The organism is Paenibacillus sp. NPDC058071, from assembly GCF_042885235.1.
Lineage (GTDB): Bacteria > Bacillota > Bacilli > Paenibacillales > Paenibacillaceae > Pristimantibacillus.
Genome location: NZ_JBHVSK010000001.1, coordinates 287332 through 402674, shown reverse-complemented (window position 1 = coordinate 402674; position 115343 = coordinate 287332). Strand labels below are relative to the sequence as shown.

The 115343-nt window shown below is 44.3% G+C and carries 120 protein-coding genes and 1 pseudogene (2 of these 121 only partly in view); 89 read left to right on the top strand and 32 right to left on the bottom strand.

Features of this window, described 5'->3' with window-relative positions; all coding sequences use genetic code 11:
- Positions 1–321: the 3' portion of an alpha/beta hydrolase gene (locus ACFVTB_RS01855; RefSeq protein ID WP_387744272.1), read on the top strand. Its footprint begins 576 nt before the window's first position; 321 of the gene's 897 nt are visible here — the last part of the coding sequence; its start codon lies beyond the left edge, outside the window; its stop codon occupies positions 319–321.
- 155 nt (positions 322–476) lie between these two features.
- Here the strand turns inward: ACFVTB_RS01855 and ACFVTB_RS01850 are convergent, their stop codons facing one another.
- The 3 genes from ACFVTB_RS01850 to ACFVTB_RS01840 form a co-directional block, all read right to left on the bottom strand.
- A complete protein-coding gene (locus ACFVTB_RS01850; protein ID WP_387744269.1) occupies positions 477–1133 on the bottom strand; it encodes an MBL fold metallo-hydrolase in 657 nt (218 codons plus the stop codon).
- A 56-nt stretch (positions 1134–1189) separates the two neighbouring features.
- Positions 1190–1618: a MerR family transcriptional regulator gene (locus tag ACFVTB_RS01845; RefSeq protein WP_387744266.1), complete on the bottom strand. Its 429-nt coding sequence runs from the start codon at positions 1616–1618 to the stop codon at positions 1190–1192.
- Between the two features lie 213 nt (positions 1619–1831).
- On the bottom strand, positions 1832–2314 hold the full coding sequence (locus tag ACFVTB_RS01840; protein WP_387744263.1) for a GNAT family N-acetyltransferase: 483 nt from the start codon (positions 2312–2314) through the stop codon (positions 1832–1834).
- 155 nt (positions 2315–2469) lie between these two features.
- Here ACFVTB_RS01840 and ACFVTB_RS01835 point away from each other — a divergent pair, with 155 nt between their 5' ends.
- The 7 genes from ACFVTB_RS01835 (at position 2470) to ACFVTB_RS01805 (ending at position 7239) form a co-directional block, all read left to right on the top strand.
- Positions 2470–2688 (top strand): hypothetical protein, encoded by a 219-nt coding sequence (locus ACFVTB_RS01835; RefSeq protein WP_387744260.1) that lies wholly within the window; start codon positions 2470–2472, stop codon positions 2686–2688.
- A gap of 310 nt (positions 2689–2998) precedes the next feature.
- Positions 2999–3424: a GNAT family N-acetyltransferase gene (locus ACFVTB_RS01830; protein WP_387744258.1), complete on the top strand. Its 426-nt coding sequence runs from the start codon at positions 2999–3001 to the stop codon at positions 3422–3424.
- A 245-nt stretch (positions 3425–3669) separates the two neighbouring features.
- Positions 3670–4413: an ATP-grasp domain-containing protein gene (locus ACFVTB_RS01825; RefSeq protein ID WP_387744255.1), complete on the top strand. Its 744-nt coding sequence runs from the start codon at positions 3670–3672 to the stop codon at positions 4411–4413.
- 216 nt (positions 4414–4629) lie between these two features.
- On the top strand, positions 4630–5073 hold the full coding sequence (locus tag ACFVTB_RS01820; RefSeq protein ID WP_387744253.1) for a cell wall hydrolase: 444 nt from the start codon (positions 4630–4632) through the stop codon (positions 5071–5073).
- 203 nt (positions 5074–5276) lie between these two features.
- Positions 5277–5879: a TetR/AcrR family transcriptional regulator gene (locus ACFVTB_RS01815; RefSeq protein WP_387744250.1), complete on the top strand. Its 603-nt coding sequence runs from the start codon at positions 5277–5279 to the stop codon at positions 5877–5879.
- 5 nt (positions 5880–5884) lie between these two features.
- Positions 5885–6631, top strand: coding sequence for a type I methionyl aminopeptidase (map, locus tag ACFVTB_RS01810; protein ID WP_387744248.1), 747 nt, complete (start codon positions 5885–5887; stop codon positions 6629–6631).
- Positions 6632–6837: 206 nt separating this feature from the next.
- Complete coding sequence (locus ACFVTB_RS01805) at positions 6838–7239, top strand: hypothetical protein (protein WP_387744245.1); 402 nt, start codon at positions 6838–6840, stop codon at positions 7237–7239.
- 98 nt (positions 7240–7337) lie between these two features.
- On the opposite strand, the gene ACFVTB_RS01800 is transcribed toward ACFVTB_RS01805, so the two are convergent.
- The 3 genes from ACFVTB_RS01800 to pdxR form a co-directional block, all read right to left on the bottom strand.
- Entirely contained in the window at positions 7338–8345 is a 1008-nt protein-coding gene (locus ACFVTB_RS01800; RefSeq protein WP_387744242.1) for an acrylyl-CoA reductase family protein, read from the bottom strand.
- 188 nt (positions 8346–8533) lie between these two features.
- Positions 8534–8899, bottom strand: coding sequence for a YmaF family protein (locus ACFVTB_RS01795; protein ID WP_387744240.1), 366 nt, complete (start codon positions 8897–8899; stop codon positions 8534–8536).
- 313 nt (positions 8900–9212) lie between these two features.
- The gene (gene pdxR / locus ACFVTB_RS01790; protein WP_387744237.1) at positions 9213–10709 is read right to left on the bottom strand and encodes a MocR-like pyridoxine biosynthesis transcription factor PdxR; all 1497 of its coding nucleotides are present in this window, start codon (positions 10707–10709) and stop codon (positions 9213–9215) included.
- 78 nt (positions 10710–10787) lie between these two features.
- On the opposite strand from pdxR, the gene ACFVTB_RS01785 reads away from it, so the two are divergent.
- Complete coding sequence (locus tag ACFVTB_RS01785) at positions 10788–11369, top strand: NAD(P)H-dependent oxidoreductase (RefSeq protein ID WP_387744234.1); 582 nt, start codon at positions 10788–10790, stop codon at positions 11367–11369.
- A gap of 142 nt (positions 11370–11511) precedes the next feature.
- Here ACFVTB_RS01785 and ACFVTB_RS01780 read toward each other — a convergent pair whose 3' ends face one another.
- Entirely contained in the window at positions 11512–12357 is an 846-nt protein-coding gene (locus tag ACFVTB_RS01780; protein WP_387744231.1) for an SDR family NAD(P)-dependent oxidoreductase, read from the bottom strand.
- 118 nt (positions 12358–12475) lie between these two features.
- On the opposite strand from ACFVTB_RS01780, the gene ACFVTB_RS01775 reads away from it, so the two are divergent.
- The 11 genes from ACFVTB_RS01775 (at position 12476) to ACFVTB_RS01725 (ending at position 22524) form a co-directional block, all read left to right on the top strand.
- A complete protein-coding gene (locus ACFVTB_RS01775; RefSeq protein WP_387744228.1) occupies positions 12476–12763 on the top strand; it encodes a TetR/AcrR family transcriptional regulator in 288 nt (95 codons plus the stop codon).
- Positions 12764–12807: 44 nt separating this feature from the next.
- Complete coding sequence (locus tag ACFVTB_RS01770; RefSeq protein ID WP_387744226.1) at positions 12808–13143, top strand: hypothetical protein; 336 nt, start codon at positions 12808–12810, stop codon at positions 13141–13143.
- 15 nt (positions 13144–13158) lie between these two features.
- Positions 13159–13584, top strand: a complete 426-nt coding sequence (locus tag ACFVTB_RS01765; protein WP_387744223.1) for a hypothetical protein — start codon at positions 13159–13161, stop codon at positions 13582–13584.
- A gap of 570 nt (positions 13585–14154) precedes the next feature.
- Positions 14155–15144, top strand: coding sequence for an aminoglycoside phosphotransferase family protein (locus ACFVTB_RS01760; protein ID WP_387744909.1), 990 nt, complete (start codon positions 14155–14157; stop codon positions 15142–15144).
- A gap of 332 nt (positions 15145–15476) precedes the next feature.
- Positions 15477–16091: a cysteine hydrolase family protein gene (locus tag ACFVTB_RS01755; RefSeq protein ID WP_387744220.1), complete on the top strand. Its 615-nt coding sequence runs from the start codon at positions 15477–15479 to the stop codon at positions 16089–16091.
- Between the two features lie 44 nt (positions 16092–16135).
- Positions 16136–16684: a hypothetical protein gene (locus ACFVTB_RS01750; protein WP_387744217.1), complete on the top strand. Its 549-nt coding sequence runs from the start codon at positions 16136–16138 to the stop codon at positions 16682–16684.
- 183 nt (positions 16685–16867) lie between these two features.
- Positions 16868–18109 (top strand): histidine kinase, encoded by a 1242-nt coding sequence (locus ACFVTB_RS01745; RefSeq protein WP_387744215.1) that lies wholly within the window; start codon positions 16868–16870, stop codon positions 18107–18109.
- Positions 18090–18752, top strand: coding sequence for a response regulator (locus tag ACFVTB_RS01740; RefSeq protein WP_387744212.1), 663 nt, complete (start codon positions 18090–18092; stop codon positions 18750–18752). The genes ACFVTB_RS01745 and ACFVTB_RS01740 overlap by 20 nt, the downstream gene beginning before the upstream one ends.
- 356 nt (positions 18753–19108) lie before the next feature.
- Positions 19109–20128, top strand: coding sequence for a peptide-methionine (S)-S-oxide reductase MsrA (gene msrA, locus ACFVTB_RS01735; protein ID WP_387744906.1), 1020 nt, complete (start codon positions 19109–19111; stop codon positions 20126–20128).
- A gap of 57 nt (positions 20129–20185) precedes the next feature.
- Entirely contained in the window at positions 20186–20647 is a 462-nt protein-coding gene (locus ACFVTB_RS01730; protein WP_387744209.1) for a DinB family protein, read from the top strand.
- Between the two features lie 107 nt (positions 20648–20754).
- Complete coding sequence (locus tag ACFVTB_RS01725) at positions 20755–22524, top strand: methyl-accepting chemotaxis protein (protein ID WP_387744206.1); 1770 nt, start codon at positions 20755–20757, stop codon at positions 22522–22524.
- A gap of 139 nt (positions 22525–22663) precedes the next feature.
- On the opposite strand, the gene ACFVTB_RS01720 is transcribed toward ACFVTB_RS01725, so the two are convergent.
- The gene (locus ACFVTB_RS01720; RefSeq protein WP_387744203.1) at positions 22664–23527 is read right to left on the bottom strand and encodes an alpha/beta fold hydrolase; all 864 of its coding nucleotides are present in this window, start codon (positions 23525–23527) and stop codon (positions 22664–22666) included.
- A gap of 222 nt (positions 23528–23749) precedes the next feature.
- Here ACFVTB_RS01720 and ACFVTB_RS01715 point away from each other — a divergent pair, with 222 nt between their 5' ends.
- The 3 genes from ACFVTB_RS01715 to ACFVTB_RS01705 are packed head-to-tail and all read left to right on the top strand — an operon-like array spanning position 23750 to position 26667.
- Positions 23750–25252 (top strand): spore germination protein, encoded by a 1503-nt coding sequence (locus tag ACFVTB_RS01715; protein WP_387744200.1) that lies wholly within the window; start codon positions 23750–23752, stop codon positions 25250–25252.
- A gap of 18 nt (positions 25253–25270) precedes the next feature.
- Positions 25271–26431 (top strand): Ger(x)C family spore germination protein, encoded by a 1161-nt coding sequence (locus tag ACFVTB_RS01710; RefSeq protein ID WP_387744197.1) that lies wholly within the window; start codon positions 25271–25273, stop codon positions 26429–26431.
- Positions 26428–26667, top strand: a complete 240-nt coding sequence (locus tag ACFVTB_RS01705) for a hypothetical protein (RefSeq protein ID WP_387744194.1) — start codon at positions 26428–26430, stop codon at positions 26665–26667. Before ACFVTB_RS01710 ends, ACFVTB_RS01705 begins: the two co-directional genes overlap by 4 nt.
- Here ACFVTB_RS01705 and ACFVTB_RS01700 read toward each other — a convergent pair.
- Positions 26664–27764, bottom strand: a complete 1101-nt coding sequence (locus ACFVTB_RS01700) for a GerAB/ArcD/ProY family transporter (protein WP_387744191.1) — start codon at positions 27762–27764, stop codon at positions 26664–26666. The genes ACFVTB_RS01705 and ACFVTB_RS01700 overlap by 4 nt on opposite strands.
- A 118-nt stretch (positions 27765–27882) precedes the next feature.
- Between ACFVTB_RS01700 and ACFVTB_RS01695 the strand changes: the two genes are divergently transcribed.
- From ACFVTB_RS01695 to ACFVTB_RS01605, 19 genes and pseudogenes are all read left to right on the top strand, one after another.
- A complete protein-coding gene (locus tag ACFVTB_RS01695) occupies positions 27883–28452 on the top strand; it encodes a TetR/AcrR family transcriptional regulator (RefSeq protein ID WP_387744188.1) in 570 nt (189 codons plus the stop codon).
- Between the two features lie 254 nt (positions 28453–28706).
- On the top strand, positions 28707–29030 hold the full coding sequence (locus tag ACFVTB_RS01690; protein ID WP_387744185.1) for an NIPSNAP family protein: 324 nt from the start codon (positions 28707–28709) through the stop codon (positions 29028–29030).
- Between the two features lie 32 nt (positions 29031–29062).
- A complete protein-coding gene (locus ACFVTB_RS01685; protein WP_387744182.1) occupies positions 29063–29602 on the top strand; it encodes an NAD(P)H-dependent oxidoreductase in 540 nt (179 codons plus the stop codon).
- Positions 29602–30234, top strand: coding sequence for a DsbA family oxidoreductase (locus ACFVTB_RS01680; RefSeq protein WP_387744179.1), 633 nt, complete (start codon positions 29602–29604; stop codon positions 30232–30234). Before ACFVTB_RS01685 ends, ACFVTB_RS01680 begins: the two co-directional genes overlap by 1 nt.
- Positions 30235–30259: 25 nt before the next feature.
- Positions 30260–30919, top strand: coding sequence for an NAD(P)H:quinone oxidoreductase (gene wrbA / locus ACFVTB_RS01675; protein ID WP_387744176.1), 660 nt, complete (start codon positions 30260–30262; stop codon positions 30917–30919).
- A 32-nt stretch (positions 30920–30951) separates the two neighbouring features.
- Positions 30952–31689 (top strand): SDR family NAD(P)-dependent oxidoreductase, encoded by a 738-nt coding sequence (locus ACFVTB_RS01670; RefSeq protein WP_387744173.1) that lies wholly within the window; start codon positions 30952–30954, stop codon positions 31687–31689.
- A 33-nt stretch (positions 31690–31722) separates the two neighbouring features.
- The gene (locus ACFVTB_RS01665) at positions 31723–31974 is read left to right on the top strand and encodes a tautomerase family protein (protein ID WP_387744171.1); all 252 of its coding nucleotides are present in this window, start codon (positions 31723–31725) and stop codon (positions 31972–31974) included.
- A gap of 52 nt (positions 31975–32026) precedes the next feature.
- Entirely contained in the window at positions 32027–32449 is a 423-nt protein-coding gene (locus tag ACFVTB_RS01660) for an organic hydroperoxide resistance protein (RefSeq protein WP_387744168.1), read from the top strand.
- A gap of 247 nt (positions 32450–32696) precedes the next feature.
- Positions 32697–33161: a MarR family winged helix-turn-helix transcriptional regulator gene (locus tag ACFVTB_RS01655; RefSeq protein WP_387744165.1), complete on the top strand. Its 465-nt coding sequence runs from the start codon at positions 32697–32699 to the stop codon at positions 33159–33161.
- A 12-nt stretch (positions 33162–33173) separates the two neighbouring features.
- The gene (locus tag ACFVTB_RS01650; protein WP_387744163.1) at positions 33174–34229 is read left to right on the top strand and encodes an LLM class flavin-dependent oxidoreductase; all 1056 of its coding nucleotides are present in this window, start codon (positions 33174–33176) and stop codon (positions 34227–34229) included.
- 200 nt (positions 34230–34429) lie between these two features.
- Complete coding sequence (locus tag ACFVTB_RS01645) at positions 34430–35002, top strand: TetR/AcrR family transcriptional regulator (RefSeq protein WP_387744160.1); 573 nt, start codon at positions 34430–34432, stop codon at positions 35000–35002.
- A gap of 44 nt (positions 35003–35046) precedes the next feature.
- Positions 35047–35661, top strand: a complete 615-nt coding sequence (locus tag ACFVTB_RS01640; protein ID WP_387744157.1) for a cysteine hydrolase family protein — start codon at positions 35047–35049, stop codon at positions 35659–35661.
- Positions 35662–35704: 43 nt separating this feature from the next.
- A complete protein-coding gene (locus tag ACFVTB_RS01635; protein WP_387744155.1) occupies positions 35705–36664 on the top strand; it encodes an aldo/keto reductase in 960 nt (319 codons plus the stop codon).
- Between the two features lie 150 nt (positions 36665–36814).
- The gene (locus ACFVTB_RS01630) at positions 36815–37429 is read left to right on the top strand and encodes a cysteine hydrolase family protein (RefSeq protein ID WP_387744152.1); all 615 of its coding nucleotides are present in this window, start codon (positions 36815–36817) and stop codon (positions 37427–37429) included.
- 59 nt (positions 37430–37488) lie between these two features.
- Positions 37489–38835, top strand: a complete 1347-nt coding sequence (locus ACFVTB_RS01625) for an MFS transporter (protein ID WP_387744149.1) — start codon at positions 37489–37491, stop codon at positions 38833–38835.
- A 52-nt stretch (positions 38836–38887) separates the two neighbouring features.
- Positions 38888–39709, top strand: coding sequence for an enoyl-CoA hydratase/isomerase family protein (locus ACFVTB_RS01620; protein ID WP_387744146.1), 822 nt, complete (start codon positions 38888–38890; stop codon positions 39707–39709).
- Between the two features lie 139 nt (positions 39710–39848).
- A complete protein-coding gene (locus ACFVTB_RS01615; protein WP_387744143.1) occupies positions 39849–40385 on the top strand; it encodes a hypothetical protein in 537 nt (178 codons plus the stop codon).
- 332 nt (positions 40386–40717) lie between these two features.
- A pseudogene (locus ACFVTB_RS01610) lies at positions 40718–41141 on the top strand (organic hydroperoxide resistance protein).
- 109 nt (positions 41142–41250) lie between these two features.
- Positions 41251–41826, top strand: a complete 576-nt coding sequence (locus ACFVTB_RS01605) for a TetR/AcrR family transcriptional regulator (protein ID WP_387744140.1) — start codon at positions 41251–41253, stop codon at positions 41824–41826.
- A 296-nt stretch (positions 41827–42122) separates the two neighbouring features.
- Here the strand turns inward: ACFVTB_RS01605 and ACFVTB_RS01600 are convergent, their stop codons facing one another.
- Complete coding sequence (locus ACFVTB_RS01600; RefSeq protein ID WP_387744137.1) at positions 42123–42833, bottom strand: class I SAM-dependent methyltransferase; 711 nt, start codon at positions 42831–42833, stop codon at positions 42123–42125.
- A gap of 227 nt (positions 42834–43060) precedes the next feature.
- Between ACFVTB_RS01600 and ACFVTB_RS01595 the strand changes: the two genes are divergently transcribed.
- The 6 genes from ACFVTB_RS01595 (at position 43061) to ACFVTB_RS01570 (ending at position 47042) form a co-directional block, all read left to right on the top strand.
- Complete coding sequence (locus ACFVTB_RS01595; protein WP_387744134.1) at positions 43061–43417, top strand: LSm family protein; 357 nt, start codon at positions 43061–43063, stop codon at positions 43415–43417.
- A gap of 39 nt (positions 43418–43456) precedes the next feature.
- Positions 43457–43960, top strand: a complete 504-nt coding sequence (locus ACFVTB_RS01590; protein ID WP_387744132.1) for a hypothetical protein — start codon at positions 43457–43459, stop codon at positions 43958–43960.
- 247 nt (positions 43961–44207) lie between these two features.
- Positions 44208–44690, top strand: coding sequence for a DUF2975 domain-containing protein (locus tag ACFVTB_RS01585; protein ID WP_387744129.1), 483 nt, complete (start codon positions 44208–44210; stop codon positions 44688–44690).
- Positions 44691–44700: 10 nt separating this feature from the next.
- Entirely contained in the window at positions 44701–44919 is a 219-nt protein-coding gene (locus ACFVTB_RS01580) for a helix-turn-helix domain-containing protein (protein WP_387744126.1), read from the top strand.
- 486 nt (positions 44920–45405) lie between these two features.
- On the top strand, positions 45406–45867 hold the full coding sequence (locus ACFVTB_RS01575; protein ID WP_387744123.1) for a hypothetical protein: 462 nt from the start codon (positions 45406–45408) through the stop codon (positions 45865–45867).
- 191 nt (positions 45868–46058) lie between these two features.
- Positions 46059–47042 (top strand): CgeB family protein, encoded by a 984-nt coding sequence (locus tag ACFVTB_RS01570; protein WP_387744120.1) that lies wholly within the window; start codon positions 46059–46061, stop codon positions 47040–47042.
- Here the strand turns inward: ACFVTB_RS01570 and ACFVTB_RS01565 are convergent.
- Entirely contained in the window at positions 47035–47652 is a 618-nt protein-coding gene (locus ACFVTB_RS01565) for a polysaccharide deacetylase family protein (RefSeq protein ID WP_387744117.1), read from the bottom strand. The genes ACFVTB_RS01570 and ACFVTB_RS01565 overlap by 8 nt on opposite strands.
- An 86-nt stretch (positions 47653–47738) precedes the next feature.
- Here ACFVTB_RS01565 and ACFVTB_RS01560 point away from each other — a divergent pair, with 86 nt between their 5' ends.
- The 3 genes from ACFVTB_RS01560 (at position 47739) to ACFVTB_RS01550 (ending at position 50624) form a co-directional block, all read left to right on the top strand.
- A complete protein-coding gene (locus ACFVTB_RS01560; protein WP_387744114.1) occupies positions 47739–48719 on the top strand; it encodes a CgeB family protein in 981 nt (326 codons plus the stop codon).
- Between the two features lie 81 nt (positions 48720–48800).
- Entirely contained in the window at positions 48801–49781 is a 981-nt protein-coding gene (locus ACFVTB_RS01555; RefSeq protein ID WP_387744112.1) for a CgeB family protein, read from the top strand.
- Between the two features lie 108 nt (positions 49782–49889).
- On the top strand, positions 49890–50624 hold the full coding sequence (locus ACFVTB_RS01550; RefSeq protein WP_387744109.1) for a glycosyltransferase: 735 nt from the start codon (positions 49890–49892) through the stop codon (positions 50622–50624).
- Here the strand turns inward: ACFVTB_RS01550 and ACFVTB_RS01545 are convergent.
- Positions 50621–51103 carry a cell wall hydrolase gene (locus tag ACFVTB_RS01545; RefSeq protein ID WP_387744106.1) on the bottom strand — a complete coding sequence of 161 codons (483 nt, stop codon included), beginning with the start codon at positions 51101–51103 and terminating at the stop codon, positions 50621–50623. The two genes, ACFVTB_RS01550 and ACFVTB_RS01545, sit on opposite strands and share 4 nt — an antisense overlap.
- 85 nt (positions 51104–51188) lie before the next feature.
- Between ACFVTB_RS01545 and ACFVTB_RS01540 the strand changes: the two genes are divergently transcribed.
- Positions 51189–52307: a UDP-N-acetylmuramoyl-tripeptide--D-alanyl-D-alanine ligase gene (locus tag ACFVTB_RS01540; RefSeq protein ID WP_387744103.1), complete on the top strand. Its 1119-nt coding sequence runs from the start codon at positions 51189–51191 to the stop codon at positions 52305–52307.
- Here ACFVTB_RS01540 and ACFVTB_RS01535 read toward each other — a convergent pair.
- A complete protein-coding gene (locus ACFVTB_RS01535) occupies positions 52304–52549 on the bottom strand; it encodes a spore coat protein GerQ (protein ID WP_387744100.1) in 246 nt (81 codons plus the stop codon). The genes ACFVTB_RS01540 and ACFVTB_RS01535 overlap by 4 nt on opposite strands.
- A gap of 119 nt (positions 52550–52668) precedes the next feature.
- Between ACFVTB_RS01535 and ACFVTB_RS01530 the strand changes: the two genes are divergently transcribed.
- The 17 genes from ACFVTB_RS01530 (at position 52669) to ACFVTB_RS01450 (ending at position 77140) form a co-directional block, all read left to right on the top strand.
- Entirely contained in the window at positions 52669–53322 is a 654-nt protein-coding gene (locus tag ACFVTB_RS01530; protein ID WP_387744097.1) for a polysaccharide deacetylase family protein, read from the top strand.
- Positions 53323–53334: 12 nt separating this feature from the next.
- Entirely contained in the window at positions 53335–54291 is a 957-nt protein-coding gene (locus ACFVTB_RS01525; protein WP_387744095.1) for a putative glycoside hydrolase, read from the top strand.
- Positions 54292–54320: 29 nt separating this feature from the next.
- Positions 54321–54950 carry a polysaccharide deacetylase family protein gene (locus tag ACFVTB_RS01520; RefSeq protein ID WP_387744092.1) on the top strand — a complete coding sequence of 210 codons (630 nt, stop codon included), beginning with the start codon at positions 54321–54323 and terminating at the stop codon, positions 54948–54950.
- Between the two features lie 149 nt (positions 54951–55099).
- Positions 55100–55378: an ArsR/SmtB family transcription factor gene (locus ACFVTB_RS01515; protein WP_387744089.1), complete on the top strand. Its 279-nt coding sequence runs from the start codon at positions 55100–55102 to the stop codon at positions 55376–55378.
- 48 nt (positions 55379–55426) lie between these two features.
- A complete protein-coding gene (locus ACFVTB_RS01510; RefSeq protein ID WP_387744086.1) occupies positions 55427–55810 on the top strand; it encodes a VOC family protein in 384 nt (127 codons plus the stop codon).
- Between the two features lie 228 nt (positions 55811–56038).
- Entirely contained in the window at positions 56039–57649 is a 1611-nt protein-coding gene (locus ACFVTB_RS01505; RefSeq protein WP_387744084.1) for a xylulokinase, read from the top strand.
- 152 nt (positions 57650–57801) lie between these two features.
- Positions 57802–59532: a hypothetical protein gene (locus tag ACFVTB_RS01500; protein ID WP_387744081.1), complete on the top strand. Its 1731-nt coding sequence runs from the start codon at positions 57802–57804 to the stop codon at positions 59530–59532.
- Positions 59529–62585 carry a DEAD/DEAH box helicase gene (locus ACFVTB_RS01495; protein WP_387744078.1) on the top strand — a complete coding sequence of 1019 codons (3057 nt, stop codon included), beginning with the start codon at positions 59529–59531 and terminating at the stop codon, positions 62583–62585. The genes ACFVTB_RS01500 and ACFVTB_RS01495 overlap by 4 nt, the downstream gene beginning before the upstream one ends.
- A 373-nt stretch (positions 62586–62958) precedes the next feature.
- Positions 62959–63297 carry a BlaI/MecI/CopY family transcriptional regulator gene (locus ACFVTB_RS01490; protein ID WP_387744903.1) on the top strand — a complete coding sequence of 113 codons (339 nt, stop codon included), beginning with the start codon at positions 62959–62961 and terminating at the stop codon, positions 63295–63297.
- Between the two features lie 48 nt (positions 63298–63345).
- Positions 63346–65583 carry a M56 family metallopeptidase gene (locus ACFVTB_RS01485; RefSeq protein ID WP_387744075.1) on the top strand — a complete coding sequence of 746 codons (2238 nt, stop codon included), beginning with the start codon at positions 63346–63348 and terminating at the stop codon, positions 65581–65583.
- 289 nt (positions 65584–65872) lie between these two features.
- A complete protein-coding gene (locus ACFVTB_RS01480) occupies positions 65873–67393 on the top strand; it encodes an alpha/beta hydrolase family protein (RefSeq protein WP_387744072.1) in 1521 nt (506 codons plus the stop codon).
- Positions 67394–67862: 469 nt separating this feature from the next.
- On the top strand, positions 67863–69230 hold the full coding sequence (locus ACFVTB_RS01475) for a cytochrome ubiquinol oxidase subunit I (RefSeq protein ID WP_387744069.1): 1368 nt from the start codon (positions 67863–67865) through the stop codon (positions 69228–69230).
- A complete protein-coding gene (locus ACFVTB_RS01470) occupies positions 69227–70240 on the top strand; it encodes a cytochrome d ubiquinol oxidase subunit II (protein ID WP_387744066.1) in 1014 nt (337 codons plus the stop codon). The genes ACFVTB_RS01475 and ACFVTB_RS01470 overlap by 4 nt, the downstream gene beginning before the upstream one ends.
- Before the next feature lie 48 nt (positions 70241–70288).
- Complete coding sequence (gene cydD, locus ACFVTB_RS01465) at positions 70289–72097, top strand: thiol reductant ABC exporter subunit CydD (RefSeq protein WP_387744900.1); 1809 nt, start codon at positions 70289–70291, stop codon at positions 72095–72097.
- Positions 72094–73818, top strand: a complete 1725-nt coding sequence (gene cydC, locus ACFVTB_RS01460; protein ID WP_387744063.1) for a thiol reductant ABC exporter subunit CydC — start codon at positions 72094–72096, stop codon at positions 73816–73818. The genes cydD and cydC overlap by 4 nt, the downstream gene beginning before the upstream one ends.
- A 312-nt stretch (positions 73819–74130) precedes the next feature.
- A complete protein-coding gene (locus ACFVTB_RS01455; RefSeq protein ID WP_387744060.1) occupies positions 74131–75558 on the top strand; it encodes a serine hydrolase domain-containing protein in 1428 nt (475 codons plus the stop codon).
- Positions 75559–75745: 187 nt separating this feature from the next.
- Complete coding sequence (locus ACFVTB_RS01450; RefSeq protein WP_387744057.1) at positions 75746–77140, top strand: serine hydrolase domain-containing protein; 1395 nt, start codon at positions 75746–75748, stop codon at positions 77138–77140.
- A 164-nt stretch (positions 77141–77304) separates the two neighbouring features.
- Here ACFVTB_RS01450 and ahlS read toward each other — a convergent pair whose 3' ends face one another.
- Positions 77305–78153, bottom strand: coding sequence for an AhlS family quorum-quenching N-acyl homoserine lactonase (gene ahlS / locus ACFVTB_RS01445; RefSeq protein ID WP_387744054.1), 849 nt, complete (start codon positions 78151–78153; stop codon positions 77305–77307).
- A 158-nt stretch (positions 78154–78311) separates the two neighbouring features.
- Here ahlS and ACFVTB_RS01440 point away from each other — a divergent pair, with 158 nt between their 5' ends.
- Entirely contained in the window at positions 78312–78725 is a 414-nt protein-coding gene (locus tag ACFVTB_RS01440; protein WP_387744051.1) for a winged helix-turn-helix transcriptional regulator, read from the top strand.
- 139 nt (positions 78726–78864) lie between these two features.
- Here ACFVTB_RS01440 and ACFVTB_RS01435 read toward each other — a convergent pair whose 3' ends face one another.
- The gene (locus ACFVTB_RS01435) at positions 78865–79017 is read right to left on the bottom strand and encodes a hypothetical protein (protein ID WP_387744048.1); all 153 of its coding nucleotides are present in this window, start codon (positions 79015–79017) and stop codon (positions 78865–78867) included.
- 326 nt (positions 79018–79343) lie between these two features.
- Between ACFVTB_RS01435 and ACFVTB_RS01430 the strand changes: the two genes are divergently transcribed.
- The 8 genes from ACFVTB_RS01430 to ACFVTB_RS01395 all read left to right on the top strand — a co-directional run bounded on the left by ACFVTB_RS01430 (position 79344) and on the right by ACFVTB_RS01395 (position 85288).
- Positions 79344–79718 carry a hypothetical protein gene (locus ACFVTB_RS01430; RefSeq protein WP_387744045.1) on the top strand — a complete coding sequence of 125 codons (375 nt, stop codon included), beginning with the start codon at positions 79344–79346 and terminating at the stop codon, positions 79716–79718.
- Positions 79715–81046 (top strand): right-handed parallel beta-helix repeat-containing protein, encoded by a 1332-nt coding sequence (locus ACFVTB_RS01425; RefSeq protein WP_387744042.1) that lies wholly within the window; start codon positions 79715–79717, stop codon positions 81044–81046. The genes ACFVTB_RS01430 and ACFVTB_RS01425 overlap by 4 nt, the downstream gene beginning before the upstream one ends.
- Entirely contained in the window at positions 81043–81636 is a 594-nt protein-coding gene (locus ACFVTB_RS01420; RefSeq protein ID WP_387744039.1) for a nitrous oxide reductase accessory protein NosL, read from the top strand. The genes ACFVTB_RS01425 and ACFVTB_RS01420 overlap by 4 nt, the downstream gene beginning before the upstream one ends.
- Positions 81633–82454, top strand: a complete 822-nt coding sequence (locus tag ACFVTB_RS01415) for an ABC transporter permease (RefSeq protein WP_387744036.1) — start codon at positions 81633–81635, stop codon at positions 82452–82454. The genes ACFVTB_RS01420 and ACFVTB_RS01415 overlap by 4 nt, the downstream gene beginning before the upstream one ends.
- Complete coding sequence (locus tag ACFVTB_RS01410; RefSeq protein ID WP_387744033.1) at positions 82447–83187, top strand: ABC transporter ATP-binding protein; 741 nt, start codon at positions 82447–82449, stop codon at positions 83185–83187. The genes ACFVTB_RS01415 and ACFVTB_RS01410 overlap by 8 nt, the downstream gene beginning before the upstream one ends.
- A gap of 84 nt (positions 83188–83271) precedes the next feature.
- Positions 83272–83781, top strand: a complete 510-nt coding sequence (locus ACFVTB_RS01405) for a redoxin domain-containing protein (protein ID WP_387744030.1) — start codon at positions 83272–83274, stop codon at positions 83779–83781.
- A 78-nt stretch (positions 83782–83859) separates the two neighbouring features.
- Positions 83860–84639 (top strand): sensor histidine kinase, encoded by a 780-nt coding sequence (locus tag ACFVTB_RS01400; RefSeq protein WP_387744027.1) that lies wholly within the window; start codon positions 83860–83862, stop codon positions 84637–84639.
- A gap of 1 nt (position 84640) precedes the next feature.
- A complete protein-coding gene (locus tag ACFVTB_RS01395; protein ID WP_387744025.1) occupies positions 84641–85288 on the top strand; it encodes a response regulator in 648 nt (215 codons plus the stop codon).
- Between the two features lie 265 nt (positions 85289–85553).
- Here ACFVTB_RS01395 and ACFVTB_RS01390 read toward each other — a convergent pair whose 3' ends face one another.
- Together ACFVTB_RS01390 and ACFVTB_RS01385 are read right to left on the bottom strand one after the other, a co-directional pair.
- Positions 85554–86162, bottom strand: coding sequence for an FMN-dependent NADH-azoreductase (locus tag ACFVTB_RS01390; protein ID WP_387744022.1), 609 nt, complete (start codon positions 86160–86162; stop codon positions 85554–85556).
- A gap of 38 nt (positions 86163–86200) precedes the next feature.
- The gene (locus tag ACFVTB_RS01385; protein WP_387744019.1) at positions 86201–86635 is read right to left on the bottom strand and encodes a nuclear transport factor 2 family protein; all 435 of its coding nucleotides are present in this window, start codon (positions 86633–86635) and stop codon (positions 86201–86203) included.
- Between the two features lie 113 nt (positions 86636–86748).
- Here ACFVTB_RS01385 and ACFVTB_RS01380 point away from each other — a divergent pair, with 113 nt between their 5' ends.
- Entirely contained in the window at positions 86749–87147 is a 399-nt protein-coding gene (locus ACFVTB_RS01380; protein ID WP_387744017.1) for a winged helix-turn-helix transcriptional regulator, read from the top strand.
- Positions 87148–87443: 296 nt separating this feature from the next.
- On the opposite strand, the gene ACFVTB_RS01375 is transcribed toward ACFVTB_RS01380, so the two are convergent.
- Both ACFVTB_RS01375 and ACFVTB_RS01370 read right to left on the bottom strand, forming a co-directional pair.
- Positions 87444–89564, bottom strand: a complete 2121-nt coding sequence (locus ACFVTB_RS01375; RefSeq protein ID WP_387744015.1) for a heavy metal translocating P-type ATPase — start codon at positions 89562–89564, stop codon at positions 87444–87446.
- A 119-nt stretch (positions 89565–89683) separates the two neighbouring features.
- Entirely contained in the window at positions 89684–90763 is a 1080-nt protein-coding gene (locus ACFVTB_RS01370) for a copper resistance D family protein (protein WP_387744012.1), read from the bottom strand.
- Between the two features lie 213 nt (positions 90764–90976).
- Here ACFVTB_RS01370 and ACFVTB_RS01365 point away from each other — a divergent pair, with 213 nt between their 5' ends.
- Positions 90977–91345 carry an ArsR/SmtB family transcription factor gene (locus tag ACFVTB_RS01365; RefSeq protein ID WP_387744010.1) on the top strand — a complete coding sequence of 123 codons (369 nt, stop codon included), beginning with the start codon at positions 90977–90979 and terminating at the stop codon, positions 91343–91345.
- A gap of 230 nt (positions 91346–91575) precedes the next feature.
- On the top strand, positions 91576–92634 hold the full coding sequence (locus tag ACFVTB_RS01360) for a flavin-containing monooxygenase (protein ID WP_387744007.1): 1059 nt from the start codon (positions 91576–91578) through the stop codon (positions 92632–92634).
- A 231-nt stretch (positions 92635–92865) separates the two neighbouring features.
- Here the strand turns inward: ACFVTB_RS01360 and ACFVTB_RS01355 are convergent, their stop codons facing one another.
- The 3 genes from ACFVTB_RS01355 to ACFVTB_RS01345 form a co-directional block, all read right to left on the bottom strand.
- A complete protein-coding gene (locus ACFVTB_RS01355) occupies positions 92866–93309 on the bottom strand; it encodes a GNAT family N-acetyltransferase (RefSeq protein ID WP_387744005.1) in 444 nt (147 codons plus the stop codon).
- 531 nt (positions 93310–93840) lie between these two features.
- Positions 93841–94359 carry a DUF3231 family protein gene (locus ACFVTB_RS01350; protein ID WP_387744002.1) on the bottom strand — a complete coding sequence of 173 codons (519 nt, stop codon included), beginning with the start codon at positions 94357–94359 and terminating at the stop codon, positions 93841–93843.
- A gap of 46 nt (positions 94360–94405) precedes the next feature.
- Entirely contained in the window at positions 94406–94678 is a 273-nt protein-coding gene (locus ACFVTB_RS01345) for a WGxxGxxG family protein (RefSeq protein WP_387744000.1), read from the bottom strand.
- 351 nt (positions 94679–95029) lie between these two features.
- Between ACFVTB_RS01345 and ACFVTB_RS01340 the strand changes: the two genes are divergently transcribed.
- Positions 95030–95884, top strand: coding sequence for a manganese catalase family protein (locus ACFVTB_RS01340; protein WP_387743997.1), 855 nt, complete (start codon positions 95030–95032; stop codon positions 95882–95884).
- Between the two features lie 198 nt (positions 95885–96082).
- On the opposite strand, the gene ACFVTB_RS01335 is transcribed toward ACFVTB_RS01340, so the two are convergent.
- A complete protein-coding gene (locus tag ACFVTB_RS01335) occupies positions 96083–96415 on the bottom strand; it encodes a hypothetical protein (protein ID WP_387743995.1) in 333 nt (110 codons plus the stop codon).
- Positions 96416–96673: 258 nt separating this feature from the next.
- On the opposite strand from ACFVTB_RS01335, the gene ACFVTB_RS01330 reads away from it, so the two are divergent.
- Together ACFVTB_RS01330 and ACFVTB_RS01325 are read left to right on the top strand one after the other, a co-directional pair.
- Positions 96674–96970, top strand: coding sequence for a metal-sulfur cluster assembly factor (locus ACFVTB_RS01330; RefSeq protein WP_387744897.1), 297 nt, complete (start codon positions 96674–96676; stop codon positions 96968–96970).
- Positions 96971–97021: 51 nt separating this feature from the next.
- Positions 97022–97168 carry a hypothetical protein gene (locus tag ACFVTB_RS01325; protein ID WP_387743992.1) on the top strand — a complete coding sequence of 49 codons (147 nt, stop codon included), beginning with the start codon at positions 97022–97024 and terminating at the stop codon, positions 97166–97168.
- A 319-nt stretch (positions 97169–97487) separates the two neighbouring features.
- Here ACFVTB_RS01325 and ACFVTB_RS01320 read toward each other — a convergent pair whose 3' ends face one another.
- The 3 genes from ACFVTB_RS01320 to ACFVTB_RS01310 all read right to left on the bottom strand — a co-directional run bounded on the left by ACFVTB_RS01320 (position 97488) and on the right by ACFVTB_RS01310 (position 100170).
- Positions 97488–98231: a glycosyltransferase family 2 protein gene (locus ACFVTB_RS01320; protein ID WP_387743990.1), complete on the bottom strand. Its 744-nt coding sequence runs from the start codon at positions 98229–98231 to the stop codon at positions 97488–97490.
- 222 nt (positions 98232–98453) lie between these two features.
- The gene (locus ACFVTB_RS01315) at positions 98454–99143 is read right to left on the bottom strand and encodes a glycosyltransferase family 2 protein (protein WP_387743988.1); all 690 of its coding nucleotides are present in this window, start codon (positions 99141–99143) and stop codon (positions 98454–98456) included.
- Position 99144: 1 nt separating this feature from the next.
- On the bottom strand, positions 99145–100170 hold the full coding sequence (locus ACFVTB_RS01310) for a glycosyltransferase family 4 protein (protein ID WP_387743985.1): 1026 nt from the start codon (positions 100168–100170) through the stop codon (positions 99145–99147).
- A gap of 192 nt (positions 100171–100362) precedes the next feature.
- On the opposite strand from ACFVTB_RS01310, the gene ACFVTB_RS01305 reads away from it, so the two are divergent.
- The 5 genes from ACFVTB_RS01305 to ACFVTB_RS01285 all read left to right on the top strand — a co-directional run bounded on the left by ACFVTB_RS01305 (position 100363) and on the right by ACFVTB_RS01285 (position 105931).
- The gene (locus ACFVTB_RS01305; RefSeq protein WP_387743982.1) at positions 100363–101355 is read left to right on the top strand and encodes a sugar phosphate nucleotidyltransferase; all 993 of its coding nucleotides are present in this window, start codon (positions 100363–100365) and stop codon (positions 101353–101355) included.
- Complete coding sequence (locus tag ACFVTB_RS01300; protein WP_387743981.1) at positions 101352–102647, top strand: UDP-glucose dehydrogenase family protein; 1296 nt, start codon at positions 101352–101354, stop codon at positions 102645–102647. Before ACFVTB_RS01305 ends, ACFVTB_RS01300 begins: the two co-directional genes overlap by 4 nt.
- A gap of 720 nt (positions 102648–103367) precedes the next feature.
- The gene (locus ACFVTB_RS01295; RefSeq protein ID WP_387743978.1) at positions 103368–103787 is read left to right on the top strand and encodes a VOC family protein; all 420 of its coding nucleotides are present in this window, start codon (positions 103368–103370) and stop codon (positions 103785–103787) included.
- A 188-nt stretch (positions 103788–103975) separates the two neighbouring features.
- Entirely contained in the window at positions 103976–104782 is an 807-nt protein-coding gene (locus ACFVTB_RS01290) for a Nif3-like dinuclear metal center hexameric protein (RefSeq protein WP_387743975.1), read from the top strand.
- 204 nt (positions 104783–104986) lie between these two features.
- Positions 104987–105931 carry a helix-turn-helix transcriptional regulator gene (locus ACFVTB_RS01285; protein WP_387743973.1) on the top strand — a complete coding sequence of 315 codons (945 nt, stop codon included), beginning with the start codon at positions 104987–104989 and terminating at the stop codon, positions 105929–105931.
- A gap of 687 nt (positions 105932–106618) precedes the next feature.
- On the opposite strand, the gene ACFVTB_RS01280 is transcribed toward ACFVTB_RS01285, so the two are convergent.
- The 6 genes from ACFVTB_RS01280 to ACFVTB_RS01255 all read right to left on the bottom strand — a co-directional run.
- On the bottom strand, positions 106619–108649 hold the full coding sequence (locus ACFVTB_RS01280; protein WP_387743970.1) for an endo-alpha-N-acetylgalactosaminidase family protein: 2031 nt from the start codon (positions 108647–108649) through the stop codon (positions 106619–106621).
- 76 nt (positions 108650–108725) lie between these two features.
- Positions 108726–110378, bottom strand: coding sequence for an extracellular solute-binding protein (locus ACFVTB_RS01275; protein ID WP_387743967.1), 1653 nt, complete (start codon positions 110376–110378; stop codon positions 108726–108728).
- Positions 110379–110446: 68 nt separating this feature from the next.
- A complete protein-coding gene (locus tag ACFVTB_RS01270; protein ID WP_387743965.1) occupies positions 110447–111340 on the bottom strand; it encodes a carbohydrate ABC transporter permease in 894 nt (297 codons plus the stop codon).
- 23 nt (positions 111341–111363) lie between these two features.
- Positions 111364–112305: an ABC transporter permease gene (locus ACFVTB_RS01265; RefSeq protein ID WP_387743962.1), complete on the bottom strand. Its 942-nt coding sequence runs from the start codon at positions 112303–112305 to the stop codon at positions 111364–111366.
- Positions 112306–112546: 241 nt separating this feature from the next.
- Entirely contained in the window at positions 112547–114328 is a 1782-nt protein-coding gene (locus tag ACFVTB_RS01260) for a sensor histidine kinase (RefSeq protein WP_387743959.1), read from the bottom strand.
- Positions 114321–115343 carry the 3' portion of a helix-turn-helix domain-containing protein gene (locus ACFVTB_RS01255; protein ID WP_387743956.1) on the bottom strand. It continues 630 nt past the right edge of the window, so only the last 1023 of its 1653 coding nucleotides appear in the window; its start codon lies off the right edge, out of view; the stop codon is at positions 114321–114323. Before ACFVTB_RS01255 ends, ACFVTB_RS01260 begins: the two co-directional genes overlap by 8 nt.

Below are 115343 nucleotides of genomic sequence, written 5' to 3'. Positions count from 1 at the left end.
ATTACTAAAGAAGCTCTCGTACAGTTGGCTGACAATTATTTAAACGGAGTTTCACCAAATGTTCCATATGCGTCACCAATTTATGGCGATTTAAGAGGTCTGCCGCCTATTTACGTAATGGTTGGTGAATCAGAACTCATGCTGAAGGAATCTCTGACATTTGTGACTCAGGCCGCGCTTGCAGGAGTTGATATCCGGTTTGGATCTTGGCCTTCCATGTTTCACGACTGGCTAAGTTTTCATTCCACCTTGGAGGAAGCAAAAGAAGGGGTAATCAGTACAGGAAACTTCATGAATGAATTGTATGAGAAAAGCCGTTAATAGATAGGGATTAAGAGTGAAGAAGAGAACTTTTTCTTACTAATAATGTGAAAAATCAAAACACCTTCAAGTGAACGGCCCCATTTCATAAGACATGGAGGACGACTTGTAGGTGCTTTTGTGTTGCAACAAGTGTATGTTAATGAAGCTGTATACTAGCTCTGCTGTAAATACTGATCAATATGGTCGTAGGCATGGTGAACGTCCTTGCTGTGTGTAATAGTGACAAGACTTGGCTTGAGATCTCTAACAATTGCGCCGCTAGCGATCGCTTCACTCATATTCGGTGTAAACATCTTTGCTGGCTTTTGCAGCTTGCCTCGCTTGGAGGTGAACAAATCCCCGCCAATTAACACGGAATCTTCGGGGTGATAATAGACCACATGTCCAGGAGAATGTCCTGGTGTATGATACGGAATAAGTCCCAGTATCGGCAGCAACCGCTGGTTCTCATCTGTTGGAAGCGGCTGTACGAGACCAACCTCTACCAGTTTCTCGGCTTTTTTCCTCCCCGGAAATGGTTCCTCCCCGTTAATATATTTAAGCTCCAGCTTGTGTGCATAAACAGGAATGCGTGCTTCCTTAGCAACATGTGATAATCCTCCAACATGATCGCCATGTCCATGTGTCAGTAAGACAGCCTTGATCTTTCCAAGCTTCTTCGCTTCTCGCAGAATGGCCTTTCCCATAAACGGCAGGCCTGTATCAATAATCGTCACACCGTCTTCATCTTGTACTAGCCAAGCGCTAAATAAAATGCCTATTCGTACCTCGAGCTTCGTAATATGATTGGAAATTTTCCTCACCTTCATAACTTGCTACCTCCTCAAAATGTAGGATTTGAATAAATAAGGTGAAAAGATCCATGCTAAGAATTAGCTGGGCTATTCATATTGCTGTACATTTCATTGAATAACTGATTGAGCATTTGCTGATTTTTCTTAAATTGGCCTTTCTCCATTAAATCTGTAACCAGCTCTAACGCCTTAAGCGCTGACTGATAAAATAAAACCTGCTGTCTAATGTAATCCATTTTCACGGTGAACATGGACTGTGAGCCTGAGCCACACTCTGTGGAGACTGAGCTTTGCTGCAGCTGCAGCATCGATTTTATTTCTTGCAAGGAAAACCCTAATTTCTTAAGCACGATAATGAACCTCATCGATTGCTCGCAGCCCTCGTCATAATCACGATATCCATTCTCCAAGCGAAGCGGCTGAAGTAAACCTTCGTCCTCATAATATCTAGCTGTATCTCCAGAAATCCCATACTTCTCAGTAAATTGCTTGATTCGCATCTATGATTCCTCCAGGTAAAATACAGTATAAGCATTCGCTGTTTATTGTTAACTATTCATGACCTTATGCAACTAGCGTATCATTGGAGTTTACTCCAAGGTCAAGCATTAAAATACGTTATTACAGAGTGGAGGATACCATGTACAGTGGAAAAGAGGAATAAAAAATGGACATCCGTTTTATGAAAACGAGATGTCCGTTTTTTATGTCCATTACTCCTGATTCAAAGCTTTTATATACCACGCATTCATCGCAGAATGCTCTGAACCTGGCAATGGTTCTTGTAAAAGGGTAAAGCCATATTTTTCATATAATTTGCATGCAGCTGTTAATTCATGCTGTGTTTCTAAATAGCATTTTGTATAGTGTTCCGAGGCAAACGACAACGCTGTTTCCATGAGCTTTCTTGAAAGTCCTAAACCTTGTGCTTCTGGGGTTAAGTAAAGCTTCTGCAGTTCACAAACTTGTTCGTGTTCGTTAAACGGTGCAATACCGATACCGCCAACCACTTCATTTTCCATTTCCACTACCCAGTACTTTGCATGGTTTAAGTTATTATAATAGTGATGAAGGTCGTTCAGTTGAGGGTCGAAGTAAGCTGTTCCAGGGATCGCTAAGCCAAGCGATTCTAAAGAATCTTGTATAACTTTTTTGATCTTTGCATTGTCTTCGTTTTTAATTTCTCGGATGTACATATATTTGTCTCCTACATTTAAATGTTAATACCAATTGCTTTTAAATATTGACTTATTCTACATTCAAAAGATACAGTCATGTTAATGCTAAATGTGGACTGAGTCAACTTAAGTAATCGATGGCAGCTGTTGCTCCTCATCTCATTCCTGGATGGATGTCACCATTAAAAGGAAGGGACTCGATTGAAGCGGATCGTAAGCGAGTGCTCGGCATCCCTAACGGCATCTACATGAAGCTGATGATTGACGAGGTCCGATCGGCATTCGAGAACCAGCTTGCAACGCTTATCGGTTTAGTGAGCATAGAGAACGGTATGGCGAAGCGGTCCGACAAGCTATCCGACAGGGAGGGACTGTCGACGACGAAGAGCTAGAGCGCTATCGCAAAGGCCAGTTACGCTTGAGGCTTAAACTAGCGGTAGTCCGACAAGCACAAGGGATTGACCTCTGAATCTCACCAGCTCAAGGGGATATAGCTCCGCTTCATGGTGGTCGTTCAGGCTTTTCGGGCATGACAGCGATCTGGACTTACGCAGGATTTCCGACGATTAGTCTCCCCGGAGGTCAAGCGAAAGGGCTACCTTTTGGATTCCAATGCATTGCCGATTTCGGACAGGACGAAATCTTGTTGCACTATGCTGAGCGAATAGCGGGATTGTTAAACTAACCTGGAGGGGAATTAAATTGGAATTAACATACAAGGAATATTTAATAAGCGATGATAAATCAAAAGTTAATGTCCAGACGGTTATAGATTTTTTGTCTACTAGCTACTGGGCTAGTCGAAGACCGATCGAGAAAATCAAAAAATCTATTCAAAACTCAATTTGTTATGGTGTATATCATGATGACCAAATGATTGGTTTTGCAAGAATAATTACCGATGGAGCTACCATGTATTATTTGTGCGACGTATTTGTATTGGAAAAGTATCGTGGGCAAGGTATTTCAAAAAAACTGGTCGAGGTTATAACCAACGCTCCAGAATTTGAATGGATGACTGGTATTTTGGGGACGCAAGACGCACATGGATTGTACGAACAATTTGGGTTTGGTAAGGAATCAGAGCGTTTTATGAAAAGATTGCCACAGCCACGAACGAAGTTCTAACTTTGGATTGAGCTATAGGGTAGACTCGTACTACTCGTTGGAAAGAAATGTTTCACTACACAAGAACATACATTCGCTATCCTTAAAATAGGTACATGATAGTAGCAAGCTAGTTGTATATCGCCAGCTAATACGAGAACCGGATCCTTGTGAGGGTCCGGCTTTTTCATATGAAAACAGGCGCTAAATAAGCATCATATACAAGAGCCAGTCATCAAGGTAAAATATCCCTAAATGGGGGGTTAATGATGAAAGCTTATATACAGGCAAACAAAAGTGGCGAGTTCTACAATGTAAATGCATTTATTGCTTATGAAGGTTTCAATTCGTTAGGATGGGAGATCGTTAAGTTCTATGATTCAAATGAAATTAATGAAAATAATCCAGAAGATATCGTGGTTGGCGGAATCGGTAATGTGAGAAAACGTCTCGAATTGTTAGGTATAGAAAGAAGTCAAGGAGAGATCGATTATCCGAATTCCTTATCTAATTATTTTGGTAGAAAAATATGGACGACAACTATTCAACAACTTTTCGAGAATAAACAAGATTGGAATGTATTTGTGAAACCGAAAGATATAACGAAAAAGTTCGCTGGAAAGGTTGTTAAAGAATACAAAGATTTCATAGGTTTGATTGAACAAAATGAAGATACGAATATTTGGTGTTCAGAGATTGTTGATTTTGTAACGGAATGGCGTTGTTTTATACGGTATGGTGAAATACTTGATATCAGACATTATAAAGGTGCATGGGATTCAAAATTAGATTTAAGTGTTATAGAAAATGCTGTTAAGGATTTTATTGATGCGCCAGTTGCATATGGTTTGGATTTTGGAATTGATCGAGAAGGTAATATGAAGTTGGTGGAGATTAATGACGGTCATTCACTAGGGAGCTATGGAATCAACTCAGTAAACTATGCGAAATTTCTTTCAGCTAGATGGTCAGAATTAACTGGGACTACAGACTACTTAAGAACTTTATAGAATAAAGGTGAATGTCTGACTGCCTACCGCATCCGGTGACACGTGACATTATGGACCACGAAGCATAAAGGCCGCCGATTTATCCGTTAGCAGGAAACCAACCTAAGGACGAAGAGTGTAGGGGAACGGTGAATTAATATCGATCTCTTTTGGCCAGAGTAACACATCCGCTTCACCTACAATATGATGAGTCTAGAAATCTAAAGAGGTGAGCCAATGGCAGTCGTAAAAGCCAGGAAACAGGACATTGATATGTTGGCAAGGTTGCTACGAGCTGAAGCTGAGACCGAAGGCGAAATGGGCATGCTCCTTGTTGGAAATGTTGGCATTAACCGAATAAGAGGGAATTGCTCCGACTTTAAAGAACTTCGGACAATTCCCCAAATGATCAATCAGCCGCATGCGTTCGAAGCGTTGCAGCATAGCTTGTACTATCAAAACGCAAGAGAGAGGGAACGCCGTCTGGCGCAACGGTCTGTGAATGGCGAACGGAATTGGCCAGCCAAATTCTCCTTATGGTATTTCCGTCCAGGGTCGTTCGAAAATCCGGGACCATGCCCGCCAACTTGGTATAATCAGCCGCTCGCTGGACGATGGAAGAAGCACTGTTTTTATGAACCGACCGCGAAAGAATGTGAAAATATTTATAATACGTTATAATTTTATAAACGAAAAGAGCTCTTTAGAATTTTACCTGATGAGAAACGTGAGACAACTAGTCTCGCGTTTTTTGCTGTTCTTTTTCCTTTGCTAATCAAGCTTTACCCGAAAAAACTGGGAATCGGAGTACTTGATCCTTACTTTCAAATGATGTATATTGTTTTTAAATTGACATTACAGTAGGTCTAAAAAAAGGAGGAGCCATGTCACCACGTACCAAAGAACAGAATGAAGCGATTCGGGAAATGCGGATGAACCAAATTATGCAAGCGGCTGCGGAAGTATATTTGGAGAAGGGCATTCAATTGGAAATACGCGATGTTGCGGTCAAGGCAGAGCTCGGCTATGGAACCGTATATCATTACTACAAAAATAAGCTCATGCTTTTGGAAGATTTACTGTGGGATGCCCTGAATCGAACGGAGGCGGCGTTGCTGCCTGCTTTTACGGGGGACGGTGGCAATTTGCTTAAGGCGGAGTCGTTCTCCAAGCTGCTCCTGCAGAAATGCATCCAGGATCCTTCCGTATTTATTTTACTTAAAACGGTTGCGGATAATTTTCATCAGTTCCCAGGGAATCGCTTCACCAAGCTGTTTGGGGAATTTCAGGAACGGATCTATTTGCCGTTTGTGGGAATGATTCGAGAAGGGAGCGGCTCCAAATCACCGGAGAAAACAGCTAATTTAATATTTGGCTCGCTTGTTGGCTGCGCAGCATTGAACATCCACCACGATATGCGAAACGAGCTGGATGCCACAGGAATCGTCGATATGATTTTTTCAGGCATAAAGTCAGAGGAGAATTGAATGAAATGGTCATCCTGAAATCGAGAGCAGAAATTGAAGAAATGAGAAAAGCCGGCCGAATTGTCGCGGCTTTTCATCAAGCAATAGCAGGTATGATCCAGCCGGGCGTCACGACGCTCGATATCGAGTCGTTCGCGTTGCGGTTCCTGAAGGAGAATGGTGCCAAGGCGTATACAATAGGATACAACGGTTATCCGTTTGCAACATGTGCGTCTGTCAACGATGTCATTGCGCATGGTTTTCCGAACGGGAAGCCGCTCAAGGAAGGCGACATCGTCACAATCGACATCGTAGCGGAAGCAGATGGCTGGATCGGCGATTCGGCTTGGTGTTATGAAGTAGGCGTGGTCTCGGAAGAAGCCCGTCATTTGATGCGGGTAACGAAGGAATGTTTATATCTTGGCATCGAAAGAGCTGTTGTCGGAAACCGGATCGGCGATGTGATGCACGCGGTTCAAACACATGCCGAGCAAAACGGATTCTCGGTGGTGCGCGATCTGCTCGGTCATGGCGTAGGAAGGGAGATGCACGAGGAACCTAATTATCCCCACATCGGGAAACCGGGCAAAGGTTTCCGCTTGAAGGAAGGGATGGTTCTTACGATCGAACCGATGATAAATGCCGGAAAAGCATTAATGACGGTTGATGCCGACGGATGGACCGCTAGAACCGCTGACGGCTCGCTTTCCGCGCAGTACGAACATACGATCGCCATTACTGCGGATGGTCCGGTTATATTGACCGCGCAATAGAATTGTTTAAAGGGACGTTAAAATGTTCCGAAAAGCCACCAATGGCGATGTGTTGAAGGTATCAGAAAAGAACGCCTAATGAATTTCGTAAGAATAAAATAGAGCAGACAAAATGATCAGCTGCAATTTATAAAACGATCGGGCAGGATTGTTACAAAATGTCTTACTATCACGTCTTATCTTATAAAACGCCATGGGGGACGTTGATGGTAAAGACAAATAAGAAAATAATGATTATCCTATTTTCTACAGTACTGTGTATAGGTCTTCTGTTCGTTAGACAACTCAGTTTTCCAATAGAACATGAAGAGATAGATAAGGATGAATTAATTAATCATGTTTATATGAGTTTGCAGAACAACTTTTTAAATGAAAACTTCAGTATCTACAGTGATGAGCAATACACGTACGTTCTCTACAGATCCGATTTGAAGCATGGCGATTATATAACGACTTCATTAGATGTTCGTAAAAAGTGGGGGAAATACATCGTAGTGGGTCAGACTTCTTATGCGGCTAATGATAATCTCATTTCATTAGAAAGTATGGTTCGTTTCAACAAGATTTCAAAGGATAAGATCATTACGAAGGAAAAGCAATTTAATTAAAAAGAACAGCTTGCAATTATGGTCTCGATTAATAAATCAGTACCATCATGCAAGCTGTATTTTTTATTATAATAGGTCGCAGAGACGTATAATTAGTATTAATTCAAAGCAACTAGAATCCGACCGAGGGTTCGTGACTGCAAGATATCTTTCAAAGCATCAGGAAGTTCTTGCAGAGTTACTTCTCGGTCCATTAGAGTCTCCAGATGATTAGGTTTCAGATCAGCAGCCATTCGATTCCATGTTTTGGCGCGAGTATCACTGTCGCAGAACACGGAGTCAATACCCAAGAGACTAACTCCACGCAGAATGAAGGGCAATACCGTAGTAGGGAGGGATGCTCCTCCCGTCAAACCGCTTGCAGCTACAGCACCTCGGTAAGCAACCTGACTCAGAATTGCGGCAAGCGTAGCTCCTCCAACCGAATCGACAGCAGCTTGCCATAATTGTTTGTTTAATGGCTTATCAGACTGCCCTAATACATCTTCGCGGGAGAGGATTTCCTCGGCACCTAGCTCTTTGAGGTAATCTGCAGCCTTAGCATTTCCAGTACTAGCATTAACAGAATAACCACGTTTGGCTAGCATTGCTATTGCAGCTCCGCCTACTCCGCCAGTAGCTCCCGTCACAAGCACTTTACCTTGCTCAGGAGAAATACCGTTCGCTTCGAGACTTTGAATAGATAAAGCGGCTGTAAATCCAGCAGTTCCCAAAATCATCGCTTCCTTTAAAGTAAGTCCTTCGGGAAGCGGGACAATCCAATTAGCAGGAATACGCGCAAACTGACTGAAGCCCCCAAAATGAGAAACACCAATCTGATAACCGGTAGCGATAACAGGCTGCCCTTTAGTGAAGCGGTCATCGTTAGAGGAGACTACATAACCCGCAAGATCCACTCCTGGAACTAAAGGATAGGATTTGACGATTTTACCATCTGGAATACTGGCTAACCCATCCTTATAGTTGACACTCGAGTATGCTACTTGGATAACGACTTCTCCGGGCGGGAGGTCGTCTAATGTCAAAGGCTGAATATTAACTGAAAAAGAGGTATCCGTCTTATTGACTATGAGTGCCTGAAAAGTGTCTGGGATGTATTGATTCATTTGAGCGGCCTCCAATGCATAAAGATATCAATGTTATACAATATTTATTCTAACTAAACAACTTCCTATCTGTTGAGAGCTTTGTATGTAGTTGTGTAGCATTGTGTCAAGAATTAAGAGAGCAGTTTGCCAGAATGGCAAAATTGCTCTCTTTGCTTTTTAAATGTTGTTGTAAACCAGATAAAATCTTACTTGATTAGAGGCGCCTGAATTAAGGTCGAGAATTTAAATTGATGAACATGACCATCGTTAAAGGTCGTCTGGCCTTTTACAAAATGAACATGCTTTCCTCTTCCGACTCGGATAGCAGGACCTGTCGTTATTTTTTTCAATTTGTGAAAATGATTAAAGAAATCTGTATTGGTCAAGTCAATTTCATGGACATGGCTGTTTCCCTTCGGTATCGCCTGACCAGTAACGCCTGCGAATCGGTGATTATGACGATCATTTCCTTCTTCAGCAAGCTGAGTGCTACCCTGAAACTCATGAACATGTCGCTGTACCTTACACCAAGGCGTTGCTTTTTTGTTAATTATCGCTCTTTTTCTAACCATAATTGGCAAACCTCCTAATGATAGAACTATCATCATGGTATTAAGGAAAGGATCGAACCGTTCTAGGCTACCTCATTGATTTATTCAAGGGGTTAGATAATAGTAGGCAACCGCTGTCAGGAAAAAAAACGCAGCCTGCAAAGTATGGTGATTTAACCATTCTTGCGGCTGCGTTTTTCTATATTCCTGCTGATTGCAGGAGACGATATGACTTAGGTTTACTCTTCATGAGTAGAAAGAATTGGTATTCAAAATGAATGCCGAATTGGTTATTAACCGAAGTTGCCAACTACGCTAAAATTCAAGACAAGGATCAGCGGGAAGGAGAGAGATTAACTGCTTGTGACAAAATGTCAATGCCCTGTCTAATCTGATCTTCAGTAAGGTTAGCATAGCCGAGGATGATTGTAGGACGAGCCGGCTTATGTAGAGCAAAGTAATCCGTGGCCGGATAGATTTGTATACCTCCTGCCAGGCTTGCACGCTGAATGTGTTGAACGTCCAGTTCCGATTCCAATTCAATCATAAGATGAAGACCAGCTTCAGCTCCATGGACTGTCACCCGCTTTCCGAAAGCTTGTTTCAAGACATGTACCAAACATGATCGCCGCGCAGCATAGATCCTGCTCATTTTGTGAATATGTCTAGCATATTTGCCTGTTGTAATGAATTTTGCCAGCGCTTCCTGCTCAAGAACAGGACTTAACCGATCCGTAATCCATTTTACAGCCATAAATGCCGGCTTCAAATAAGGGGGAAGAACGACATAGCCGAGCCGCAATGATGGAAACAGAGATTTGCTGAAGCTGCCGATATGAATGACGTTACCGGCAGGGAGCAGCCCGGCGAGAGAAGATTGTTTATTGCCCTCATAACGAAACTCACTATCGTAATCATCCTCAATGATTAGTGCATGATGGGTGTTTGCCCATTCCAGCAATTGCAGGCGGCGTGCAAGCGACATGGTGACACCAACCGGAAACTGGTGAGATGGGGTAACATAGACCAGCTTGGGCGGCTTTGCTTTCCTCGTCGTGCGTTCATTGATTTGCTCCACACATAGTCCATCGCGATCTACAGGAACGGGAATAACTTCTGCACCGGAATAGGCAAAAAGATCACGCAGCACGATATGCGCCGGATCCTCAATAACGACCTGATCTCCTTCTTGCAGCAGCACCCGGGTTAAAATATCTAGAGCTTGTGTGGCCCCAGTTGTAATTATTATATGGTCCGGGTCGGCATGTAGGGAGCGTGTGTGGCGCAATAAAGCTGCAATTGCTGTTCTCAGTGCAAATGACCCTTCAGCGGCTGCATAGGTCAAGTGTTCGGGGGTGGACTGCCGACAAGCCTCCGTGAGGCATTTCGCCCATTGCCCCATAGGAAATTGATCCCAAGCGGGTATTCCGTGCTTGAAATCAATGATTGGCCGGGGTTGCACACTGGCAGTCGAAGCCCATAAGGGCAGATCAGCTCGCTGCATCAATCCGTGAACCTTGTCGTTAAACTCGCCGTTATAAGTCTCGCAAGCTTTATTGGATGGTGTTGTAATTGGCTTGGGTGGTGCGTTCACGCAAGTTTTGGCACCTTGCTGCGATAGGATAAAACCTTCACTTTGCAACTGGCTGTATGCTTCCAAGACAACGGTTCTGGAAACACCAAGCTGTTCGGCAAGCACTCGCGAAGGGGGGAGCGCAGTCCTGTGCGGAAGCAGGCCTGTAATAATCGCATGCCGCAACTGCTCGTAGATCTGTCTATATAAAGGAACTGAAGCATCGTTATCTATGCGAATCAGAATTTCTGAGATCAAGCGAGTTCACTCCAAACAGCAAAGTTTAGCTACATTTTAGAAATTATATCACAGCTTGTGGAAGAAGGAGGAAATTAGATGCAAATCATGCTAATACTAGCTCATCCCAAGAAGGGGAGCTTTAACCACGCCATCGCAGAGCGAATTCATGATGGTTTGCAGAGGTTGGGGCATTCAGTATGGTACCATGATCTTTATGAAGAAGCGTTTGATGCTGTATACAGGTTCGAGAAGGCAGATCAAGAGGATGTTCTGGTGCAGATGCATCGTGACCAGCTTATAAGCTGTGACGGGCTTATCATTGTGCATCCCAATTGGTGGGGGCAGCCTCCCGCTATATTGAAGGGATGGATCGACAAAGTGCTCGTAGAGGATGTGGCTTACGGCTTCGATCCAGACGATAACGGCAGCGGCGTTCCTGTTGGCCTGCTTCGCGCAAAGCAAGCGCTTATTATTAATACCTCCAACACACCGCTTGAACGCGAACAGACCGTATTTCAAGACCCGCTTGAGATGATATGGAAAAATTGCGTGCTGCATTACTGCGGCATTGAAAATGTGGAGCGGAAAGTATTCCGTGTTATTGCGGACAGCACGTATGAGGATAGAAGGGCATGGTTAGAAGAGGCAGAAAGTATGGTACGGCAGTATTTCGTATAGCAGTGGTACATGCTTGTATATTGTCTCAGGCTCAGAGAAACAATGAAAAAGCCCTTCGTCTAAAAAAGACGAGGGGCTTTTAAAACCCCATGATTCATCTTAGCGTTAATTTGACATTATATTTGGATCCATTTTTATATCATTAGTTCATCTTTCCTTCCAGTAATTTAATCGTATTCCCATAAAGCTGTAGAGCATTTTCTCTGTCGAATGTTTTCTTCGTTAGACTGACTTCTTTTCGCTGAATATAAGCCGTCAAATGATTCTTTGGAGGATTGTCCATCAATTCTATAATCGGAAGGACGGCTTTATCGACCGGTTTACCGACGATTTTGACAAGTTGCTTCGCGAAAAACCTAGCGACTGGATTTTTAATGGCATTCATCATACCATCAGTCGCTACAGCCCAAGGATTGAAGAGAACGTACTTGATCTTTTTAACCGTATCTTTGTTCGTAAAAGCAACACCAAGCAAATCATTTAACCGGCTGCCATGAAATCCGGCTTTAGAGCCGTTATAATTATTTTTGTTTTGGATATCATTTAGATCAACTGAACCCTTCATGCCTGGTGCACAAACGTTAACAATAACGGGCGATTCAGCTTTTTCTAATACTTCTTTCAGTCCGAAACTAAGAATAAATCTGCTTAAATAGGCCAACGCGAAGTTAAATTCAAATCCTTCTTGCGTTTGCGTATATTCTTTTTTAATCGTGTGACTGGTTGCAGAGAACACGACCATATCGAGGGATTCAACCTTGTTCTTTATTTCCTCAATCATACGCAGGTTCTCTTTAACTAAACTCAAATTCGCTTGAAGAAATATCGTTCGATCTTCTGCTCCTAATTGTTTCGCTTCGTTTAAGAATAGCTTGCCTTTAGCTATTGAACTGCCTACAACCATTACTCGATAGCCCTTTTTTAAATAATGAGAAGCTACCCCTTTCCCGATTCCATCTGTTCCGCCTGTAACCAGTATTGTTTTCATTATCTTTACCTCCCAGTCTATTTTGTTGTAGGCCGATCTATAATCCTTCATGAACTCCTTAAATGTGATATATTAAATAAACGTGTGTTGCTTTAACGAATATACAACCAATAGGTGAGTGGAACAACCAACAATAAGACGGGGATGTCGCTATAGCAACATTAATGAAAAATTGTCGAGCTGGGCTGAACAGGCGAATGAAGAGGTGAATGAAGTGGGGACAAAAGTCAGAAATCTAAGGATGACTCGAACAAAGCAGTCTTTGATTGATGCTTTTATTAAACTAATAAATGAAAAGGACTTTGATAAAATAACAATTGCGGATCTAACAGAAGGGGCTCAAGTGAATCGAGCTACTTTCTATGCGCACTTTAATGATAAATATGATTATTGGACTATCTCGTAGGAGATACGGTCTCGACTGCTATCTTAAATCGAACGAAAGGCAAAGTGGCATTCAATCAAGAGAGCCTTATTCAACTTGTCTTGGCAATATGCGATTTCTATCAACAGCCAAATGTCGATTGCCGCATAAGCTATATAACCTTGGTTGTGCCGCAATTGCAAGACAGAGCTATCTCGGAATTAAAAGCTTATTTGTTGAAAGCCTTACACTCTCATTGTTCTGAAGATGAAGTAGTTCTTTACTCAGCTATCATTGCTCAGATGATTCATGAAGGTGCATCTCAATGGGCTTCTGGGAATACAGCTTTAGACAAAGAGGGTATTGCCAAGAAGGTTGCCTTATTCGTTCTTAATGGTTTTCATTATTTGATTTTGGAGTAAGAGGTGATCGTTTATATGGGTAACACGATTTGGTTATCTGACAATTACGATGAAAACATTGTTGAGTCACTCTCTATGTCCAATACAGCCACTAGTGTTCTTTTAGAAGTACTGGCACTAAGTGGTTCTGACTTAGCGGTAACAGAAAGAGAGAAAGAATTTATTGTTTGGTTGAATCAACGGGATCAATCCGTTGTAGGTATTGGGACTGTAGGATTTAGCATTAGTGAGATGCCTTGGATGAAAAGAGATTTTAACGAATTAAAAAGATTTTTGTTGTCTGTGATTGATGGTGCAATAAACAAACACAGATGGGAACAATTAAATTACATCCCAAATGAGGACATAGTAGTAAGGAATTTAAATCATATGCGTTTATTAATAAACAATTTTAAAGAAGAATTTGTAGATGAAAGCCATTATATTTATTGGTCGACATAGACGAGTTAGATGAGGAACCTACAATTCCGTATGGTTTCCCTCAATGTTCTAAGCATAAAGTTATTCTATCTTGCCATGGTTGCTTATTTTGTAATAACGATAGGTAGCGGTCCGATAAATTTTTCTTATTTTGGAATCTTCTATTGATTTATTACAAAGGGTTATGCTTAACTGGAAGAGTGAATTGTATTTTTGCTTTTCTGCGATGGGAGAGGTTTTAAATGACTGCTTATATGGTATTGGTGGTTTTAACTTAACCGAATATCGGGCATAGTAATTTCCAATCTGTGATTATAGCTTGGAATGAGAGAAAACGGGAATATCACCCGTATATTTCGCTGTGCCGTAAACAGTAACCTTTCGTGAATACTGCTGTTAGCGGGATACGATGAAGTTCGTATCCCTTTTTGATTATAAGCCAACTTTTTGGCTTTTCGCCGCGAAACAGCAGCTTCTTAGGAGGCTGCTTGTTCGCGGTATTTTTATGTCTAAACGATGTTAAAAAAACGATTGGGGGACTTCATATTGAGAGAAATAAAAGCAGAAACTCTGATACAGGTTTTAAGTAAAATGGTGGGTACAACAATAATCTTCGTCGATTCTCAAACCGAACAATTACATGGCGGTACAGTGGGTGATGTGCAGCTTGTAACGGGCACTGCCCAAACCACTGACGGCGGGAAATTACCCTTTAAAATCGTTTCTAAAGTGCAGAAGAAATTCGAACGCTACGGCGATCCCGATTCATGGCGTAGGGAATATGATCTTTATAAGTCCAATTTCGGCGCTCTGTTCTCCGAATCATTCCGTTGGCCTGAATGTTATCACGTCGAGATGAATGAAGAAGAAAACGAAATACAGATTTGGATGGAATACATGGACGGGGGCATATCGGGTTTAGACTTGACTGGTGATATGTATGAACGCGCAGCCGAGGAATTAGGAAGGTTCCAAGGCAAGTTGTATGCCGAGCAGCCGGCTTTTTTACAAAACCTGACCAACCTGAGCAAAGTGGAGTATATGAAGAATTTCTATCTTCATTATCGGTCATGGAACAGAGTATACGATTACATTCGCTCCGATGATTGCGAAATTCCGAAACACATATGTAAAATGCTTATCGACATTGATGAAAGTGCAGACGAAATATTCAACCGTGTTGAAAAGCTGCCCATCGTGCTGTGCCACAGGGATTTTTGGGTGGCAAACCTATTCTATTCAGATGGTAAAATCATTGCCATCGATTGGGATACCGCGGGGTGGGGCTATTTAGGTGAAGATTTGGCAAGTCTTATCGCGGACGAAGCCGATATTGAACACATGGTAGAATACTACCGTAGATGTATCCCGGCGTATCACAAGGGCTTTTCGGAATATGCTGATATTTCACACATAACGGATAACTGCGTTTATGAGATGATTCTTCTAATGTTCGGATACAGGCTTGTAGAGTGGTATATGGACGGAGGATCGGGTAACAAACTCCAAGAAACGGATGATGAAAGAACGTTGCACATTCAAACCTTGCAAAAAATCTATGAGTTGAGGAATGAACAATGATTCCTCTGACAAAAATGTCGAGGGACAAGAACATACAATGTTTAAAGTCGCATAGTTGCGGCTTTTTTTTGTTTTAACGATATATTTTCTCGAATCAAACATGAAAACCTAGCAGAAAACCCTCTTTATTACTTGGCATAAAAACACTGTATTCGGCATTCCACTATTGCTATGGATGATCGGGAGCACTCGAAAGCGGTGGAAAAAATCCGACGAGCTGTAATTTCGCGAGAAAAATCACTCTCCAATTCGATATTTTGCATAAAGGATGGTCAATTGTCCAAACCTATAACGAAATTAACTTCCAACAGGAAAATGAGGAATGTTACTTAATGACAAACAACTACGATAAAGGAATTACGGGCTTATTATTGGTTGACCCCTATAATGATTTCTTATCTCCGGAAGGTAAAGCTTATCCTCGTCACAAAGAAATATCGGAATCCGTAAACCTGCTCGAACATCTAAAAACGATTGTTGATAGGATTCGAACAGTCGGTATCCGTGTTTTTTATGTTCCCCATCACCGATCTGAACCGGATGATTTCGATACTTGGTTGTATCCAAATCCTAATCAAGTCAGAGCCAAAAAATCACAAATATTTGCAAAAGGTACTTGGGGCGGGGAATTCCATCCCGATTTTCAACCTCAAAAGGGCGACGTGATTATCAAAGAGCATTGGTCTAGCAGCGGATTTGCGAACACGGACTTGGATCATCAACTGAAAATGCATGGCTTACAAAAGATAATTGTTATTGGTTTGTTAGCCAATACTTGCATCGAAGCGACCGCACGCTTCGGCTCGGAGCTGGGTTACCATGTTACTCTGGTTAAAGATGCCACAGCCGCTTATAGTAAAGAGGCTATGCACTCGGCGCATGACGTTAATGGGCCTACGTTTGCTCACGCTATATTAACAACGGAAGAACTTCTCGCTCAACTGTAAACGAGTTAACGGTGAAAACATCACTATAAAGTGGAGGCTTATTTATGTCCAAGATGCGCGAAGACCTAACTCTCGCAAAATCGAGCTTTAGTCACATCATCGATGTTCCGGTGGAAAAAGTCGATATCGGACAATGGATGTTTTCGCTTTCCGAGGCCGAATATCAACGTTGCTGTCCCCCGGACCATATTGCCGTAGGAACAACCACGACGGAAGACGGACGACCAATGTCGATAAACGTGGAAAAAATCGGCACCAGTCTCTCAATCCAGCATTATGTCGGAGAGATCGTCGAAAAGCATAAATGCCGGATGGTCTCTACAACTGATATCTTTATTACGAACGAACAGCGAACTCAAATGAAAGTGATTTGGGAGCTAAGCGTAAAACCCGTAAACGCCGATCAAACCGAATTTACGAATTTCGTGGTGACCCACCCATCGGAACATTTATTGAGTATTTTTGAGAATCAGGGACTTACCTTTGAGCAGGCGTCCGCGTCCCGACAAAAAATATCGGAAGATCATAACAGACGAGAGGCGCCACTTTTCGCAGAAAGCATTGCACGCGCTGCACGTGGGGGCAGTGCATAAGATATTAGGAGTTTAGAATCATAAGAGGATCGTAAAAAGACTGTCATCTAACTCTGATCAGGGGTAATGAGAACAGTCTTTTTGCACGTTCACATACCTTCACTCATCATCAAGTGAGGAAAATTTATGTTATAATCGTCATGATAATGAAATTATGCCTTGATGAAGGGAAGGAAAACCTCAATGCAACAAGATGAGAAATTCATAAAAGGAGGCCCTCTTTCCTGGAAGCTCTTTTTCGGGCTCAAGCTCATATTGGGCTTGCTCGTCTCCAGTGTTTTTTATTTCGAGACGTCAATTGAGGCCTTTTGGCGATTTAGCTTTCTCGTATTTTCGGTTGCAGTATTCCTACTCGTTAATCTGTTCTATTCCAGAGCAGAGAAGCGAAAAAAATGGCTGTTTCACCTGCTAATCCTGGATTTTCTGGTATCCGCAGCTTATGGTTACATTTTTATCGGCGGACATTTCCCGAATCAACTGTTTGTCGGGATCACGGCATTGGCAATTCTCATGTTTTTTAATAATTTCCGCATGCTTATTATCACTTGTATTTTTTTGCTGATCCTCTACCTGGTAACGATGGGCAGTGTAGATTGGTATTTGTATAAGCAGTTTGACAGCATGAGCTACTTCATTACCTGCTCATTCATTATATTCGCGGGCATTGTCAGCACGCTGATCCATTTCTATCAGAAGGCGCGCAAGGATACACTCAATTTATACGAACAGTTGATGGAGTCTCATGAGCGCCTTCAGGAGTATGCAATCAAAGCAGAAGAATGGGCAGCCTCTAGGGAGCGTGTACGGATTTCCCGCGATATTCATGATACGGTCGGCCATACGTTGACGAGCCTAATTGTGCAAATGCAGGCTGCGCGCAAGCTGAGCCATATAGATGCCGAGCGAAGCGAGAGTGTTTATCTGGAATGCGAGGATTTGGTACGCTCTGCTCTTCAAGAGGTCCGTCTTGCAGTACGGACGATTAGGGATGAACCCGTCCAATCGATGTTTTTGCATGAAAGTTTGGATAAGCTATCGGCGGAATTCACGAAATTTGCGCAGGTTGCGACCCGTTTTGAGGTCGAAGGCAGCGCTGTGCCGCTGCCGGGCGAGCTTCAGCTTGCTGCATACCGCATCGTACAGGAATCGCTCACGAATGCCAAGAAGCACGCCGATGCAGAACATGCACGCATTCAGATTGTTTATTCGGAAGGCGGTTTCTCGCTGTGCGTCAGTAACGATGGTGACGTGCCAGATGCAATTAAGCCGGGCTTCGGATTATTGAATCTGCAAGAGAGGGTAAAGGAATGGAATGGCCGAGTATCCTTCGGGAAGGATGACCTTATGCGGTTTGCGGTACAGGCGAACATTCCTTATCCAAATACAGAAACGGGGGTAGCGCTCTATGAGAGTCCTGGTAGTTGACGATCAGCGGCTCATGCGGGAGGGTCTGGCGACCATCCTCAATTTAGAGCCTGGTATGGAAGTGGTTGGAACGGCCGTCGACGGACGAGATGCGTATGCTAAAGTAACAGAACTGCGGCCGGATGTTGTTTTAATGGATATTCGTATGCCAGGCATGGACGGAGTGGAAGGCGCTGAACTGATTCTCAGACATTTCCCCGAGACGAAAGTATTGATTTTAACCACATTCGATGACGCCGAGCTTATTCTACAAGTATTGGAGAAGGGTGTACACGGCTACTTACTGAAGGATATGCCTTCCGAGGCTATCGTCAGCGCCATTCAGACAGTATACAATGGAGGGTCAGTACTTCAGCCTGATATTACGGCCATGCTACTGAAGGAATTGAAGAAGATGCCGGCAGCCCCGTCCATGCAGACCCCACTGCAGAATGCGAATGACGATAAAACGCTTGGAAGTCTGACAGATCGGGAAAAGGAGATTCTGGCTTTATTGGGACATGGCCTGAATAATAAGGAAATTGCCGACCAGCTGTTTATTTCAGAAGGGACGGTCAAAAACCATGTATCCAGTCTGATGGCAAAGCTCGGGCTACGCGACCGAACGCAGGCGGCGGTATTCTCGGTCCGTCACTTTAAGTAACCGGATAGCATGACTTTTGGCAGGGGGATGAAAATTCTCCTGTCAGATCGTTAAAAAAACAGGTAAGATTGCATGAAATTCATGACAACCCGCACATTTGTTGCGGGTTTTTTCTTGTTAAAATTCAGAATAAGAAATGTGAGGGAAGATATCCCTGATCCCAAACCGATCTAATCCTTTCTAGAAAAGACTAAAGTAGTATTTGTTTCAAATCGCCCAATTATAAGGAGGTAGCTGAATTGAAATTCAAAAATCCTCGATATTTCTTATTACCTGTTGCTCTTGCTGTTGTCATGGTCTATTACTTCTTCAATGCACCTATAAAACCCACAATGATGATGGAGGGACATAAATCTATGAATATCGCTCATGCGGGTTCCGCAGCAACATATGAAACCGCAGTTTTTGCAGGAGGCTGTTTCTGGCAGTTCCAGCCTTACTTTGAGGACCTTAATGGCGTCCTGAACGTGTCGACTGGTTATACCGGTGGGCATACCCTGAATCCGACCTATAATGAAGTGTCCTCAGGAGATACCGGACATCTCGAATCTATAGAAATCCGATATGATCCGAGCCAGATCTCGTATGACAAGCTGCTCCAGGTGTTCTGGCGCAGCATTGACCCTACAAATGCAAACGGCCAGTTTGACAACATCGGCCCCCAGTATCACACAGCTGTGTTCTACAAAAGCAAGGAGCAAAAAGCCGTCGCTGAAGCTTCTAGATATGCACTTGCTGCCTCCGGAAAATTCGACAAGTCGATTGTAACCGAGGTTGTCGCTGCAACAAAATTCTACCTGGCGGAAGACGAGCATCAGGACTACTATAAGAAAAAACCATTCCTTTTCAAGCTTGCCCAGATCGTTTCGGGGAGGGATGCCTTTTTGAAGCGTACCTGGGGAACTGACCAGGCAATAACTGTAGCAAATCCAGTGGACAACGAAAAGGTCTTCAACAAAGCGGAGAGGCTGAAATCATTGACTCCTCTTCAATACGATGTGACTCAGAAAAACGCAGATGAGCCTCCGTTCAAGAATGAATATTGGGCTAATGAGCAAGAAGGTATATACGTGGACATTGTTTCCGGTGAGCCGCTGTTCAGCTCCAAAGACAAATTCGATGCCGGAACAGGTTGGCCTAGCTTCACACAGCCGTTAGACAAGGAGCACGTTGTGCTTAAAGAAAAAGGCAGCTTGTTCTGGACGATAACTCAGGTCAGAAGTCGAGATGCCAATTCCTTCTTAGGTGATTTGTTTGAGGATGGTCCTGGGCCTACAGGGCTTAGATATTGCATCAACTCGGCAGCTTTAAAGTTCATTCCGAAAGATGAACTTGAAGCCAATGGCTACGGCGTGTATACCGTACAATTTGACTAACAGAGACAAATGAGGGTGACCACAACACAGGTTAACTATTATGAGGAGGCATAAAACATGAGAACAGATTTTATTTTCGATATTTTAAAGAATCGTCACAATCAATTCGTAGAGTTGGTTGCTCAATGTCCGGAGGACAAGCGTAATCTTGTACCGAAAGGCTTCAAGAACAGCATTCATTGGCATGTTGGTCATGTGCTTACTGTGACAGAATTCCATGTATTCGGCCTTTCGGAATTCGCACTGAATAAGACGCTTCCTGCAATTTACCAGTATTTTTTCGCTTATGGAACGAAGCCTGCCGACTGGGAAGGCGAACCGCCTGCATGGGAAATACTGATTGACCAATTAAGGAAGCAGCCAGATGAAATTCGAATACTGCTGGAGAACAAGTTGGACGCACGGGTAAAGGATAACTTTTTGAAAGCCGAGACGTTTGGCGAACTGATTCTATCCACGGTATTGCATGCGACCGATCACATTGGTTTTGTTACTGCCATGCTGAAGACATTGAAATAAACTTCTTATTATAATCCATGCCAGCAGTTCAAAGGGGACTTTGGACTGCTGTTTTTGATCATCCATATGAGGCAAGGTCTATAAGGGACTTTACGGGGGATAACTACATGAAAATACTAACAAAACCAAAGACAAGACAATGGCGATTCACTATCCGGAATAAATTGCTTGTCATCTCATTCGCAATCCTGATCATTCCGGCATTGCTTGTAGGAAGCATAAGCATCTGGGTTTCAGCACGTGAAAGTGACGTGCAGACAGAGACTAATCTTCGAAACACGGTTCATATGGCTGCGGAACTTATCGTTTCGCTCGATTATGCTGTAAAAAAAGGAACATTACGCCAGGAAGAGGCACAGGAGAAGATGAAGCAATTGCTTCTTGGACCCATACAGCCGGACGGTACACGTACAATCAACACAAGTATAGATATTGGCAAGCACGGGTATTTTTTTATTTTAAACGACCAGGGTGATTTGATTGCCCATCCGACACAGGAAGGGGAGAGTTTCTGGGACAAGCAGACAATTGACGGGTTTTATCATATCCGGGATATGCTACAGAAGGCGCAGAAGCCGGGTGGTGGAGTTACCGTATACAGGTGGCCGCTGCCAGACTCGAAGGCAAACGCGATGAAAATAGCCTATTCGCTGAGGGAACCAAACTGGGGATGGACAATTGTAGCTGGTTCATATATCAAGGATTATAACGCAGGGCAGCAGCATATTGTACAAGGTACTGTATATACGCTGCTCAGCTCTATTGCAGTCGGCGGTATTATCGTTATCCTGTTTGCGATGCGGCTTACTAGACCGATTATCCAGTTGACACAGCAAGCCAAACAGGTTGCCTCGGGCGACTTGTCACAGAAAGTGAATGCCATACATAGCCGGGATGAAATTGGTGACCTGTATGCCTCCTTCCAGATCATGCACAGCCGATTAAGAGAGCTCACGCAGGGGCTGCTGTCCCATGCTGATGCCCTGTCATCCGCCTCTAGTGATTTGTCCGCAACCTTCGGGGAGACGACAGCGGCCACAGACCGAATTTCCGCATCCGCACAAGAAGTGGCCTTCAGTAATGAAACGCAAAAAAGTAGTCTGCAAGAAAGCACCTATGCTATGGAGGAACTGTCAGCCAGCGCACATCGCATCGCATCCACCTCATCGACAGCCTTTGAGGCTTCACAGGCTACCTTAAGCCATGCCGAGAACGGAAACAGGATGATCGCACAGTCAGCAGAGCAAATGCTTGCCGTATCTACAACGGTGGGAGACCTCTCACTGATCGTCAATCAGTTGAACGAGCGGTCGCATCAGATTGGCGAGATCATTGAGGCGATGACGACCATTTCGTCGCAAACCAATCTGCTGGCGTTGAATGCAGCGATCGAGGCTGCACGGGCTGGTGAGGAGGGAAAAGGTTTTGCAGTTGTTGCGGATGAGATCAGGAAGCTGGCGGAGCGCTCTAGGAAATCTGCAATGGAGGTTACTGAGATGATTCAGACAATTCTCGCCGATATTAATAAAGCTGCCACTGCTATGGAGCAAGGCGAGCGAGAGGTTCAGGCTGGCGTTGATTCCATCCAGCGCTCCGGAGAGGCATTTCAAAGAATTCTGCTCGCAACACGCAGTGCTGCGTATCACGTACAGGAGACCTCTGCTGCGGCTGAACAAATTTCCGCAAGCTCCCAAGAGTTCAATGCTTCCCTGCAGGAGATCGACCACATGGCTATTCGTTCCAACGATCTGGCACAAGCGATATCCAGCGCCACAGCTGGCCAGCTCGCAGCTATGGAAGAAATCTCCGCATCAGCGGACTCGATGAGTCGGATATCCGATGAAATGCTTCTGCTCGTGAAGCGGTTCAAGCTGTAGGGTAGCAACTGAGAGGAACTTGATTTAAAGCTGGTACGAGTATTAAGAAATGTAATTTAGCAATTTAAAAAGTAAAGCTGCCGGTCCAAGTTGAGCCGGCAGCTTTATCGCGTTGTATGAGCTAAAAAGTCATCCTGTTTTAGACTCTTTGAATTCCGTTATTTTTCAAAAAGCTAAGCATTAGCTCTCCAATTTCAAGCGCATGGGTTTCTAATGCAAAGTGCCCTGTATCTAATAAATGAATCTCCGCTGCGGGTAAATCCTTTTTAAAAGCTTTGGCACCTTCCGGAATAAATGATACATCATTCTCACCCCATACTGCCAATAAGGGCGGCTGATATTGTTGGAGATACTTTTGAAATTGCAAGTACAATCCTACATTGCTTTGATAATCAAAAATTAAATCTAATTGTTTTTCATCATTTCCTGTTCGTGACATATAAGCAATATCAAGAGTATAGCCATCTGGAGAAACGCTGTTCTCTTTTGTCCCCTGAGTGTATTGATTCATGATCGTGTTTGGGGCAAATGCTGTTCGATAACTTTCTCTTTTTTCGAAAGTAGGGTTATTCCAATATTCTTGTCGTGCTGCCCATTTTTCACCTAATCCTTCATGATAAATGTTTCCGTTTTGGCTTATTATTGCTGTTACACGCTCTGGACGATGCATGGCAATACGAAAGCCAATAGGGGCTCCATAATCAAAGACATATAAAGCATATTTAGTCAGCATGAGCTTATCGATAAAAGACTCAATAATCTCAGTAATATGGTCAAACGTATATTGAAAATCTTCTCTGTCAGGTGATGATGTGTTCCCGAAACCTGGATAATCAGGAGCAATTAAATAATAATCTTCTTCCAAAACGGGTATTAGATCTCTGAACATATGACTAGCAGATGGAAATCCATGAAGCAATAAAATAACTGGTTTATCTGGATTACCAGCTTTACGATAAAACACTTCTAAACCTTCGATCTCTATTGAATGATAAGTCGTCATATTTTTGCCTCCTATTTAACTATGATTAGTCTCCACAGTCCTACCTAAATGGCTTTGCCTTCTATTATGATACATCTTGCTTGTTATCATGCATAATACAGAAATCAGATATCAAATATCTTTATTTCAGATATCTAATCATCAAAGCAATCTTGGACTGAATTTTTTTTCTTACATTAGGCAAAATAAAATCATTAAATTTGACAATATCGAGGTGTTTTAGTGAGTCGTTTTAGTCGTGGCTATTTTAGAAAAAATGAAAAATTGAATAAAACGAAAAGCACTGAACTGGAGGAAGAATTAGAAAGAGAGTTTACTTCGGATATTGATCAGAACGAGAAAATTTTTAAAGAAACGTTTCAGGATTGTTCTGACGTACAATTTCGAAGGGTGGAGGTAAATCACCATAATCATTTTCTAATTGTCTACATAGACAACATAATTGATAAAAAGATGCTTGAAGAGTATGTAATTAAACCAATACTGACAAGCTTAAGAAATGAAAAAGTTGTAAAGGAAGAGGGAGTGCTTACAAGTGAGATGCTCCCTATTTGTGTATCGGACAGTTCAACAAAAGTAACACAGTTGGTTCGTAACGTATTAGAGGGGGAAGTTGCAATTCTAATACCAGGCAACAAAAATGTGATGAGTTACTCAATTCCAGATATACCGAAAAGAAGTCTTGATGAGCCTTCGTCGGAGCCGGTTATACGCGGTCCAAAGGACGGTTTCATTGAACATATTTCTACAAACATCAGTCTGATACGTACCAGACTCAAAACTTCCAAATTAAAAGTAGAATTTATTACTGTAGGAAGGCATTCACAGACTCGAATTGCCATTTCATACTTAAAAGACACTGCTCAAGAAAAATTAGTCGATGAAGTTAGAAAAAGATTGAATTCCATTCAGTTGGACGGAGTACTTGACGCAACCTATATTGAAGAATGTATTGAAGATCAACCGTATTCACCATTCCCCCAAGTTCATAGCACAGAACGTCCAGACGTAGTGGTTGCTGAATTGCTGGAAGGAAAAGTGGCCATTCTTGTTGATACTACTCCATTTGTTCTTGTTGTTCCGATGACTTTTTGGACAGGGCTTCAGGCAAGTGAAGATTATTATACACGTTGGCCAGTCGCTACTTTTGTTCGATTGATTCGTTTCATATTTATTAATTTTGCGATTTTTGCTCCTCCGCTATATGTAGCTATTACGACCTTCCATCAGGAAATGATACCCACGAATCTTGTGCTGAGAATTGCAGCTTCGAGGGAAGAAGTCCCTTTTCCAGCGATGGTTGAAGCTTTATTTATTGAGATCATATTTGAAGCCTTACGAGAAGCTGGAATTCGTTTGCCGAAACAGATCGGTCAAGCTATAAGTATTGTTGGAGGACTAGTAATTGGACAAGCGGCGGTCCAGGCAGGTCTTATATCTGCCCCGGTTGTGATTATAGTCTCCATTACTGGAATTTCAATGTTTACAATTCCTCGATATAGTTTTGCGAATGGGATTCGATTACTTCGTTTTCCAATGTTATTCTTAGCGGGGGCAATGGGTCTCTATGGCATTGTTCTAGGAGTACTAGGTATCGTGTTGCACATGACTTCTCTTCGTTCATTTGGGGTTCTTTATTTTTCTCCAGTCGCTCCACTTAAGTTTCCAGCGATGAAGGATATTTTTATAAGAATACCAGCTTGGGCGAAATTCCGGCGCGTGTAGGAGGAGTAGGAATAAGAGATGAGAACGCCCAAATGGATTGTACTGTTTACTTTCATCATTCTTTGCGGATGTTGGGATCGAACGGAAATCAACGATCTTGCTTTTGTTACAGGTACATCCTTAGACCTGTTGGAAGATGGCACTATGAGCTGTTCCCTTCAAATCGCTATCCCCACAACTACTGAAACAGGGAACAGTACTAAAGATAACGAGAGATTTTTCATCATTTCCGCAGAGGGGAAAAACGGAAATGAGATTCATCAAAAACTTCAAAAAAAGATTTCGCGTACATTGTTTCTCTCACATCGGAGCATTATTTTTATTGGTGAACGTTTAGCAAAGCATGGAATTAAAGACGCACTTGACATTTTTACTCACGATCCTAGGAATCGTTTAAAGACCTACATCATGATTGTAAAAGGAGAAGAAGGGCGGAGTATTTTACAAATAAATTATCCTTTAAAGCAATTAACCATCGAAGCTGTAAAGGAAATAGGATTATCAGGAGAGGATTTGGCAGTTACACTGCGTGATTTTTTTATTTCATCTGTAAGTGAAGGCGTTCATCCTGTTGTAGGGGGAATCGAACCGGATATCCACTCAAAAGGTACAAAAAATCAAAATTTTAATCTGACGGGCGCCGGTGTTTTTAAAGATTATAAATTATTAGGATTCCTGAATGAAAAAGAAGCATTAGGGATGATGTGGCTTACGGACAAGCTGAAATCCGGTAGAATTACAGCAAATTTACCTAAATACAATGGAGAGGTTGGAATGAGATTAATCCATGCAAACCGCAAAATAATAATGCAGACTATGGACGATACTGTGAAATTTAAAGTTCAACTTGAAGGTGAAGGAAGCCTCATTGAAAATACTACGGGATTGAATATAAATGAACCGAAGGACTTGAAGATCGTAAAGAGTGCATTAGAAGATGCGACCAAGAAGCAGGTTCAAAATTCTTTATTCAAGATTCAGAAGAAATATAAAGTGGATAGCATTGGCTTTGGTCGCGAAGTGCATAAGAATAATCCTGAGAAATGGGCTGTATTGAAAAAACAATGGGATGAAAATTTTCCAGAAATAGATATATCGCTTGATGTTAAGTTGGTAATAAAGGGAACAGGAATGGTAAATTCGTTCTTGGAACTGCCAGAGAAGGAGAACGAAAAATGATTATGGTTAAATTAGGAACTGTTGTTATTCTGATGTCGAGTTGGTCGATTTATAAAATACATGGATTTCTAAACCGAAATCAGTTTAAATTGGCTGTTTTATATGGTTGCTTGATGGGGATGTGTATCATTTTATGTGCTCTCCAAATTGCACAAGTAAATATACCTAGCACAGCAACGATTGCAAGAATTATCTTCGAACCCATCGGGAAATTCATTTTAAAGCAATGGAACTAACGTGGTAACTTCCTCCAAAATCTCTTTATCGTATCGATAATCAGAAGCGCAAGAGGTAAGAACAATTGTGTCAAAAGTGAATAGCTTGGATAAGTGTACTTCAAATAATTATTTAGATCAGTGGAGTAGTTTATAAAAACTGAAACTGATCCAAACACGGATAATATAGTTACTGGAAGTACGAAATTTTTGTAATTTTGAACGTTGAAAAGATGACATATACTTAGGCAGATAATAAAGAAGGTCAGAGATATTTTAATAAAACTACCCATAACCCATATAGCTACCGCTAAAGCCTCTACACGTTCAAAACTTCCTTGCAAGCCAATAAATTGAATAACGCTTAACATTGGAAAAGTCAATTTATCGGATAATGGCCCAAAGATCATGATTAAAGGTAAAACAGTCACTGCAAAAAGCGCTGAAATGAGAATTAATCCCAAGAAGGAAGCTTTAATGGATTTTCTTTGTTTCTCTAGATAAGGATAAAGCCAACTTAAAATAAAAAACTGACTTAAATATGCCGCTGGAAATAGGGAACCCTGAAGGATTGGAACCATTCCTTCACTCATAATAGGCCGGAGCAGCTCAGGATCGGATTTAGCGAAGAGGAGCATCACAAGTGGAATCAACAAAAAAAGCATGACTAAAGCAAGGAACTCATTGCTTCTTGCGATAGATCCGAGTCCCATATAAGCGGCTATACCGCATAAAAGTGCCAATGAAAGACTGACAATGATTGAAGGAGTCTTTGGAAGCAAAATGGTACTAATAAATTGGATATGTTGATTAAGAATGATGAAATCAAAGTTAATCCAATAATAAATGAGGTATAACCCCAAGCACCTTCCAAGCCACTTGCCTATAATATGTGAACTGTACTGCATGATAGTTTGATCAGGGTATCGTTTCGACAAAGTTATCATTATCCAAATATTTAATGTTCCGATCAAAAAAGAAGGGAAAATAGTTATCCAAGCATCTTGCTTTGCAATTTCGGAGATCATACTTGGTATAACTAAAATAATTGTAGGAGCTATAAAGGAAAAAAGTAATAAGCTTAATTGACTCGTCGATATTTTTTCCATTGGTTTCATGGGAGTGCTCCTTCAAAAAATATACATCATTTATTCCCACTATTGACCGTTCGTATACCATTTTTGGAAATTAAATCTGATGTTTGACAGGATACCTATTAAAAGATAGAATGCAGACATGAATAAAAATAAAAATACAGCAGAAGTGATTCTAGATACTGCTCAGTCCATTGTGCAGGAACATGGGTTTAACGGTTTCAGCTATGCACACATAGCAAAACAAGTAGGGATACGAACCGCAAGTATCCATTACTATTTCCCTAATAAGGAGGATCTTGGAGAAGCGCTGATTGAGAGGTATCACAGAAATTTTATTTCTTTCATTGCTCAAATTGATGCCGAAACAGGGAATAATCTAGAAAAATTGCGTAAGTTTATACTGCTTTATAGTGACCCAGTCAAACATTATTGTACTTGTATGGGTGTCATGCTTTCCACTGATTTAGCTTCTTTATCAGGTAAAACACAAGAAGGAATAGCACAGTTGTTTTCTAGCAATTTGGAATGGTTAAAACGAGTGTTGGATCAGGGACGGAGTGAAGGTCATTTAAACTTTACTGGTTCTACAGATGTGCTTGCGCATCAATTTCTTGCTTCACTTCAAGGAGCACAGTTATTAGCAAGAAGTTTTCGGGATCAAAATAGGTTTCATATGATTGCTGAGGGACTAATATCCGCTTTAATTTAGATATAAGCGGATATTTTTACACTCATTATCTATCTTTTAATAAATAGAAAAATTCCAAAACAAACTGAATTTATGGTTGACATTTTATCTATTAAAAGATAGAATTTCAACACAAGAACAATGATTCAACGTTCCATATTGGAGCTATCAAGGATACTTGCCTGCTTGTTCTTGAATAAGCAATGTAATATTTTTTTTGAACTTTATCTACCTATTAGTAGATAGATTAAATTCAGAAAAGGAGGTGGGAAGAGGTGCTATACGAGCTGCGAATTTATTATATTCTTCCAGGTAAGATGAAGATTATTCAAGATAGATTCAGAGATCACGTTATCCAGTTATTTATGAATCATAACATGAAAATAACGCATTTTTGGGAAGATTCTGATGATGGGAACAATCGTCTATATTACGTGGTTGAGCATGAAAATATGGAAATGCGTAATCTTAACTATGATCGTTTTCGTAATGATCCTGTATGGATTGAAGTAAAGAGAGTTTCTGAGCTTGATGGAGCTTTAATTGAAAAGCAAGAAAGTATTTTCATGAAAGATGTATCTTTTTTTAAGAATAAATAATTCAAATAACAATGATGAATGGAGCTAATATAATGAAAACTTTAGTAATTGTTGCTCATCCTAATATGGAAGCATCCAACTGGCATAAATCATGGGTGAAGGAATTGCAAAAACATGATGATATTACGATACATGAATTGTATAAAACATATCCGGACGAGAACATTGATATTTCAAAAGAGCAGCAACTAATTGAGTCGCATGACCGGATTATTTTCCAGTATCCGATTTTCTGGTACAGCACGCCGTCACTGTTGAAAAAGTGGTTTGACTCCGTACTGCAATATGGCTGGGCTTTTGGTCCGGAAGGAACAAAGACAGCAGGTAAAGAAATCGGCGTCGCGACTTCGACCTTCGGTACAGCAGAATCGTACCAAGCGACTGGATTCAATCGCTTTACTTTACAAGAAATTTTGCGACCGATGGAAGCATTGGCTCATTTTATTAGTGCCTCGTATCTTCCTCACTATTCAATAAATGACACTTCCGATATTACGGAAGAAAGATTGGTACAAAGCAGTATAGATTACGTTCAGCACATTAAAACGGTAAAGCCGGTTGTGGTTGAATAATGAAAAATTTGATCATAGATGTTTTCATGGATACGATTTGCCCATGGTGTCGCATGGGAACAGCCAGCCTGCGAACTGCTTTGAAACAATTGCCTGAAGGCACTGAGGCAACCATCCGTTGGCATGCTTTTCAGCTTAACCCTGGTATTCGTCCTGAAGGAGAAGATTATCGGGAAGTTATGATTGGTCGTTTAGGCGGTACTGCACAGTTCGAAGCGAGAATGAAGCAGTACAACGATTATGGAGCTCATTTCGGTCTTACATTTAATATGGATACCGTAAAATATACACCCAATACGACACTGTCTCATCAGTTAATTGCTATTACTCCAGAAGAGTTGCAAGAGCAACTGATTGAGAACATGTATACGGCTTACTTTGAAAAAGGCATTAACATTGGTGATGTCAATGAACTTACGGAGATAGGAAAAGCCAGTGGAATTGTTGATGATCCCTCTGAACTCAAAATTCGTCTTTTGAACGGCGAGGGTCTTGAAAAAGTGGAGTCAGGTCAAAGTGACGCTCAAAAGCTAGGAATCAGAGGGGTTCCTTACTTTATGGTAAATAACGAGATCAAGCTATCTGGTTTAAAATCTCCCGATGAATTTATTCAAGTATTTCAAAATATTTAAACTTCAATTAATGGAGCGATGGGCTATGAGTTTTTTAAAAAAACTATTTAATAAGGAGACCTCACAAATGTCTAAAAAAGTGAATTTAGCGGTAATCTACTACAGTTCCAATGGTACAAACTTTCAGTTGGCTCAATGGGCGGCGGAAGGTGGCCGTAAAGCAGGGGCAGATGTGAAAATTCTAAAAGTAGCGGAAACAGCGCCACAGTCCGTAATTGATGGCAGTCCGTCTTGGAAAGCGCATCTTGAAGAAACTAAGAACATTCCAACAGTATCTTTAGCAGACTTGGAATGGGCAGATGCGATCATCTTTAGCATGCCTACTCGATTCGGCAATCTTCCAGCTCAAATGAAGCAATTCCTGGATACAACAGGTGGTCTTTGGGCTCAAGGCAAAACGGTGAATAAAGTTGTAAGTGCAATGACTTCCGCTCAAAATCCGAATGCTGGACAAGAACAAACGATCCTTCAACTGTACACTTCCATGTACCACTGGGGTGCGATTGTTGCAGCTCCAGGATTTACGGACCCCTCTGTATTTGTAGCTGGAGGCAATCCTTATGGTACAAGTGTAACAGTAGATCAAAACGGAGCTATGAAGGAAGACGTACGTGCTGCTGCCGAGCATCAAGCAAAACGCACTGTAACGATTGCGGGATTGGTAGTAAACGGTTTAGGACAATAATAAATAGATAAACATAAAGGAGTGACAACAAAATGACTATTCAAGGAAAAGTATTTGTCATAACTGGTGGAAGCAGCGGTCTTGGGAAGGCTATGGCCATTGAGGTGGTGAAGCAAGGCGCTAATGTGGTTATAAACGGGCGCCGAGAACAAGCACTAGCCGAGGTTGCAAAGGAAATCGATCCTACAGGAAAGCAAGTGCGATTTGTTGGCGGCGATATTGCTGATCCTAAGGTTGCACAACAATTAATCGATGAAAGTGTGACACATTATGGTCGCATCGACACATTGGTAAATAATGCTGGTATCTTTTTGTCCAAGCCATTTACAGAGTACACGGAAGAGGATTTTACTACCTATTTATCCACTAATGTTGTTGGGTTCTTCCATGTTACGCAGCGAGCGGTGACACAAATGTTGAAGCAAGGAACGGGACACATTGTTTCCATCACAACGAGTCTGGTAGATCGGCCATCTTCTGCGGTTCCTTCCGTACTGGCTTCGCTAACAAAGGGCGGCGTGAAAGCAGCTACGAAATCGCTAGCAATTGAATATGCTTCTCGAGGCATTCGAGTAAATGCAGTTTCGCCTGGAGTCATTAAAACACCGATGCACGCCATCGAATCACACGAAGCGCTAGCTAAGCTGCATCCAATGGGTCGGATGGGTGAGGCACATGAAGTTGTGGATGCCGTTTTATTTTTGGATTCGGCTGAGTTTGTAACAGGTGAGACCATTTATGTTGATGGCGGACAGAATGCGGGACGCTAAATATATATTTTAATTGAGAGGAGAAGGATATCGATGCCGATTGTCACCATTCAAGTAACTCGTGAGGGTACTACGCCCGATCGTCAATCTGTCACTGCAGAAGAAAAAGCGGAGCTTATTAAAGGGGTTAGTGAACTTCTGCTTAACGTTCTGAACAAACCGCTAGAATCTACTTTTGTTGTTATCGAAGAGGTTGATACAGATAATTGGGGTTGGGGTGGATTGCCTGCGTTAGAATATCGTCGACAACTTGCAGATAAAAAGAAGGACCTACAGTCGCTATAATGGGTTAATTTCCGAGTACTACATTGTAAAGGAGAGCAGCGAAAATGGAAAAATGGAAAAGAAATTGTACACGGCTACCGTAACAGTAGAAGGCGGAAGGGCAGGCAAAGCGGTATCCAGCGATGGTGCCCTTGATTTGGAACTAAAAGTTCCTCAGGAATTGGGAGGGCCCGGCGGACACGGAAGCAATCCGGAGCAGTTGTTCGCAGCTGGGTTTGCAGCATGCTTTGAAGGCGCGTTGGGCGTTGTTCTGAGACAAAAGAGAATCAAAGCAGAAGGCACAAAAATAACGTCGCGTGTTACGATTGGAAAGGATGTAAATGACAGCTTTGTCTTGTCGGTAAACATGGACATCTCAATTAAGGGCGTAGAAACGAGCGTCGCGAAACAAATCGTCGAGGAAGCCCACGATGTTTGTCCTTATTCCCGAGCAACCCGCGGTAATATTGAAGTCATCACGAACGTGGTGGATTAATTTCTGTGCACGGATTGCTTTATGTCAAAGGAAGTTGAACGAAATGGAGCACACTAGGTTTTTACCGTGTGCTCCATTTTTGATTTAATAATGACCAAAGAAACTAAAGAACAGAGTAAAGCTTGTGAATGGATGAATCAGTTGAGTTTTTGTCAATCGATAAACATGAGCTTGTGAGGTTGACAGAATTATATCCTATAATTAAATAATTGTAGGATATAATTTCGAAGGGATAGGAGGATTACATTTGGCTGAACGCGATGCGGAAGGAAAGGAACTTGATTTAAAGCTGGTGCGCGTATTAAGAAATATGGTAAAAGAGTTGTACGCGAGTTTAGAGCGTGACATTGTAAGTAATGGTCTTAGTATAGATACCTTCCAAATTTTAGAGTTTCTTTATAATAAAGGGCCACAGCCCATTCAAAAAATAAGCGATACCTTCTCGATTCCAAGCGGGAGCATCACCTACGTGGTTGACAAGCTTGAAAAGAAGGGGCTAGTGGAACGAGTCCCAATCCCGGATGACCGGCGAAAAACGAATGTGGCTTTAACTGCTGAAGGCCGAAACAACTTTGATCAGATTTTCCCCAAGCATGCCCAATTGATCTCAGACAATTTATCTTTCGCGACAGATGAAGAGAAATTCGAACTGATACAAGTGTTGAAGAAAATCGGGTATGGCATCAAACATCGTGAAGGCAATACCAAATAGGAGGAATTAATCATGGAAATAGGTATAGATACATTTGTCGAAACAACTCCGGATGTTGTAACAGGCGAAACAATCAGTCATGCACAGCGTTTGCGTGAGGTTGTTGAAGAAATCGTTCTTGCTGACCAGGTGGGGCTCGATGTATTTGGGGTTGGCGAGCATCATCGGAAAGAGTTCGGTGATTCCGCGACAGCCGTCATTCTGGCGGCTGCAGCGTCGATGACTAAAAAGATTCGTCTAACCAGCTCGGTTACAGTGCTTTCTGCGGCAGATCCTGTGCGTTTGTTCCAGCAATTTGCCACGCTTGATGGCATTTCGAATGGTCGTGCTGAGATTATTGCGGGTCGAGGCTCTATGGTCGATGCGTTCCCCTTGTTCGGGTATGATTTAAAAGATTATGATGAACTGTTTGAGGAGAAATTGGAACTTTTATTGAAATTAAGGGAGTCAGAGAAAGTTACCTGGAAAGGTGGATTTCGGCCTGCCTTTACAAATTTAGGCGTGTATCCACGTCCCGTTCAGCACCAATTACCTGTATGGCTTGGAAGTGGAGGAAATCCGGATTCAGTTATACGAGCAGGGCAGCTGGGACTGCCGCTTGTACTCGCCATTATTGGCGGGAGTCCTTTGAACTTTGCGCCGCTCGTTCCGCTTTATAAGAAGGCAGCTGCTCGTGCCGGGCATGATGTATCAAAATTGAAAATAGCCGTTCACTCACTCGGGTTTGTTGCAGAGAGTACCCCACTTGCTGTAGAGAAGTATTTTCCGCCTACCCAAGCATCATTTAACTATTTCGGCAAAGAACGTGGTTGGGGACAATATACTCAATCCCAATTCGATGCTTCACGTACCCTGGAAGGTGCTCTATATGTTGGTGATCCTGAAACGGTTGCCAATAAAATCATTTTTATGCGCAAGCAGTTAGGCTTCACACGATTTTTCTTGCACTTGCCGGTTGGCACCATGCCACATGAGGATGTTATGAAAGCCATTGAGTTGTTAGGGAAAGAAGTAGCGCCACGAGTTCGAGATGAAATTGCAAGATGGGAAGCAAATAATGTGAGCTAACAGAAGACATCTAACTAACCAGACCAGGGGTCGATCATTTTCATTGTTACACTCATTTAAGAACGGTCGTTCAAATTAGTTCTTGACCGACCGTTCTTAATGTGCTAAATTTGCTATACAAGTTTAAGAACGGTCGTTCAAATATGTTTACGACCGATCGTTCCAGATAAGAGACATGCTCTTTGAAAGGAGGGATACGAGTGGTCAGAACAAAGGAGTTTGATGAAAATGAAGTTTTGTTTAAAGGCATGAGGTTATTCTGGGACCAGGGATATGAGAAGACTTCTATGCAGGAACTAGTTTCACACATGGGGATTCATAAAGGGAGCATGTATGATACCTTTGGCGATAAGAAATCTTTATATATCAAAGCGTTGAAACATTATATTGAAAGGTTAGAGCAATCGTATAAGCTTCGTATGGTTGGCCTTTCTGCCAAAGAAGCAATCCGACTGTTATTTGAAAGGGCTGTATATCAAGGGGAGGAGTCTCCTATGGGCTGCTTCATCGTAAATACCGCGGTTGAGTTGGCAAAACATGATTCTGAAGCAAGAGATTGCGTCAATCAGTTCTGGGACTATACGGAACAGTTGATGCGTGACCTTATTATAGAAGGGCAACAATCGGGCGAAATTTCCAATACGCTCAACGCGGAATGGCTTTCTCAATACTTTAACAATGCATTGATTGGACTTCGCGTTATGGTCAAAACGATAACGGACAGGGAGAAGTTACAGCAAATTATTGAAATGAATTTGTCCGTAATAAATTGAGGGTATTTTATAATTTCAAAATTACTTAAAGGGAGTGTATATCCGTGTCAAGAGTATACGATCATACAACAACAGGGCTTCTTTTGGTTGACCCTTACAATGACTTCTTGTCACCGGAAGGCAAGAGTTTCTCTCGTGCTAAAGAAGTAGCTGATTCCGTAAATTTACTCGAACATTTAAAAGAAATTGTTGGCGCTGTACGGGAAGCCGGTATTCAAGTCTTTTTTGTTCCTCATCACAGATCTGAGCCGGATGATTTCGAAAATTGGCTGCACCCAACTCCGTATCAACTTCTTACTAAAGAAAGGCAGGTGTTTGCTAAAGGTTCATGGGGCGGGGAATTCCATCCAGATTTTCAACCTCAGAAGGAAGATGTGGTTATTAAAGAGCACTGGGCCAGCAGCGGGTTCGCTAACACGGACTTGGACCATCAGCTTAAAATGCATGGTGTACAGAAGATTATTGTTATAGGTATGTTAGCCAATACATGCATCGAAGCGACTGCACGCTTCGGAATGGAGCTTGGTTACCATGTTACCCTTGTTAAAGATGCAACAGCTGCTTTTAGTAAAGAAGCTATGCATGCGGCGCATGACATTAATGGACCAACTTTTGCACACGCTATTCTAACAACTAAAGAACTTCTTGCAGTGTTATAAAAAACCTACAGAGAAACTGAAGGATAAGAGGAGAGATGTAACCATGAAAACCGTGCAGCTAAAAAACACTCCTATCCCGGCTGTTGCTCTAGGTACCTGGTCTTGGGGAACCGGCGCTAACGGAGGAGACGCTATTTTTGGGAATGAACTCTTATCTGAGGACCTCAACCCCCTATTTAATGAGGCAATGAATGCCGGATTAAACCTTTGGGACACAGCCGCGGTTTACGGCATGGGCGCTTCAGAAGCAATCCTAGGAAAGTTCATTCACGGGAGAGAGGACGTCCTGATCTCTACGAAATTCACGCCCCGGGATGATCAGACAGACGATGCTGTTGAAGAATCCCTCGCTGGAAGCATGCAGCGGCTTGAAAGAGATCATGTTGATATTTATTGGATTCACAATCCGAAAGACGTTCAGCGCTGGACTGCTAAATTGATCCCGTTGATGAAAAGCGGGAAAGTCAAGTACGCAGGCGTGTCCAATCATAATTTGGAGGAGATTAAGCTAGCGGCGAACATTTTGGCTCAAGAAGGACTCCGACTCTCAGCCGTTCAAAATCATTACAGTCTACTTTATCGTTCATCAGAAGAGGCGGGAATCATTGAGTATTGCAGAGCCAACGATTTGATTTTCTTCTCCTACATGGTATTGGAGCAAGGTGCATTAACTGGTAAGTATCATGCTCAGAATCCTTTTAAAGCGGGAACCCGAAGAGGAGACGCCTTCCATCAAGAGATACTTGTCAAACTTGAAGATCTGATAGAGCTGATGAGAGAAATCGGCTTACGATATCATGTCCAACCAGCTGAAATTGCAATTGCTTGGGCAATCGCTAAAGGAACGGTTCCGATTATTGGCGTGACGAAACCATCGCATATCGCCAGCGCCGTTTCTGCCAGTAACGTCGAGTTGACAAATAAGGAAATCGACGAACTGGAGCAAGCCGCGAAGTCAACCGATGTGGAAATCCGAGGAGCATGGGAAAATAACATGATGTGAATTGGCCGAAGAGCTCGTACTGCTGACTAGGCGAGTGTAGACGAAATGAATAGGTCACTATTGAAATGAGAAGGATAAGGCATCAGAGTAAACAATTTCAGCAACACCTTTAGAAGTAACTATTGTTAACCACAAAAGGAGTGTATACCCATGACAAAAGTGTATGATAAAACAACGACAGGACTTCTATTAGTTGATCCGTATAATGATTTTTTGTCAGAGGAAGGCAAGCTCTATCCTCGTACGAAAGAAGTATCGGAATCCGTAAACATGCTCAAACATTTAAAAGAGACCGTTGTAGCTGCTCGTAAAGCTGGTATTCGTGTTTTTTATGTGCCTCATCACAGAGCTGAACCAAATGATTTTGATTCTTGGCTGCACCCGACGCCTTATCAACTTAAAGCAAAACAAGGTCAGGTCTTTGCCAAAGATTCATGGGGCGGTGAATTCCATCCTGACTTCCAGCCCCAACAGGGCGATGTGATTATTAAAGAACATTGGGGCAGCAGTGGATTCGCGAATACGGATCTGGATCATCAACTGAAGATGCATGGCCTGCAAAAAATTATCGTTGTCGGCATGTTAGCCAATACGTGCATCGAAGCGACCGCGAGATTCGGCATGGAGCTCGGCTACAATGTTACGCTCGTCAAAGACGCGACATCGGCTTTTACAAAAGAGGCGTTGCATGCGGCACATGAAATTAACGGCCCTACATTTGCCCATGCAATACTCACAACAGAAGAACTTCTTGCCAAACTATAAAAACTGTTTTTATTAGACAAACACAACAAAGTGTAGGATTAGATAAGGAAGTGTTCAACATGAATGACAAAGTTGTAATGCCGGTATGGACCTTCGGGCTGTTCATTGTACTAATGAATACGACGATGTTTAATGTCTCTATCCCCAGCATTATTCGGGATATTGACGTTTCGGCTTCTCTTGGTTCATGGATTATATCAAGTTACTCGATTGGATATGCCTTATCGACCATGATTTACAGTAGACTTTCCGACGTACTGCCGATCCGAAGACTGTTGACGGTTGGATTAATAATATTGGGTCTCGCGTCTGTCTTTGGCATCTTTGCTACCAGTTTTCAAGCGCTTTTGTTCGCTCGAATTGCTCAATCTGCCGGCGCAGGCGTGACGGCGGGACTCGGTCTGGTTATCGCCAGCCGGTATATACCTTATGAGAGACGAGGCCGAGCGATCTCCATGATTTCGGCGGGATCTGCCATGGCATTCGGTCTTGGACCGATCGTCGGAGGGCTGATCACCGAATTTATCGGCTGGAACGGGTTATTCGGCTTCACGAGCCTTGTGCTTGTACTTCTTCCTGTTTTACTGCGGTTGCTCCCCAAAGAACAGCCAAAGCCATTCCGATTTGATTCGCTGGGCGCCGTTCTGACCATTGTCAACGCTGTGGCGATTCTGACTGCCGTCACACAACGATCATTCTTGTGGCTGATTGTCGGAATCATATCGATCGCTGCCCATATCTGGCATCTAAATCATAAAAAAGAATCTTTCATCAACCCGAAACTCTTTACAGAACCAAAGTATCGGAAACTGCTTTTTGTAGGTTTCAGTATCCTGATGTTGAATCTTGGGAATTTGTTTATCATGCCGCTGGTACTAGCAAGTATATTTAGAGATTCGCCGCTGATCATCGGCCTTATGATTGCGCCTGGCGCTGTTTTATCTGCCTTTCTATCGCGTTATGTAGGGCGCTGGATTGATCGATACGGTAATATTCCCGTCCTCATTATAGGACATGTCATTTTAACCTTAGTTTTGATTGTATTTTGGGCATTTTTAGGTACATCGCCGGCTGTAATCTTGTTTGGGTACTTATTCTTCTCGCCTGCGGCTTCTGCATCGTTATCAGCATTAAATAATGAAACGTCTCGCATTTTGCCATTCAACTTGATTGGTTCAGGTATGGGATTCATGCAGCTCATTCAGTTTTTCGGCGGTTCATTTTCCGTTGCATTTTGCGGTATGCTGCTCGACTATCAGAAGAAATCATCACTTGTCCATGCCTATGAATTTGTATATGCCGTCTTGATAGCAGTAGGTGTTTGCTCGTTATTGTTATTGTTTCGATATTTGCTGTCGAATCACCGAACCGCTTCCTTACCTGACAATGAGGCAAGAAGCACGTAACTCGAGAATTAGAATCAGATACAAAACTATATAGAAGAATGGAGAATTGAATATGCACACGTACAAACAATTTACTGTCAATCGAAAAACACCTGCTTATTGGCGAATTAGTTTTCAAAATCCGCCTATAAATCTTCTCGATCCTGACACAATTTTCGAACTATTAACACTCATGGATCAAATCGAGACTGACAATGATTTGAAGGTTATTGTTTTCGATAGCTCCGATCCTGAATATTTCATTGCACACTACGATATGGCGCGAGCTGGTGAAAAACAAAAGACACCTAAGGATATCGAGCTGCCGGCCTGGATTGATTTCGTCGCGCGACTGTACAGAATCTCGGTTGTTACCATAGCCGAAATTCGAGGCCGAGCACGAGGAGTTGGCAGTGAGTTTGCGTTGGCCTGCGATATGAGGTTTGCAAGCAAGGAAAAGGCAATCTTTGGACAACCTGAAGTTGGTATCGGCGTCGTACCCGGGGGAGGCGCTAACGAGGCTTTGGTCCGTTTAGCAGGACGTGCTCGGGCACTTGAAATTGTACTTGGTGCCGATGATTTCGATGCCGCAACAGCAGAACGTTATGGATGGATTAACAGAGCTATACCCGATGCAGAATTAGACGGTTTTGTGGAAAACCTGGCTCGTAGAATATCGTCATTTGATAAACAGACGCTAAATGATGCGAAGAAACTTCTTAATCGGACCGGGGTTCCTGAAGCTGAAGAAATATTGGAATCTCGAACAGTTTTTGTTACAGGAGCGATGTCACCAAACACGCAGAGAAAGGTGTCGACCGCTTTTGCACGCGGTCTTGGCAAACCAAGTGATTTCGAACTTCACCTAGGCCAACAAATAGGAAGTCTGGAATAAAGAATGATGATCCGAACGCGAGGCTTTTTGTAATAAAACGTTGAGAATACGGTCGCTGCTTCTCATGTTTTCTTGAATAAACCTGCTTAAGTAACCTCATAATAACGAAGACCTAAAAATAGAGAGGCAGGTTTTTCAATTGTCCGGGATACGCCAAGACCTTACGCTCACCCAATCAATCTGTAATCATGTTATCGACGTTCCTATTGAGAAAGTCGATATCGGGAAGTGGATTTTTTCACTTTCCGATGCTGAATATCAACGATGCTGTCCTCCTGATCATATTGCCGTAGGAACTACCACAACGGAAGACGGTCGTCCAATGTCTATCAACGTAGAAACAATCGGCACAAGTCTCGCAGTACAGCATTATGTCGGAGAGGTCGTCAATAAGGATTTTTGCCGGATGGTCTCTACATCTGACATCTTCCTTACAAACGGAAGAACACAAATGCAAGTGATCTGGGAGCTTAGCGTAAAGCCTTTCGATGATAATAAAACAGAATTTACGAATTCAGTTAAATCACATCCTACCAATGATTTTTTAAAAATCATTGAAGGCCAGGGACTAACGCTCGAACAGGTAGCGACGGCTAGACAAGAAATTGTTGAGGATCACAACAGACGCGAAACGCCGCTTTTTGCGGAAAGCATCGCACGTGCTGCGCGCGGGTAAGTTCATCCCATAGCTCGGAAAACTGGTCCATAATACAGAATCGCCCTCATAGGTCTTGTGAAGGGCGATCTGTAATATACTTGATCTTCATAGATAGAGACACATGAATAAGCTCGGAGTATTGAGACCATTATGGTTGACTTAATTCAGGGAAAAGTACTTTGTAATTGCCGAAAAAGTAAAGGATCAATTATTTAAGAACGATCGTTCTGTAATAGCAGCGTAGAGACCCTGGAGAAAGATGACATTTACTCAGCATGGGAAACAAGGATTTGCCCAAAATGGCATGTAAGAATTCTACATTGCAAAGGAGAGCAGCCAAGATGGATATAATGGAAAAGGAATTGTACACGGCTACCGTATTAGTAGAAGGCGGAAGGGCAGGTAAAGCGGTGTCCAGTGATGGTGTTCTTGACTTAGAGTTAAAAGTTCCTGTGGAAATGGGAGGACCTGGCGGACATGGAACTAATCCTGAGCAGCTATTCGCAGCCGGATTTGCCGCGTGCTTCGAAGGTGCGATGGGCATTGTTCTCAGAAAAAAAGAGAATAAAATCAGAAGGCATTAAAATAACGTCCCATGTTACGATCGGCAAGGATGTAAACGACGGCTTTGTCTTGTCGGTAAACATGGACATTTCGATTAAGGGTGTAGAAACTAGTGTCGCACAACAAATCGTCGAGGAAGCCCATGATATTTGCCCCTATTCACGAGCAACCCGCGGTAATATCGCAGTCATCACGAACGTAGTGGATTAATTAGCAGAACTATCGAGACTTTGAATGACTTTAGATTGAATCGAAAACATTTTCGATCGATCGTTCTTCAATTATAATTATAATTATATTATTGAAAGGAGTGAGCAAGATGGTCAGGCCTAAGGAGTTCGATGAAGATGCCGTTCTGCTTAAAGCTATGCATCTATTCTGGGATCAAGGCTATGAGAAAACATCCATGCAGGAACTTGTCTCCCATATGGGGGTTCATAGAGGGAGTCTGTACGATACCTTTGGTGATAAAAGATCACTATATATCAAAACCTTAAAGCGATATTCCGATATGTTGGAGCAATCGGTAAAGCGAAGGCTAGCGGAAACCCGTACGGCTAAGGAAGCAATCAGGCTGCTGTTCGAAATGGCTATTCAACAGCGGGAAGAGTTGCCCGACGGCTGCTTCATCACGAATACCGCGGTCGAATTGGCCCAGCACGATGCAGAAGCCAAAGAATGTGTTCAATTGAATTGGAACTTCACAGAACAATTGATATGCGAGCTGATCGAGGAGGGGCATCGATCGGGAGAGCTAGCCGAGAATCTCCAGCCGGAATCGCTGTCCTCTTTTTTTAATAATGCCTTAATTGGACTTCGCGTAATGGTGAAATCGAGCACAGACAAGGAAAAGTTAGAACAGATCGTAGAGACAAATATGTCGTTATTGAATTGAAGGGCTATTTCTTAAATAGCATCAAACTTACCGTCTACGTTTGCAAAGCAATAGGAATAATAAATAAAGGAATTATGAGCTCGAATAATAATTCAGTTCAATTGGTTACAGAGACATGTTGAAATATCCTGTCGGGTGACATGAACATATTTGTTTAAAAGTCGCGTAGTTGCGGCTTTTTTTTTAACGATATATGTTCTTGTCAAAAACCAATGACAAGAACAAGGAGTCGTCTTTGATGGCGACACTGTCTCGGAGGAGCAAATGCAGGAATTCTAGGAACACGGCATCTTCACTCAGCCTTTCCAAGCCGTAATTACAATACTGCCCATCACATTGGAGAAGTTGCTCATCAGGCGCTCATTTTTCATCATCATGGCAACGACATCTGAATTGGTGAATAGCTCGTGATCGATTACCCGCAAAGGGTCGTTATCGTTGGCAAGCTGTTTCATCTGCGAAAAATGAGACGCGGAGTACTTATGAAACTTTGATTTGCTCATCAGCTTCTGCCATTCTGGAACGGTTCGCATATGATGAAGTCCGTAAAACGACTGAAGTTTTTTCTTTTGCTCCGTAGTTAATTTCCTGGCAAATGCCAGCTCGCGATCGTATAGGACACCATTCAGCTTCAACACCCGCCAGTATTCGCGAATAGCAGAGCTCCCTTGGGTAAAAGCCGTAACCGACTCCGTAAAAACGGCATCAAACGTCTCATTCGGAAAAGGTATAGAAGCAGCATCCGCCTTTACGATGCGTACGGGAAATTTGCCTATTTTCGCGCGGTAAGTCGCTTTTTGAATCATATCTTCGTTCCGGTCTATTGCTGTCACGTTGCAGCCTAAGCTGGTTAAATAACATGCAGTCCGGCCTGTTCCGCATCCTACCTCCAGCACTTTTGTGCCGCGCGGAAAGCTGATCTGTTCGATTAATTCTTTGGTCGCTTGAAAACCACCGGGATGCGCACTTCCTTCGCCAAGTCGAGCTAATAATGTATGATAATCCATCGCCTGCTCACCTCTTCCGATATCCTATGCATAACCTCCGTTATGACTGCACCCATTCTTCGCTACTTGTTTGAGGCGCGCTCTGTGATCTTTTAATCCTCTGTTACTGCTTAAGAGAATGGTACACGTCTCGTTTTTTTTTCAAATAGAAGACAATCGTACAGACCTTATAGCAGATTTTTTCATAGTCTAGGATATAAGTGCATCAGGTTAGGAGGAATGAGGTTATGCAGGAAATTTACCCGGTTTCTCATAGGACGGTCTATCCATACATCGGACGGAGGGTTAGTGCGGTTACGCATGACGGAAGGCATTTTATCGGAACGATAAAGGGAGTAAAAGACGGTAAGTTAATGGTGGAGGGCTGTACTTTTGACGAGAAGCCTTTATATCTATCGTCCGTTCGGAACGGAAAGCATTCAACCAAACAAACTCGCTCCCAGCATAAAGCCAGACTGTCCGGTTATTATGGCGGAGGTTGTGACTGTTTCGGTGGAGGTTGTGGAGGGTTCGGCGGCGGCAGCTTCTTTTTTCCGCTTGCATTCATTGCTTCGCTTTTCATTTTGCCTTTCTTCTTTATTTAATTCGTTGACATGATTACATCTGTGAAAAGAGGAGTCGCGATGGCATCCAGGAAATCTCCTAAAAAAAGAGAGCCTGAGGGAAGAGTTCGTGCAGTCAAAAAAGCTAAGCGTTGCGTCGGGCAGCCCGTTTGTGTGTTGTTAAATAATGGTGACTGTTATGTCGGAACGGTTCAGTCCATTTATGACCACAAGCTAATTCTTTCAGGAACCAGAAACTGTGGGAAGGTCAAGCTTTCTGATCGTTCCAAGACACCGGAAGTCCAAGTATCGGGACTGTTGGATTCCTTGATAGGAGGGATCGGCGCGATCAATTCTTTTGGTTCAATGGCATCAGGCTTATTCAAGCCAATATCCGGCCCGTCAGTTTTTTCGGGGGCGGGTAGTCCAATAAATCAAAAGGATGCGGAAGGCCAGTCAGGGCCGGCAGGAGGAGAACAGCAGAGCGGTATTTTCGGGTCTTTTAAACAAATGCTGCCGAAATTCCAAGTCGGTTTTAAAATGGTCAAGACGATTATGCCTTTAATGGGTATGTTCAAAATCTGATGCGTTATTACGTATTGCTCAGCCTGCCGGGAATCCCTGGCGGGCTGTCTTTATGCAGAAAAGCTTATACATAAAGGAGCTGGCAAGCTATTGGCAGCATGAATTCGACTGGCATGCCCAGACTACTTTATAACAAAAGGATATTCTAATAACAATAAATATATAATAAATAACAACACTAATTTATTGTAAAACGATAAATCATGTGTTAAAGTCATTTTATAATTAAATTAGCGAGGTGCTCTTTATGAAACGGGGAACAACACTCTTTTTGAAAATGGCTGATATTCTTATTGGAATCCTAGTTCTTGCATTGTGCATATTTTTGGTGCCTAAGATCGGGAATTTTGCTGGAGAATTATATCCAGATATTGTATATATGAAATCTCTCGTTTTAATCGATATGTACGCGGCAGCGATACCTTTTTACTTTGCTCTGTATCAAGCATTTAAACTTTTAAGCTTTATTGATAAGAATCAAGCGTTCTCGGAATTATCCGTAAAGGCTTTAAAGAATATAAAATACTGTGCGATCACAATCAGTACCTTGTACCTGCTGGGTATGCCGCTTTACTATCTCATGGCGAAGAAAATTGACCCTCCAAGTTTCATCCCCCTCGCATTGGTCATTATTTTCGCCTCTATGGTGATCGCCGTTTTTGCTGCTGTTCTCCAAAGACTTTTACAAGAAGCTATTACTATAAAATCAGAAAGTGATTTAACGATCTGAGGTGAATATCATGGCGATTATCATCAATGTTGATGTGATGCTGGCAAAAAGGAAAATGAGCGTAACCGAACTTTCGGAGAGGGTTGGAATTGCTATGGCGAATCTTTCCATTCTGAAAAACGGGAAAGCAAAAGCTGTTCGTTTTTCAACATTAGAAGCGATATGTAAGACTTTAGATTGTCAGCCGGGTGATATCTTGGAGTACAAAAACGACGAAGACACTCATTAAACAGACAACAAATTTAATTAACTCCCTCAAAATGAAAGCTTTGCCAAGAGGGTGTCCATCTTTTCCGCAATTATGGATAAGATGGACACCCTCTTTATATATATTATTAAGCTCAATTGAATTGGATTAACTTTCTTCGTATAGTATCAAAATAGTCGCTTTGTTGCGTTTTTTTTATTTTAACGAAATATATTCTTGTCAAAAACCAATGACAAGAACATATTTCGTTTGCCGATCGAGGTCAGGAACATAATTAGTTCTTCTTTTTGAAAACACCAAATAATACTGCAAAAATAATGACAACGATTAAGAAACCCAATGATATCACCTCTTCTTTTGAGATTATAGCACGATCTGCATGATTGATAGAAGTGAATCAAAGTCAGGTTTGAATTATTGCATTTGATTGAAATTCCGATAGAGTTTAAAGTAATAGCAATGAGTTGAAACAACGTACAATTGATAAAAGTAAGGAGTACATCAACTATGAAACGATATATTTTTATCTTTTTGATATTATTCCTAACCATTTTAACAAGCTGTACAGCGAAAGATGAAGGAACCCCGTTTGATAATAATGACATTAAGATTAGTTTGCTTAATGAAGAGATAAAGGATGAATATAGAACTTATTCATTTGAAGTATTCAATACAGGTAAATTAGAAATTAAATTTTTAAACTTTTATTTGTATTATCCTGTGATCACGACAAGTGGCTCTAAAGGAAATCCATTTAAAATTGAGGGAGAGACCGAAAGTAGTAAACCAATAAAACTTAAATCAGGTGAAAAAATCAAATACACGATTGTTGCGCCGATAAAAGAGGTATTTGGTGATTCAGCTTTATTAAACTTCGATAATCCCCTTGTTGAACTAAATGGATTTGTACAACAAGGGAAAAAGGATATTCCATTTAGCATGCGTGGAGGATATTTAAATACGAAGTAAACAAAGATGAGCCTCCGAAAATCCCTGGGGCTCATCTTTGTCAATTATGGCATCGCTGCGTTCAGTTCATGTTGTTCTAACATTTAGACTTGACCGTTTATAACTTAATAGGTTGCCGCCTATTTCACCCAGGCAGCTGGTGAATATAATGAGACATCTGTACGGATACATGCCTTTTTAAGGAGTGCGATATGACTTTTCATCGGATATTGTTTCTGGAGCACCATCCAATGTGGATTTATGGATTGCCAAAAGGATTCGAAAAGTTAGGATATAAGGTCAAAACATGCAAACCGGGCAAGAAAACGGAACAACTGATTAGGCGGTTCAAACCTACACTTATTATAGCCATTGGGTGGACCCCAGCGAACAGTACCCCGAGGAAACAACGACTTATTGCCAAACTGGTAAAAATGTCAGGCGCTCCATTTGTTTATTGGTCAACCGAAGACCCTGGTTATACCGAGAACTTCTCTCTACCACTCATTCGCAGAACGAAACCTGACTTTGTGTTTACAATCCATAGGCCGACAGTTCAAAAATTCCGAAAAAAATCTCTTCGTGTGGCTCATTTGGATTTCGGAAGTGATCCCGAAACCCACCGCAGATTGAAGAGTGTCAAAAAATATCAAGGAGAAGTGGCGGTTGTCGCAAATGCGTATCCGCAATTATATGTTCAGAAGCCTAGACATTACCGCTTCAAGTCCTTAAGAAAGCTGGTTAACCCATTTTTGAAAGCAGGGGTCCAAGTGGACTTCTATGGACGAAATTGGGGGAGTATGAAAAAGATATTTGTCACAAAAGTTCCAAAGCGATGGATTCACGGCTACTTACCTTACACAGATGCCATAAAGGTCTACAACTCCGTGAAGTTTGTCATTGGCCCGCAAAATGCGGAAGACCGGCTTACTCAAAGAACCTATGAAATAATGTCTTCTGGTGGACTGCTGATTACAGATGATACTCCTGAAGTTCGCAAATGGTTCCGGCCTGGACGGGATTTATTAGTTTCAAATTCGGCACATGATACAAAAAAATTAATCCTTAAATATACGAAGAACCCTAGGCTAAGGGAGAAAATTCGTGCAAACGCCGTTAGGGCGGCTGCCAAACATACGTATCAAAAACGGGCGGCCTATGTGATTAAAACTTTACAGAAACACGGCATTATTTAATGCGCATGGAAAGCAGTTCCGAAACGGTCACAAATTGAAAACCTTGTCTTCTCAACCTACGCAGAATGCTAGGCAGGGCTTTGGCGGTTTGACGAGCAGAATCACTGGCGTGAAACAATAGAATATCTCCAGATTTGACGTTTGTACTGGATCTCTGAATAATATTTTTGATTCCAGGATTCTTCCAATCTAGAGAATCTACGTTCCAATGAATGGTTTTATAGCCCAACTTACCAAGGAGTCGGACGACACGTTGGTCCATATCTCCATTAGGAGTTCGAAAGAGACGGCATTTTATGCCTGTTACTCTGTTAATAGTATTTTGAGCTTGCTTCACTTCCCGGATAATCCATGCATTGGTGTGTTCCGTATAGTTTTCATGTAGCTGGCCATGAGACCCGATTTCATAACCTCTTGCTTTCACTTTTAGAGCCAGTTGGGGACGTTCCTTCACCCAGGTACTGGACAGGAAAAAAGTCGCTTTGTTCACATGATTGGCGGACAACGTATCTAGTACTGGCGATAGGACTTTTTTTCCCCAGCCAACATCAAATGTTAAGGCAATGCATTTGTTGCGAATTTTAACGTTGTAAACCGCTTCGTAGGCCATATTTATCTTACTCCTCCTTTATCAACATATATATGTTGATCCCGGAAATTTGGTTATGTAGGTGTCATATACAGGATGGTGATGGCATGAACATTTTGTTTCTGGAACGAGGCAAGTTATGGTCGTATGGATTGCCGGACGGTCTACGTGATTTGGGCCATAACGTTAAGATGTCGGGGCCAGTAGAGGAAGGAAGGCTTATCCGACTGCTAACCTCCTTTAAACCAAACTTATTGATTTCGGTAGGATGGGGACTCGATCATACGAAATCCAAACAACGAATGGTAAGGAAACTAGCAACACAGTTTAAAATTCCGCTTGTCTACTGGTCAACCGAGGATCCTAACTTCACGAAGGTTTTTACGCTTCCTCTTCTCAGACGTATGAAACCCGATCATACCTTTACAATCTCAGAGAAAACGGCAAAAAAATTTAAGAAAATGGGGTATGCTGCTGATTTTCTGGATTATGGTTATCACCCTAAGGTTCACTTCCGAACCAAAATCCGGGCTAAATATCAAACAGACATTGCAGTAATCGCGAACGCTTACCCTGATGTGCTCCGCAAATATCCAAAACTGTACCGCCGCCAATCCCTTCGTATCCTAGTTCATCCTCTTCTAAAACATGGTTTTCGAATTGATTTTTACGGACGGAACTGGTCTCGAATGAAGCCTTTTTTAGGCCGATCTATTCCTAAAAGTTCAATCAAGGGACATATCCCATACAAAAAAGTCAACGAAGTATTCAGTTCGGCGAAGATCGTCCTTGGCTTGCAGAATTATACGGATATGCTGACGCAAAGAACGTTTGAAACTTTGGGTTCCGAGGGGTTCTTTTTGACGTCTGACACTCCTGCGGTTAGGGCGTTATTAAAGCCAGGAAGAGATGTTGTAGTTAGTTCCAGTCCAATACAGACCCTGGAGAAGGTTCGTTACTATTTAAAGCATGAGAAGGAGAGGGAACGAATTCGACTAAACGGAAGGAGGGCAATTGCCAAACATACCTACACGGAGCGTGCAAAATTCCTGTTATACGTCTTACAGAAGAAGGGACTTTTAAAGTGAAGTTAAGTACCTGAGAACGCAAGGATTCCGATTCTGAATATTGTTGCTCAAATCTTATAATAATCAAATCACGGAGGGTCAATGATGAGGGTTTTATTTCTGGAAAATCACCCGATGTGGATTCACGGGCTCCCAAATGGATTTCGGGATCTTGGACACACAATTAAAATTTCAGGTACGTTGACAAAAAAAAAGCTGCCTCTGCTGATTAAAACGTTTAAACCGGATCTGATTATTAGCATGGGATGGACCCCCGAGCATGAAAAGTATAAACAATACTTGGTGCGCAAATACGTAGCTTCATCGAAAATTCCGCATGTGTACTGGGCTACAGAAGACCCTACTCATCATGATTCTTTTACTCTTCCTTATGTGCGTACGGTTAAGCCTGATTTCGTATTTACTATTTGCCGATCCATGGTCAGAAATTATAAGAAAATAGGAATCATGGCCGCACATATGGATTTTGGATACCATCCAAAGGTTCACAAAGCAGGTAAGGTCATTAAGAGGTTCAAATGTGATATTGGTGTTGTAGCTAATGGATATTCTCGAATTTTAAAAATGTACCCTAAGCATTTTCGTATTAAATCGATCAAACATCTCATTCGTCCATTAATTCAAGACGGTACAAGAGTAGATTTCTGGGGGAGACAGTGGGAGTTAATGAAGCCTATTCTGGGAAGGCGGGTTCCACGCAAATGGATACATGGTTACTTGCCTTACCCTGATGCTCATAAAGTATATAACTCGGCTAAAATCGTTATTGGACCCCAGAATCAACTCAATCAGGTGACCCAACGAACTTATGAAATACTGGGATCAGGAGGTTTTTTGATTACGAGCGATACTCCTGAAATACGCCGGTTATTTAAACGAGGAAGGGAACTAGTCGTTTCTAACTCGGCAGAGCAGACTCGACGGTTAATCAACTATTATCTTCAACACCCTAAAGAGCGCGAAAAGATACGTAAACTAGGTAAACTTGCGGTCAGGAAGCATAGCTATACCAAACGTGCCGGGTATATGATACAGCTTTTACGGAAGCACAAAATCATTTAATGACAGAATCCTAGGAGCGGGAGGACCTGTCCAAATGGGTTCACGACAGTATTAGTTTGAATTGTGAGGATGCAGGCATCCGGCACATCGGGTAGGAGGCAATTTGTAATGAAGATGAAGGGGAAATTCAATATTCGTTATGAATCAAAACCAGTATCCGTGATTACCTGCACCAATCGGCCTAAATACATCAAACGATTACTGGCAAACTATAATCGTCAGAAGTATAAATCCAAAGAGCTGATTCTTATTTTAAATAACGACTCAATGAAATTAGCAGAATATCGTAATAGGTGCAAATCACGAAAGGATATTTCGATCTTTAAAAGGTCTGCAAAGAGAGCGCTCGGTTCTTGTCTTAATGATGCGATTCGTAAAGCTCGTTATGGATTTATAGCACGCTTTGACGATGATGACTATTATTCGCCGTATTATTTAAATACGATGATGGATGCATTAGCCAAATCAAAAGCAGATATAGTGGGAAAAAGGGCTTGTCTTGTCCACTTAGAAGCTGATTCCAAGCTCTTTCTTCGTTACCCAAAGAAGCAAATGCGAGAAGTAAAACAAATTGCAGGCGCAACGCTATTATGTCGAAAACAGATATTCGATGAGGTTCAATTCCCTCCCGTCTCTCTAGGAGAAACTGTAGGATTTCTGAAACGCAGTCATAAAAAAGGCTACAGAATTTATTCAACGGACTGTTATCACTATGTCATTAATAGACGTGCCGAGAAAAAGTATCATACCTGGAAAATTAGTGATAAAAAATTAAAATCTCAAAGTAAAATAATTAAGGTTAGTCGTTCAAATTACAAACGTTATGCTGTATATAAGGACTAGGCAAATACATGTCGTCCGATCCTCAATTTAGGCTTTAACCTTCTTATCCATTTGGAAGTCGCTTTATCTGGGTTGAAGAAAAAAAGGCAACCTCTCGTCGGATCCATTCCCTTTAGTGCGTCTCTAGCAGCTCTATAAGCGAGGCGATTGGGTTTCAGCCAAAAGCGTCCGTCGCCAATTACAGCAAAAGCAAGAGGCTCAGTAATAACATTCACCAGCGTATTTGGAAAATTTGGCGATGCAAGACGGTTCAGCACAACGGCTCCTACAGCAACCTTACCTAAATAAGGTTCTCCCATAGCTTCGCTGTAGATAACTCTTGCAAGTAGGTTTAAGGTAACCTCCCCTTGCGTCAACTGCTTTAATCGTTGAAATGTATTAAGGGGGTGGGTATGGAAGTCATGCTGGAAGGCTAAGAGTGAGGCTTTCAAAGACTCTTTCTCATACCCTAATAATGATAATCGCTCGCGAATCTTCATTCATTCACCTCCTTTTGAAAAAATATGGAATGATTTAGAATTGGCTTCCTTGCAATTTTATTAAGTGCTCCTAAGGAGGGAGAACATGCGTAAACCCATCATTGCCATAACGGGCAGTGCAGGAAAAACGACCACTAAAGAAATGCTGGCTTCGATTCTGAGCCAGCGTTGGAGGACCTTTAAATCGTTTGAAAATGGCAACGACGCTTGGTTCATATCCCAATATATGAAGCAAATCAAAGCAGCGGATCAGGCAATTGTGTTGGAGTACGGCATGAAGATGAAGGGTGATATCCGGAGTCACTGCCGATTGATTAAGCCCTGGATAGGTATCATTACCAATATAGGCAAAGCACATATTGGTAATTTTAAGGATGGGATTCTAGGAATAGCAGCGGCCAAATCCGAACTTATACACGGAATGGATCCTTCAGGTATCTTGTTTATTAATCGAGATGACAAGAACTCCAGATTACTGCATATCAAGTCTTTTAAGGGGAAGGTATTTTATATAGGAATTCACGGTCCAGGGGATTATCGTGCCAAGAAAATAGCTTATACAAGTAATGGCATGAAGTTTAGTGTTAGGCTGAACGGAATAACGAGGGTATTTAATATTCCATGCTTCGGAGAATGTAACGTTTATAATGCCCTTTTTGCAATTGCTGTGTCTCATCAACTCGGGTGTAGTACACCTGAAATCAGAACGGGTTTGAAAAAAATGGAGAAACCTTATGCCCGTTTATCAATAAAAAGAACAGTTAAAAGCATTATTATAGACGACAGTTTTAATACCAAACCTGAATTAGAACCTGCCATGGAGGTTTTGGAACGTATTGGGGTAGGAAATCAGCGAAAAATAGCTGTATTAGCTGATATTCGAGACCTTGGCAAATATGCCAAGTCAATTCACCTTGCACAAGGTCGCAAACTTGCAAAGAAAGGACTTTACCGGCTTTACACATATGGTTTATATTCCAAATATTTGGGGATCGGGGCGATGGAATCCGGTTTGCCGCTTAAGAGGGTTAAGCATTTCACTGACATTAACAATTTGAAAAAACAGCTTTCCAAAGACCTTGGGCAGAATAGCGTTTTTTTAGTAAAGGGTTCGACAAACGGTCAAAAAGTTAAAATGATGCATGTTGTTGAATGGATGCTTCGAAAGGGAAATAGGATGAGAAAAATTGGATCATCAAGTTAGTCAAACGTGATATAGTCGAGGTTTCGGTATCGCAATATATACTGCATGCCTGTTGCAGGGTCACTAAGCACTACAAGCCCATTGGATGCGGATACGATGTTCCCTCTAAATATTTTCGCATTCCATTCTTTGTTGTCACGATAGGTCATGTAGAAAGTTGCCATTACTCCGATCTTTCTATTTAAATACTTTGTCAATCCACCTTGCCGAACATCTTTACCTTTGACTTGAACTCTTTTCATACCATCTCTCCTAAATAAATAATAGTTTGAGAATAGTATATGAATGAGATGTATTATAGCTTGGACTTTAAAGATTCTTATGGAACAATAGCTACTTTAAAACGAAAGGGACTGTTGCTATGTCATCATATTATCTGAAGAAAGTCGCCTATTTGACTTTTGATGACGGACCAGTTAAAAATACATCACGCATCCTGCGACTGCTTAAGCATAATGGCGTAAAAGCGACTTTCTTTGTGAATGGGAATGAAACTAAGTTTGGTCGGTTGATGTATCGTCGAATCATTCAACAAGGACATGCAATAGGTAATCATACCTACACCCATAATCATCACATAATCTATTCATCAAAAGCTGCGTTCTTAAAAGACTTCAATCGAATGGAACTTGCGCTAAAGAGGATAATTGGTAAAACACCGATGATATATCGATTCCCCTATGGATCCGATAACTGGATCTTAAGCTCTCCAGGCGGCCGTCGACTTCGAAAGAAGATCATTACCGCGTTGTCTAGAAGAGGATATCAGTTTTTTGATTGGAATATTGATTCTGGCGATTCGTATCCAACTAAACCAAAACCTCTAACCTCAAAAGAGATTATGAACAAAGTCATTTCCGAATGTACAGGCAAATCGAGAGTTATTATTCTCTTTCATGATTTTAGCGAAAACTCGATAAAGGCATTGCCCTTCATCATTCGAAAGCTTCGAAAAAGAAACTTTGTGTTTAAATGTCTTTCTAAAAACTCTTTTAATTATCAATTTAAACTATGAGGTGATTGTAAATTGGTTCTCGGCAAGAAACATCATCATGTCCGAGGGATTTATTTAAACCCGACTGTTTTCGCTGATAATAAACGATGTATGGAGTATATTCGACTCATTAGTTCAAGCAGTCGATTTAATGCCGTTGTCATCGATGTCAAAGACGATAACGGGAACATTATAAAATTTAACGACATAAACATAAAAAAACAGATGGCTTGCCTAAAGAAAAATAACATCTATCGTATTGCGAGGGTGGTTACATTTAAAGATCCTCGACTGGCACAAGTACAACCAAGCTGGGCTATACAGCGAAAATCCGGTGGCATATGGAAACAAAAAGGATGGATCGGTTGGGTAGATCCTTTTCGGAAAGAAGTATGGCGGTATGTGATAAATATTGCAAAAAAAGCTGCGCGGTTAGGATTCGACGAGATTCAGTTCGATTATGTCCGTTATCCGGAGAACGCAAATGTAGTTGATCACCAGATTGCCTTTCATAATCCGGCCAAACTGAGTAAAGTCGAAAATCTGACTTCATTTTTTAGATTTGTCAAACGTGCATTGAGGCCATTTCATGTCCGCATTTCGGCAGACGTATTTGGATTTGTTACTTCCGCTGTAAATGACATGGGCATAGGTCAAAAATGGGAAAAGATCACACAAGTTGTCGATTGCATATCGCCCATGATCTATCCATCCTATTATGCGAAAAATAGTTACAAGTTAAAAAATCCTGAAAATGAGCCCTATAAAGTCCTTTATAGAGGATTAGCAGACGCCGTGAAAAGAAATGCGATTATTAAACGTAGTGGAAAAGCCACTGCAGCCATTCGTCCGTGGCTTCAAGCTTTTTCATTACAAAAAAGGTACGGGGCCAAAGAAGTATTAGATCAAATTCGAGCATTGCATGCACATGGCATTAATGAGTATCTCCTATGGAATATAAATAGCAAATACCCGAAGAGTATTTATTAGGAATATATAAATGGATTGGAGAGTAACCGATGCAGCCGTCTATTATTGAACAAGTGAGCACCAAGAAAAAACGGCTAGCCATCACTATCAATATCGCAACCGGCAGCCATGTTCCTAACGCGATGCTTGATTTACTGCGCAAACACGGTGTGAGAGAAGCAACCTTCTTCTTAACGGGCATGTGGGTCAAGGCAAACCCTGGTATCGCACGGCGAATAAAGAAAATGGGCTTTGAAATTGCCTCACACGGTCACCAACATAAAAATTACACCACCAAAACGAATGCCTGGATTGAGAAAGATATTTTGACTGCCCAAAAATATATCTATCGCGCAACTGGAGTTAAACCGCGAATGATTCGTACCCCTAGCGGAGACATCGACATGCGTGTTGCACGCAAATTACAATCGCTAAAGCAAACAATTGTCCATTGGGACACAGACTCTCTGGATTGGAAGCTACAGGATATTAATCACATCGTTCGTCGTGTGGTTCCATGCGCACGTCCGGGATCTATTGTATTGCTGCATGCTTGCGATCCATGGACACAATCTCTTAAAGCCGTTCCCTTGATTCTCTCTGGCTTAAAGAAAAGGGGATTCAAGTTTGTTAGTGTAAGTCAACTACTTTCTGTGAATGATCATGCTCGATTAAAATGAGCCATCCCAATTCCAGTGGTTCTGCGGAGCTGGTTTTATATAGTGTTACACAACATATGTGGACATCCGTTTTAGAGGACGGAATAGTCCACTTTTTGTACTGTTGCTTATACTTGACAAGCAACCTGTGGGTTGCTTATTATCACAATATGAAGGACGAAAAAGATGCTATATTCAAAGCTCTTAGTGATTCGACAAGGCGGCTGATGTTGGACGAATTGTCCGAACGCAATGAGCAGACGTTGTATGAACTTACGTCACGTCTCATTATGAAGCACAACCTATCCATTTCGCGACAAGCCATAGCTAAACATCTTGCTGTGTTGGAGGAGGCAGGGCTCATTAATACGGTTAAAAGAGGGAAATATCGAATGGTTAACTTCAACAACGAGCCGCTGAGACAATTGCTAAAAGGATGGATAGAGTGATTTTATGGAACACTTCAATAATGAAAATGCAATGGGAGGAAATATAAAATGAAAATTATTGTTACCAGCATATTCGTTCAGGATCAAGACAAGGCTTTGTCGTTTTATACAGAAGTACTAGGCTTCGTAAAAAAGCACGATGTTCCCACCGGTAAGTACAGGTGGATCACAGTTGTCTCTCAAGATGCGCAAGACGGTACCGAGCTTGTGCTCGAACCGAATGAACATCCTGCCGCGAAAGAGTATCAAAAGAAACTAGTTGCCGATGGAATACCGGCAACTATGTTCGGTGTTGAGGATATACAAGAGGAGTATAAACGACTATCGGAAAACGGTGTAAAGTTTACGATGGAACCGACAAAAATGGGTAATTTCACAATCGCTGTCTTTGACGACACTTGCGGAAACCTTATTCAGATCATTCAGAGGTAAATCCAAGTCCGATGACAACAACATAGTGATATTGAAAGCCGCATAAATTGCGGTTTTTTTGTTTTATGATATTAAGTTCTAGTCATCCGAGACAAGACGGGGGACAGTCAATTCGGAGAATATAAACTTAGTTTGTTTAATAGACAAACTAAGTGATAAATGCTATTATCACTCCAAGATTACCAGAAACTTAAACTCGTGCATTTTAAAGGAGGAGCGCAAGCCATCATGGATCAAAACATGAAACAAGCGATAGTCAGGGGAGAAACCTCGCTCGGCATCGAATTTGGATCCACACGAATCAAGGCTGTACTGATTAATTACAAGTTTGAAACAATCGGTTCTAGCAGTTATGAGTGGGAAAATCAATTGATCGATGGTTATTGGACCTACGATCTCGATGAAATGATTAACGGGCTGCAAGAAACCTATCGCCAATTAAAGCAAGAGGTTGAAAATAAATATGGGGTAACGCTGCAAAGAATCGGTTCAATTGGTTGTTCTGCCATGATGCAAGGCTATACTGCGCTTGATAAGGCAGGGGAGCTATTGGTTCCGTTCCGTACATGGCGGAATGCCACAACGGGTAAGGCTGCGGCAGAGCTAACCGAAAAATTCCAATTTAAAGTTCCTCAACGCTGGAGCATTGCACATTTGTATCAAGCGATATTAAACGAAGAAGAGCATGTCACAAACATAGATTATGTTACAACTTTGTCGGGTTACATTCATTGGCTGTTGACTGGCAGCAAGGCTCTTGGTTTGGGAGATGCTTCTGGTATGTTCCCAATTGACGGATCTGTATTGCAATATAATGAACAGATGATGAAGCAGTTTGCCGAATTAATTGCTGATAAAGACTACCCGTGGAATCTTAAAGATATTTTACCTAAAGTTTATACGGCGGGTGAACATGCTGGCTATCTCAATGAAACGGGTGCCCGACTATTAGATCCATCAGGCAGCCTTCAATCAGGTATTCCGCTATGTCCTCCAGAAGGAGATGCCGGTACAGGCATGGTCGCTACGAATAGTGTGAAAAAGCGTACCGGCAATATTTCCGTAGGTACGTCTGTTTTTGCCATGATTGTCTTGGATAAAGAAATATCCGTATACCCTGAGATTGACATCGTGACTACACCTGACGGCAGCCCTGTTGGCATGGTACTCGCTAACAACTGTTCCAGCGATATTAATGCATGGCTCGGCTTGTTCCGTGAATTTTATGAAGCAATGGGATTGAAACCTGACATGAATGAGTTATTCAGCGTCCTGTTCAATAAAGCGCTGGAAGCAGATGCTGATGGCGGCGGCTTGCTGAGCTACGGCTACTATTCAGGTGAGAACATTACCGGGATTTCAAAAGGCCGTCCTCTGTTCGTCCGTTCTCCAGAAAGCCGCTTCAATCTGGCGAACTTTATGAGAGTACATCTGTTTACCGCGTTTGCTGCACTAAGGCTCGGAATGGATATTTTGACACAGAAGGAGCATGTAACGATTGACCATATTTTGGCGCATGGCGGATTGTTCAAAACGCCGCTAGTCGCTCAACAAATGTGTGCGGCTGCACTGAATGTTCCGGTTTCGGTCATGTCTACGGCAGGTGAGGGCGGCGCGTGGGGGATGGCCATTTTGACATCCTATATGGTTAACAAGGAACAGGACGAGCGCTTGGCTGATTACCTTACGACAAAAGTGTTCAAGGATGCAAAAGGACAAAAGGTTTATCCTGACCGTACTGATGTGGATGGCTTTGCCTTGTTTATGGAGCGTTACACAGCAGGGTTGGCAATTGAACAAGCAGCGGCAGATCATTTTATAGAAAATTTTAAGTCATGACTCCCGGCAGAAAATTAGCTTGCTCGTTCGATCCGCCGGAGCTAGTACGGCCGAATTTTAAGGGGGGTTCGGATCCCGCGGGCGGAATAGCTGATATAATAGAGGGTGAAGTTTTAAAAATACATAACGACGTAACCAGGAGTTAACGGATTATGGATATGGACTACATGCTGGATGACAGCGCGTGGCGGCAACTGCTGAAGGGCGTCGCCGAGCGCTTCGACGAACTGACAATTATACGGGGGTTTCAACTTTATAAACAAGGACAAGTCGAGCAATTGGCACTACGTGACGACGGTGTACATGTGGACGCACGCATCAAGGATAACCGGATGTACGACGTCGCAGTCGCTCTGGACGACCTGGCGGCGAGCGAATGTGCTTGCTCAGCGAACCGCGCCTGCACGCACATGGCTGCAACACTGATGTACTACGTGGAGCTATGCGGTCGGGCAATTCAGTCGCTGGTCAACGCGCACAGCACCTTGAAGAGATCATCTACCGCAGCAGGCAAGCCGGGGGCTCTGGATGGCAGAAACGGCGGTGCCCGAGCGGGTACCAGAGGAGCAACATCGGATACACCATCTGGGGCTGGCAACATCGGCGAAGGAGAGAATCGCAGTGCGTCATCGTCCGCCCCTCGACCCGTCTGGCCGACCTTAACGGAAGCGGAACTGACCGAGCTCCCCGTGGCCAAGTGGCATGAGCGGTTTCAAGAGCGCTTCGGACCGGTACACCCGCATATCCGAACAGCTCAGGAGGCTAAAGAGTTGCTCACTGACCTGCAGGCTATGCGGCCAGTGTTGCCTTGGGCGCTAGAGCAGTTGTTCACGCTCCATGCTCTGCTGTTCGTGCTGGAACGAATGATCAAGCCCGCCCAGAAGGACAGTCCCCAGTCGGGAACGTTCATGGGCTACCATAAGCAGCTCGCGCTGGACGGACTGCTCGGCCAGGCGCGGAACCTGCTCGAGGACAAGCTCGCGCTGGCGGACGACAGTTCCGCGTACTGGGGCCATCTGATAGAGACAGCGGATTTTCTCAGAGAGCGTATGCTGATCGAGGATAAGACGCTCAACTGCTTTACGGTACTCTATACCTCGCTGTGGCTGCGCTGGCTCAGCCCAGACTCGGTCGGAAGTTCCGCTCTCTACGAAGAGGAGCTGCGCCAGTTGCAGGCTGCGGAAGCGGAGCTTGGCACGTCCTTGTCGCGGCTGCCGTGGACACTCGCGCAATGTCTGCTTTTGCTCTACTTAGCGCGCGACGCGGAAGCGCTGGCGCTGCTCGTACGGGACGAAAGCAAGCTCATTCTGAAGCCGGAACATCTCTTACCGCTGCTCGGCATTCTGGAACGCGCAAAGCAATGGGGGCAGCTGTGTGACTGGCTCGTAGAGACGGGACCGCTGCTCGTCGGCTTCCATGACGAGGATCTGGCGCCCTATGGCGACTTTTGGGCCATGGTCGCAGTGCAGCTGCCAGAGGCGGAACCGGCGATGTGGCGCACGCTTCAGGATATGCTGCCATTCTCGCGGACCATCTACGAGGATGCGCTGTCGGCATACGGCCGGTGGGACCGGTGGATCGACCTGCAAATGTGCATCGGCCAGGACCCGCTGTCTTTTCATGCGACTGCTCTGAAGCCGATCGAGAAGGAAGCGCCGGAGTTGCTGCTGCCCTTCTATCATCAGGCGGTAGAACGGTACGTGCTGCAAAAGAACCGCGAAGGATACAAGGCGGCGGTGAAGCTATTGAATCGGCTTGCCAAGCTGTACGTGCAGCTTAAGAAGGACGAGCGGTGGGAGCAGTTCATCGATGCGTTCGTGAGCCGGAATAGCCGGCAGAGAGCGCTGCAGGAAGAATTGCGTAAAGGAGGACTGCTGTCATGAACGCGTATGCTGATACGCTTACGATTCAAGCGAGCTTGACCGAACAGGGCGATGCACTGATTTTCGGAGCGGACGCGTCCGGCTTCGCTCCGGGGCTGCTTGTCAAGCAGCGGCTGTTTGCACGGCACGAGCCGTCGTTCTACGGCACGGAGCTCGGGATCGAAAGACTGCAGGACGAGCTGGAGCTCGTCCTGCTGCCGGCTGAGATGGTCTTGCCGTTCTTCGCCGACCCTGGGCTGCTGCCGATGCACGTGACGTGGCGGCTCGAAGGGGACGCTGCACGGCTCGCCGTAATAGCACCGGTGCTTGAGCGCGGCATTGCGGAGCGGAAATTCATCCCGAGCTTCGAGGCCTACAAGGCCGGCAAACTGAATTGGACGTGGGACGAGGAGGCGTTCGATGCAAAGTCTCGCCGGGCGCTGCGCGCGCTTGCGGGCGGCGGAGACCGGGTGCATGTCGGCTTGTACGACGGGCCAGACGATGATAGCGATTGGGACGAAGAAATCTCGGGCCTGACCGGACTCAGCGCCGCCTTTTCCGCGGCAGTGTTCCAGCGCTATTACGGTACAAAAGAAGCCGCTGACGATCTGCGTCGCGACTTCCCGCTGCTATTCGTCCATGACCGCGCTGCGGCAGCAGCGGGCCTCGACGAGCGCGGCTGGCTCGTTGCCACCGGTTGGAAGGCCGACACGATGCCGTTCCGACTGGTCCTGCAGCTGCTTGAGCCGGAGGACGCCGAAGCCGGCGGATGGCGTCTCGCACTCATGCTGCAGGATAAGTTCGAACCGGCGAAGCTTGCACCGGTTCGGTTGGCTGCGGACGGCGAAGCCTCCGGTACGTGGCCGTCCAGTTGGACGCCACACGTGCATGAGCGGTCCTCGGCCTGGATTGCGCATCTGCGGGCGAGCCTGCCGGCGGACCGGCTGGCTGGCAGCCCCGCGGACGCGCTGAACGCCCGGCTTTCGGACGACGACGCGTGGCGGTTCCTGACTGCGGACAGCCAGCACCTCTTGGCCGTAGGCTGGCAGGTGCTGCTGCCTGCCTGGTGGGAGGAGGCGAGCCGCAAGAAACCGCGCCTGCGCGCAAAGGTGCGCCCCGGCGAAGGCGAAGGGGAACGCGCGGGAAGCAGCCGGTCCTTTTTCGGTCTCGACGCGCTGATCGAATTCGACTGGCGCGTTTCCATTGGCGATGCCGAGCTCAGCGAGGAGGAGTTTCGGGAGCTGGTCGCCCGCGGCGAGCGGCTTGTGCAGTTTCGCGGCCAATGGGTGCCGCTCGATCCCGTCCTGCTCGCGCAGATTCGCAAAGCGATGGCGGGCGTCGATCCTCGGCGAGGCTTGTCCTTTCAGGACGTGCTGCAGCTGCATCTACGACGTAACCGCGGCTCTTTCACGCCGGCGGCTGCGGAGAAGGCCGACGAAGGTGGCCGTGGGGAGGGAAGCGAGAGCGAAGGCGTACTGGAGATGGACGTCGAGCTGAACGATCACCTGACAACCGTCATGGCGCAGCTGACGCATCAGACGGAATGGCCGTCGATTCCCGTGCCGCCGACGCTGCACGCGGAGCTTCGCAGCTACCAACATGACGGCTTTTCCTGGCTCGCATTTCTGCGAAGGGTTGGGATCGGCGCCGTCCTGGCAGACGACATGGGGCTCGGCAAGACGATTCAGTTCATCACGTACCTGCTGCATGTCGCCGAGGAAGCGTCGGCGAACGGAGGACGGCGTCCCGCCCTGCTGATCTGCCCGACCTCAGTGCTCGGCAACTGGCAGAAGGAGGTGCACCGCTTCGCGCCGTCGTTGCGAATTATGCTCCATTACGGCAGCAAGCGACTGAGCGGCGACACATTCTACGCGGAAACGGCGGAGGCCGACCTCGTATTGACCTCGTATGCGACGTCGACACTGGACCAGGAGCTGCTCGGCGGCTATACATGGTCGGCGATCTGCCTCGACGAGGCGCAAAATATCAAAAACGCCGGTACGAAGCAGGCCAAGGCGGTCAAGAGCTTGTCTGCACGGCACCGCATCGCGCTGACGGGTACACCAATCGAGAACCGGCTCGCGGAGCTGTGGTCGATCTACGATTTTACCAATCCGGGCTATCTTGGCACCGCCCGTGCATTCGCTGAGCGATTCGGCCAGGCGATCGAGCGTGAACGTGACGAGAAGCGGACGCAAGAGCTGCAAAACTTCGTTAAGCCGTTCATGCTCCGGCGCAAGAAGAAGGATCCGAACATTATGCTGGACCTGCCGGAGAAGAACGAGATGAAGACGTACATCCATCTCACTGGCGAGCAGAGCGCGCTTTATGAGCGGACCGTGAAGGAACTGATGGACGACGTCAAGAAGCTGAAGGACATTCAGCGAAAAGGCGCGATCCTCTCCGCGCTAACACGGCTGAAGCAGCTGTGCGACCACCCCGTGCTGCTGACGAAGGAGGCCATGCCGGTAACGGAGGACGAACGCGAGGAAGCCGCTGAATCGGCGATGCTCATCGGTCGCTCCGCTAAGCTCGAACGGCTGCTCGAACTCGTGAAGGAGCTTCGCGATGAGGGCGAGCGTTGTCTGATTTTCACTCAGTACATCGACATGGGTAAAATGCTGCAGCGGCTGCTCGGGCGGGAGCTTGGCGAGCCTATCCTTTACCTGCACGGCGGCTCGTCTAAGACGGCACGCGACCGGATGATCGAGCAGTTCCAGTCCCGGGAGCTGCCAGCCGCGGAGCAGCCGAACGTGTTCATCCTGTCGATCAAGGCCGGTGGCGTCGGGCTCAACTTAACGGCGGCGAACCACGTTTTCCATTTCGACCGCTGGTGGAACCCCGCTGTAGAGAATCAGGCGACGGACCGCGCCTACCGGATGGGCCAGACGCGCGACGTGCAGGTGCATAAGTTCATCTCGCTAGGCACGTTGGAAGAGCGAATCGACGAGATGCTTGAGAGCAAGCAGCAGTTGAGCGACGACGTCATTACGAGCTCGGAAGACTGGATCACGGAGCTGTCGACGGACGCGCTGCGAGATCTGTTCACGCTGCGGCGTGAATGGTCGGAATAGCCGCTGGCGCGCCTAGTCGCCTGCTGGGCTAATTTCCCTTGTTATGAGTGAGACAACGCATTCGCACCCTAGCATGACAGCATCTAACAAATGATAAGGAATAGAATCAGTCATTGAACTAAAGGAAATTAGAGATCAACAAGAAAGCTGCCGGCAAGGCAGCTTTCTTTATTTAAATCCAGCAATTTTTTCAGATAACAGGATAAGGTTGACAATTTACTTTTACACTTGTAATATTAATTTGCGAGCTTATTATTACAATTGTAAAAGTATAAAGACAAACAAGAGAAGAGATAAGCATCTGAAGCGTATGGAAGGGGTGAACATAGTGACACAAGCTATTCCGAAGATATCGGAGTCGGAGTGGGAGATTATGAAGGTGATTTGGAGGCAGCATCCGGTTACGGCTGAACAGATCGTGGCCGAGATTCCTGCTGAGCACGAATGGAGCGACCAGACGGTTCGCACCTTTATCAACCGCTTGGTGAAGAAGCAGGCGATCGGGTTCAAGCGGGCGGGACGCAGCTATCTCTATTATCCGCTGGTATTCGAACAAGAATGTGTGAAAGCCGAGAGCAGTTCCTTTATCAAGCGTGTATTTGGCGGAGCGGCCAACCTGATGATGACTAATTTCCTAGAACACGCCGATCTGTCCGATCGAGAGATTGAGCAGCTTCAACAGATGCTGAAAGACAAAAAAAAGAAGGGATAAGCATCCGCAGCTTATGGCAACGGGAGGTTTGTCCCCAAGAGGTATATGATGGATATCCTTTATATCGCATTCCGATGGTTCCTGCAGAGTACGCTAGCGGCCAGCGCAGTTGCGCTGCTGGTCATGGCGATTCTCAAGCTGTTCGGCTCTAGTATCCGTCCGCGGCTGCGGCACGCGTTGTGGCTGATTATGCTGGCGAGACTATTGCTGCCGGTGGTTCCAGCCAGCCCGGTCAGTATCTTTCAACTATTGCAGATGGACAACCCTCTGTTTGTATCTATGTTCTTACAGAATTCAGGCGCTTCCCAGCAGGCGATTGAGCCTATGCCTAGCCCTGTGTTTCAGCCTGATGACCGTTCCTCCAGCATGGATTTGGGGTGGCAGCCTGTGAATCTGAAGGAGCAGCCGACTTCCGCAGTACCTGCCGTGAAGGAAGAAGGTCTTCTCCTTAAAATTGCTGCATTGGTTTGGTTAGTTGGGGTGATCGCGCTGCTGTCGGCTATGATCGTACGCATGTACGGGATTGGCATGAGCTTCCGCAAGTACAAGCAGATTACAGACCCGAAGCTGCTCTTGATCATGGAAAAATGCCGGAGAAAGCTTGGTCTGCCCAGGCCGGTTCCCCTTTACACCGGAGGGGAGGACTCGGCGAGTCCGTTCTTGTTTGGGCTTGTCCGCCCCAAAATTTACATACCGGAGAGGATGAGCAGAGAGCTTGGAGCGGAAAGGCTCGCTCACATCATTTTCCATGAACTGGCTCATGTCAGACGCCTTGATGCGCTCTGGAATATGCTAGGGGGGGTTGCGCTTGCCGTTCACTGGATGAACCCGTTGGTCTGGCTGTCGCTCAGGCGAATGAAGGCGGACCGGGAGCTGGCTTGTGATGCTTGCGTGCTCGAGATGCTTGGAGAGAAAGAGTCGACGCCGTATGGGATGACTATGATCGAGGTGTTGAAAAGCGGTTCTGCAAGCCGCAGCAAGCCCTACGTTTTGCCTTTCTTCGATTCAAATACTTATCATCAGCTGAAGGAGAGAATTCGGATGATTAACGGCTTTAAGAAAGGGTCTTACCGGTTGTCGCTGCTCGCAGTGGCTGGCGTATTGACTCTGAGCGCAGCGACATTAACCAATGCGGCTGATCCGGTCAAGCGAAGCGAAACGGCTCCCTACGCGGACCAAATGTCGTTTTCGGACGATAGACAGTTGTTTGATAATGGGAAGTCACGCACGTATGATAACATGGATAAGGCCGTGCTGGTCGCAGGGTTCAGCTTCAAAGTCCCTTATGAGCTCCCGGAGGGATATAAGCTGCACGAGGTCTGGTTGAAGCAGCGCTCGCTGGATGAGGACCGTTGGCGCGAAGTTCAAATTGACTTCAATCAAGGCAAAGGTAATAAGAGCACAGGGAGATTCACGTTATCTGCTGTCGACGACGGCGAGGGACTGGAGGCTGTTTATGTCCGCATTGAGCAGGAGGAACAGCAAAGGGCCAAGGAGTTTGAAAGAACGGCCATCGTGACGAAGGAGTCCTGGAATCCGAATGGGTGGAAGGGGCTGAAGATCAGCGTGACCTCCGGAAAAGCCAAGAAGCAATACTACTTGTGGCAAGATGAAGGCGTCCGGTACCAAGTCGGTCCATCAGATTTATCTGAATCCAGCATTCTCCGTATGGCAACTTCCATGGGGAGACCGAACCTGCCCATGGGTGAAGCTTATGTGAGCGATACGCTGCTTGTTGCACCGATCTACGATACTGACGATGTACGGAGATCCGCCGCTTCCGTGGGCATCGCTCCTAAATTTCCGCTACACCTGCAGGGGCAATACCAGGCATCAAGCGCCATGGTTACGAAGATGGTGAACTTCCGCTATCCGACGGACTCGGAGGACTATCAGAGAAAGGTTCTCTCGATTACCTATAGACGCAGCGTAGAGAGCCAAGAGGGGATACAAAGCTTCAGCTTCCGGCAAATCCAGAATAACGGCATCTACGAGGAGATTCGCAGCAGCGGTCAGATCGCTTTCCAGCGGATCGACGGACAACCGTTCCAAGTGAAGGTGAAAGCCGTCCAACTAGCCGGGCTGGAAGTATACAAGACTGAGCCGTACAAGGTTGACGAGGCGCTGAGCAGCTCAAGTGAACCCGATTTTTACAGCTATTTCTGGAAGGAAAATGAGGTTTGCTACCTCGTGCAGTTTAAACAAGGAGAAGGGCGCGAGATGGATGAGATCGTGACCTCCTTGATTCGGGAGAAACCTGTAGACATTAGCCGATTGAAAAAATAGCAGGTATAAACAAATACGACCAAGCGCAACTCGCCCAGCGGGTTGCGCTTGGTCGTTTAGGTTATGATGAAACCTGTTAATGAGATGAGCAAAGTATAAGCCGTATTAGAAGTTACCTACATATTTTTTTGACGAAAGCCTGATGTGTCAGGCTTTTTTGTATTTAAGCAGGCAAGATTGAATGACAAAATTGCAAGGTTGATGTAAGGCAAATCGATGGCTTAGGACAGTCCGACAGGATAAAATTGGAATAAACAAAAAATAGAGATTTTTTAAGAGGAGAATCGAGATGAGGCTGTTTGAACTGTTGCTTTTTTTGTCAAACATCGGGTTGTTTGCCTTAACGGTCCTATTGAAAAAAGGAGAGCGTAGAATTCCAGTATTCATTGCAAGCGGGATTTCCACACTTTTACTGGTCGTTCATTGGACGATGGAAGGATACAGAATTCAGCTATTTTTCCCATATTGCATAACGATCATTTATTTAGCCATTTCAAGTTATAGCTATTTTAGAAAAAAAGGCCCTAAAAAAATCCCACGATTCATATTGGGTTCAACTTATACCGCTATAGCGATAATGCTGCTCGTAACAGCCGGTCTCCTATATACTTTTCCTGTATTTAAACTACCTGAACTGACAGGCGAGTTTAAGGTAGGCACGCAAACTTTTCATTTCGTGGATCTAAATAGGGAAGAGATTTTCGGCGAAGCCAGAGATGGTAAGAGAGAATTGATGGTTCAGGTATGGTATCCGGCTCAAGCTGGCACCGGCAAGTACGCTCCCTTTATTCCCGATACCCAGATATTAAGTTATATGGCTGCGAACTATGGTCTTCCCGGGTTTACTTTACAACATCTGAAGTACGTATCCAGTCACGCTTACACGGGGGCCGAAGTCTCTTCCGCACAGACTTCATACCCGCTGATCCTAGCGAATCCCGGCTACGGCTCTTCCAGGTTCCTCCACACGTCGCAAGCCGAAAATCTCGCCAGTCACGGATATATTGTGGCAGTGATCGACCACACCTACAATACATTTGCAACCGTGTTTCCGGATGGTCGAATCACGACCAGCACAACCGATGACTTGTTCTCACCCGACCATGATTACCGGACGGAAAGCGGTAATCGCGACAAGTTGGGAAAAGTTTTAACCGACGATGTAGCGTTAGCGCTGGATCAATTCGAGCTCATCCAATCAGGTCAGATTCCAAGTCTTCTAGCAGGGAGCATTGATCTCGATCATGTCGGGGTGTTCGGTCATTCGATCGGCGGAGCGACGGCCTATGACGCATCTTACGATCCGCGAATCGCGGTTGGAATAGACTTAGATGGAGCGCTTTATCGACTGCGTGACAGAGATAGTTTGGGAAAGCCGTTTTTATTCATCAACTCAGAAAGCGAATTCGAAAGATTAAAAAGGGTGATGGATAACCAGGTCTACACGGATGCAGAGCTTAAGCGTATGGGCAACACAAGAGAGTGGATGGAGCAAGTAACGGAAGATAAAAAGCTGGAGCTTAAACGGATGCGCGAAACAGTCGACGAAGGAGGACAATTCCTCTATATCGAAAATACGGAGCATTTGAATTTTGCCGACGTACAGTTCATTTCTCCGGTTTTCAAAATGCTGGGGATTACAGGAAAGAATGCACCCGAAAGAGCGAACTCCGTTATCAATGCCTATATGCTGGATTTCTTCGATATGCATTTGAAAAATCAAGGCGGAATCTTAATGAAAGGACCAGATAGCCGCTTTCCAGAGGCGAAGATTGTAACCTCGCTATTAAAAATTTACGGGATATCCTAGATGCTATAAGCCATCCTACACGATGGCTTTCTTATTATGTGCTAATTGTCTATTAATTGCCTCAATAATTGTATGACAAAAAATAAAAGCATACTCACAACGGATTTAAGTCGCATGAAATGCGGCTTTTTTTTCGTGAAAAGGAGTGCGTGCAATGATGTATATAACAGTAAAGAGGTCAATAGCTCTAACGGGTAATTCATATCATTTTCATATATTAGTCAATAAAGGTTGATCGTTCTTTGAATATTTAATGTCAAGGAAGTGACTATAATTGTATAGATCTCAAGTGAGGATATAATAATTTTTGTATCCGGCGTAAGTACAACGAGCTGCGAAAGGGATGAGGACACTCCATATTTGATCATATTTGTTGGCTTAAAATAAATCACACAGGCTAGTATGTGAAATTTTTCTCTTACTTTTTATTTAACGCCGAAAGAGGCAAAGAAAACGGAGGTTGCATGATATGGAGATTGATACAGTCTTATGGAGTCGACTAGTGACCGGATTAACACTTGGTTTTCACGTTATTTTTGCAACACTTGGTGTAGGCGTCCCGCTAATGATTGCTATTGCAGAGGTCATTGGTATCCGGAAGAAGGACCCCCATTACTTACTTATGGCGAAGAGGTGGTCACGAGGGTTTGTTATTACCGTAGCTGTTGGTGTCGTGACAGGAACAGCTATTTCCCTGCAGCTTGCTTTGGTGTGGCCGAATTTCATGAAGCTGGCTGGAAATGTCATTGCATTGCCGCTATTCATGGAAGTGTTCGCATTCTTCTTCGAAGCCATCTTCCTAGGCATTTATTTGTATACGTGGGATCGATTCAAGAATCCGTATATGCATTGGCTGCTGACCATTCCGGTTGTCGCTGGAGCGGGGATGTCTGCGGTTTTTATTACAACCGTCAACGGATTCATGAATCAGCCTGAAGGATTTGTCATGGAGGCAGGTCAGTTTATAGCGGTTAATCCCGTGCAGGCAATGCTGAATACAGCGACATTCTCCAAGGTGTTCCATGTACTAAGCTCCGCGTATCTGACAGTAGCTGCTCTGTTAGCCGGCATTGCAGCTCTGGGGATGCTGAGAAAGGGTGTATCTGCCTACCACAAGAAAGGCTTAAATCTGATGATGGCTATTGTTCTGGTGTTCAGTTTGCTGAATACGCTCGCTGGAGACGTGTCTGCCAAGTTTTTGGCTGAACACCAGCCGGAGAAGCTGGCGGCAGCGGAATGGCATTTTGAGACGGAAAAAGGCGCAGATTTGATTTTATTAGGGTGGCTGAATGCGGAGCATGAAATTATAGGCGCGCTTCATTTGCCCAAACTGCTCAGCTTCCTTGCTTTTGGCGACTTTAATGCCGAGGTGACTGGCCTGGAGGAATTCCCTCTGGATGAGCGTCCGCCACTTCTAGTCCATTATTTATTTGACCTCATGGCCGGAATCGGATTCGCTCTGCTTGCCATCTCCATTCTGTATTTCCTGTTTGTATTTTGGAAGAAACGCAATCCGTTCAACCAGTGGCTGCTTCGTCTCATTGCGCTGTGTGCACCGCTTGCCTTCCTGGCTGTTGAGATGGGCTGGTTTTATGCTGAAATCGGGCGACAGCCATGGATCCTTCGAGGGTACATGCGCGTGGAAGAAGCAGCTACATCATCACCGAGTGTGAGAATTTTATTTTTCGTTTTCCTGTTCTTGTATATCGTACTCGGCGTCATTTGCGTCCTTGTGTTGAAACGTTTGTTTAACAATAATCCTGTTGAGATCGAGCTGGATAAATGGTTGAAGACGAAACAGGATCAACCCGCGAAGAAAGGGGGACATGTCGGATGAGTTATGAATTGATTGGCATCTCGGTACTATGGCTGTTCCTATATGGCTATCTCATCGTCGCTTCCATTGATTTCGGAGCAGGTTTCTTTGCCTTCTATGCCCGCCTGACGAAGCAGGATCACTTGATTAATCGTCTGATCTCGCGTTATCTGTCACCGGTCTGGGAGATTACCAACGTATTTTTTGTCTTTTTCTATATTGGCATTGTCGGATTTTTCCCGGATACGGCCTCCTATTATGGGGCTGCTCTAATTGTTCCAGGAAGCATTGCCATCATTCTGCTTGCCATCCGTGGCTCGTTCTATGCTTTTGAGAATTATGGTTCCAAAAATAATATTGTGTACCTGTTTTTATACGGAGCTGCAGGTTTGCTGATTCCGGCATCGTTGTCAGTGGCGCTGACCCTCTCGGAAGGCGGATTTATCCTGAAGCAGGGCGAGACGGTTTCGCTGGACTACTGGGCGTTGTTTACCAATCCGTTATCGTGGAGTATCGTTGGCCTGGCCATCGTCTCTGTATTATTTATCAGCGGGTCATTCCTGACTTTCTATGCTTCTCGCGCAGAGGATCATGCCGCACTCAAGCTGATGCGAAATTATGCTTTATTCTGGAGCACACCGACCATCATTTTCGCACTGACCGCCTTTATATATTTGGGTCAACACAATGCGCGTCATTTTCAAAATATGATGGATTTATGGTGGCTGCTCGCGCTATCCGTGGCTTTCTTCATGATTTCCATGTGGCTGCTGTATAACGGACGCCGTTACGGACTAGCTTTTAGTTGCATTATGCTGCAATTTTTCTGTGCCTTCTTCGCTTATGGGATTGGACAATATCCTTATATTCTTGATCCGTATATCACAATTCAGAGCAGTGCCACTTCACCAGCCATGGGTTTTGCGCTAGTCGCTGTATTTATCGGGGGACTGTGTTTGTTGATTCCTTCTCTTATTCTGGTCTTCAAACTTTTTCTGTTTGATGCGGATTATGTCAAAGGCAAAAAATAAAAGGAGGAGCTTACTGTGAAAAGCAAATTCAATTTGATTTCGCGACAAATGTCTTTACAACGAAAAAACAGGATTCTCCTTGTACTCCTTTCATTGGCACTTGGTGTAGCAATCATCAGCCAGGCTGCATTGCTGGCCGAAGCAGTCCAGCGAATCTTTGTAGAGAAAGCTTCCTTCTCGTCAGTAATACTGTTGCTCGGGATACTGCTCGCTGTTATGGCTGTACGCACCCTGTTGACGTATGGCAACGGGAAAATTGGCTTGCATATGGCTGCCCATGCCAAGATGCATATGCGAGCTAACGTGCTGCAAAATCTGACCCATGCGTCTATAGCTTCATCCATGGACGGGCAGACGGGAGGAAAGGTCAGTGTTGCTCTGGATGCCGTGGATGAAGCTGACAGCTACTTCAGTCAGTACACGCCGCGTATGATGGAAGCAGCGATTATCCCTCTTCTGATTCTGGTCGTTACATTCACCCTACATGCCAACACAGGTTGGATCATGCTGTGTACAGCTCCATTTATCCCGTTGTTCATGATTCTGGTAGGCTTGCAAACGAAGAACAAATCCGAAGAAAAATATGCGCAGCTGTCCGAGTTCTCCGGTACTTTTCTGGACTCGCTTCAAGGACTGGTTACATTAAAAATATTTGGACGGGCTAATCGTCAAAAGCAGGAAATTGAACGCAGCAGCCTGGGTTATCGCGATACTACGATGGGCATCTTGAAAATTGCGTTTACGAACACCTTCATGCTGGAATCGATCGTTATGTTAAGCATCGGTATTGTTGCTCTAGAACTGGCTATACAGCTGCTCGTTTTCAAATCGATGACATTCCATACGGCCTTTCTCGTGTTGTTGCTCGTTCCCGAGTTTTACAGCCTGCTGAAAAATACGGGAACCGCTTTTCATAGCGGTCGAACCAGTATGGGGGCTATACGCAAGGTGGAGCAAATGCTTGCGGAAACCAGTAACACGAATATGCTCTCCGGTGGAGAAGAGATCGCGCACAACCATGAAGAAGAGGCAGCATACAAAAACGATATCAATGACAGGATGACACAAGAGGAAAGGGACACAGGTCGGACAGCACAACAGAAGCTGATTCCCATGCCACCGTCCATTGAACTGGTGAATGTCCGGTTTCAGTATGAGCCGCATTCATTTGAACTTGAGGCGGAGCAGATTTCCTTCAAACCTGGAGAAAATGTCGCGATTGTGGGCAAAAGCGGCTCCGGTAAAACGACCTTGCTGCATCTCATCTCCGGGTTATTAAAGCCAACAGCGGGATCAGTCCTGATTAACGGAAGCCTGCTTTCGCAATACGATGAGACTGCCTGCTTCGAGCATATTAGCTACATTACACAGCACCCGTATATTTTTGCAGGCACATTAGCTGAAAATATAGCGATTGGAGCGGGTGGGAATGTATCTCGGGCGGACATTGAACAGGCGGCTGAGGAAGCGGGACTTGCTGAGGTTACTGCCCAACTTGAGCAAGGAATGGATACCCTTGTCGGGGAAGGAGGCAGGGGACTATCTGGCGGGGAGAAACAAAGACTTGCTCTTGCACGTGCTTTTTTAAAGCGACCTGCCATCATTTTGTTTGATGAACCCACGGTTGGACTGGACCTGCACACCGAAAAGGTCCTGCAACGATCTATCGCATCGCTTGCCAAAACAGCAACGATGATTACGGTCGCTCACCGGTTATACACGATTCAGCAGGCAGACAACATTTTATTCATGGACAATGGCGTACTTGTAGACGCCGGAACACATCAAGAACTACTGGAGCGTTTGCCTCCGTATGCCGAGATGGTTCATATCCAGCGGAAAGGAGGGTTGGCATGAAGGAGAGTGTTGTTCTTTCTAAGGCCTTAATTCAGGAACGCAAGGATATTTTACTTTCCATTTTGTGCGGATTCATCGCAGGCACGGCAGGGGTGGCACTTTTTTCCGCGAGTGGATATCTGATCTCGCAAACGGTATTTGCACCGCCACTCTACACCTTAATTGTACTCACCTCGATGGTAAAACTGCTCGGTTTTCTGCGAGCGGCGACTCGTTACGGAGAACGCTTGGTTTCACACCGGGCAACGTTCTCCATACTGAGCCGCTTGCGGACCTCCTTTTTCGAGAGGCTCATCCCTGTAACGCCTGGAATTATTAGCAAAAACCGAAGCGGAGATCTGCTCGCGCGAATTGTTGGCGATGTGGAAAGCTTACAACATTATTTTTTGCGTGTTGCGTATCCGCCGATCATGGTCGTCATGGTGTTTTTGTCTACCGTACTGTTTACTGCTGTCTTTTCTTTCTGGATAGCGTGCTTGCTCGTCCTCGGCATGCTGATCACGGCGTTTGTTGTGCCCCGTATTGTATTGCATGGACAACGTAAAGTACACGGTCGCGTACGCCAGCAACGGGCGCTGCTTTCTACGGAAGTAACCGAAATGTTATATGGCTTCCGTGATTTAAAAGTATACGGACAATTGGCACAGCGGGAACAGAAGCTTCAACAGGCTGCCGCTGTGCTCGCAATCGAGCAACAACGAGCAGCCGGACACTTGCTTCGCGGGCAATCCATGCATATTTTTGTCACTTACCTCGTGACATGGGGTGTGGTGGCGATCGGCGCCTTTTTAATTATGAAGGGATCATTAGCTGGTGTATTTCTCGCCATGCTGATTCTGGCGACGCAGACGGTGTTCGAAGAAGCTGCAGCGATGGCTACTTTGCCCGCGTATAAGCAGGATAGCGAACACGCAGTGAAACGACTAGCTGAAGCTGTTCAGCTCTCCGATGAACAGCCTGCGCAACCAAGTGGAGAGTTGTCTGCGGATCAGGCCATTTCGGTTGAGCTATCTCATGTTACTTTTCAATATGAGGGAGAGTGGAGACCAGCGTTGAACAATCTTTCCCTGCATATTCCACCTGGCTCCAAAACAGCGATTGTTGGGTCCAGCGGATCAGGAAAGTCAACTATTATTGATCTGTTGCTTAAGTTACGCACTCCAACATCAGGCGATATTCAATTGAATGACGTTTCGATAAAAGAACTGGATGAAGCAAACATATGGCAAACCACTCATGTTGTGTTACAGCAAAGTCATTTTTTCAGAGGAACCGTTCGAGACAATTTGCTGCTGAATGGGGGAGAGCATGATGACGAGCAACTGGCGGCTGTGCTGGACAGCGTTCAACTGCCTCATATGTCGTTGAACGATACGGTATATGAAAAAGGAGAGAATCTGTCCGATGGCGAGAAGCAGCGGCTGGCTCTGGCACGGGCCGTGCTGCGCAAGGGAAGGTTATGGCTGTTGGATGAACCGACATCATCGCTGGATTATGTGACAGAAGAGCGGGTATTGCAATACCTCCTGACACAGGCGGCCGAAGATACACTTCTGTTGATCTGTCATCGGCTCACAGGACTTGAACAGATGGATCAGATTGTGGTCATGGATCGAGGCAGTATAGTGGAGACAGGTTCCTTTGCGGAACTGATGGAGCAAAAAGGAACCTTTTATGAGATGAAAAACATGGAGTTACAATTGATCGGAGACACAGCTTAAGTAGTCTAAACACACTCACCACACAGAAAAAGCTTGAGAAATCAGGCTTTTTCTTTTTGTATGCAGGGATGTTGTGTCTTGAGAAAAAGCACAGCTAAATTTCGTACTGCGATAATCCATTTGGGTTGTTTCGATCCGACTTAAATGCATAAGTTGAAATATATGTTAAAATTAATAGATCTAAAATAGGTATTTAAGTAATGACAATTAGTACGTAGTAAATTGATTATATTGAAATGACACATTTGGCGGATAAGGCGTACTATGGGTTATTTATATTATCCTCGCATAAATTTTCGAAATGGAGAGTTTATGAAAAAGACTATTGTTTTTGTATTAACGATACTTATATTATTCTCAGGATTCGCAACACAAAGTAATGCGTCGTTGTCAGATACGCAATCTGCGGCAATACAAGCGTTGCTGGATGATGCCTCTCGTATATCAGGTGTGCCGGGAATGTCAATCTCAATACTTGCTGATGATGAAGTGTTCTACTTTTCTTCCGGGTATGCAGACCGTGAAAGTGGATTGTCTGCAAGTGAAAATACACTATATGAGTTGGCCTCGGTCAGTAAAGCTTTTACCGGCATGGGTATTCTGCTGTTGGAAGAGCAAGGGCTGCTGTCAATGACTGATACTGTCCAAAAATATTTACCTTGGTTTACGTTAAAGTATCAAGGGAAACCTGTTGATATGCAAAGCCTTACACTCAATAACTTTCTTCACCATACTAGCGGCCTAACAAATGCTAGGCATACTCAAAATATTCCACAAGGCAATACGCCAGATTTGCTGCAAAAGACTGTGGAAATGCTGGTAGATGCTGAGTTGGCGTTCCCTCCCGGTAAACAGTATAACTATGGAACCGTTAATTATGACGTATTGGGTTTGGTTATTGAGATTGTGTCGGGACAAAGCTATGAAGACTTTATGAGGGAACAGGTATTTCAGCCGTTAGGTCTTCACCAGACGTATGTTTATAAAGAAGATGCTCAAGCCACCGGACAGTTGGCACAGGGCTACCGTTCTTCCTTTTTTATGACAACTTCATATAACGCGCCTGATTATTCCGGGAATAAACCCGCAGGCTACATCATTTCTTGTACAAAAGATATGGCGCGTTGGATGGGCATACAGATGGGTATTGTGCAGGACATACCCGAAATATTCCATACGGTTATCGAAAAATCACATCAGGGTGATATGTCTGTTCCGGCTGTCAACGAAATGTATTATGCGGCGGGCTGGTCGGTAAACGCCAACCAAACGATTATAGAGCACTCAGGGGGCAATCCCAATTTCGGAACCGAAGTGGCCATACTGCCAAATGAACGAACGGCCGTCTGCCTGCTGACCAACGGCGCAAATATCAATAGAAGCATGGTACTAAAAGTTAAAGATATATTAGACGGCAATCTAACACGATCATATGAAATAAGCGGCACACAGCTTTTGGACATCATTTTATCGTCTACCACAATTATTCTTTGCCTATTGGCCGTTCTGTTCTTTCTCTTAGGATCACGTAGAAGGAAAATGAATGAGCGGCAGCCAATGACAAAAAAGCGAATAATCGTAACAGCTATTTTGCTGATTGCTACGATTGCCCTGTGTATAATGTGCTGTGCATTAGATTGGTCAACGATACTTATTTGGCAAACATATAGTGTTCTTACAGCTTTGATTTCGTCGGCATTATTAACAGCAAGCATTACATGGTTTGTATACACTCACTGATATAATGCCTCGCTCCGAAAATAAGTATTTTGTTCGTTCGCCTTTTTGGTATATTGTGAAGTAGACATTAAGATTGTAATCACGGAAGAGTTGAGTCCAACAGGATGTGCCGAAAGGATATTAAGTTTTATTAAGTCCGATAAGGGTTACTCGGTATTTAAGAAATTAAGAAAAAGAGGAGAAATCGATGCCCAAGGCGATTGAGGAAAGAATTGAAGCCATTATTCATCGATTACAACCGGAAACCCATTATAAAAATAAATACGGCAAGGAAGCAACGTTAGAGGAACGAATGAAATATTACAACACGCCCGGGGTATCCATTGCGGTTATCAATAATTTCAAACTAGAATGGGCTCGGGGATTCGGGCTTCGCGAGGCGGGAAAACCCGAGCCGGTAACCGAAACGACACTCTTTCAAGCCGGGTCGATCAGTAAGCCAGTTTTTGCTTTAGCGGTCATGCGATTAGTTCAAGAAGGGAAATTGGATCTTGATCGTGACGTGAACGATTACTTAAAAACCTGGAAAATACCATCTGTTGCCGGCTGGCAGCCAATAGTAACGCTTCGGCAATTACTGAGTCATAGTGCCGGGCTTACTGTTCACGGATTTCCCGGTTACGTAACAACCGATGAAATTCCCACGGTTGTGCAAATTCTGAATGGACAACATCCGGCTAATACCTCGGCCGTGGAAGTCAATCTCATTCCAGGATTGCAATTCCGATATTCAGGAGGGGGCACAACCGTCGCACATCAGCTTGTTGTAGATTGGATGGGTGTACCTTTCGTTGAAATCATGAGCGAGTTGCTATTCAAACCGTTAGGCCTTGCGAACAGTACATACGAACAGCCGCTGCCGTCTCAATGGCATGAGTTTGCCGCAACTGCACACCCTTGGAAAGGCAGGCCCCTCCAAGGCAAATGGCATATCTATCCTGAAATGGCGGCCGCAGGCCTATGGACGACGCCTTCAGATCTTGCCCGTTTAGGCGTCGAATTGCAATTAGCATTGAAAAATAATTCGAATAGCATTCTTTCTGCGGACATGCTAAACCAAATGCTAACCGCCCAGGTCGAGAATCATGTGGGTATTGGCTTTTTCCTTGACGGTGAAGGGGAAAATGTCCGTTTCGGCCATAGCGGGTGGGATGAAGGTTTCGTAGCCCGGATCGTATTATCCAAACATCTCGGTTTTGGAGCTGTCATCATGATCAACTCGAATGAAGGCAATCCCATGCTAATTGAAATCGAGCAGGCCATCGCACGCGAATACGAATGGCCCGGCTATTTTCCTGACAAAATTTACGTTAATGTACCGAACAATATACTAAATGAATACGTAGGCGATTTTAAAACAGCATCTGGACTGCAAGCTTCAATCATACTGGATGGCAATCACTTGAACTTGCGAATTCAGGAACAGTCTCCAATTCGGCTATGCCCCGAATCGGAGACGAAATTTTCAACTGAAGGACCAAACGCAGTCGTCGATTTTGAAAGAAACGTTGATGGTCATGTTGTGGCATTGCATATTCAACAAGAGGGAAGATCATTCCGGGCGGACAAAAAATTTGATTAAGTTGCGCAACTGCTTCAATAGTAATGAATTAATCATTTTGTTGGAGAATGATGTTCAAGAAAAGAGCTGTCCCAAAAGTCACTGGGACTCAGGGCGGCTCTTTTGTTCTGTTATAAAGAAGTATTCCTCCAATCGCTGTTGCCCCGATGAACGCGAAAGTTGAGTTATTCATAGTACCCTTCAGTAGATTTTCTCAACGTTCTGAATTGATCAGCATCATGCCCGAACCACACTTGGGAATTCGTGCGGGCAGCCAAAGTACGAATTCTCTCCACTGTGTTTCGATAACCGATCAAATCATAAATAATACCAGGCGGCTTGACCGGCGGTCCAAAGCTTTCCGCGGTATAGATGGCATCAGAAGCTAGAATAATTCCGCCGGTTTCTGGCATTTCAATCTGGAGACCTAACATTCCCCATGCATGACCGCTTCCGAAATTCAAGATTTTGATACCATCTACCAAATCTAAGTTGTCTTCGCCTGGTTTGATCGTTTTCCATTGCAGCTTGTTTTTGATCCATGCATCAATATCAGCCCAAACGTAAGCACCTTCTTTTTCATTGCGGGCGTAGGTCTGCAGCGCTCCATTAAACTCATCCTCATGGACGATAATGGTCGCGTTCGTGAACATTTCGAGGCATCCTGCATGGTCCAGATGCAAGTGGGAGGCAACGACATACTTAATTTCCTCAGGTCTAACTTTAAGCTGCTCCAGTCGGTTGTGCAGGTAACATTCCTCGGTTGCCACCCACGGAGACGACATCTGGGTCGATTGTGCCCAACGCCCTTGCGTGCCCATTGAGTTGGGGTTGCAGGCTGTATCAAACAAGATTTTCCCCTCAGGATGATCAATCAATACCGTATAAATTGGAAATTCCACAAATTGCGTCGGGGCATTCCGATTATTAATTGTTGCTGGATTATGCATGGAGATAATCCAATTTTTATCCATGCTCATACGACCGTTATCCATTACATATAGCTTGGGATGCATTCTATTAATATTTGCCATGTTTAATTACCTGCCCATCGAAGTAATCCAGTACGAGGTAACCTTGCGCAAGCTGCAACAGTACTGGTATAGACATACAGTAATCTAATAAATAGAATGATATAAGTAGGCACTTTAAAGTGTCCAGGGAACTTCATAGTTCATAGGAGGGAAACTACTTGGCACATGCATCCACAACTAAACAAGCTGATATTTCGTTATCCAATTGCGGCTATAGTAAAGTTCTTGACATTATCTCTAACAAGTGGACTGCACTTGTTATATATGCCATGGAAAACGGTGAAATCAGATATGGCGAAATGCTTCGGAGGGTTGAGGGGATATCTAAAAAAATGCTTACCCAGACGGTACGCAAGCTGGAACGTGATGGATTGGTCCAACGACATATAACTCCTACAGTACCTCCAAGCGTTGAGTATTCACTAACAACATTAGGGGAAACATTGCTTCAGCCGATGAAAGAGTTAAGGCAGTGGGGAAGAGAAAATTTCACTCAAGTTGTAGAGGCGCGGGTTAAGTATGACTTTGCTTATGCTGCTGGTTCACATGAAGCCGACAGCATAAATGGATGAACTATACTATGGAAATATCACATCATATATAGCGCAGTTTTGGTTATGGATTATGACACAATAAATCAAAGCAAGGATAGGGCAGCTGATCAGAGGATGATCAGCTGCCCTTTTTATTGAGGTAAAGAGCAGCTCTTGCTTAAGAAAGTATCTTCTCTTGTTGGTTTTGCTTGTATCCCTCGAATATTTTATCTTGAATTTCATTATCTTCTCGTACAAGCTTAGCGCCGTTTAACATAACGTAGGCGCCACCGAATAGAAATATTCCCCCCAATATAATCCAATACAGCATTTTGATTTCTCCTCTCTCTTGTTGTTATTACACAGGATCTCGTAAATTAACCTGCACCTTCATAATCTATTATGAGAAATAAAGTGATAAACAAAAATGACTCAAAGGGGCTAGATACATTGAGGTATGTTACAGACTTTTGAACAATAAGAACGCAAGTAGATGATCATATGCATGCACCCGAGGGAGTGAAAATAATTGTCCCTATGTGTTCATGTTTTTTTCATAATTTCTGACTCTATCGAGTCATGCGAACCGTAAATTTCACTCTTAGAATGAAAATTAGCGGAAACGCAAGGCGTTACAAACATTGAGGTGGTGAATAAGTGAGAAAAAGAATGATAGCATGGCTTGTTGTACTGTTTGCAGCACTAAGCTTCCTAACAGCATGCTCGAGTGAAGCGCCCGATAACCAGGAGGAAGTGGAAGTACAGCTTCAAACAGAACCGGAAACGGTCATTGCGGGGAATACGACTGAACTACGGGCTCTTATTACTGGAATGGATGTACCCAAAGATGCGACAGTAACGTTCGACATTCGAGTTAACAACCAGTATAAGCTGGTCGATGCCGTAAATGAAGGCAAGGGCGAATTTAGCGGCGCATTTATTTTCCCTGAAAAAGGAAAGCAAACTGTCTATGTCCATTTCTATGTGAACGATATCCATCTAACTAAGAAAAAATGGGTAGAGGTCCAATGACGGTCATTCAAAAAAGATGGTCCGTATGGACATTAGTCCTTTTAATGTCCATACTCCATGCGGGCACAGCTTCAGCAAAGCCTGAGCCGCTCGATTTGCAGAAGATGATCGATCAAGCAAAGCCGGGAGATGCGATTGAGCTGGCGCCAGGCACGTATGCGGGGCCGGTTAAGATCAACAAACCGTTGACGATTCAAGCCACCCATAATGGAACTGTTATTCTGCAAAATGACGACGGAACGGATCCGGCAATAACCGTAAATGCTGATCAAACGACGATTGCGGGCTTGCGAATCAGCGATGAAATCGGCAAAGAAAGCGCAACCGTGCTCGTAACTGGGAATCAAGCAACACTGAAAGACATGCAAATTGTAACCGGATCTGACGGAATCGCTGTACGCGATGCGAATGAAGGCGTCATATCCGGTATAAAAATCGATTGGGCTGCGGATGGCGTACGAATGGCTGACAAAGGCAATGGCATTGATTTGTTTAATGCGCATGGTTGGCAAATCAGCAATAATACTATTCGTGATATGCATGACGGTATTTACATGGAATACAGCGATAATGCCGTCGTGTCTCGCAACACAATCGAACGTTCTCGTTACGGCGTTCATTGCATGTATACGGTAGGTACGGTTATTAAAGAAAACGAAGGAAAGATGAACGTAACCGGCGCGATGGTGATGACGGCAACAAAAGTAATGGTTGTCGGCAATACGTTCTCAAAGCAAAGCGAAAATGTCAATTCACAAGGCATATTGCTTTATGATGCTCATCTAATTACTGTCCAGGACAATACCGTTGATGGTAACCGGGTCGGGTTGTACGTAGAGCAGTCATCCAATAACAAATTGATGAATAATCGAGTGAGTTACAACTTTATAGGCATTCAATTGCTAGAAGCTAACGACAACCCGATTGAGAGCAATCAGTTTGTCGGTAATGTAGCTGACGCGCAAGCCCGGGGCAGCGAAAACAACGAGCTGACAGCAAACTATTGGGACGGCTTTCAAGGCATAGACACAGACGGCGACGGCAAAAGCAACATTAAGTACGAAATTAATCCGTTCTTTCAGGGACTGACCAAAAAACGTCCTGCGTTTCAATTGTTTTTCCATTCGCCTGGCATGAATTTTCTTGAGGAACTATATCAGACAGACAAGGCTCTCTGGACAAAAGATGTCTCTCCGTTGATGGCTCCGCCCGACAGCTCGTTACATGGGGAAGGTAAAAATGACGGTATTCTGACGGGGCTAACGGGCTTAGGATTGTTAGGCTGTTCGGCGTTAATTATTTTTAGAATGAGGAGACGAAGCGAATGAAAGCTAGAATCAGTGCGTCCATTATGGTATTCGTTGCAATATTGATGCTTACCGCTTGCGGCGGGGAAAAGGTTGAGCCCCAGGCCATTAACGAGGAAACGGATGTATGCGTTATTTGCAAGATGGCCGTTAAAGACGATCAATTTGCCACTCAAATCGTTACAAAAGATGGGCAATCGCTTAAATTTGACGATATCGGTTGCTTGAATACATGGAAGAAGGAGAATGGCACCGATACGATTGGGGCAGCATTTGTCCGCGACTATAACAGCAAGCAATGGATTCGCTACGAGAAAGCCTACTACGCTTACGATTCATCTTACAAGACGCCGATGGCATATGGAATCGTATCATTTGAGTCGGAGCAAGAAGCACAGGCATTTATTCATGAACAGGGAGCGGGCCAGTTGATGACTGCAGACGATCTTGCAACTCACACATGGGAAGTCAACCGCGACATGATGAAAATGGACGGTGGTGATCATGGCCACTCTTCGGATGGAGCACATGAATCGGAGAATCCCGGACATACGTCTGGACAGGAGCAGCATTCTGGTAACGAGCAGAGTAATGGAGGACACGGTGCTTGAGTGAAACAGGATATGTAGCAATAAGAGAGATGAAGATTGGCTTTCGCAATCCTTGGGCCTACTCCTTTATGGCTCTGTTCGCTCTATTTATGTTTAGCCTTCTATTGATTAATGCACAGGGATATGTGACAGGTTACTCGGGCATTAGCGGAACGATGCTGAATTTGGCATTGTATTTACTGCCCCTGATGGCTTTGATGCTAGGATCTTTTTCGTTGACAAGCGAAAAGGAGGAGGGAAACTGGGAGCTGCTGTCCACTTATCCGCTACGTACCTGGTCGTTCTTGACAGGGAAATATATCGGGCTGGCGGTCGTACTGGTGACGATTGTCGCCATAGGTTTCGGGCTGTCCGGCGCAGCCGGGTGGCTGCTTGGCGGCGGTTTTGATTTTATTACGTATAGGCGGCTGCTGGCTTTCTCGATTGGTCTTTCTTTATTTTATCTTAGTGCCGCTATGGTAGTCGGAACGCTTGCGCGAAATCGCTGGCAAGCTCTTACCGTAGCAGTCGGCATTTGGTTTTTCACTATTATTGCCTGGCCGTCTATTCTCATCGCCACGCTTGGCATGATGCCTTACCCTTGGATCAAACCAGCAGTAACCGCGTTAACCTTTCTTAATCCGGCTGAATTGACTCGGCTATTTACGGTAGTCAAGTTAGGCGGCAGCTCGACGCTTGGGCCAGAGTATTATCAATGGATGGTTTGGATGGAGTCATCTCGAGGAACGCCGGTATTTCTAGGAGTGATGCTGGTCTGGATCGCGGTTGCTTTATCCATGGCTATCAGCCTTTGGGAAAAGGGGAGAAGACATGGCTGATTTACTGGTTCAATTCGATGCGGTCCATAAAGCATTCAAGGGGCGTACTGTTATTGACAATATCAATTTAAATATTGAAAGTGGCGAAGTCGTCGCCCTTTGCGGCGGCAACGGTGCTGGCAAAAGCACGCTGCTTCGCATGCTAGCTGGCATATTGCATCCAACAAGCGGTACCATTTCAGTGAGTGGAGTAAGCTGGAAGAAAGATCGAAGGCTTTATGCAAGGCAAATGGGTTATATGCCGGATGATTATCGGTTCAGTGCCGGACTAACAGCAAAGGAAACGATGCTCTTCTGGGCAAGGCTTCGCGGTCTGGGGAAAGACCGCGCATTGGAGGTATTGGAGCAGGTCGGACTTGCCGATACGGGAAGCAAGCCCGTCGCCTCTTTTTCTAAAGGCATGCGTCAGCGTGTGCTATTTGCGCAGGCATTGCTGGCAAAACCTCGGCTCATTGTTATGGATGAGCCTACCAACGGGCTGGATCCCTATTGGATGGAAACCTTCGTCATGCTTGTCCGCCAGTCAGCGGCGACAGGTCAAACCGTTGTGTTCTCGACGCACCAACTACAGATTGCCGAAGTTTTGGCGGATCGCATTGTTTTTTTGCGGGATGGGAATGTCGTGCTTGACGGTCGCCAGTCAGATATTCATGCCCAGTATGGAACTGCAGGCTTGCAAGAAGCTTTTGGAGGGCTATTCGGAATACCGGAAATTAAGCATTCATTACAATAACGCATACAGGCAGCAGTCGGCGAGGTTATCCGGCTGGCTGCCTGTATTTATAGCATTCATTGAAGGAAGGAGTTGCTGCAGAAATTGGCTGTCCGCAAAATGATTCTATTGTTGATCCTTATCGTTTTATTAACAGGGGCGGCTTTCGCCATACTTGATTTTGATCCTCCGCCAGAACAATCTGCGGTTCCCGGTGACTCGGCTCCGCCATTTGCAACAATTGACTTGCGGGAAGCGCCAGTATCATTAGCCGACTACAAAGGAAAAGGCGTATTGCTTAATTTTTGGGCATCTTGGTGCAATCCATGCGTCAACGAACTGCCTTTGCTGAATGAAGCATATAAGCTGACCGGAATCGAAATGCTTGCGATTAATGTGGGAGAAAAACCGGAAGTTGTACAAAAGTTTGTAGACCGATATGGGCTGGCTTTTCCAATCGCAATGGATATGAAAATGGCTATTAAGCAGCAGTACCGCGTTGTTGGCTTACCGCTTACCGTGCTCGTTAACAAAGACGGAAAAATTGTAGCCAGGCACGAGGGTGAACTGACAGATATGGTTGATATTATTGCTTTAATGAACCAGACAAAGTAGATATAAGCCTTGCATAGAAAGGGGATTTAATTGTTGACCTACAGACAAATAAAATGGCTGATTCTTACGATTCCTACGTTGACCATCGGCATGTGGGAATATATAAGACATGAGTTTTTGCTGCCCTATATTTCTATGGAGCTTGGCAACTGGCTAGCACCGTTACTAGTTCTAATCGTAACGCTTTTATTCTTAACCAAGCTGTTTTCGATGATCGAGCAAATACAAGAAGAGCTAAATCGCTCAAGGGCTGTGCAAGCGGTATTAGAGGAACGAGAAAAAATTGCTCGTGAATTACACGACGGGATTGCCCAATCCTTGTTTTTCTTAAATACATTAGTTGCAAGAATGGAGCGGCTTCAGCAACCAGGAGGGTTGTCTTTTGACAAGTTGAAAGAAAGCGTACACCGTACAAACGACTACGTGAGACAGGCTATTGCCAATTTGCGCCGTCCAGCTGAGACTCACCGAAATCCTTGGCTGCAAAGCATGGAGAGCTTAATGGATGAGCTGCGACGGGAAACCGATATTCAATTTGACTCCGTAATGGAAATTCCGGATTTGTTACTCATTGCGAAAGAGAAGGTCGAGTTGATGGCAATCATCCGCGAGGCCTTATTAAACAGTTATAAGCACGCCGAAGCAACTCGTGTTCTTATTAAAGGAACCGCCTTTCGCAACGGGTGGCGATGTGAAATTATAGATAACGGCAAAGGGTTCGATCCGGAGACGGTCTCTTCAGGAAATCGGTATGGACTTAAAATGATGCGCGATCGGGCCAACAACATGCAATGGAGCTTGCAGTTTGAGAGGGAAGCCGAAGAAACGAAAGTGATTGTCATCAAGGAGGCTACGTGAGATGCCAGTATTCCGCGTAATTATTATCGACGACAGCGAACTAGCAAGAGAAGCAATTCGGCTAATTCTGGAAGGAGATCCTACATTCGAAGTGGTAGCAGAAGGGAGCAGTGGCGAAGAGGCGCTGACTCTTGCAGAACAATGGATGCCCGATTTGATTTTAATGGATTTACAAATGCCTGGAATGGATGGACTTGAGGCGACCAAGCGACTGAAAGAGAAGCTTCCTTATATCAAAGTTGTGATGGTGACTGTCTCGGACGATATCACTCATTTGTTCGACGCATTCAAAAAAGGTGCTCAGGGCTATTTACTGAAAAACTTAAAGCCCGAATCGTGGCTCGAATATCTCAGAGCGATCGCCGTGGACGAAGCGCCAATAACGCAGGAGCTCGCATTTCGCATTCTGAAAGAATTATCTCCGGTAGGCAGAGAAATGAATACGTACAACCCGCTTACCGGACGGGAGCAGGAGCTATTAAAGTTAGTAGCCAAAGGTATGAGCAATAAGGATATTTCGTGCTTCCTAAACATTTCTGAGCATACCGTTAAAAATCATTTAAAAAATATACTGCAAAAGCTTCAATTAGAAAACAGAGCCCAGCTGACAAGATATGCGTACGAGCAAAGCTGGATGCATAAAAAATAGTAGATGAATTTATCCCGCGATTGAATAAAATTGATAGACCTGAGAATGTCCGCATGGTTTTTTGATTTGATAATTAGAGTAGCTTGTTGAGCTTGATACAAATAAGAAAATTGTGGCCAGAGAGAGGATTGTAATTAGCACCCCCATCTATTGATATAGATGGGGGTGCTAAGACTTTAGCGTTGTGGTGCCCAACTTTGACACTATCTAGGGATGGGGCGTGGTCACCGATGTTAAGATCTATACAGCGGTTAAGTGAATACTTTTACAGAGCAAGTTTCGCGATAGCTTTTTCAGCATTTGGTACAGCATTTTCCGCAAGTTGCGAGATGTTTAAGCCTTCGGCTCTTATTGTTTGTACATCGTCGATTCCGATAAATCCTAAAACTTGACGTAAATAGGGCTCCACAAAATCCGACTGCTTCCACGGACCTTCACTGAATACACCGCCAGAAGATAAGACCAAGACAGCCTTTTTATTTTTTGCTAATCCTAGAACACCTGATTCAGCATAGCTAAAGGTCTTACCAGGACGAACGACAAGATCAATCCAAGCTTTGAGCAAAGACGGGATGCCGAAGTTCCACATAGGGCTGGCAATAACTAAAAGATCAGAAGCTAGAAGTTCCTCTGTAAGTTGATCCGATAGGTGAGCAGACTCTTTGTTCGCCTGTACTTCCTCCGGTATTTTTGAGGCAATGGCTTTTAGAGTACTATCATCAAGATGAGGAATCGATTCTTTAGTAAGATCACGATACACAAACTTGGCTTCTGGAAATTCCTCATGTAGTCGAACTGAAAGTTTTTGAGTTGCTGCGCGACTTGCTGACACTGAACCTCTTGGGCTTGTTTCAATTATCAAAATTTGGTTCATGAATAACACTTCCTTTTATTTATTGGTGACTTAAGTAATCATTTAGACGATGACGTTAGCGCGTTCCACGCCGCTAAAGAGTCCATGTAATCTCTCCAATGCACGATCTTTCTGTTTTCAATCGTGACGATGGAGACAAACCTATTGTCGTAAGGTACACCTGATGCCAGAATAGTACCGTGAACTGCGTATTCAAGAATCACTACACGACTATCTTGCGAGTGGTGCACGACAAGATTATCCGACGAGTGGAGCTTGATATTATGACCATATCCCGAGTAAAGAGCCATCAAATCGACGCGACCCTGAATAGATGGTGGCCAACCGGGAAAGTTATAAAGAAACTCGAATACTGCATCTTCTGCGATGGTATCGAAATAATGCTCGCCATCCACGATACCACTTAATCCTTTTTGAACGATTTCAAAAAAGGGATCGAGGGCTTCAAAATCTGTAAATGTATCCTCTCGCATTGTTAGCACTCTCCTTAATTGTGATACTTACTTCTACACAGTATAATATAAATGGCACTTCCGTATTCAACAAGAAGGCACTTTAAAATTAGTAACTAACATGGGGGTTAGTCATGGAGAATGCTAATAAAAATAATCACTTTAATCCGGCTTTTGTCTGCGGATATAAAGATCCTGATGCTGTTCGAGAGCTTTTGACAAGAGTTGGCGATAGGTGGAGTATCTTGCTGATTCTTACTCTTTTCAAATTACATGAAAGCCGTGCACGGTTTTCTGAATTGGAAAATTCAATTCCTGGAATTTCTCAAAGAATGCTGACGTTGACTTTGCGAAATTTGGAGCGTGATGGACTAATTGAAAGAGAACTGTTTCCAGAAGTTCCGCCACGTGTTGAATATGAGCTCACAAATCTAGGGAAAAGTTTGATTCGGCCATTGGAAGGCCTTATAGATTGGGTAACAATTAATTGGGAAGAAGTAAATAAAGCTCAAGTTCAGTACGACTCGAAATAATTCACATCGTGCAGAACGCATGAAGAATAAAAAGACCGGTTCCCATAACAAAGCACAAAAGTCGCTTACCTGCGACTTTTGTGCTTTGTTATGGACAAATTCTATAACACAACTTTTATGATTTGGGTTTTTGGGTATACACTGTTGTCATTAATTATTAGTGTAATCTCTAAGCGGTTGTACTCTTTGTACAAAGCAGCATAACAAACACTCCCATACACAAGATGAAACATTTCTTAAAAAGTGATACTTCAAAAAAGCAGCCCTAATTCTTGATGAAATTAGGGCTGCTGATTTTATTGAATTGTTTTCTTTCTGCCTTCAATTAAGATGGTTAAGCTTACAAGTGTAACAAATATAGTGGCACCCATGTCTGAAAGAATGGCGATCCATAACGTGAGCCATCCTGGGATGGTTAGTAATAAAGCAATGATTTTCAATCCAAGAGCAACAATGATGTTGAAGCGAATAATACGATTGACTCGCTTAGCCACTGACACAGCTTCCGGCAGCTTACCTAAGTGATCCTGCATCAGTACAATGTCAGCTGTCTCAATTGCACTGTCTGTACCTTTACCCATTGCAATACCCAGTTGAGCAGAAGCAAGTGCAGGAGCATCGTTAATCCCATCACCAATCATGGCGACAATGCCTTTCTCAGATAGCTCCTTGATGTGATTGACTTTATCTTCAGGCAGCAAACCTCCATAAAACGAAGTGACACCAACTGCTGAAGCTACTTTCTCTGCTGTTTTCTGATGATCCCCAGTAAGCATTACTGTACTTCTAATACCCAGTCTGTGAAGGGATTGGATGACAGATTTGCTTTCTTTACGAATTTCATCGGATATGCCGAATATCCCAAGTATCTGTTTTTCGTCAGCTACTACTACCAGTGTTAGACCATCTTCTTTATAAAGATCAATTTGTTTTTGAATGTGTTCGGTTATTGTAATATGCTCAATGCTTTTTTCATTACCTAACCAATAAGACTTGCCATTTACTTTCGCTTTTACCCCTCGACCAGTAATGGTCTCGAATTCCTCAGGATCGGGTGCGGTAATATTTCTGCTGGCCAATTCCTTCATTATCGCTTTTGCTAATGGGTGTGAAGAGGATTTTTCAATAGCACCGGCTACTGTAAAAAATCGTTCTTCATCATAAATCTCTAATTGCGCGACATGTGGTTCACCTTTCGTTAACGTTCCCGTTTTGTCAAAGGCAAGAGTGTCAATTTTGCCAAGCTGCTCTAGGAATACGCCGCCTTTAACGAGGATACCGTGTTTGGCATTGCGTGTAATGCCGGATACGATTGCAATGGGTGAGGATAGAATCAATGCACATGGGCACCCGACAATCAAAACCGATAACCCCTGATAAAGCCAAGTCGTCCAGCTTCCTTGGAAGAAGAGAGGAGGGAGAACGGTTACCAGAGCGGCCACAATCATGATAAGTGGTGTGTAGTACTTGGCAAATTTATTGATGAACAACTCCGTAGGCGTTTTCGTTTCCTGCGCTTCTTGAACGAGATGAAGGATCTTAGCTAAAGATGAATCGTTATAGGCCTTTTCAATCCTTACTATAAGCAGTCCTTCATTGTTAATACTGCCGCCAAAAACAGGCTCACCGGCTTCTTTCTCAATCGGAAGGGACTCCCCTGTAATGGCAGCCTCGGTGACTGAGCTTTTTCCTTCGGTAACGACACCATCAGATGGGATTTTCTCTCCCGGTTTGATTTTTACAAGATCACCAACTTGCAGGGAAGAGATAGGGACAACCCTTTCTTGAGCGTTCTCCAACTTTACGGCTTCTTTAGGTGCAACCGAAAGTAAAGTTTCCATGGAACGTCGGGCCTTTTCCATACCGTAGCCTTCAAGCAACTCATTCAAGCCAAATAATATAGCGACTAAAGTGGCTTCTTTCCATTCACCAATCGCAACAGCGCCAATCAAGGCGATGGTCATCAGCGTATCGATATTAAATTTAAGCTTCGTTAGGTTTTTTAAACCGCGTAGAAAAGTTGTATATCCACTAATAACGGTGGCAATTAAATAAAGGATAATAATAGACTGGCTTTCCAGAATACCATCCAACAAAATTGCCGCAATATAAATGATACCAGAGGCAATGAGGAGCTTTAACATTTTGTTGTTTCCATCGGCATGATGATGACTATGATCGCTATGCTGTTGATGATCGTGAGCGCTCATATCTATGTTCAGTTGTTCAGAGATGTAAGCTCCATCTGTCTTTAGGATCCGATTAACATCAGGCATTGAAACTTCCGGACTAACTTTTAATTTGCCCGAGTTATAACTAAGCGTCGCATTTTCACCATGATCGAGTTGCTTAATTTCATCTTCGATTCTTTGTGCACAGCCGGCGCAGGACAGCCCATTAATGCGATATTCATTCATGTGAACTTCCTTCTTTCATATATGAATATTTGCTCATATATTATTCCATTATTATGGAATTGTCAAACTTAATTTGCCCAAAAAAAGGCCATCTTGTTCATGGAGTTAAACCACAGACCTTATTTTACGGATTGAATCAAGCCTAAAAAAGGAAACAGCACAGCAATCATAGTAAGAGTGATAAATATTCCAAGCTTGTTTTTTTTGTATGCTGTGAATAAAAAACCAAGTGAAATGATTCCCATTAAAAAACAACCGACTCCAAGCATGTTCCAACTCCACTGCAGGGACAGGTCATTCCAATCAGGATGAAGAAGTTTGAACAAGAATGAGGGTACAGGCCCTTCTGTTTCCGCTTCGTGAGGCGGTTCCTGGGCTCCCATGAATGCGGTTGTCACAAGAATAAATAAGGCGATAAGACTCTCCACTCTAAGCCATGTTTGTAATCCATGTTCATTCTGGCCGTCTGCATACACTTTGGTTAGGAAGCCGTTCATAAATGCTAATAGAATAAGTGGAATAAACAACAAATGCTTCAGCAGTAGAGCTTCTCCATAATTGATTCCCCATGAATTTATGTACCCAACTTCAATGATTATCGACATCATCACTAAACCTGCTATCACTATAAGCGCCATACAAGCAATCGACAGGGGTGTATACCAGCGGGTAAAGGCTTTCCAATTCCAACTTCCTTTCTTAAACCATGCGACAAGAATAAGGATACCAAGCCATATAGAGACTGTACCAACATGAATGGATTGGGAGAGAATCCCCCATTGCTTGGAGAGTGCCGCCGGATGACTTGCCAATCCATGGACAGAAACCATACAAATCCAAATAGCAGCTGAAACCCATTTTGAAGACTTATTTTTTAATCCATTAAAAGAAATCACCATAAATAAAGCGCTGCCGAAAATAAAAATCATAATCCAAGCTCGCCCAAAGGAGTAATCAGTTAGGACAATCAAAAGGAGTTCCACAAATGACATTTGAGGTGCAAAATCCATTAGAATAACGGTCGTTTTTACGATTGAGGCAAAAGAGAACAACGGAACTCCAATAGCAGCTAACTGAACTAATCGGAAGGGGACATGAATTTCTGGTTTAAATCTGACGGGGACAAACTCGAGGAAGAGATAGCCAGCAGAGATGGCAAACGAGAGGTAAAGAAGTGTTTCAAATAGATAGATATACAAAGTATCAACTCCAGAGAGGGGGAATGGTTTGCTGGGATTTATCTTACCACAAAATAAATAGTTGAAAATATGCTCATTTGTTAAGTTATGAACTTAAATGAGTATATGTTCATGTTTCAGCATATCTCGCTCTCATGACCGCTGCGTAGTTAACTTGTATTATCTATGCTATAATAATCATCACGTTAAAAGACAAATAACGGTGAGGTAATTATGACTGAAAAAACAATAGTTGATGCATGTGATGATACCTGCAATGGAACAGCGGTTGATATTACAGAGATACGTAAAAAACTTATTCCTGAATCTGCTGCATCAGATTTAGCAGATCTGTTCAAAGCATTAGGGGATCCTACACGAGTTAAAATCATTCATACCTTAGTACAGTCTGAATTATGCGTTCATGATATATCTGAAGTATTGGGAATGGGACAGTCAGCAATTTCACATCAGTTGCGCTCATTACGTAATATGCGAATTGTGAAACGACGTAAAGTGGGGAAGACCGTTTACTATTCACTTGATGATGAACATGTTGAGCAAATATTTGTGCAAACCTTACAGCATTTAAAACATGAATGATGACAAAAAGTGCCGACCTAATAAGGGTTGGCACTTTTTTTTCGTTTAAGAGCCTTTAAAGTCCATTTGTTTATCTTCTGTCAATTTTCAAGAACAATAGTTATATGAATATATGATAATATATTTTAGAAAGTAGAAAACCATGAGTATGCAAGACATTTCAAACTCCAGCGACGGAAATCAGATAAACTGACCCATAACTCTCGATCCATGCTCTCAGGAGGGCTCTTATGATTACATATGATGTCATTGTCATTGGCGGCGGACAGGCCGGTCTTTCAGCCGGATATTTTTTAAAGAAAAGAAATATCCCGTTCATCATCTTGGATAAAGAAAGCGAAGCTGGCGCCGCGTGGAGAAGGCGATATGACAGCCTGGTGCTCTTTACGCCGAGATCCTATAGTTCTTTACCCGGACTGATACTTGAAGGTAAGCAAGAGGAATACCCGACAAAAAATGAAGTGGCTGATTACCTTGGAAAATATGCAACCTATTTTGACTTTCCAATTCAGTTCCAAACAGAAGTCTTGTCGGTGTCAAAATTAGAGGACATATTCCGGATCACAACAAATCGAGGGGACTACACTGCAAAGCATGTCATCGTGACTACGGGGCCGTTCCAAAGACCGTACATTCCTCCAATAGCTGACTGTTTAAATGAAGATATTGTACAACTACATACGGCTCATTATCGTAATTCAAATGACTTGCAAGATGGTACGACGCTTGTAATCGGGGCAGGAAATTCAGGTGCACAGATTGCGGTTGAGCTTGCCGAGAGCAGGGACGTATATCTATCAGTTGGGCACCGTATCAAATATATGCCACTTGAGCTTCTGGGGAGAAGTATTTTCTGGTGGTTTGGCAAAATGGGCATTCTGAGCGCGAGTGTGGATACAAGAGTAGGTGCATTTATTCGCAAGCAACCAGACCCGATATTCGGGTTTGAACTTAGAGATGCGATAAGAAAAGGTAAAGTAAGGCTTAAACCGCGTATGGACAAGATGGCGGGGGACACGGTGGGGTTTGAAGGGAATTCCTCGCTCCAGCCTAAAAATATCGTATGGGCTACAGGCTTCCGTCCTGACTACAGCTGGATCTGTATTCCTGGTGTACTTGACGAGCTGGGAAAACCGCACCATCAACGGGGAATAAGTACGGTTTCAGGATTGTATTTTATCGGGCTCCCCTGGCAGTATAGAAGAGTTTCTGCTTTGATCGGGGGCGTCGGAGAAGATGCTGCATTTATTGTTAATCATTTATTTCATGCGGGGAGGTCGATTATATGAAGAAAAGCGCTTCTAAATCGCTTTTTGTTTATCTTGTAACCGCGCGCGCCTCCCGGCGTGCGGTGCCATCTCGGCACGCGGTGCTCGGTCACACGTCGGCGGTTAAACCTCGTCACAACTGGTCGAGGTATTTGTGTTCTTGAAAACACCGTATTCGTGAGATAGCAGTAGTATTTCGGAGATAAGCGTTTGTTCAAAGGGTGAGGTTAGTTAAGTAATCTTTATACCACTTCACAGTTGTTTTGACATATAAACACGCTTATAACCATCTTCAATTCTATGCTCAACATCAATAAATCCAAACTTCGGATAGTACATGAGGTTTTCAGTCATTAACTCGTTAGTGTATAAACGTACTTCCTTTATACACGCCTCTTCACAATAAGTTATAGCAAATTCAATCAATTTACGCCCGATTCCCTGTCCTTGAAAACTAGGATGAACAGCCACATTTTCAATCAACAAATAGTTTTCTTCGGGATACAGTACAATAAGACCTTTTACTTCATCCTTGTCTGTGTATACATAGACAAGATTTCTCGTAATAAGACGCATATAGTCTGCAAGCATGGGAGCAGGCTTCTTTCCGATTCTTTCGATGTACACGTTATATGCCGCATTGGCGCATTCAATAATTGACTGGTGATGGTGCTGCTTTGCAATTTTAATATTCATAGTTGCCTACCTCCAATAGATAGTATATCATTAAACTCTTCCATTTCTAAAGTAGACGAGGAACAAAGTAGATCAGAACAATAAAGCGGCGGCTAATCAATCCGGCTGCTGTTTTGTGAAATTAAAGGGTAGGTTTGCGTAACACTATGCATGAACGGCTAACGGAGACGATAGTTGCATGTGCAAAATAATACTTGGCTGCGACGAAGACCCGATGTGGAGTAACTTCTTAAGAAAAACAACTTAGCCGCCATCATAACTGTTTAGTTTCTATGTAAAATAAAAAACTAAAACCTCACTCGTTAGCAGAGGCCCTACAGAGTGTTATTATTTAAATGAAATTTTTGGAATTGGATTTAGTCCCGCATTCTAACTGTCAGGCCGATAAACCAAGAATTCAAGATTAAAATGGCACAAAGTAAGAAGTTGCTTAGAATTTAAGTTTATAAAATAAAAGTGACCTGCTGTTTTGTATATAAAGACAGGTCACTTTTATTTGGTTTATAGCTTTATTATTTAATTCTTTGTAATTTACACATTAACACTTTCCAGACGCTTAATTTGTAATGGGGGTGGTACAAGCCATCCTTTTTCTTTGAGCAATTGAAGAATTTTCAACCCCAACGCTGCATTAGTCATGTGATATTTGGCAAATAATGCGCCAACATCCTCTCTAATCGATTGTCCCATAGCCTGACTGCAAGCTGCTAAACCTAAAGAAGTATCCGCAGCGATTTTTGCAGCTATTTCCGGGTCAGTGAATCTGGCGCCAACGGGAATGTCTTCAAGTTTTACAGGTGGTCTATCGGGCAGGGTAGGAGCTGGAGAAATTCCATTGTCGGTCAGTAATGTATCACACTCTTTAATTTCTAGCCTAGCTTGATCAATTAAAGCCTCCAAAATTTTTTTTAAATCTTTGTCACCTGAATGGTTTAAATAAGCTTGATAACAGGAGACAGCACCTCTAGCTATTGTTGATGTCGTCCATATACTGAAAACCTCTCCGTAGTGCAAAGGTTCATCTTTAGGATTTCCGCTAAGGATACCCACATTTATCCAACTCCTTTAACATGTATTTTTTTGTACGGAAAAGGGATTACGTGCGTTCACGGTTTCGATTTCGCAAACCAATTAAACCGGCTAACCCCAATAATCCGATCCAGCCCCAATTGTTATCATTATCATCGTTTACAGCATTTGTACGGTAGTTGTTTGAATTGATCGCATTGTTGGAATTGGTGTCGTATCCATTCATTCTGTTGTTGTCTACTGTTAGATCGGCAGCATGACTTGCTTGAGTAAAAGCAGGAATAGATGGTGTTACTGTAAGGATTGTTAATACGAATATCATTAAAAACAGTTTTTTCATTTAGTTTATTCTCCTTTACTCTAATTTCTTACGTTACCTAAGGTGTCCTTGAGTGCAGGCGATTATTCAGGATGTAAGTTGAAATTTACATTTTTTATTTTGCAGACTTTTATAATGTTGCATATGTAACACGTATATTTCTTCCCTTTGATCTGTTTTATGTTATCACAATAAATACATTTCATTATCTAATCACCTCCGATAGTTATTATGTGCTGTAGTCGATGATGTATTCAGCAGAATCCATTTTTATCCAATGTTAGGGAAGAAAAAATATATTTTATTTTTATGAATAGGTGAAATCATTTAAAGGGAAATTGTAAGTCGAAGACAAAGAAGGAGGTATAAAAAATGTATTATTACAAAGAAGAATTAATTAACAAAATCGAAGTGGACCAACCTGATCCGGCAGCCGCTAAAGTATTACAGGAAACTCTAGGGGGACAATTCGGTGAAATGCGGACCATGATGCAGTATTTTTTTCAAAGCTCCAATTTTAGAGGTAAAGAGAAACAATTCCGTGATTTGTTGAGGGGAGTATTTTTGGAGGAGATCGCTCATGTAGAACTTGTTCAGAATACAATTAATCAGCTGCTAAATGGTGCTGGAGAATCTTTGCCGGGAAACGCTGGCTTAGATTCCGCGCCAATAGACGAGGCAGTTAAACATGCAAATCCGCATCATTTTATAATTGGAGCGAAAAGCTCACTTCCAGTAGATGCCGGCGGGAATCCATGGAATGGATCATGGGTTTATAGCCATGGCAATCTAATTAGCGATATGTTGAACAATGTCGTTCTTGAATCAACTGGTGTATTGCAGAAAACAAGAATTTACGAAATGAGTAGCAATAAGACATTCCGGGAAACGCTTGGTTTTCTTATTGTTCGCGATAATGCACATCAAAACGCATTTGCTAAAGCTTTAGAAACGCTTGGAGTTGAATGGGGCAAGTTATTCCCTGTGCCAAATTATGATATCAACAAGTATCCGGAATGCCGCAAATATGTCGATATGGGTTTTCACAATGTTCAGTTTGATTTTAGATTAGATCAGTCCCGAATTGCCGAGATTTTTAGTGGTAAGACACCTAGCCGCAATGGGGGAGAACTAACAGTGACTCAGCCGCCCGTCGGTTTTGAAGTTCCGCAATTGCCTGACATGCCGAATGAACATAGCCCTGGTCTGGTTGACATGTTCAATTAATAAATACTCAGCGTTAAGAAGGACGCCAAAATCCTGTCAGTGGCGTCCTTTAATTCATCATACTGAAAGAGTAATCCAATCCCGCTAACTAAAATCGGGAGATAAGTGAAATAGCCTCAGTTGGATGCATAGCAATACTCCGTTTTTTGAGAAAAGCAAGAGCCGGAGATTATCCAGCTCTAGCTAGACATGCATTGTCTATTGAAAACCTCTTGTATGTTGAGTGGAGTAATTGGTTTGGGGCTGATTGAAAGTCGAAGTCAAATTGCTTTGAACGGATTGTTCTAGCTGCCTACAGATCTGGGAGATTTGTTGCAATTGTTGCATTGCCACTTGATGACCATGAAGGGCTGTTTGGATGGTTTGAGAAGCTCTTTGTTCCCGTTGTGCCAGTTCTTCCAGTTGCCTTGCGTTTTGCTGTTCTTGTTGTAGCAATTGCTGATACATTTGCGATGCTTGTTGAGTCTGGTTCATCATTTGCTGGACGATGTTTTCACATTGATTGATTTGAGAAGACAAGTTTTGGTACATAACACATTCCTCCAGTATATTTATTGTTCTTTGTAGCAGAGTTACTTTTTTCTTAACTCTCCTTTTTTATTCATACTATTTTAATACTGAGATGAGAAGGGGGCTATTTATTCGTTTGTTATGCTTGCCAGAACGTTTATCCGAAACAAGCACCTTGAATATTATTAGCGATTTCGGAAAACATGTAACGGGTTGATAAAAAAGAAATTGACAAATTATTTTTGAAAAGAGGCGGTCTATACGAACAGAGAGGATGCAATATGGGGGGCCTTGGAGGAGGTAATCGATCCTGAGGTTGGAGCAAATATCGTCGACTTAGGACTAATTTATGACATAAAAGTCGATAAAGAGGACAAGGCTAACATTCAAATGACTCTTACAATGCCTGAATGTCCACTTGCAGATGTGATTGTGAAAAAAGTGGAAGAGGCAACAATGACAGTTACAGGTATTAAAAATGTGGAAGTTCATTTAGTGTGGGAACCGAGATGGTCACCTGAAAAAATGAACGACAGAGCTCGAGAGGAAATTAGATCACGTCAATCTTTGGTTTAGTCATACCAAACCTTTTCTGTTTTATCAGGAATTAAAGGATTTTACAAGGTGATGATTAGATTAAAAATGTACCTAAACAATAATCCACTATTAGATTTAAGTTATAAAGATGATATGAAAGAATTGGCTGGAGAAAGACTCAATAAACCAAGGATGCCTAAAGAGGCAGGTTCAGAGGAGCCTACCTCATTTAGATGACAAACTGATTCTTATTTCAAAATTATCAATGAAGAATGGGTAACAGAAATAATTGAGGACTGGGATTTACCCTATCGAATTTACCAAGCTGGTGATGTAAAAGGTTGGTATTTACGTGATGAAGTGATAACACGATTTATGTTCGAGACTGGTGCAAGAATATCAGAAATCCTAGAGCTCACAATTGGTGATTATCGCAAGCGTACCAATTTAATGCGGACACAATTGGGAATACACCAACACGAACGGTGCCAACGGCAGACGTCTGGCGAATAGGTAGTGCTGCGGTTAATTCCTTTTATGTTTATCCTAAGTCGGTTTAGTTCGATTCAATTCCGCCCAATAGGATCGTCCGATCCACATAAGGCTTGAAGTCCTCAGTCAGTATGATCGTGGCGCCTTTTGAAGAAAGCAGCTTCTGCTCCGATACTTTCCAGGTGTGTGATTTACGGTTCTCACGGCGGTAAGCGACGAAGTTATAGGAAGAGGTCGTGAATACCTTGAAGCCTTTTTTCAGGCAATCTTGGACGAAACGTACATCGGACCCCGCAACCACCTTCGTCGAGAAGGAGACTTTTTTGAATACCCGTTTATGGAACATAATGGTGGCGCCCGCGATACGTCTGCACCGCCTGTAAGGTTTTACGGTCGTTTTGCGTAGCAACAGGACCGAACGGTGAGGGAAGAAGAAATAACAAGAGCGTTTACCGATGACATCCGCTTTCTTCCTGGAAAACAAAAACATAGCTTCATCCAGATAATGAGGCGAGTAGTAATCGTCGTCGTCGAATTTGGCAATATAATGATAACGAGCGCGGGCAACCGCGTAGTTCAGGCATGCGCCAAGATTCATGCGCTCATCGACGCGGAAGACGCGGACGTTGGCATACTGCCGCGCAAGCTCTTTATATGGAAGCAAGGCGATATCGTTTTCGTTGATGATCACGATGAGCTCTTTGGTGCGCCATTCCTGACGGTAGTAGTTTTCAAATATATCCAGCATATGCTTGGTTCGAATGGTCGAGGTAATGATTGTTACGCCTGTATTCGTATTCGCGGACATCGTCTTCGTCTCCTATGAATATATTCAAGCTAGAACAGGCTATGCGCATAGAACGATGAGCATCTCAAATCATAGTTTATAGTAGTCACAACCGTCCTTCGGCCGGGCGTGTAGCTGGCTACGCTGGAAAGAGGGATTCAGAAGAAACGTTGAGGGTGCAATGATGCAAGGTCAACTCACGAAGGCCGGTTGACCTTGCGTGCTTTACCGTACATGCCATGCCTAGTTTACGTAATGTCTGTAATGCTTCGTCTTGCGAACAAGCTTGCAGTGCGACATATAGAGGCGCGTGCTTTTCTTTTGCGTATGGCTTTTGAAATCTTTTCTTCTAACACAAACATAGTGTCGCTTGGATACGGAATACACGCGAAAGCCTCTGCGGATGCACCGCCCGACCCAGCCGGAATCCGTGCCGACCTTTTTGAACTCAGGAAATGGGATGCGTTTCCAGACCGATTTCAGGAAGACCAGAGTACCTCCCTTGATGGAGCGCACGTATTTCATTTCGCCCCCCTTGCGGAAAACCATCAACGCACGATTTGCCTCGAAGTAAAGGAAAGAGGTATGTTTGCCTATGATGGACGCTTTGCCGCTTTTGATAGCACGGGCGGATTCACGCAAAAACTTGGGTCCGTAGTAATCGTCATCGTCAAACTTGGCGATGATGCCATCCTCTGCCATTTTGATGGCGTAGTTCAGGCAATAGCCGAGCTTGTATTTTTGGGGAAGCTGGATCACTCTGACTTCGTTATCTGGATATTGGCTTGCCCGCTCCTGATAGAGTTGGATATCCATTGTGTCGTTATTCAAGACGATAATCATTTGTTTGTCCTTCCAAAGCTGCCGGTCGTAATTCTCGAATATGTTATCGATGAATGCGGGTCTCATTGTGCATGCGATTACGGTGAGCATCTTACTTATCATCTCCATTCGGCGCAGCTAGAAGCTTGGATTTACGTCGGTTCCATAATGAATTATTTTTAATTTTATACAATTTTTTGTCGATAATTTTTTGGTATAAACTTAGGAATCGATCTGTCATGATATGGTCAGAATAGCGGGTTCTGGCATAGCGTCTGCATTCGCTGGCTGAGGGTAGCCGCTTGCGGTGTTTGACCTTCAACGCCATGCCGGATGTCTTTCTGCATAGGAGCTGAGGCATTCCTCTAAGAACCTCGGGAACGGCACCTTTTCTGAAACCTAGCACGGGCGTGCCGCTAGCCAGTGCTTCGATGAGGACTAGTCCGAAGGGTTCATCCCAAGTCGACGTAAACAGGACGCAGCTTGCATTGGCAAGCAACTTGCGTTTGCGGTCTCCACCGACGGGGCCAATATAGCTGATTTTTTTTCCCAGATGAGGTTTGATTTTAGCATTGAAATAAGACTTGTCGTTCAGTGTGCCAGCAATGATGAGCCGCCTGCCTGTTTTTTTTGCAACCTTGATAGCGAGGTGGACGCCTTTTTCCTTGATCAATCTTCCCATATAGAGCAGGTAATTTTGTTTGTTTTTCGTGTAGGTGTAGTCTTCCATACGGATGCCATTATAGACGGCATACCCTTTTCCTTTTCCATATTTACGGAGAATGAATTTGCTGACGTATACCCGAAGCTGCACGTCTCCCTTAATCCCTTTAGAATGGGATTGGCTGATTGTAGGAATAGGCGGGTTTGCTTTCGCGACGATACCGTAGTGATCGTGTATGATATCCACGTCTGGCGGGAGGTTTTTTATAATGAAGTCCAACTGCTCTTTCGGATCATCCGACTGATATTCGAAAGTTTGAGTTGCATTCGAGGTCGATCCTTTCTTGGCAAATAGAATCACTTCATGCCCCCGGTTGACCAATTCTTCTGTTAAATAGTGCACATCGCGTTGCGTGCCCCCGTAATGCCTCGGAGGTACAGTAATCGTATTCGTCGATATTTGAGCAATTCTCAAACTTCTCTCAACTCCTTAGGTCAATATCTTCCCATAGGCATTCCTTGTAGGATATGAATGGACTCCTGTGCAGGGCACGGCGCTTTCATCAATCTCAGCGTTTTAATTTAAACCGCGTACAGGGTATGGCCTAAACCAAATGAAAGCAGTTTTCATAGAATAATAGAAATTGATTGAAGAGGTGAGAAGACGTTGAAAGGAATAATTCTCTGTGCAGGGAAAGGAAGTCGCTTATATCCGTTTACCAATAATTATCCAAAGACACTTATACCTGTCGCAAATACGCCCTTGTTGCAATTATTAATCGCGAAATTAATGGAGCTTGGAATAGATCGTATCGGCATAGTCATTCATCCATCCCAAGAAGCCGACATTCGCGGCCAATTCGGTGAGGGAGAAGCACTTGGCATCTCGATGACGTACATCTATCAGCATGAGGCCAAGGGAATTGCGAATGCACTAAAACAAGCGGAAGACTATTTATCAGGTGAAGCGTTCATACTTCTTCTGGGGGATAATTTGATTTCCGCTTCGTTATCCGATCTGAAGAACGACGTCGAGCATGGCGGTGTACAAGCATCCTTGCTGCTTGGGGAAGTTTTGGTCGCACAGGATTACGGCATCGCGGAGATCCAAGATTCGCGCATCGTAGGTTTGGAAGAAAAACCGGCGCATCCCAAGTCTAATTTAGCGGTATTAGGGGGTTACGCATTTTCGAAGGAAATCTTCGATGCGGTCGACAAAATCACACCCTCTAAGCGGGGCGAGTACGAGATAACGGATGCGATTCAGTGGTTGATCGAGCAGCAGCATGTCGTTGCTTACCATGTTACCGACCAATTGAACATCGACGTCGGCACGATGGATCGATGGCTGCTGGCCAATCAAAAATTGCTGGACGCGGAGGCATTGAAGAAACGAGTTCACGACTCTGTCCGGCTGGAGCGCTGCACAATCGTGGAGCCGGTATCGATCGAGATAGACTGCGTGCTGAAGGATTGCCGGATCGGCCCTTATGTTTCGGTGGGCGCGGGCTCCAATCTGGAGAACTGTCAAATCGAAAACAGCATCATTCTGAATGGGGTTTATATGAAAGATCTCCCATTCCCTATTAAAAATGTTATTATCGGCAAACATTCCAATGTCGCCGGGGCACTCATTGATAAAGAGGTGAAGGAGCTTTGAAAATTTTGATTATCGGTACGGGCTATGTAGGGGCCACGACAGCAATGGTTTTTGTCGAGGTAGGCTGGCAGGTAACCGGACTAGATATCGATGCGGGCAAAATCGAACGGCTGAGGCAGGGACGCTTGCATTTTCATGAACCTGGCCTCGAAGACCTTATTGCCAAGCATGTGCAAAGCGGTCGTTTGCAGTTTACGACGGATAAAGAAACCGCCATTGAGGAACACGACGTTATTTTCCTTTGCGTAGGGACGCCATCGCTACCGGATGGAAGCGCGGACCTGCGCTACATTCAACAAGCTGCCGAGGATATCGGGCGTTCAATGAAAGGCTATAAACTTGTCGTTACCAAAAGCACCGTCCCAGTCGGAACGCAAGAGCAGATCAAAGAGTGGATAAATGCGGCGCAGCAAGAGACCCATCCATTCGATGTCGCTTCCAATCCCGAATTTCTGAGGGAAGGCAAGGCCGTCGAAGATGCTTTGCGCCCCGACCGTATCGTGATCGGCACCGATAGCCAGTGGGCAACTGAGCAGCTTCAAAGTCTGTATAGGTCTTTTGTATGCCCCTGGATCATAACCAAGCCGAGGACCGCAGAGCTTATCAAGTATGCATCCAATTCGTTTCTCGCAACTAAAATATCTTACATGAACGAGCTTGCGAGGCTCTGCGACGAGCTGGAGGTCAACGTAAAAGAGATTGCCGAAGGGATGGGCCTTGATTCTCGTATCGGGTCAAGCTTTCTACAAGCTGGCCTGGGGTACGGAGGTTCCTGTTTTCCTAAAGATGTCTCGGAATTGGTTACAACGTCAAGAAAGCATAATGTAAATCTTCGTATCTTGGAGGGAGTCATAGAAGTCAACCTCACTCAATACGCATATTTGCTTGACAAGGCTAGGTCGCGGCTGGGGGGCTTTGCGGACAAGAACATTACGATACTGGGGCTTGCGTTTAAACCAGATACAGACGATATTCGGTATGCGCCGGCTATACGAATAATCGATCAATTGTTACTCGAGCAGGCCATCGTTCAGTTGTTTGATCCCTTTGCGGCTTTACCGGTGCGCACTTCCCACAGGGCAGTGAAGGTCTGTTCATCAGCCGAAGAAGCATTACGAGGCGCGGAAGCGATTATACTGTGCACGGAATGGCCCGAGTTCGGACAGCTGGATTGGGAGAAAGCGAAGGAGTTCGTCGGGCAACCCAACTTCTTTGACGGGCGCAATATGATGGATGCTACACTGATGCGCGGAATCGGGTATTATTATCAAGGTATCGGCAGCGATCATTGAGACTCATTCGCTTCTTATAGTTACAAACGAACTTTCATTGGCCCTGTTAGGTGCAAGAGAAGTTGCCGGACAGGAGTTAAATGGGGCAGGATATCCAAGCATGAATTAGTTAATAAGTTGATTAATGCAGAACAGTACATTGCTGAGCAAAATCAAAAATGGCTAGTTACCCAGTTTGAAAATTTTAAATAGACTCCTCATAATTAAAAGGTAATTGTCCCATAAATCACTAGGTAGTGTTGGAAATGAATTTCAAAACGTTAATGTCGGATGACAAGAACATTGTCCGATTGAAGTCCGCGTAAATCGCGGTCTTTTTTTTGTTATCGGCTCAAGTTCTTGTCAATTGGCAGTGTCAAGAACTTGAGCCGATTTCCGATTGGTGGCAAGAACAATATCCGATTACCGAGAAAAACGATCGCTGGACGCCACTGCAGAAGAAAGGGTGGGGGGACAGTGAATCAGCTGAACAGGATTTCTTGCTGGTGTGGCTTGTCCGACTTCATTAAGCTAGCATTTTTTCTTTCTTACTCTAGTGAGGCGCCGAAATCATCGGCAAGCTCCTGAACTGAACTTCATAAGTCGTTTTGATTTGAACATATCATAACCTCGGTTTTTAATTCATGACAATACCTGTCACTATTATAATCTATAATTGGAATCAAGCCCGGCTAAAAGTAGCTAGTGGGCAAAATTTCAGTATGAAGGAGCTGTTTAATCATGACATTTCAAGTGACTCCCTTTATCATGCTCGACGGAAATGCAAAGGAAGCTATCCAATTTTATGAAATCTCATTAGGTGCAAAAGTCGTCTTTACGCAAACGTTCGGAGAGGCACCGGAAGACCCGGAACATCCCCTGCCGAATGAAGCCAAAGATCGTTTAGCGCATTCCGTATTAAAAATCGGCGATGCAGATCTGTTTGTTGCGGATACTTTTCCAGGCAAACCTAATCAGAGCGGCAATCGCGTTCAAATCTGTATCACAACTCTCGATATCGGAATATCAAATCGATTTTTCGATGCTTTACAGCAAGGCGGTCATGTCATCATGCCTCTGCAAAGAGTGCACTTTAGCCCAGCCTACGGGATGGTAACGGATAAATTCGGCGTTACATTCCAAATCTTTACTCAGAGATAATCAATAAACCGAAGCACGCGAGGTTTATATTACTAATAATACTGGGGAAACCCGGCATTTTTTCAATGTGCACATGGCTTGGGCTTCCGGACTAGTCTTATACTAGAACAACTGGGTCAACGTTCTGTATTACATTAGCAAACCGCATTTTTAAGGAATTCAAAACCTTTAGAAGGAGATGTACTAAATTGAAAGTACAAGACGTTATCGATCGAGTCTTGGAGAAAAGCTGCGGAGGACGAAAACTGGAGCAGACGACTGACGTACTGGTAAGCGGAAACCCCGGCATGGAGGTGACGGGTATCGTTACTACTTTCATGGCGACCGTGGATGTAGTACGAGAAGCGATCGCTATCGGAGCGAACCTGATTATAACGCATGAGCCGACCTATTTCACTGCAGCAGATAAGGTGGAATGGCTTGAGAATGATCCTATTTACTTGGCCAAGAAGAAGCTTATCGAAGATAACGGAATAGTTATCTGGCGTTTCCACGATTATATGCATATGGCTAAGAGTGATCTGATTTATGACGGGCTTATTAGAGAGCTTGGCTGGGAGAACAAAAGGCTCGATCCATCATCGCCATGGTCGTACATCATCGAACCGACGACCGTCGGAGAGCTGACGGAATTCTTCAAGAGTAAGCTGGACATGAACAACGTACGAATCGTAGGCAAACCTGATTCAGCTTGCTCCCGAATTGGGATACTGGTCGGGGGAGGCAGTCTGGGCCTTGGTCGAGAAGAGATGCCTATGGAGCTCATGCGCGACAAGGATCTTGACGTCATGATATGTGGTGACATCACGGAATGGACGCTGTGCGCATACGTCAACGACGCCTCCATGCTCGGGATGAATAAGGCAATGATCGTGGTCGGACACGAGCGTTCCGAGGAATCAGGAATGAAATACCTAGTAGAATGGCTTCTTCCAATCGTGGAAGGGGTTCCGCTAACATTTATCGATGCCAAGGAACCTTTCTTTTATATATAATTTTGATAGACAGGAAGATCGAACCATATGTCATCGTAAAACTTTTAGTTGAACATGGTGTTAATGTTAATTTTAACGGTGCAGATCAAGTGTTTCCATATTGTACAACACCAGTACAGATGGCCGCACCCGGAAATCAATTTTGAAATCGAAAACTACTTAATAGAGCACGGTGCACTGATTATGATAAAGAAGGTAGTCGAAATGCCCAAATCCAAAAGATTGATGGAACTGATGATGACCGTTAACCGGAAGCGGCGGTTCAAGGTTCAGGAGCTTGCCGACGAATTCGGCGTTTCCAAGCGTACGATTCTAAGGGATTTACAGGAGCTTAACGATCTGGGGGTTCCGCTCTACTCGGAAGTTGGTCCGCATGGCGGGTATCAGGTCATCAGGGAGCGGGTGCTGCCTCCGATCGCATTTACGGAGGAAGAGGCGGTGGCGATGTTCTTTGCGGTGCATGCCCTGCGCCATTACTCCTCGTTGCCGTTCGAAGCGGAATCCGCATCGGCGCTGAGCAAGTTCTACCTCCATATGCCCGGGGACGTCCGGGACCGGATCGACAGCATGAAAAACAGGGTCGACTTCATTACCCCGACAAGGCGGAGGGATGCCCCTTGCTTGGCCATTTTGCTCGACGCTGCCGTACATCGGAAGGTGCTCACCGTCAAATACGAGTCGAAGGGAGAGGAGGCGGGTAGCCGCCGGATTCAGCCGGTTTGCATTTACGCGAGCAACGGCTTTTGGTATTGTACGGCCTATTGCTTCCTGCGCCAGGGTCTCCGCGTGTTCAGGTGCGATCGGATTCGCGAGGCGGCTTATGACGCATCCGGCACGGAGCCGCTCGATCTAGACGACGTAAGTCTTAGCCGGCGTGCGTCCACTGAGCCGAGGGAGCCTATACGCCTTCGGGCGGAACTCAGTCGTGCCGGCGTCCAACGTTGTGAATCCGAATTGTGGTTGGCCCCTCTGCTGGACGTGCGCGAAGACGGAAGCGGCGTAATCGATAATGACGTGTCGCGCGGCGATATCCCTTTTTACACGGAATTCTTCATCGGACTAGGAAACGAAGCGGAGCTGGAGGAGCCTGCAGAATTGAAGGATTCAATCCGGCGGAGGCTCTCTGAGATGTTGGCCCGATACAAATGAATGGTTACGCCGCGTATGGGTTTAAGCATCGATTTGGTTTAAAAAATAACGAAGGCCGGTTTAAGCATGGCTCAAGTGCATCAATTAAAAGAAAATGTGACATCGGAAATGTCCATGATATATGCGAGAAAAATTCAAATCACTCAATAAAAGCTGATCCTGCTATTGGGGATCAGCTTTTATTGGAACCTAATGTCGGGAATCGGCCCAAGTTCAGTGACACTACATATAAAAAGGTAGTAGTAGCAGCTAATAAGTAGTAGCCGGGGATTTTGCTCGATTTCTTAAGATATATACATATGTATAAAATACGGGTTTTGTGAAAAAGAATGTAGTATGAATGGAGTTGCTTGAATTTAAACTTCCATTCACTTCCAGTCGAACTAATTGCTCCTGTTGAGCAAGTAAAATTTCTACCATGCATAACACCGTTGTCTTTTGAGCTTTGTCTCTGCGGATGCGTCTGCTTTAACTTTGCGCAACTGCGCCCCTTTAGAGCGTCATGACTAAGTCTCTGACATCCCGTAAGCTTCACCGCGTTGTTGCGTAAACGATTACCGCTTCGTTCTTCTGGCTACCGCCATCGTATAACGGCCAGTTAAAAAAGGCCAACCAGAACATTCTCGCTGACCTAATAATACGAATAACCGCTTCCCGGCGGAATACCGGGAAGCAGCCCTAATGATATTAAGCTTTCAGTTCCAGCATAACTGGAACATGAGGCTCCAGCTTAAGCTCGATCGCGCCGTCCTTGACGGTATAATCGCAAAGGAGTTCTTTGCCGTTTTTCGTTAGGCGGTATACAGAGTAATCGGCTGTCAGCCAGTTCTCTGGCAGCAGCCATGCCCGGGTGACGCCATGCCTGCTGTACACATAGATCCGGTTATCCAACGGGATGAAGCGATCGTGGTTGTCTGCGATGACCAGCGAACCCCATTTCACGGCAAGATGCTCGGTCTTTTTATCGATCTGAACCGTAACGCCGTCGCTGAACCGCATCATGACGCGATGCTCATCCTCCCGCATCTCCGCCATTTCCCTATTCAAATAGAAGCGGTACAGCATGGAGCCGAGATAAATAATATCGACAACCTGATTCCAATTATCATGGAATGCCGTCGATTGCACCATCTCACCTTCAAGGCGTGTAGGCTCCCCCCGGTACAAAATATCGGCATCGATGGAGGCGCCTTTGCCCCATGCTACTGCGTCCAGATCGACGCTGCCGCCGCCGACAATTTTGCCATGATACATTTGTGAAGGAGAGAAGTGCCAGTACGCGCTGAAAATTCCGCTGTCCTCGATCGGCATGCCGTTCTGTCCTTCCGTCGACACGTCGATCCCTCTCTCGTTGAAGTAATCAATGATCGGCTTCATGCCGCAAACAAGCTCTTCTAACGGCCCGATATAACCCTGCTCATCCCAGCTTGCATTCGTATTTCTGAACGCATCCAAATGTACCGTCTTCTCCACAGGGACAAGCTCAAGAAATTGCTTCAGCCGCTCGAATGCATGACCGCTCTCTACATCCTTCGTATGGGAAATATGATACACCCGCTGTTCCAAATCCAGCCATACACGCGCCGCTCCATCCGGATCACGGCTCAAATTGGCCGGGTTCCAGTCTGGTGAATCCTCATAAGCATCATCAACATTAATATGATAGCTAATCGTACAATTATATTGCTCTTTAGCGGTTTGAATAAGCTCCAGCAGCTCCTCGCGGGCTCTATCCGGGTTAATCGCTAGCTTCGGATTAATGACATTGAGCGAAGGATAACCCGTATCATGCCCGTCGAATTGCCAGCCGACCAAATAGACAATCTGCGGGACGCCGCCGGTAATATGATGAATTTGGCGGATGATGTCTAGCGTTTCCTGGAACGTCGTAAGTACGCCACGTTTTCTTTCCGCACAAAACACTTTGTACCAGATCGCTTCTTTATAGATCGGATTAGCATCCGGGAACTTCCGGTTCAACCATAGCTGGTAATCGCATTCGTCCGCCTTGCCGTCACCGTTGCTGTCCGTCAGAAAAACGACGCTCATTTCCAGCGGCTCCATCACCTCATTGCGCACCCGGTACTGATACGTATTTGGCGTAATCGCATAGGAATCCGCCCGGCCCTTATACTTGCCGCTGCCCGAAGCCTCGCTCAGAAGAGGAGTAACGGGATAATTAGTATGGACGAAGCAGCAAAGCTCAGCATTGAACAAGCAAGTATGCATCGTCGGTACAGCAGCTAGATCCGGAACCGAATCACTTATAAGCTCCTTGACCTGTCTCCGATCATACAGCCCCCGGCCTCCGGTCGGAATCAACCTCCAGCTCTTGGCATGAATCTCAGTTCGGGCATAGGAATAGCTGCTATCGTCGCAGGCAAGCAGAGGCTGATCCATCCAATCGATCGTCTGCAGCCACCGGGAACGGTCCTCCTCCACCTTGAACGTGACCCGTACCTCATTCTGCTCCAGCTGGTAGTTCACTGAAATCTCCAGATCAATCTCTCTCAATCTCATCTGATAAGAAACCGCAGCATTGCCGGGATCATACGCAGCAGCAATCTCCCATTGCTCCCATGCAACCGTATTTCCGTTCAAAGCCCATTTGCCGTCAGAGCCGTTCATCGTCGCCCCTGTCTTTTTATGCAAATATTGCTTTACCCCCGGCCAGTCATACAGCTCTACTCTTAGAACCTCATTCTCCAAAATATACATGCTATATCCTCCTTCTGACAGCAAAGGAGAGGGCAGCGCCCAGCTCTCCGCCCTCTCCTTTGCTGTTTCTTCATCATTAATTCGCAAGCTTCGCTTTATTGTCCGCGTATTGCTTCGTGTACTCGCTCTCCAGCTTCGCAATGCCGATGCTATCCGCAACACTCATCATCTCACTGTAGAGGGAGTCAAGCTCCGTCTCCGACTTCGCGAATACAAGCTTCGTTAAATAATCGGCCCGAAGCGTATTGATTTTGGCTTCAATAACGCCCACTTCACTTGTGCTGTCGATCGTAAAGTTGAATTCAGGGAAAAACTTCATTTTCGGAGACATCAGCTTATCATAAGCTAATTTATCCGGGTCCTGCGGATTCCAGAAAACGGTATTCGATACGGCCCAGTTCGCTACCAGCATAATAGGCTCGCCCATTCCTGCTTGCTTCCAGGAGCCGCTCCAATCCTTGCTGAGCTCATCGTTGAAGCCGGTAGTAAAGCTTGGTTTGCCTTGCGGGAAATAGTTGTTCGGAACCGATTGGTCATAATAGAAATGAGGTCCGCTTTCCAGACTTTTAAAATCATCCTTGCCTGACCCTTTTACACCAAAGAAAAAGTCAGCTTGGCCTTCTTTGGATGCCGCATATTCCAGCAGTTTAATGGTACGCTCCGGGTTTTTGTTGCTTTTCGGAATGACAAGCGCCATCCAGCCCTTCGGAATCGTCGGGTACATATAGGTCGAGAATGGCGACAGCATTTCAAAGCTTGTGTTCGGATTGTCCTTTGGCGCCGCATTGTTTTTGGCAGCCGAGTTTTGAGCCGATACGATAACCGAGCCCGCCGCAACCTTCTGCGCGGTAACCTCGCCGGTGTTAACGAAGGATTCCTTCGTGAGCAAGCCTTTGCTCGCCATCGCATTCGCGAATTTAATCATTTCCTTGTACTGCGGGTTATGAAGCTTATGCTGAACTTTGTCACCGTTTACATAATAGTCTTCAATTCCGAATTGCGGCAAAAACCAGCCCAAGTCTTTCGAATGCTGACCTTTATCGCCCAAATACGGAATTTTGTCGGGATGATTTTTGGCCATTTGCTGGAGCGCATCCAGAAATTTTTCCGGGGTCGAAGTGTCCGGACGGCCGATTTCATCATAGTAATCCTTCCGGACTACGAACTGAGGCAGCCATACCGGCGCCAGTCCGCCGTTCGCCTTCGCTTCCTCTAAATATTTTTTCGTCTGATAGCCGGAAATGAGCTTGTAGGTTTTGCCGTCTTTCTCTTTAAAATTGGTCAGCAATTCCTTGCCGTATTGCTCGTCCAGTATTTTACGCAGGTTAGGCGCATATTTGTCGATCAGCTCATCCATTGAATACAAATAACCGCCGTCGATTAGCTGATTGAGCATTTTATTTTCCTTATCTACGACCAGCAGATCCGGCAGGCTGTTGCTTGCGATCATCAATGAAATATCTTTGCCGTCGCCGTCATCCTGAACCGGCTTTTTCACATTAAAGCTGATGCCCGTCTTGGCAGTAATCCGTTTCGCACCCGCTCCAGTCCAATCGCTATACCACGACCGGTCGGAATAAAGATCGAGCGTAATCGCGCCTTCGCTGCTTTCCCCATTTGTCCCGGGCGATGCGCTTGGACTAGCGTTATCGTTATTTTTGTTTGCACAACCCGCCAGCATGGCAACCAGCAAACAGGCGATTAATAACGCCGGAATTGATTTTTTCATGAAAAACTACCTCCCCTATGTTTTTATATCCAAAAGGTCCGTAAACGACTGACCTTATGATACCCTATTTAAGCTTTGATAGCCCCAACCATCATACCCTGAACGAAATACTTTTGAATAAAAGGGTAGACGATCGTAATGGGCAATACCGTGACGATTAACGTCGCGTACTTAATAGCAAGCAAGGTCGACAGCGGATCGGTCCGCATATTAGGCGGCAGGTTCTGCATGTTGTCGATAATAGCCGTATCGGATAACATTCGTACGATAATAGTTGGCAGCGTCCATAGCTGCTGGTTCGATACAAAGTAAGCGGAGCTGAACCAGTCATTCCAATGATTGACCGCTACAAACAAAGCGACGGTAGCAAGAACCGGCTTCGACAATGGCAAAATAATTCGCATGAAAATATAAAAGTCACCAGCGCCATCCACCTTCGCCGACTCTTCGAGCTCTTTCGGCATCTGCCGGAAAAAAGCCATAAACAACAAGGCATTAAAAATATTGAACAGGGATGGAATAATATACACCCAGAAGGAATTTAACAAATGCACCTTTTGCAGCAACAAGTAATTAGGAATCAATCCGCCGCTCACATACATCGTAACTAGCCCCACTAAGGAATAGGCTTTTCTGAACAGCAGCCGTTCCTTGGACAGCGCGTATGCTCCCATTGCAGTGAATAATACGCCCGTAACCGTGCCGATAAGAGTGCGGGCAACCGTTACGAGAAAGGAATTCAATAGCTGATTATCCAGAAAAATGACGCTGTAGTTCGACAAGGTGAACTGCCGCGGGAACAGGTACAGCTGGCCGCTGGCCGCATCCACCGGGTCATTCAATGAATAGATAAGCAAATAATAAAGCGGGTAAAAGGTCGCTATAAAAGCGATTAAACCAACGATTATTACGGTAACGTTCACGATCTTGTCTTCTCGCGTCAGCTTTATAGGTGAACGCATCGCAGTCACTCCCATCAGTAATTTTAGAACAAGCGGTTGCCGGATACTTTGCCGGAGAACCAGTTCGCGAACAATACGAGCAGCAGCGACATTACAGCTTGGAACAGGCTGACTGCGGTGGCATAGGAATAGCGGGTAAGCTCCAGTCCCATTTGCAAGGAATAATACTCAATGACATAGGATGATTCTTTGTTAAATGAATTACCAAGCAGAATGGAATGATCCAGATTGCCGGTAAACAACGTGCCGATTTTCAAAATAAACAATATCGCGAACAAAGGAATGAGGTTAGGCAGCGTAATGTGAATGATCCGTTTGATTCGCCCAGCCCCGTCCATCATTGCTGCTTCATAGAGATCGGGATTAATGCCGGCAACGGCAGCCAGGAAGATGATCGCTCCCCATCCGGTCTCCTTCCAGATGCTCACCAGCAAGGACAACGGCCGGAACAGATCCGGGTCCGTCCAGAACTCGATCGGATGCTGAATCAATTGCAGCGTCAGCAGCGACTGATTGACGACTCCTTGAGAGTCGAGCAAAATAATCCACATGGAAGCGACCATCGCGAACGAAATAAAATGCGGCAAATAGCTTGTCGTTTGCAGTATTTTTCTAAACCGTACAAATGGAATTTCATTGATCAGCAGTGCAAACAGCAATGGCGCGGGAAATACGACCAGCAAATAAAACAAGCTTAGAATGACCGTGTTCTTCATCGCCATATAGAAAGTCGGATCGGAGAACATTTCCTTAAAATGACTCAGCCCGACAAACTCGCTTCCCGTAAATCCGGAAATGATTTTGAAATCCTGAAAAGCGATAATGTTGCCTGCCAGCGGTATATAGGCGAATATAAGCAGAAAAAACATGCAGGGCAAAATCATCATTTGCAACGTTAGTTGTGATTTGAATATTCTCCAGGTTCGATTGCTCTTAGGTTTCAATGATGCATCCAGTTGCTTCATGGCGTTCCCCTCCTGTAAACAAGGATACCAGCGGGGCTAATAGCTGCCTATGAGACAACTCTAAGCTTTACTGTTATAAATCTAAGGAATCACCCTGCCCCCTATAAAACAAAAAAAGACCCATGCGTCATGCATGAGTCTCCCGCAACTTCGGACTGCCTGCCATCTAGACAGACAACACTCCGCTTATTCTGTTCCAACATTAGCCGTCCGTCCGTTTTTTCGTTTGTTCGTTCGTCTGTCAGCCGTCAAGCTCCGTTATATCTTCAGGCAATACAGGATGCCTCAGCACGATTGTCGTTCCTTTGTTGATCTCGCTCTCGATCTCCAGACCGTAAGCGTCTCCGAAGTAATGCCTCAACCGTTCATGGACATTGATCAGACCAAGCCCGCCCTCGCGGCCATGTCTTGTTTCTGCAGCAGGATCAAGCAGCGTTTGCCTTATTTCATCAGGAATGCCAGGACCGTTATCAGTAATTCGGAAGCAAATGCCGTGCTCCTCCAGCCCGCCTTGAATTAAGATCATACCGGCATCCCCTTTGTCCGCAATGCCATGCCGAATCGCATTCTCTACCAGCGGCTGAAGCACCAGACGCATAAACGGCAGATGCAGGATCTCCTCTTCGATCATGTAAGTGATACGAACGAGGCTCGACTGCCTCACCTTTTCGATATTTACATAAGCTTTCAACAGTTCCAGCTCCCGGCGTACATTCGTAATTTCCTTGCCTCCGTTCAAGCTGAGCCGGAACAAGGAACCAAGTGAGCTGACAATTTCGCTAATCTCATCGATATGATGAGCTTCGGCTTTCCAGCGGATCGTATCGAGTGTGTTGTACAGGAAGTGAGGATTGATCTGGTAGGCTAGCACTTGAAACTCCAGCTGTTTTTTTCTTTTCTCCGACGCCTTCGTCTCTTTAAGCAGCTTGTTGATTTCTCCGATCATATTGTGCATGCCGCGATAGAGCCAGCCGACCTCATCACTTCTCTCCACCAGATTCGTGCTGGACAGGCTGTCTTCCTTGAAGTTGTTTCTGGCCAGCACCTTCATTTGCCGGACCAGCGATGAGATGGGACTCGTATATTTCACCGTCAGGTACCCGGCAAGAAAAATGGACAGCAGGAAATAGAAAATCAGGAATGCCAGTGTCAATTTGTTCAAGACAGCAACGGGATTGTTCAAATCCTTAAGCGGCACGATGCTGACCAGCCTTAGCTCTCCATCCATTACAGCGGAAGCGCTAATGAGCGAGCTTTTACCCTCGTAGTCCATCGTCTTCGAGATTTGCGAATCAAGCAGCACAGGCTTCAAGCTATCCTCGATTCCCCCATACTTGTCATCTGTACTGTAGATGACTTCATTATTTTTGTTGACCAGCATCAGCTTCTGGTTGTCCAATTGCTTAACGGGGTATATAAACTCGGCAAGAATGGAAGGGCGGATCTCCATCACGACGATGCCGAGCGGCTGGAAGGTCTTTAAGCTGTGAAGCCGCTTCACGCTGCCAAGCGCCGATTGAACGAACTGGCTGGAATGATCCTCAGCTCCGAATACCTTCCAGAAGGACCGGCCGTTCGCCACAATATCCTCAAACCAAGCTACATGGTTCAGATCAACAACGTCGTATGCCGACTTCATATAGGTCGGATGCTCGTCCGGACGGAGCGGAAACAGACGGATTTTAAACAGCTTATTGGCATAATTCAAAGTGTCGGTGTACGAGATCAGCTTATTGGCGTAATCGATCTCGTCGATTTGCCCGTTTAATTCGTCATTGAATAACGTCTGCATTTCATCCGACGCCATAATTTTGTCCTGCTCATTCCTTACGTAATAGAAGAAGTTGTCCAAGTTTTTGCTGGTTTGCACGACCGAATCCAGATTGCTGTTATGAATTGTCTTCTCCGATTTGGACAACGCAATATAACCGACCAGTGCAAAAGGGACGGCGATCAGAATAAAAAACACGAACATAAACCGGTATCTCATCGACATCGGATAACGGAGCCATCGCTTAATCATTCCCGTCAATCCCCTTTAAGTTGCGGTATTCATTGGGGGTATAGCCGAATTTCTTTTTGAACAGCTTGGAAAAATAAACGGTATCCCGGTAGCCCACCTCGCTGCTAATCTGGTAGATTTTCAGGGAAACATCCTGCAGCAGCTCTTTAGCCTTCTCCATCCGGAGATGCGTTACATAATCTAGAAAAGTCATGCCAACGTTCTTTTTGAACAATGTGCTGAGCCATTCCGGTGACAAATAGACATAGTCCGCAACCATCTGCACCGTAATTGGCTCCGAATAATGCTCCTGGATATATTGCTCCGCCTTTTGCAAAATCTGATTGCGCGGACTTCCTTGCAACTCGGCATTCACCTTCAACAAGTAATCGAGCACCAGCAGATGAAGCGCTTCTACCGTATCGAACGCTTCGATCTTCTCCCACACAAGCAGAGGTTTTTTGCGCCACTCCTCGTTTTTCCATCCTAATTTTCTCGCATCGTCGAACACTTCAAGCAGCCATTCGAACACGAGATGATGCACATCCCGCAGCAGGCTGACGCCCCGCTCCCGAACCATGATGGGAAAGAGGGACATCGCCTCCCGGACATCATGCTCCTCGCCATGCTTCAGTAAATCTGCAAGCGCCTTCGTCTCCAGCAACAAATCGACGTCCCGGAACGCATTCAAGGCTTCCAGCTCTAGCTCGTTGGCTGATTCCGCGTCACCGTATATTTTGGTCTGGGTCAATCTGTCGAGTGCGTCTTTATATAAATCCGGGAGCATTTCCATCGATCCTTCTGGTGTCACGACGATCGTTGCCGTTACTTTTACAAACTTTTTGATCCGGGAGGTCAGCGTCGACTTAAAGGCACCCATCCAATTGGAAAATACAGCTGACGAGCCTTGCGGAACGCTGAACAGAACGACCCATCTGTCTTCGGACATTGTACGGAAGCGCACATAACGGCCGGCATGCTCGGCCTGTTCCAGCAAGGAATGCTCCAGCACATTGCCCATCGCAAACATAATACG

Excerpts from the sequence above, each read along its gene's own strand:
- ACFVTB_RS01510 (WP_387744086.1), top strand. The coding sequence starts at position 55,427 with ATGAAAATTATTGTTACCAGCATATTCGTTCAGGATCAAGACAAGGCT.
- msrA (WP_387744906.1), top strand. The coding sequence starts at position 19,109 with ATGAATATCGCTCATGCGGGTTCCGCAGCAACATATGAAACCGCAGTT.
- ACFVTB_RS01570 (WP_387744120.1), top strand. The coding sequence starts at position 46,059 with ATGACTTTTCATCGGATATTGTTTCTGGAGCACCATCCAATGTGGATT.
- ACFVTB_RS01695 (WP_387744188.1), top strand. The coding sequence starts at position 27,883 with ATGAATAAAAATAAAAATACAGCAGAAGTGATTCTAGATACTGCTCAG.
- ACFVTB_RS01435 (WP_387744048.1), bottom strand. The coding sequence starts at position 79,017 with ATGCTGTATTGGATTATATTGGGGGGAATATTTCTATTCGGTGGCGCC.
- ACFVTB_RS01520 (WP_387744092.1), top strand. The coding sequence starts at position 54,321 with ATGCAGCCGTCTATTATTGAACAAGTGAGCACCAAGAAAAAACGGCTA.
- ACFVTB_RS01480 (WP_387744072.1), top strand. The coding sequence starts at position 65,873 with ATGAGGCTGTTTGAACTGTTGCTTTTTTTGTCAAACATCGGGTTGTTT.
- ACFVTB_RS01835 (WP_387744260.1), top strand. The coding sequence starts at position 2,470 with ATGTCACCATTAAAAGGAAGGGACTCGATTGAAGCGGATCGTAAGCGA.
- ACFVTB_RS01265 (WP_387743962.1), bottom strand. The coding sequence starts at position 112,305 with ATGAAGCAACTGGATGCATCATTGAAACCTAAGAGCAATCGAACCTGG.
- ACFVTB_RS01755 (WP_387744220.1), top strand. The coding sequence starts at position 15,477 with ATGACAAACAACTACGATAAAGGAATTACGGGCTTATTATTGGTTGAC.
- ACFVTB_RS01540 (WP_387744103.1), top strand. The coding sequence starts at position 51,189 with ATGCGTAAACCCATCATTGCCATAACGGGCAGTGCAGGAAAAACGACC.
- ACFVTB_RS01380 (WP_387744017.1), top strand. The coding sequence starts at position 86,749 with ATGGAGAATGCTAATAAAAATAATCACTTTAATCCGGCTTTTGTCTGC.
- ACFVTB_RS01740 (WP_387744212.1), top strand. The coding sequence starts at position 18,090 with ATGAGAGTCCTGGTAGTTGACGATCAGCGGCTCATGCGGGAGGGTCTG.
- ACFVTB_RS01340 (WP_387743997.1), top strand. The coding sequence starts at position 95,030 with ATGTATTATTACAAAGAAGAATTAATTAACAAAATCGAAGTGGACCAA.
- ACFVTB_RS01630 (WP_387744152.1), top strand. The coding sequence starts at position 36,815 with ATGACAAAAGTGTATGATAAAACAACGACAGGACTTCTATTAGTTGAT.
- ACFVTB_RS01845 (WP_387744266.1), bottom strand. The coding sequence starts at position 1,618 with ATGCGAATCAAGCAATTTACTGAGAAGTATGGGATTTCTGGAGATACA.
- ACFVTB_RS01410 (WP_387744033.1), top strand. The coding sequence starts at position 82,447 with ATGGCTGATTTACTGGTTCAATTCGATGCGGTCCATAAAGCATTCAAG.
- ACFVTB_RS01500 (WP_387744081.1), top strand. The coding sequence starts at position 57,802 with ATGGATATGGACTACATGCTGGATGACAGCGCGTGGCGGCAACTGCTG.
- ACFVTB_RS01355 (WP_387744005.1), bottom strand. The coding sequence starts at position 93,309 with ATGAATATTAAAATTGCAAAGCAGCACCATCACCAGTCAATTATTGAA.
- ACFVTB_RS01580 (WP_387744126.1), top strand. The coding sequence starts at position 44,701 with ATGGCGATTATCATCAATGTTGATGTGATGCTGGCAAAAAGGAAAATG.
- ACFVTB_RS01550 (WP_387744109.1), top strand. The coding sequence starts at position 49,890 with ATGAAGATGAAGGGGAAATTCAATATTCGTTATGAATCAAAACCAGTA.
- ACFVTB_RS01560 (WP_387744114.1), top strand. The coding sequence starts at position 47,739 with ATGAACATTTTGTTTCTGGAACGAGGCAAGTTATGGTCGTATGGATTG.
- ACFVTB_RS01280 (WP_387743970.1), bottom strand. The coding sequence starts at position 108,649 with ATGTATATTTTGGAGAATGAGGTTCTAAGAGTAGAGCTGTATGACTGG.
- ACFVTB_RS01390 (WP_387744022.1), bottom strand. The coding sequence starts at position 86,162 with ATGAACCAAATTTTGATAATTGAAACAAGCCCAAGAGGTTCAGTGTCA.
- ACFVTB_RS01585 (WP_387744129.1), top strand. The coding sequence starts at position 44,208 with ATGAAACGGGGAACAACACTCTTTTTGAAAATGGCTGATATTCTTATT.
- ACFVTB_RS01825 (WP_387744255.1), top strand. The coding sequence starts at position 3,670 with ATGATGAAAGCTTATATACAGGCAAACAAAAGTGGCGAGTTCTACAAT.
- ACFVTB_RS01535 (WP_387744100.1), bottom strand. The coding sequence starts at position 52,549 with ATGAAAAGAGTTCAAGTCAAAGGTAAAGATGTTCGGCAAGGTGGATTG.
- ACFVTB_RS01425 (WP_387744042.1), top strand. The coding sequence starts at position 79,715 with ATGACGGTCATTCAAAAAAGATGGTCCGTATGGACATTAGTCCTTTTA.
- wrbA (WP_387744176.1), top strand. The coding sequence starts at position 30,260 with ATGAGTTTTTTAAAAAAACTATTTAATAAGGAGACCTCACAAATGTCT.
- cydD (WP_387744900.1), top strand. The coding sequence starts at position 70,289 with ATGTCTTTACAACGAAAAAACAGGATTCTCCTTGTACTCCTTTCATTG.
- ACFVTB_RS01805 (WP_387744245.1), top strand. The coding sequence starts at position 6,838 with ATGGTAAAGACAAATAAGAAAATAATGATTATCCTATTTTCTACAGTA.
- ACFVTB_RS01725 (WP_387744206.1), top strand. The coding sequence starts at position 20,755 with ATGAAAATACTAACAAAACCAAAGACAAGACAATGGCGATTCACTATC.
- ACFVTB_RS01385 (WP_387744019.1), bottom strand. The coding sequence starts at position 86,635 with ATGCGAGAGGATACATTTACAGATTTTGAAGCCCTCGATCCCTTTTTT.
- ACFVTB_RS01600 (WP_387744137.1), bottom strand. The coding sequence starts at position 42,833 with ATGGATTATCATACATTATTAGCTCGACTTGGCGAAGGAAGTGCGCAT.
- ACFVTB_RS01745 (WP_387744215.1), top strand. The coding sequence starts at position 16,868 with ATGCAACAAGATGAGAAATTCATAAAAGGAGGCCCTCTTTCCTGGAAG.
- ACFVTB_RS01720 (WP_387744203.1), bottom strand. The coding sequence starts at position 23,527 with ATGACGACTTATCATTCAATAGAGATCGAAGGTTTAGAAGTGTTTTAT.
- ACFVTB_RS01345 (WP_387744000.1), bottom strand. The coding sequence starts at position 94,678 with ATGAAAAAACTGTTTTTAATGATATTCGTATTAACAATCCTTACAGTA.
- ACFVTB_RS01785 (WP_387744234.1), top strand. The coding sequence starts at position 10,788 with ATGCAAATCATGCTAATACTAGCTCATCCCAAGAAGGGGAGCTTTAAC.
- ACFVTB_RS01750 (WP_387744217.1), top strand. The coding sequence starts at position 16,136 with ATGTCCAAGATGCGCGAAGACCTAACTCTCGCAAAATCGAGCTTTAGT.
- ACFVTB_RS01700 (WP_387744191.1), bottom strand. The coding sequence starts at position 27,764 with ATGAAACCAATGGAAAAAATATCGACGAGTCAATTAAGCTTATTACTT.
- ACFVTB_RS01595 (WP_387744134.1), top strand. The coding sequence starts at position 43,061 with ATGCAGGAAATTTACCCGGTTTCTCATAGGACGGTCTATCCATACATC.
- ACFVTB_RS01270 (WP_387743965.1), bottom strand. The coding sequence starts at position 111,340 with ATGCGTTCACCTATAAAGCTGACGCGAGAAGACAAGATCGTGAACGTT.
- ACFVTB_RS01365 (WP_387744010.1), top strand. The coding sequence starts at position 90,977 with ATGACTGAAAAAACAATAGTTGATGCATGTGATGATACCTGCAATGGA.
- ACFVTB_RS01765 (WP_387744223.1), top strand. The coding sequence starts at position 13,159 with ATGGGTAACACGATTTGGTTATCTGACAATTACGATGAAAACATTGTT.
- map (WP_387744248.1), top strand. The coding sequence starts at position 5,885 with ATGGTCATCCTGAAATCGAGAGCAGAAATTGAAGAAATGAGAAAAGCC.
- ACFVTB_RS01670 (WP_387744173.1), top strand. The coding sequence starts at position 30,952 with ATGACTATTCAAGGAAAAGTATTTGTCATAACTGGTGGAAGCAGCGGT.
- ACFVTB_RS01475 (WP_387744069.1), top strand. The coding sequence starts at position 67,863 with ATGGAGATTGATACAGTCTTATGGAGTCGACTAGTGACCGGATTAACA.
- ACFVTB_RS01650 (WP_387744163.1), top strand. The coding sequence starts at position 33,174 with ATGGAAATAGGTATAGATACATTTGTCGAAACAACTCCGGATGTTGTA.
- ACFVTB_RS01590 (WP_387744132.1), top strand. The coding sequence starts at position 43,457 with ATGGCATCCAGGAAATCTCCTAAAAAAAGAGAGCCTGAGGGAAGAGTT.
- ahlS (WP_387744054.1), bottom strand. The coding sequence starts at position 78,153 with ATGGCAAATATTAATAGAATGCATCCCAAGCTATATGTAATGGATAAC.
- ACFVTB_RS01820 (WP_387744253.1), top strand. The coding sequence starts at position 4,630 with ATGGCAGTCGTAAAAGCCAGGAAACAGGACATTGATATGTTGGCAAGG.
- ACFVTB_RS01555 (WP_387744112.1), top strand. The coding sequence starts at position 48,801 with ATGATGAGGGTTTTATTTCTGGAAAATCACCCGATGTGGATTCACGGG.
- ACFVTB_RS01800 (WP_387744242.1), bottom strand. The coding sequence starts at position 8,345 with ATGAATCAATACATCCCAGACACTTTTCAGGCACTCATAGTCAATAAG.
- ACFVTB_RS01285 (WP_387743973.1), top strand. The coding sequence starts at position 104,987 with ATGCCCAAATCCAAAAGATTGATGGAACTGATGATGACCGTTAACCGG.
- ACFVTB_RS01565 (WP_387744117.1), bottom strand. The coding sequence starts at position 47,652 with ATGGCCTACGAAGCGGTTTACAACGTTAAAATTCGCAACAAATGCATT.
- ACFVTB_RS01605 (WP_387744140.1), top strand. The coding sequence starts at position 41,251 with ATGGTCAGGCCTAAGGAGTTCGATGAAGATGCCGTTCTGCTTAAAGCT.
- ACFVTB_RS01335 (WP_387743995.1), bottom strand. The coding sequence starts at position 96,415 with ATGTACCAAAACTTGTCTTCTCAAATCAATCAATGTGAAAACATCGTC.
- ACFVTB_RS01450 (WP_387744057.1), top strand. The coding sequence starts at position 75,746 with ATGCCCAAGGCGATTGAGGAAAGAATTGAAGCCATTATTCATCGATTA.
- ACFVTB_RS01665 (WP_387744171.1), top strand. The coding sequence starts at position 31,723 with ATGCCGATTGTCACCATTCAAGTAACTCGTGAGGGTACTACGCCCGAT.
- ACFVTB_RS01275 (WP_387743967.1), bottom strand. The coding sequence starts at position 110,378 with ATGAAAAAATCAATTCCGGCGTTATTAATCGCCTGTTTGCTGGTTGCC.
- ACFVTB_RS01795 (WP_387744240.1), bottom strand. The coding sequence starts at position 8,899 with ATGGTTAGAAAAAGAGCGATAATTAACAAAAAAGCAACGCCTTGGTGT.
- ACFVTB_RS01505 (WP_387744084.1), top strand. The coding sequence starts at position 56,039 with ATGGATCAAAACATGAAACAAGCGATAGTCAGGGGAGAAACCTCGCTC.
- ACFVTB_RS01625 (WP_387744149.1), top strand. The coding sequence starts at position 37,489 with ATGAATGACAAAGTTGTAATGCCGGTATGGACCTTCGGGCTGTTCATT.
- ACFVTB_RS01260 (WP_387743959.1), bottom strand. The coding sequence starts at position 114,328 with ATGATTAAGCGATGGCTCCGTTATCCGATGTCGATGAGATACCGGTTT.
- ACFVTB_RS01840 (WP_387744263.1), bottom strand. The coding sequence starts at position 2,314 with ATGTACATCCGAGAAATTAAAAACGAAGACAATGCAAAGATCAAAAAA.
- ACFVTB_RS01660 (WP_387744168.1), top strand. The coding sequence starts at position 32,027 with ATGGAAAAGAAATTGTACACGGCTACCGTAACAGTAGAAGGCGGAAGG.
- ACFVTB_RS01710 (WP_387744197.1), top strand. The coding sequence starts at position 25,271 with ATGAGAACGCCCAAATGGATTGTACTGTTTACTTTCATCATTCTTTGC.
- ACFVTB_RS01295 (WP_387743978.1), top strand. The coding sequence starts at position 103,368 with ATGACATTTCAAGTGACTCCCTTTATCATGCTCGACGGAAATGCAAAG.
- ACFVTB_RS01495 (WP_387744078.1), top strand. The coding sequence starts at position 59,529 with ATGAACGCGTATGCTGATACGCTTACGATTCAAGCGAGCTTGACCGAA.
- ACFVTB_RS01470 (WP_387744066.1), top strand. The coding sequence starts at position 69,227 with ATGAGTTATGAATTGATTGGCATCTCGGTACTATGGCTGTTCCTATAT.
- ACFVTB_RS01620 (WP_387744146.1), top strand. The coding sequence starts at position 38,888 with ATGCACACGTACAAACAATTTACTGTCAATCGAAAAACACCTGCTTAT.
- ACFVTB_RS01780 (WP_387744231.1), bottom strand. The coding sequence starts at position 12,357 with ATGAAAACAATACTGGTTACAGGCGGAACAGATGGAATCGGGAAAGGG.
- ACFVTB_RS01320 (WP_387743990.1), bottom strand. The coding sequence starts at position 98,231 with ATGTCCGCGAATACGAATACAGGCGTAACAATCATTACCTCGACCATT.
- ACFVTB_RS01575 (WP_387744123.1), top strand. The coding sequence starts at position 45,406 with ATGAAACGATATATTTTTATCTTTTTGATATTATTCCTAACCATTTTA.
- ACFVTB_RS01455 (WP_387744060.1), top strand. The coding sequence starts at position 74,131 with ATGAAAAAGACTATTGTTTTTGTATTAACGATACTTATATTATTCTCA.
- ACFVTB_RS01545 (WP_387744106.1), bottom strand. The coding sequence starts at position 51,103 with ATGAAGATTCGCGAGCGATTATCATTATTAGGGTATGAGAAAGAGTCT.
- ACFVTB_RS01420 (WP_387744039.1), top strand. The coding sequence starts at position 81,043 with ATGAAAGCTAGAATCAGTGCGTCCATTATGGTATTCGTTGCAATATTG.
- ACFVTB_RS01360 (WP_387744007.1), top strand. The coding sequence starts at position 91,576 with ATGATTACATATGATGTCATTGTCATTGGCGGCGGACAGGCCGGTCTT.
- ACFVTB_RS01375 (WP_387744015.1), bottom strand. The coding sequence starts at position 89,564 with ATGAATGAATATCGCATTAATGGGCTGTCCTGCGCCGGCTGTGCACAA.
- ACFVTB_RS01730 (WP_387744209.1), top strand. The coding sequence starts at position 20,186 with ATGAGAACAGATTTTATTTTCGATATTTTAAAGAATCGTCACAATCAA.
- ACFVTB_RS01515 (WP_387744089.1), top strand. The coding sequence starts at position 55,100 with ATGAAGGACGAAAAAGATGCTATATTCAAAGCTCTTAGTGATTCGACA.
- ACFVTB_RS01815 (WP_387744250.1), top strand. The coding sequence starts at position 5,277 with ATGTCACCACGTACCAAAGAACAGAATGAAGCGATTCGGGAAATGCGG.
- ACFVTB_RS01315 (WP_387743988.1), bottom strand. The coding sequence starts at position 99,143 with ATGCTCACCGTAATCGCATGCACAATGAGACCCGCATTCATCGATAAC.
- ACFVTB_RS01685 (WP_387744182.1), top strand. The coding sequence starts at position 29,063 with ATGAAAACTTTAGTAATTGTTGCTCATCCTAATATGGAAGCATCCAAC.
- ACFVTB_RS01490 (WP_387744903.1), top strand. The coding sequence starts at position 62,959 with ATGAAGGTGATTTGGAGGCAGCATCCGGTTACGGCTGAACAGATCGTG.
- ACFVTB_RS01530 (WP_387744097.1), top strand. The coding sequence starts at position 52,669 with ATGTCATCATATTATCTGAAGAAAGTCGCCTATTTGACTTTTGATGAC.
- ACFVTB_RS01680 (WP_387744179.1), top strand. The coding sequence starts at position 29,602 with ATGAAAAATTTGATCATAGATGTTTTCATGGATACGATTTGCCCATGG.
- ACFVTB_RS01705 (WP_387744194.1), top strand. The coding sequence starts at position 26,428 with ATGATTATGGTTAAATTAGGAACTGTTGTTATTCTGATGTCGAGTTGG.
- ACFVTB_RS01850 (WP_387744269.1), bottom strand. The coding sequence starts at position 1,133 with ATGAAGGTGAGGAAAATTTCCAATCATATTACGAAGCTCGAGGTACGA.
- ACFVTB_RS01635 (WP_387744155.1), top strand. The coding sequence starts at position 35,705 with ATGAAAACCGTGCAGCTAAAAAACACTCCTATCCCGGCTGTTGCTCTA.
- ACFVTB_RS01485 (WP_387744075.1), top strand. The coding sequence starts at position 63,346 with ATGGATATCCTTTATATCGCATTCCGATGGTTCCTGCAGAGTACGCTA.
- cydC (WP_387744063.1), top strand. The coding sequence starts at position 72,094 with ATGAAGGAGAGTGTTGTTCTTTCTAAGGCCTTAATTCAGGAACGCAAG.
- ACFVTB_RS01760 (WP_387744909.1), top strand. The coding sequence starts at position 14,155 with ATGGTGGGTACAACAATAATCTTCGTCGATTCTCAAACCGAACAATTA.
- ACFVTB_RS01325 (WP_387743992.1), top strand. The coding sequence starts at position 97,022 with ATGATTAGATTAAAAATGTACCTAAACAATAATCCACTATTAGATTTA.
- ACFVTB_RS01395 (WP_387744025.1), top strand. The coding sequence starts at position 84,641 with ATGCCAGTATTCCGCGTAATTATTATCGACGACAGCGAACTAGCAAGA.